This is a genomic window from Mesorhizobium sp. M0910 (assembly GCF_040319465.1).
Lineage (GTDB): Bacteria > Pseudomonadota > Alphaproteobacteria > Rhizobiales > Rhizobiaceae > Mesorhizobium.
Genome location: NZ_JAMYNZ010000003.1, coordinates 1 through 113,369, shown reverse-complemented (window position 1 = coordinate 113,369; position 113,369 = coordinate 1). Strand labels below are relative to the sequence as shown.

At 60.5% G+C, this 113,369-nt stretch carries 107 protein-coding genes and 3 pseudogenes (1 of these 110 running past the window's edge); 57 read left to right on the top strand and 53 right to left on the bottom strand.

Going from position 1 to position 113,369, the window contains the following annotated elements; genetic code table 11:
* From NKH78_RS08205 to NKH78_RS08170, 8 genes are all read left to right on the top strand, one after another.
* Nucleotides 1–1,089: the 3' portion of a sugar transferase gene (locus NKH78_RS08205; RefSeq protein WP_352882627.1), read on the top strand. 180 nt of this gene lie to the left of the window's left edge; 1,089 of the gene's 1,269 nt are visible here — the last part of the coding sequence; the start codon falls outside the window, past its left edge; it ends in the stop codon at nt 1,087–1,089.
* Nucleotides 1,090–1,189: 100 nt separating this feature from the next.
* Nucleotides 1,190–2,284, top strand: coding sequence for a GDP-mannose 4,6-dehydratase (gene gmd / locus NKH78_RS08200; RefSeq protein ID WP_352777333.1), 1,095 nt, complete (start codon nt 1,190–1,192; stop codon nt 2,282–2,284).
* A 23-nt stretch (nt 2,285–2,307) separates the two neighbouring features.
* Nucleotides 2,308–3,063 carry a glycosyltransferase family 2 protein gene (locus NKH78_RS08195; RefSeq protein WP_352777335.1) on the top strand — a complete coding sequence of 252 codons (756 nt, stop codon included), beginning with the start codon at nt 2,308–2,310 and terminating at the stop codon, nt 3,061–3,063.
* A gap of 115 nt (nt 3,064–3,178) precedes the next feature.
* Nucleotides 3,179–4,450 (top strand): lipopolysaccharide biosynthesis protein, encoded by a 1,272-nt coding sequence (locus NKH78_RS08190; protein ID WP_352777338.1) that lies wholly within the window; start codon nt 3,179–3,181, stop codon nt 4,448–4,450.
* 20 nt (nt 4,451–4,470) lie between these two features.
* Nucleotides 4,471–5,253: a methyltransferase domain-containing protein gene (locus NKH78_RS08185; protein WP_352777340.1), complete on the top strand. Its 783-nt coding sequence runs from the start codon at nt 4,471–4,473 to the stop codon at nt 5,251–5,253.
* A 20-nt stretch (nt 5,254–5,273) separates the two neighbouring features.
* On the top strand, nt 5,274–6,350 hold the full coding sequence (locus NKH78_RS08180) for a glycosyltransferase family protein (RefSeq protein ID WP_352777342.1): 1,077 nt from the start codon (nt 5,274–5,276) through the stop codon (nt 6,348–6,350).
* Between the two features lie 184 nt (nt 6,351–6,534).
* The gene (locus tag NKH78_RS08175; RefSeq protein WP_352777344.1) at nt 6,535–7,200 is read left to right on the top strand and encodes a class I SAM-dependent methyltransferase; all 666 of its coding nucleotides are present in this window, start codon (nt 6,535–6,537) and stop codon (nt 7,198–7,200) included.
* A gap of 134 nt (nt 7,201–7,334) precedes the next feature.
* Nucleotides 7,335–8,594 carry an O-antigen ligase family protein gene (locus NKH78_RS08170; RefSeq protein WP_352777345.1) on the top strand — a complete coding sequence of 420 codons (1,260 nt, stop codon included), beginning with the start codon at nt 7,335–7,337 and terminating at the stop codon, nt 8,592–8,594.
* Nucleotides 8,595–8,629: 35 nt separating this feature from the next.
* Here the strand turns inward: NKH78_RS08170 and NKH78_RS08165 are convergent, their stop codons facing one another.
* Entirely contained in the window at nt 8,630–9,448 is an 819-nt protein-coding gene (locus tag NKH78_RS08165; RefSeq protein ID WP_352777347.1) for a hypothetical protein, read from the bottom strand.
* Between the two features lie 405 nt (nt 9,449–9,853).
* Between NKH78_RS08165 and NKH78_RS08160 the strand changes: the two genes are divergently transcribed.
* The 13 genes from NKH78_RS08160 to cysQ all read left to right on the top strand — a co-directional run bounded on the left by NKH78_RS08160 (nt 9,854) and on the right by cysQ (nt 25,036).
* Nucleotides 9,854–10,666: a class I SAM-dependent methyltransferase gene (locus NKH78_RS08160; protein ID WP_352777348.1), complete on the top strand. Its 813-nt coding sequence runs from the start codon at nt 9,854–9,856 to the stop codon at nt 10,664–10,666.
* A 16-nt stretch (nt 10,667–10,682) separates the two neighbouring features.
* Nucleotides 10,683–11,657 carry an NAD-dependent epimerase/dehydratase family protein gene (locus NKH78_RS08155; protein ID WP_352777350.1) on the top strand — a complete coding sequence of 325 codons (975 nt, stop codon included), beginning with the start codon at nt 10,683–10,685 and terminating at the stop codon, nt 11,655–11,657.
* Nucleotides 11,654–12,829, top strand: coding sequence for a glycosyltransferase family 4 protein (locus NKH78_RS08150; protein ID WP_352777351.1), 1,176 nt, complete (start codon nt 11,654–11,656; stop codon nt 12,827–12,829). The genes NKH78_RS08155 and NKH78_RS08150 overlap by 4 nt, the downstream gene beginning before the upstream one ends.
* 22 nt (nt 12,830–12,851) lie before the next feature.
* Entirely contained in the window at nt 12,852–13,325 is a 474-nt protein-coding gene (locus tag NKH78_RS08145) for a hypothetical protein (protein ID WP_352820414.1), read from the top strand.
* Between the two features lie 272 nt (nt 13,326–13,597).
* Entirely contained in the window at nt 13,598–14,089 is a 492-nt protein-coding gene (locus NKH78_RS08140; protein WP_352777355.1) for a hypothetical protein, read from the top strand.
* Between the two features lie 516 nt (nt 14,090–14,605).
* The gene (locus NKH78_RS08135; RefSeq protein ID WP_352777357.1) at nt 14,606–15,415 is read left to right on the top strand and encodes a tyrosine-protein phosphatase; all 810 of its coding nucleotides are present in this window, start codon (nt 14,606–14,608) and stop codon (nt 15,413–15,415) included.
* The gene (locus tag NKH78_RS08130; RefSeq protein ID WP_352692408.1) at nt 15,415–16,203 is read left to right on the top strand and encodes a polysaccharide biosynthesis/export family protein; all 789 of its coding nucleotides are present in this window, start codon (nt 15,415–15,417) and stop codon (nt 16,201–16,203) included. The genes NKH78_RS08135 and NKH78_RS08130 overlap by 1 nt, the downstream gene beginning before the upstream one ends.
* A gap of 37 nt (nt 16,204–16,240) precedes the next feature.
* Nucleotides 16,241–18,625: a GumC family protein gene (locus NKH78_RS08125; protein WP_352777360.1), complete on the top strand. Its 2,385-nt coding sequence runs from the start codon at nt 16,241–16,243 to the stop codon at nt 18,623–18,625.
* On the top strand, nt 18,591–19,772 hold the full coding sequence (locus NKH78_RS08120; RefSeq protein WP_352777362.1) for a tetratricopeptide repeat protein: 1,182 nt from the start codon (nt 18,591–18,593) through the stop codon (nt 19,770–19,772). The genes NKH78_RS08125 and NKH78_RS08120 overlap by 35 nt, the downstream gene beginning before the upstream one ends.
* Entirely contained in the window at nt 19,769–21,085 is a 1,317-nt protein-coding gene (locus NKH78_RS08115) for an O-antigen ligase family protein (protein ID WP_352882618.1), read from the top strand. The genes NKH78_RS08120 and NKH78_RS08115 overlap by 4 nt, the downstream gene beginning before the upstream one ends.
* 306 nt (nt 21,086–21,391) lie before the next feature.
* Nucleotides 21,392–22,297, top strand: coding sequence for a sulfate adenylyltransferase subunit CysD (gene cysD / locus NKH78_RS08110; protein ID WP_352701491.1), 906 nt, complete (start codon nt 21,392–21,394; stop codon nt 22,295–22,297).
* Nucleotides 22,298–22,299: 2 nt separating this feature from the next.
* Nucleotides 22,300–24,237, top strand: coding sequence for a sulfate adenylyltransferase subunit CysN (cysN, locus tag NKH78_RS08105; RefSeq protein WP_352701490.1), 1,938 nt, complete (start codon nt 22,300–22,302; stop codon nt 24,235–24,237).
* Nucleotides 24,238–24,247: 10 nt separating this feature from the next.
* On the top strand, nt 24,248–25,036 hold the full coding sequence (cysQ, locus tag NKH78_RS08100; protein ID WP_352882852.1) for a 3'(2'),5'-bisphosphate nucleotidase CysQ: 789 nt from the start codon (nt 24,248–24,250) through the stop codon (nt 25,034–25,036).
* Nucleotides 25,037–25,416: 380 nt separating this feature from the next.
* Here cysQ and NKH78_RS08095 read toward each other — a convergent pair whose 3' ends face one another.
* Nucleotides 25,417–27,003 carry an adenylate/guanylate cyclase domain-containing protein gene (locus NKH78_RS08095; RefSeq protein WP_352777366.1) on the bottom strand — a complete coding sequence of 529 codons (1,587 nt, stop codon included), beginning with the start codon at nt 27,001–27,003 and terminating at the stop codon, nt 25,417–25,419.
* A gap of 320 nt (nt 27,004–27,323) precedes the next feature.
* Between NKH78_RS08095 and NKH78_RS32590 the strand changes: the two are divergent.
* From NKH78_RS32590 to NKH78_RS08080, 3 genes and pseudogenes are all read left to right on the top strand, one after another.
* Nucleotides 27,324–27,494: pseudogene (locus NKH78_RS32590) on the top strand (3'(2'),5'-bisphosphate nucleotidase CysQ); the annotation flags it as partial.
* 178 nt (nt 27,495–27,672) lie between these two features.
* Entirely contained in the window at nt 27,673–27,906 is a 234-nt protein-coding gene (locus tag NKH78_RS08085) for a DUF6429 family protein (protein WP_352777368.1), read from the top strand.
* A 40-nt stretch (nt 27,907–27,946) separates the two neighbouring features.
* On the top strand, nt 27,947–28,105 hold the full coding sequence (locus NKH78_RS08080; protein WP_352508778.1) for a hypothetical protein: 159 nt from the start codon (nt 27,947–27,949) through the stop codon (nt 28,103–28,105).
* 136 nt (nt 28,106–28,241) lie between these two features.
* Here NKH78_RS08080 and NKH78_RS08075 read toward each other — a convergent pair whose 3' ends face one another.
* The 5 genes and pseudogenes from NKH78_RS08075 to NKH78_RS08055 all read right to left on the bottom strand — a co-directional run bounded on the left by NKH78_RS08075 (nt 28,242) and on the right by NKH78_RS08055 (nt 31,294).
* Nucleotides 28,242–28,790 carry a class I SAM-dependent methyltransferase gene (locus NKH78_RS08075; RefSeq protein WP_156948240.1) on the bottom strand — a complete coding sequence of 183 codons (549 nt, stop codon included), beginning with the start codon at nt 28,788–28,790 and terminating at the stop codon, nt 28,242–28,244.
* A 124-nt stretch (nt 28,791–28,914) separates the two neighbouring features.
* Nucleotides 28,915–29,739 (bottom strand): PA3715 family protein, encoded by an 825-nt coding sequence (locus NKH78_RS08070; protein ID WP_352777370.1) that lies wholly within the window; start codon nt 29,737–29,739, stop codon nt 28,915–28,917.
* Between the two features lie 115 nt (nt 29,740–29,854).
* Nucleotides 29,855–29,970 (bottom strand): annotated as a pseudogene (locus NKH78_RS08065) (IS3 family transposase); the annotation flags it as partial.
* Nucleotides 29,971–29,996: 26 nt separating this feature from the next.
* A complete protein-coding gene (locus NKH78_RS08060) occupies nt 29,997–30,137 on the bottom strand; it encodes a hypothetical protein (RefSeq protein WP_352777371.1) in 141 nt (46 codons plus the stop codon).
* Nucleotides 30,138–30,301: 164 nt separating this feature from the next.
* Nucleotides 30,302–31,294, bottom strand: a complete 993-nt coding sequence (locus NKH78_RS08055; RefSeq protein ID WP_352777373.1) for a Tim44 domain-containing protein — start codon at nt 31,292–31,294, stop codon at nt 30,302–30,304.
* Between the two features lie 356 nt (nt 31,295–31,650).
* Between NKH78_RS08055 and NKH78_RS08050 the strand changes: the two genes are divergently transcribed.
* From NKH78_RS08050 to NKH78_RS08030, 5 genes are all read left to right on the top strand, one after another.
* Complete coding sequence (locus NKH78_RS08050) at nt 31,651–32,370, top strand: FadR/GntR family transcriptional regulator (RefSeq protein ID WP_502899785.1); 720 nt, start codon at nt 31,651–31,653, stop codon at nt 32,368–32,370.
* A 13-nt stretch (nt 32,371–32,383) separates the two neighbouring features.
* Nucleotides 32,384–33,589, top strand: a complete 1,206-nt coding sequence (locus NKH78_RS08045; protein ID WP_352777375.1) for a mandelate racemase/muconate lactonizing enzyme family protein — start codon at nt 32,384–32,386, stop codon at nt 33,587–33,589.
* A gap of 39 nt (nt 33,590–33,628) precedes the next feature.
* Nucleotides 33,629–34,612 carry a sugar ABC transporter substrate-binding protein gene (locus tag NKH78_RS08040; RefSeq protein ID WP_352777376.1) on the top strand — a complete coding sequence of 328 codons (984 nt, stop codon included), beginning with the start codon at nt 33,629–33,631 and terminating at the stop codon, nt 34,610–34,612.
* Nucleotides 34,613–34,812: 200 nt separating this feature from the next.
* Nucleotides 34,813–35,793 carry an ABC transporter permease gene (locus tag NKH78_RS08035; protein WP_023678771.1) on the top strand — a complete coding sequence of 327 codons (981 nt, stop codon included), beginning with the start codon at nt 34,813–34,815 and terminating at the stop codon, nt 35,791–35,793.
* A gap of 2 nt (nt 35,794–35,795) precedes the next feature.
* Entirely contained in the window at nt 35,796–36,527 is a 732-nt protein-coding gene (locus tag NKH78_RS08030; RefSeq protein WP_352701483.1) for an ATP-binding cassette domain-containing protein, read from the top strand.
* Nucleotides 36,528–36,579: 52 nt separating this feature from the next.
* Here NKH78_RS08030 and NKH78_RS08025 read toward each other — a convergent pair whose 3' ends face one another.
* From NKH78_RS08025 to NKH78_RS07975, 11 genes are all read right to left on the bottom strand, one after another.
* The gene (locus tag NKH78_RS08025; RefSeq protein WP_352507685.1) at nt 36,580–37,578 is read right to left on the bottom strand and encodes a sugar-binding transcriptional regulator; all 999 of its coding nucleotides are present in this window, start codon (nt 37,576–37,578) and stop codon (nt 36,580–36,582) included.
* 99 nt (nt 37,579–37,677) lie between these two features.
* Nucleotides 37,678–38,733, bottom strand: coding sequence for a hypothetical protein (locus tag NKH78_RS08020; protein ID WP_352701482.1), 1,056 nt, complete (start codon nt 38,731–38,733; stop codon nt 37,678–37,680).
* Nucleotides 38,734–39,816, bottom strand: a complete 1,083-nt coding sequence (locus tag NKH78_RS08015) for an ABC transporter ATP-binding protein (RefSeq protein ID WP_352701481.1) — start codon at nt 39,814–39,816, stop codon at nt 38,734–38,736.
* Nucleotides 39,817–39,893: 77 nt separating this feature from the next.
* Nucleotides 39,894–41,219, bottom strand: coding sequence for an iron-containing alcohol dehydrogenase (locus tag NKH78_RS08010; RefSeq protein WP_352739061.1), 1,326 nt, complete (start codon nt 41,217–41,219; stop codon nt 39,894–39,896).
* Nucleotides 41,212–42,738 carry a xylulokinase gene (locus NKH78_RS08005; protein WP_352777378.1) on the bottom strand — a complete coding sequence of 509 codons (1,527 nt, stop codon included), beginning with the start codon at nt 42,736–42,738 and terminating at the stop codon, nt 41,212–41,214. The genes NKH78_RS08010 and NKH78_RS08005 overlap by 8 nt, the downstream gene beginning before the upstream one ends.
* 65 nt (nt 42,739–42,803) lie before the next feature.
* Nucleotides 42,804–44,333: an ABC transporter substrate-binding protein gene (locus NKH78_RS08000; protein WP_352777380.1), complete on the bottom strand. Its 1,530-nt coding sequence runs from the start codon at nt 44,331–44,333 to the stop codon at nt 42,804–42,806.
* Nucleotides 44,334–44,381: 48 nt separating this feature from the next.
* Nucleotides 44,382–45,281, bottom strand: coding sequence for a carbohydrate ABC transporter permease (locus tag NKH78_RS07995; protein ID WP_031212286.1), 900 nt, complete (start codon nt 45,279–45,281; stop codon nt 44,382–44,384).
* The gene (locus NKH78_RS07990; RefSeq protein WP_352777434.1) at nt 45,281–46,183 is read right to left on the bottom strand and encodes a carbohydrate ABC transporter permease; all 903 of its coding nucleotides are present in this window, start codon (nt 46,181–46,183) and stop codon (nt 45,281–45,283) included. The genes NKH78_RS07995 and NKH78_RS07990 overlap by 1 nt, the downstream gene beginning before the upstream one ends.
* A 357-nt stretch (nt 46,184–46,540) precedes the next feature.
* The gene (locus tag NKH78_RS07985; protein ID WP_352777382.1) at nt 46,541–47,587 is read right to left on the bottom strand and encodes an NAD(P)-dependent alcohol dehydrogenase; all 1,047 of its coding nucleotides are present in this window, start codon (nt 47,585–47,587) and stop codon (nt 46,541–46,543) included.
* 132 nt (nt 47,588–47,719) lie between these two features.
* Nucleotides 47,720–48,559 (bottom strand): hypothetical protein, encoded by an 840-nt coding sequence (locus tag NKH78_RS07980; RefSeq protein ID WP_352777384.1) that lies wholly within the window; start codon nt 48,557–48,559, stop codon nt 47,720–47,722.
* 419 nt (nt 48,560–48,978) lie between these two features.
* Complete coding sequence (locus tag NKH78_RS07975) at nt 48,979–49,770, bottom strand: class I SAM-dependent methyltransferase (protein ID WP_352777386.1); 792 nt, start codon at nt 49,768–49,770, stop codon at nt 48,979–48,981.
* Nucleotides 49,771–49,912: 142 nt separating this feature from the next.
* On the opposite strand from NKH78_RS07975, the gene NKH78_RS07970 reads away from it, so the two are divergent.
* From NKH78_RS07970 to NKH78_RS07960, 3 genes and pseudogenes are all read left to right on the top strand, one after another.
* The gene (locus NKH78_RS07970; protein WP_352882849.1) at nt 49,913–51,022 is read left to right on the top strand and encodes an ABC transporter substrate-binding protein; all 1,110 of its coding nucleotides are present in this window, start codon (nt 49,913–49,915) and stop codon (nt 51,020–51,022) included.
* A complete protein-coding gene (locus NKH78_RS07965; RefSeq protein ID WP_352777388.1) occupies nt 51,012–52,091 on the top strand; it encodes a FecCD family ABC transporter permease in 1,080 nt (359 codons plus the stop codon). Before NKH78_RS07970 ends, NKH78_RS07965 begins: the two co-directional genes overlap by 11 nt.
* Nucleotides 52,085–52,833 (top strand): annotated as a pseudogene (locus tag NKH78_RS07960) (ABC transporter ATP-binding protein); the annotation flags it as partial. The gene NKH78_RS07965 and the pseudogene NKH78_RS07960, both read left to right, overlap by 7 nt.
* A gap of 177 nt (nt 52,834–53,010) precedes the next feature.
* Here NKH78_RS07960 and NKH78_RS07955 read toward each other — a convergent pair.
* A complete protein-coding gene (locus NKH78_RS07955; protein ID WP_352646234.1) occupies nt 53,011–53,889 on the bottom strand; it encodes a GNAT family N-acetyltransferase in 879 nt (292 codons plus the stop codon).
* A 236-nt stretch (nt 53,890–54,125) separates the two neighbouring features.
* Here NKH78_RS07955 and argE point away from each other — a divergent pair, with 236 nt between their 5' ends.
* The 5 genes from argE (at nt 54,126) to NKH78_RS07930 (ending at nt 59,271) form a co-directional block, all read left to right on the top strand.
* Nucleotides 54,126–55,250 carry an acetylornithine deacetylase gene (gene argE, locus NKH78_RS07950; protein WP_352701471.1) on the top strand — a complete coding sequence of 375 codons (1,125 nt, stop codon included), beginning with the start codon at nt 54,126–54,128 and terminating at the stop codon, nt 55,248–55,250.
* A gap of 16 nt (nt 55,251–55,266) precedes the next feature.
* Nucleotides 55,267–56,190, top strand: a complete 924-nt coding sequence (locus NKH78_RS07945) for a 2-hydroxyacid dehydrogenase (RefSeq protein WP_352752794.1) — start codon at nt 55,267–55,269, stop codon at nt 56,188–56,190.
* Between the two features lie 14 nt (nt 56,191–56,204).
* A complete protein-coding gene (locus NKH78_RS07940) occupies nt 56,205–56,561 on the top strand; it encodes a cupin domain-containing protein (protein ID WP_023678793.1) in 357 nt (118 codons plus the stop codon).
* Nucleotides 56,562–56,732: 171 nt separating this feature from the next.
* Nucleotides 56,733–57,776 (top strand): tartrate dehydrogenase, encoded by a 1,044-nt coding sequence (locus NKH78_RS07935; RefSeq protein ID WP_352777389.1) that lies wholly within the window; start codon nt 56,733–56,735, stop codon nt 57,774–57,776.
* Between the two features lie 19 nt (nt 57,777–57,795).
* A complete protein-coding gene (locus NKH78_RS07930) occupies nt 57,796–59,271 on the top strand; it encodes an NAD-dependent succinate-semialdehyde dehydrogenase (RefSeq protein WP_352882608.1) in 1,476 nt (491 codons plus the stop codon).
* Between the two features lie 131 nt (nt 59,272–59,402).
* Here the strand turns inward: NKH78_RS07930 and NKH78_RS07925 are convergent, their stop codons facing one another.
* Nucleotides 59,403–60,092 (bottom strand): haloacid dehalogenase type II, encoded by a 690-nt coding sequence (locus tag NKH78_RS07925; protein WP_352752789.1) that lies wholly within the window; start codon nt 60,090–60,092, stop codon nt 59,403–59,405.
* Between the two features lie 429 nt (nt 60,093–60,521).
* Here NKH78_RS07925 and NKH78_RS07920 point away from each other — a divergent pair, with 429 nt between their 5' ends.
* Nucleotides 60,522–61,898 carry an aspartate aminotransferase family protein gene (locus NKH78_RS07920; RefSeq protein WP_352881396.1) on the top strand — a complete coding sequence of 459 codons (1,377 nt, stop codon included), beginning with the start codon at nt 60,522–60,524 and terminating at the stop codon, nt 61,896–61,898.
* A 193-nt stretch (nt 61,899–62,091) separates the two neighbouring features.
* On the opposite strand, the gene NKH78_RS07915 is transcribed toward NKH78_RS07920, so the two are convergent.
* The 6 genes from NKH78_RS07915 to NKH78_RS07890 form a co-directional block, all read right to left on the bottom strand.
* Nucleotides 62,092–62,418 (bottom strand): HVO_A0114 family putative DNA-binding protein, encoded by a 327-nt coding sequence (locus NKH78_RS07915; protein WP_352881398.1) that lies wholly within the window; start codon nt 62,416–62,418, stop codon nt 62,092–62,094.
* 63 nt (nt 62,419–62,481) lie between these two features.
* Nucleotides 62,482–62,832, bottom strand: coding sequence for a ribonuclease toxin HepT-like protein (locus NKH78_RS07910; protein WP_352507718.1), 351 nt, complete (start codon nt 62,830–62,832; stop codon nt 62,482–62,484).
* A 104-nt stretch (nt 62,833–62,936) separates the two neighbouring features.
* Nucleotides 62,937–63,257 carry a nucleotidyltransferase domain-containing protein gene (locus NKH78_RS07905; protein WP_352507720.1) on the bottom strand — a complete coding sequence of 107 codons (321 nt, stop codon included), beginning with the start codon at nt 63,255–63,257 and terminating at the stop codon, nt 62,937–62,939.
* Nucleotides 63,258–63,487: 230 nt separating this feature from the next.
* Complete coding sequence (locus NKH78_RS07900; protein ID WP_023718597.1) at nt 63,488–63,964, bottom strand: Lrp/AsnC family transcriptional regulator; 477 nt, start codon at nt 63,962–63,964, stop codon at nt 63,488–63,490.
* A 10-nt stretch (nt 63,965–63,974) separates the two neighbouring features.
* Complete coding sequence (locus NKH78_RS07895; RefSeq protein ID WP_352882605.1) at nt 63,975–65,048, bottom strand: tartrate dehydrogenase; 1,074 nt, start codon at nt 65,046–65,048, stop codon at nt 63,975–63,977.
* Nucleotides 65,049–65,130: 82 nt separating this feature from the next.
* The gene (locus NKH78_RS07890; RefSeq protein WP_352882603.1) at nt 65,131–66,456 is read right to left on the bottom strand and encodes an NAD(P)/FAD-dependent oxidoreductase; all 1,326 of its coding nucleotides are present in this window, start codon (nt 66,454–66,456) and stop codon (nt 65,131–65,133) included.
* Between the two features lie 157 nt (nt 66,457–66,613).
* Here NKH78_RS07890 and NKH78_RS07885 point away from each other — a divergent pair, with 157 nt between their 5' ends.
* From NKH78_RS07885 to NKH78_RS07860, 6 genes are all read left to right on the top strand, one after another.
* On the top strand, nt 66,614–66,802 hold the full coding sequence (locus tag NKH78_RS07885; RefSeq protein ID WP_352507723.1) for a hypothetical protein: 189 nt from the start codon (nt 66,614–66,616) through the stop codon (nt 66,800–66,802).
* A 432-nt stretch (nt 66,803–67,234) separates the two neighbouring features.
* Entirely contained in the window at nt 67,235–68,899 is a 1,665-nt protein-coding gene (locus NKH78_RS07880; RefSeq protein ID WP_352507724.1) for an ABC transporter ATP-binding protein, read from the top strand.
* Between the two features lie 23 nt (nt 68,900–68,922).
* The gene (locus tag NKH78_RS07875) at nt 68,923–70,593 is read left to right on the top strand and encodes a peptide ABC transporter substrate-binding protein (protein WP_352882601.1); all 1,671 of its coding nucleotides are present in this window, start codon (nt 68,923–68,925) and stop codon (nt 70,591–70,593) included.
* 82 nt (nt 70,594–70,675) lie between these two features.
* The gene (locus NKH78_RS07870; RefSeq protein WP_352507726.1) at nt 70,676–71,626 is read left to right on the top strand and encodes an ABC transporter permease; all 951 of its coding nucleotides are present in this window, start codon (nt 70,676–70,678) and stop codon (nt 71,624–71,626) included.
* 32 nt (nt 71,627–71,658) lie between these two features.
* Nucleotides 71,659–72,537: an ABC transporter permease gene (locus tag NKH78_RS07865; RefSeq protein WP_352507767.1), complete on the top strand. Its 879-nt coding sequence runs from the start codon at nt 71,659–71,661 to the stop codon at nt 72,535–72,537.
* A 102-nt stretch (nt 72,538–72,639) separates the two neighbouring features.
* Nucleotides 72,640–73,890 (top strand): NAD(P)/FAD-dependent oxidoreductase, encoded by a 1,251-nt coding sequence (locus tag NKH78_RS07860; RefSeq protein WP_502899792.1) that lies wholly within the window; start codon nt 72,640–72,642, stop codon nt 73,888–73,890.
* Nucleotides 73,891–74,031: 141 nt separating this feature from the next.
* Here NKH78_RS07860 and NKH78_RS07855 read toward each other — a convergent pair whose 3' ends face one another.
* A complete protein-coding gene (locus tag NKH78_RS07855) occupies nt 74,032–74,967 on the bottom strand; it encodes an ornithine cyclodeaminase family protein (protein ID WP_352882598.1) in 936 nt (311 codons plus the stop codon).
* Nucleotides 74,968–75,021: 54 nt separating this feature from the next.
* Between NKH78_RS07855 and NKH78_RS07850 the strand changes: the two genes are divergently transcribed.
* The 6 genes from NKH78_RS07850 to fghA all read left to right on the top strand — a co-directional run bounded on the left by NKH78_RS07850 (nt 75,022) and on the right by fghA (nt 81,750).
* Nucleotides 75,022–76,059, top strand: a complete 1,038-nt coding sequence (locus NKH78_RS07850) for a GNAT family N-acetyltransferase (protein ID WP_352507729.1) — start codon at nt 75,022–75,024, stop codon at nt 76,057–76,059.
* An 11-nt stretch (nt 76,060–76,070) separates the two neighbouring features.
* On the top strand, nt 76,071–77,249 hold the full coding sequence (locus NKH78_RS07845; RefSeq protein WP_352507730.1) for an alanine racemase: 1,179 nt from the start codon (nt 76,071–76,073) through the stop codon (nt 77,247–77,249).
* A gap of 56 nt (nt 77,250–77,305) precedes the next feature.
* Nucleotides 77,306–78,580: an NAD(P)/FAD-dependent oxidoreductase gene (locus tag NKH78_RS07840; RefSeq protein ID WP_352507731.1), complete on the top strand. Its 1,275-nt coding sequence runs from the start codon at nt 77,306–77,308 to the stop codon at nt 78,578–78,580.
* Nucleotides 78,577–80,031 (top strand): aldehyde dehydrogenase family protein, encoded by a 1,455-nt coding sequence (locus NKH78_RS07835; RefSeq protein ID WP_352507732.1) that lies wholly within the window; start codon nt 78,577–78,579, stop codon nt 80,029–80,031. The genes NKH78_RS07840 and NKH78_RS07835 overlap by 4 nt, the downstream gene beginning before the upstream one ends.
* Before the next feature lie 279 nt (nt 80,032–80,310).
* Nucleotides 80,311–80,529: a hypothetical protein gene (locus NKH78_RS07830; RefSeq protein WP_352507733.1), complete on the top strand. Its 219-nt coding sequence runs from the start codon at nt 80,311–80,313 to the stop codon at nt 80,527–80,529.
* 369 nt (nt 80,530–80,898) lie between these two features.
* Nucleotides 80,899–81,750 (top strand): S-formylglutathione hydrolase, encoded by an 852-nt coding sequence (gene fghA, locus NKH78_RS07825; RefSeq protein WP_352507768.1) that lies wholly within the window; start codon nt 80,899–80,901, stop codon nt 81,748–81,750.
* Between the two features lie 22 nt (nt 81,751–81,772).
* On the opposite strand, the gene pqqE is transcribed toward fghA, so the two are convergent.
* The 7 genes from pqqE to NKH78_RS07790 form a co-directional block, all read right to left on the bottom strand.
* On the bottom strand, nt 81,773–82,894 hold the full coding sequence (gene pqqE / locus NKH78_RS07820; protein WP_352507735.1) for a pyrroloquinoline quinone biosynthesis protein PqqE: 1,122 nt from the start codon (nt 82,892–82,894) through the stop codon (nt 81,773–81,775).
* Nucleotides 82,891–83,187 (bottom strand): pyrroloquinoline quinone biosynthesis peptide chaperone PqqD, encoded by a 297-nt coding sequence (gene pqqD, locus NKH78_RS07815; RefSeq protein WP_352507736.1) that lies wholly within the window; start codon nt 83,185–83,187, stop codon nt 82,891–82,893. Before pqqD ends, pqqE begins: the two co-directional genes overlap by 4 nt.
* On the bottom strand, nt 83,184–83,939 hold the full coding sequence (gene pqqC / locus NKH78_RS07810; RefSeq protein WP_352507737.1) for a pyrroloquinoline-quinone synthase PqqC: 756 nt from the start codon (nt 83,937–83,939) through the stop codon (nt 83,184–83,186). The genes pqqD and pqqC overlap by 4 nt, the downstream gene beginning before the upstream one ends.
* Nucleotides 83,936–84,874 (bottom strand): pyrroloquinoline quinone biosynthesis protein PqqB, encoded by a 939-nt coding sequence (gene pqqB / locus NKH78_RS07805; RefSeq protein ID WP_352507738.1) that lies wholly within the window; start codon nt 84,872–84,874, stop codon nt 83,936–83,938. The genes pqqC and pqqB overlap by 4 nt, the downstream gene beginning before the upstream one ends.
* 463 nt (nt 84,875–85,337) lie before the next feature.
* Nucleotides 85,338–86,201, bottom strand: a complete 864-nt coding sequence (locus NKH78_RS07800) for a substrate-binding domain-containing protein (protein ID WP_352507739.1) — start codon at nt 86,199–86,201, stop codon at nt 85,338–85,340.
* Between the two features lies 1 nt (nt 86,202).
* The gene (locus NKH78_RS07795; protein WP_352507740.1) at nt 86,203–86,727 is read right to left on the bottom strand and encodes a c-type cytochrome, methanol metabolism-related; all 525 of its coding nucleotides are present in this window, start codon (nt 86,725–86,727) and stop codon (nt 86,203–86,205) included.
* 154 nt (nt 86,728–86,881) lie between these two features.
* The gene (locus NKH78_RS07790; protein WP_352507741.1) at nt 86,882–88,783 is read right to left on the bottom strand and encodes a methanol/ethanol family PQQ-dependent dehydrogenase; all 1,902 of its coding nucleotides are present in this window, start codon (nt 88,781–88,783) and stop codon (nt 86,882–86,884) included.
* Between the two features lie 673 nt (nt 88,784–89,456).
* Here NKH78_RS07790 and NKH78_RS07785 point away from each other — a divergent pair.
* Nucleotides 89,457–89,810: a hypothetical protein gene (locus tag NKH78_RS07785; protein ID WP_352777398.1), complete on the top strand. Its 354-nt coding sequence runs from the start codon at nt 89,457–89,459 to the stop codon at nt 89,808–89,810.
* A 102-nt stretch (nt 89,811–89,912) separates the two neighbouring features.
* On the opposite strand, the gene NKH78_RS07780 is transcribed toward NKH78_RS07785, so the two are convergent.
* Genes NKH78_RS07780 through NKH78_RS07770 form a run of 3 tightly spaced genes read right to left on the bottom strand, consistent with a single transcriptional unit; the run spans nt 89,913 to nt 92,408 of the window.
* Complete coding sequence (locus NKH78_RS07780; protein WP_352777440.1) at nt 89,913–90,653, bottom strand: ABC transporter ATP-binding protein; 741 nt, start codon at nt 90,651–90,653, stop codon at nt 89,913–89,915.
* Nucleotides 90,622–91,419: an ABC transporter permease gene (locus NKH78_RS07775; RefSeq protein WP_352777400.1), complete on the bottom strand. Its 798-nt coding sequence runs from the start codon at nt 91,417–91,419 to the stop codon at nt 90,622–90,624. Before NKH78_RS07775 ends, NKH78_RS07780 begins: the two co-directional genes overlap by 32 nt.
* A complete protein-coding gene (locus NKH78_RS07770; protein WP_352777402.1) occupies nt 91,416–92,408 on the bottom strand; it encodes an ABC transporter substrate-binding protein in 993 nt (330 codons plus the stop codon). The genes NKH78_RS07775 and NKH78_RS07770 overlap by 4 nt, the downstream gene beginning before the upstream one ends.
* A gap of 619 nt (nt 92,409–93,027) precedes the next feature.
* Between NKH78_RS07770 and NKH78_RS07765 the strand changes: the two genes are divergently transcribed.
* Entirely contained in the window at nt 93,028–93,408 is a 381-nt protein-coding gene (locus NKH78_RS07765) for a c-type cytochrome (protein ID WP_352507745.1), read from the top strand.
* Nucleotides 93,409–93,471: 63 nt separating this feature from the next.
* Here the strand turns inward: NKH78_RS07765 and gph are convergent, their stop codons facing one another.
* The 10 genes from gph to NKH78_RS07715 form a co-directional block, all read right to left on the bottom strand.
* Entirely contained in the window at nt 93,472–94,173 is a 702-nt protein-coding gene (gene gph, locus NKH78_RS07760; protein ID WP_352777404.1) for a phosphoglycolate phosphatase, read from the bottom strand.
* Complete coding sequence (locus NKH78_RS07755; RefSeq protein WP_352777405.1) at nt 94,170–94,727, bottom strand: thioredoxin family protein; 558 nt, start codon at nt 94,725–94,727, stop codon at nt 94,170–94,172. The genes gph and NKH78_RS07755 overlap by 4 nt, the downstream gene beginning before the upstream one ends.
* Nucleotides 94,728–94,749: 22 nt before the next feature.
* A complete protein-coding gene (rpe, locus tag NKH78_RS07750) occupies nt 94,750–95,436 on the bottom strand; it encodes a ribulose-phosphate 3-epimerase (RefSeq protein WP_352882592.1) in 687 nt (228 codons plus the stop codon).
* A gap of 62 nt (nt 95,437–95,498) precedes the next feature.
* On the bottom strand, nt 95,499–96,437 hold the full coding sequence (cbbX, locus tag NKH78_RS07745; protein WP_352739124.1) for a CbbX protein: 939 nt from the start codon (nt 96,435–96,437) through the stop codon (nt 95,499–95,501).
* 8 nt (nt 96,438–96,445) lie between these two features.
* A complete protein-coding gene (locus NKH78_RS07740) occupies nt 96,446–96,880 on the bottom strand; it encodes a ribulose bisphosphate carboxylase small subunit (protein ID WP_352692466.1) in 435 nt (144 codons plus the stop codon).
* 18 nt (nt 96,881–96,898) lie between these two features.
* Nucleotides 96,899–98,392, bottom strand: a complete 1,494-nt coding sequence (locus NKH78_RS07735; RefSeq protein ID WP_502899784.1) for a ribulose-bisphosphate carboxylase large subunit — start codon at nt 98,390–98,392, stop codon at nt 96,899–96,901.
* 21 nt (nt 98,393–98,413) lie between these two features.
* Nucleotides 98,414–99,493: a class II fructose-bisphosphate aldolase gene (fba, locus tag NKH78_RS07730; RefSeq protein ID WP_352739126.1), complete on the bottom strand. Its 1,080-nt coding sequence runs from the start codon at nt 99,491–99,493 to the stop codon at nt 98,414–98,416.
* 10 nt (nt 99,494–99,503) lie between these two features.
* Nucleotides 99,504–101,510 carry a transketolase gene (gene tkt / locus NKH78_RS07725; RefSeq protein WP_352882588.1) on the bottom strand — a complete coding sequence of 669 codons (2,007 nt, stop codon included), beginning with the start codon at nt 101,508–101,510 and terminating at the stop codon, nt 99,504–99,506.
* 10 nt (nt 101,511–101,520) lie between these two features.
* A complete protein-coding gene (locus NKH78_RS07720; RefSeq protein ID WP_352739130.1) occupies nt 101,521–102,393 on the bottom strand; it encodes a phosphoribulokinase in 873 nt (290 codons plus the stop codon).
* A 5-nt stretch (nt 102,394–102,398) separates the two neighbouring features.
* Nucleotides 102,399–103,445 (bottom strand): class 1 fructose-bisphosphatase, encoded by a 1,047-nt coding sequence (locus NKH78_RS07715; protein WP_352507753.1) that lies wholly within the window; start codon nt 103,443–103,445, stop codon nt 102,399–102,401.
* Nucleotides 103,446–103,568: 123 nt separating this feature from the next.
* Between NKH78_RS07715 and NKH78_RS07710 the strand changes: the two genes are divergently transcribed.
* The gene (locus NKH78_RS07710) at nt 103,569–104,528 is read left to right on the top strand and encodes a LysR family transcriptional regulator (protein WP_352507755.1); all 960 of its coding nucleotides are present in this window, start codon (nt 103,569–103,571) and stop codon (nt 104,526–104,528) included.
* 128 nt (nt 104,529–104,656) lie between these two features.
* Here NKH78_RS07710 and NKH78_RS07705 read toward each other — a convergent pair whose 3' ends face one another.
* Nucleotides 104,657–105,019 (bottom strand): hypothetical protein, encoded by a 363-nt coding sequence (locus NKH78_RS07705; RefSeq protein ID WP_352507756.1) that lies wholly within the window; start codon nt 105,017–105,019, stop codon nt 104,657–104,659.
* A gap of 80 nt (nt 105,020–105,099) precedes the next feature.
* On the opposite strand from NKH78_RS07705, the gene NKH78_RS07700 reads away from it, so the two are divergent.
* From NKH78_RS07700 to NKH78_RS07685, 4 genes are all read left to right on the top strand, one after another.
* Nucleotides 105,100–105,678: a TetR/AcrR family transcriptional regulator gene (locus NKH78_RS07700; RefSeq protein WP_352507770.1), complete on the top strand. Its 579-nt coding sequence runs from the start codon at nt 105,100–105,102 to the stop codon at nt 105,676–105,678.
* A 47-nt stretch (nt 105,679–105,725) separates the two neighbouring features.
* Nucleotides 105,726–107,030, top strand: coding sequence for a beta-ketoacyl-ACP synthase II (fabF, locus tag NKH78_RS07695; protein ID WP_352507757.1), 1,305 nt, complete (start codon nt 105,726–105,728; stop codon nt 107,028–107,030).
* Between the two features lie 66 nt (nt 107,031–107,096).
* The gene (locus NKH78_RS07690) at nt 107,097–107,912 is read left to right on the top strand and encodes an oxidoreductase (protein ID WP_352507758.1); all 816 of its coding nucleotides are present in this window, start codon (nt 107,097–107,099) and stop codon (nt 107,910–107,912) included.
* Between the two features lie 259 nt (nt 107,913–108,171).
* The gene (locus NKH78_RS07685; RefSeq protein WP_352507759.1) at nt 108,172–108,372 is read left to right on the top strand and encodes a hypothetical protein; all 201 of its coding nucleotides are present in this window, start codon (nt 108,172–108,174) and stop codon (nt 108,370–108,372) included.
* A 27-nt stretch (nt 108,373–108,399) separates the two neighbouring features.
* On the opposite strand, the gene NKH78_RS07680 is transcribed toward NKH78_RS07685, so the two are convergent.
* From NKH78_RS07680 to NKH78_RS07660, 5 genes are all read right to left on the bottom strand, one after another.
* Nucleotides 108,400–109,029 carry a hypothetical protein gene (locus NKH78_RS07680; protein WP_352507760.1) on the bottom strand — a complete coding sequence of 210 codons (630 nt, stop codon included), beginning with the start codon at nt 109,027–109,029 and terminating at the stop codon, nt 108,400–108,402.
* A complete protein-coding gene (locus NKH78_RS07675; RefSeq protein ID WP_352690156.1) occupies nt 109,029–109,889 on the bottom strand; it encodes a lanthanide ABC transporter permease protein PedC in 861 nt (286 codons plus the stop codon). Before NKH78_RS07675 ends, NKH78_RS07680 begins: the two co-directional genes overlap by 1 nt.
* A gap of 11 nt (nt 109,890–109,900) precedes the next feature.
* Entirely contained in the window at nt 109,901–110,689 is a 789-nt protein-coding gene (locus NKH78_RS07670; protein ID WP_352507761.1) for a lanthanide ABC transporter ATP-binding protein PedB/LutE, read from the bottom strand.
* 98 nt (nt 110,690–110,787) lie between these two features.
* Complete coding sequence (locus tag NKH78_RS07665; protein WP_352882585.1) at nt 110,788–111,759, bottom strand: YVTN family beta-propeller repeat protein; 972 nt, start codon at nt 111,757–111,759, stop codon at nt 110,788–110,790.
* A 21-nt stretch (nt 111,760–111,780) separates the two neighbouring features.
* On the bottom strand, nt 111,781–112,941 hold the full coding sequence (locus NKH78_RS07660) for an ABC transporter substrate-binding protein (protein ID WP_502899791.1): 1,161 nt from the start codon (nt 112,939–112,941) through the stop codon (nt 111,781–111,783).
* Nucleotides 112,942–113,369: the final 428 nt, after the last annotated feature.

Below are 113,369 nucleotides of genomic sequence, written 5' to 3'. Positions count from 1 at the left end.
TACTTCTCTTTTCGGCGCATAGGTAATTTTCCGGGTATTGCAGCTTCTGGTTATATCTTTCCGACATTTGCATTGTCGTATGGGTTTGTTTATTTGGTCATTTTCTTAGCGCGAATTGAATATAGTGGCTTCCAGGCGGCCAGCAGCTTGACGTTGTCAATTCTCTGGTACTTTGTGCTGACCATCATAAGCCGGCGTCTTGACCCTTACAGTCTTGCTGTGGTTCCAGGCGGCGCCGTTGGTCGCCTAGAGGAGATAGGTGGGGTAAACTGGCATTGGCTTGTTTCCCCTGACATGATCATTGAACGCGTCAACGGCGTCGTTGCCGATCTGCGGGCGGATCTGTCCGACGATTGGGAGCGCTACATAGCCGATCGGGCACTTGCGGGAGTTCCGGTCTACCATGTCAAGCAAATCACCGAATCGCTGACTGGCCGCGTCGAAATCGAGCATTTATCCGAAAACACGCTAGGCTCGATTAATCCCAACCAGGCCTATATCAAGATCAAACAGGCGATCGACTGGGTCTGTGCGCTGTCGGCGCTGGTCGTGCTGGCGCCTTTGCTATTGTTGATCGCGCTGATGATCAGGCTGGAATCTCCCGGACCCGCCATATTTCGCCAGGAGCGCCTGGGCTTCGGCGGAAAATCATTTACGGTCTACAAGTTCCGGACGATGACCGTCAGTGAACCTGAGGCGGCAAACGTTCGCAGTCTCGCCGTCACCAAGCCAGGTGACAGCAGGGTTACCCGGCTCGGTCGCTTCCTTCGCAGAAGCAGAATTGACGAACTGCCGCAGTTGATAAATATCGTTCGTTCGGAAATGAGCTGGATCGGGCCTCGCCCCGAGGCGACAGTGTTGTCATCCCATTATTCGGTAGCGTTGCCATTCTACCGCTACCGAAATATCGTCCGTCCCGGAATTTCCGGGTGGGCTCAAGTGAATCAAGGATATGTCTCGGAGGACGACGACGAGACCGAGAAGCTGCACTATGATTTCTACTACATCAAGAATTTCTCGCCGTGGCTTGATTTCGTCATCGTGTTGAGAACGTTGAAAACTCTGCTAAGTGGGTTCGGATCTCGATAGAGACCGTGCTGAATTTTGCCTCCATCAAAATTTATCTGTCGAACACAGCGCCAGGACAATGCTTGGCCATCATGTGTTTAAAGCTGCCGAAGGGTATGAAATGAGCCGAAAAACCGCGCTAATTACGGGCATCACCGGCCAGGATGGTGCCTATCTCGCCGACCTCCTGCTCGCCAAGGGATATGCAGTCCACGGCATCAAACGGCGTTCGTCGTCTTTCAATACGGGTCGTATCGATCATCTCTATCAAGACCCGCACGAAACCAGCGTCAATTTTTCACTTCACTATGGCGACATGACCGATGCGACGAATCTGATCCGCATAATCCAGGAAGTGCAGCCTGACGAGATTTATAACCTCGCGGCACAATCGCATGTCCAGGTGAGCTTCGAGACCGCGGAATATACGGCGAATGCCGACGCAATCGGCACATTGCGGCTTCTGGAAGCCATCCGGCTGCTTGGCTTGACAAAAAAGACGCGGTTCTATCAGGCATCGACCTCCGAGCTCTATGGCAAGGTGCAGGAAGTTCCGCAGAAGGAAACGACGCCTTTTTACCCTCGCTCGCCCTATGCGGCCGCAAAGATCTATGGCTACTGGATCACGGTGAACTACCGCGAAGCCTATGGCATTCACGCCTCCAATGGAATTCTGTTCAACCACGAGAGCCCAATGCGGGGCGAAACATTCGTGACCCGCAAGATCACCCGAGCCGCCGCGGCGATCAGCCTCGGCCTTCAGGACAAGCTTTATCTCGGCAATCTCTCCGCCGAGCGCGATTGGGGACATGCGCGCGACTATGTCGAAGGCATGTGGAGGATCCTTCAGCAGGAAACCCCGGACGACTATGTGCTGGCCACAGGGATCAAGAACTCCGTTCGGAAATTTGTCGAACTCGCCTTCGCCGAAGTTGGGGTCCGCATTCAGTGGAACGGTTCCGGGGTTGACGAAAAGGGCGTCGACACGAAAACCGGCCGAATATTGGTCGAGGTCGATCCGCGCTATTTCCGGCCGACCGAGGTCGACCTGCTGCTCGGTGACCCTTCGAAGGCCGAACGGATACTTGGCTGGAAGGCGACGACGTCGCTAGATGAGATGGTGCGCGAGATGGTTCAATCCGACCTCAAGGTGGTGGCGCGCGAATTCGAGCATCGCCGGCTTGACGAAGAGCACAACCGCAAAGCGGCCCGGTAGCCGCGACGAGCCCCCCCGCGAAGATGAAGATTTCCGTTCTAACGGTCTGCTGGAATTCGGCGGCGACGATTCGTCATACGCTCGACAGTTTCTTTGCCCAGGATTACGAGGACAAGGAACTGATCGTCGTCGACGGTGCCTCGACCGACGAGACGCTCGCGATTGTCCGCTCCTATACTGGGCAAGGATTGCAGGTCATCAGCGAGCCCGACCGCGGCATGTATGACGCGTTGAACAAGGGGCTGGCGCTTTGCACGGGGGAGGCGATCGGGGCCCTTAACGCGGACGACGCATTTCACGATGCTTCCGTGCTCGGCAAGATCAGCGAGGCGCTTGCTGAAAGCGATATCGTCCACGGCCACCTCGACTTCGTTGAAAACCATGAAAGCAAGCGAGTGGTCCGCCGCTGGCGAGCAGAGCCAAGACCCAGTGACGGGTTCCGCTCCGGCTGGATGCCTGCCCACCCGACCTTCTATGTCCGCCGCGCCGTTGCCGAAAAGAACGGGCCGTTCGATCTGACGCTCAAAGTCTCCTCGGACTACGACTGGATGCTGAGGGCCGTCGAGCTCCATGGCTTCAGGATCGCGACAATCGATCAGGTCCTCGTCGACATGATGGTCGGAGGCGCCAGCACAAGGAGCTTCCGTTCGCATATCGGGCACAACCTCGAAGCGTTGCGTGCCAGGCGCCGTTGGCTCGGCTCCGGCGCTGTCGACTATGCGCTCATCGCCAAACCGGCGCGGAAAATCCGGCAGTTCGTTTTCGCGCGGCGACGCTAGGCGAGGTGTGCTGTGTTCTGCCGCGAGGAAGCTAATCACGCGACTTGTCGTCACTTGCTGCGGGGCGGACCGGCCTAGTGCAATCAGTCGCTTTCTCTAAACCTGGCAAGGCCGAATGTTTCGAAGCATCTTGACGGTCCTGTCGGGGTCGGTAATTGCACAGATCATTGCAGTTGCCGTTCTGCCCGCGCTTACACGACTCTACGATGCGGAAGCATTCGGTCGCTATCAGATCTATGTTTCCATACTGAACGTAGCGGTCATCTTTGTCGCTTTCCGTTACGAATTGGCGATCCTAAGCGCGAGACCGGGGCCGATTTTGGAGAACCTGCTGAAATTAACATTTCGGCTCTGCGTGTTGACCAGCATCATTGCACTTTTTGTCGCCGGCATCGTCGATTTGTGGATGCCAGGCGTGGCATCATCTTTGAAGGGCATCCTCTTCTTTTTGCCAGCCGCGATGGCAATCGCGGGGATCTATCAGATGCTCAGCTACTTGCCGATTCGCGAACGTGACTACCGGCTCAGTGCACGTTCGAAGATCTCTCAATCGGTGGGTTTCTCGGTCGGTGCACTTGGATGTGCCGTTCTGTCTTTCGTAGGAGTAGGCCTGGTTCTGGCCGACACGTTCGGACGAGTAGTCGGAAGTATTTCCATCCTCCTCGGTAGCGGCAAGCTCTGGCGAACGTTGATCTCTCCCGCCTCTTTTCCTGTAATGAAAATTACGGCAATTCGCTTCCAAAAGTTCGGGTTCCTCACGTTCCCGGGAGCCCTTCTATCTGCGCTCAGCGCGGCCATCGTACCGTTTGCCTTTTTTGCCCTATTCGACCTCACAGTTGCGGGACAGTACGCACTTGTAGAGCGGTTCATTTTGATGCCCGTCGGGATCATCGCGATGGCGATCTCGCAAGTCTTTACAGGGGAATTCTCTACGCTCTATCGCTCTGACAAAAGGAGCTTGAATCGCGCATTTCGACGTTCGCTCCTCTACTTGCTCGCCGTCGGCCTTTTGCCAACGATTTTAGGAATGCTGCTCTCGGCGAAGGTGGTTCCCCTTATCTTTGGAACGGACTGGGCACTAGCCGGAAAACTGTGTGCCATCGGATTTCCGATCGCATACATGCGTTTCGTAGCAATCGCGGTTACCATGACTCTTGTCGTTGTCGATCGCCAATCGCTTCAGTTCACCTGGGAACTGAGCCGGTTTGTCTTTACGCTGTGTGTCTTCGGCTGGGTCTGGTGGGTGGATCCCGGCAGTCCAGCAATCGTCATGGTCTGGTATGGTCTGGCAACTGCCGTCAGCTATGCTCTTCACTTGGCATTTTGCGACCGGGCGACGAGAGCGGTAAGTCTGCAGGCAGAGATGAGCGAACGGGTAAAGGCATGAATCTAAGGATAGCAATGTAGATGCTGTCTCCCAATCAAACTGTTGGCACGAAGGGTGGCGCGGTGGTTCTCAAGAGGTTTATCGGTTGGAACAGGAGCGCCGCCGCCTGGCTCGAACGCCGCTTGCCCAGGGTTTTCGGCGCCCCATCCTACAAAGCGGAGCTCGAGCGCCGTATCGCCGACGACATTGCGCGGCTCAGGCCTTCCGCGATCCTGGAGGTCGGCGGGATCGACCGGCCACTTCTGCAGCGCGGTTACGGCTTTAGCTATATTGGCCTCGATATCGAGGAAAGGCCTGACTGCTATACCGTCTACGATCAATTTATCGTCCAGTCGATCGAGCAGCCGGTCAATGTCGAGGCAGATATGCTTATTTCCATCACGTTGATGGAGCATGTGCCGGACAACAAAGCCGCATCGGGCTCGATGTTTTCCGCATTGCGGCCAGGCGGTGCGATGCACCACTACATGCCCTCGAAATGGCATCCTTATTCGATCGCGCTGCGGCTCGTCGGGCCAGTCATGCAAAAATGGCTGATTCCGTACCTCCGACCGTCGGCGGTGGGCGTTACTGGGTATCCGGCCTTTTTCGACCATTGCTCGCCCTCAGGTATGGCAAAGGTGTTTCGGCAGCAAGGATTCGAGAAGATCGACGTCATGCCATTCTACCGTGCCAGCGATTACTTCGCTTTCTTTCTGCCTGCCTATGTTTCCGTCGCTCTATTCGAGAACCTTTGTGCGGCCTTGAACTGGCGCATCTTCTGTTCAGGTTTCGTCATCAGCGCCATAAGACCCGCAGACTAGCTGCGAGCAAGAACGAGGCCATGCGACTTTTTCAAAATTCCGGGATCAATCCTGTCTATCAACCGCGGCTGGCCGATCTCGTCGGCGGCACCAGCGGATTCGAGCAGCAGAAGGACGTATTTCTGAACGATCGCTACGGCGCCGCGCACATCCTTTTGCCGGTGCTCGACCGTCATCCGAAGGCGTTCTTTACGAATGGCGATGACGAATCGCTGCAGCGGGCGTGGGCACGCGAAAACGGGCTTGGCGAAGACACGCCATTGGAAGACATCCTTCTTGCCCAGATCGAGCATCATAACACAGAGGTCTTCTACAATCTCGACCCATTTCGTTACGGCGCCGCTTTTGTGCGCCGCTTGCCTGGGCACGTGAGACGAAAGATTGCCTGGCGCGCCGCACCAGGCAAGATCGACTTTTCTGGTTATGACCTCGTGCTTTGCAACTTTCCATCCATGCGACAGATCTGGGAAGAGCAGGGCGCCAGGACGGCGGACTTCTTTCCGGCTCACGACCCGGAGCTCGATAGAGTGGCTGCGAATCGGAACAGAGACATCGATGTCCTGTTCTTCGGCGGTTATAGTCGCCACCACCAGCGTCGGCGAGAGATTCTGGAAACGGTGGCGTGTCTTGCCGGCCGCCGCCAAGTTGTCTTTCATTTGCATTTGTCACGCTATACGCCGCTCGCAGAGACGCCGCTTGGCTGGTTCGGTCCGCTGAGTGCGGTGCGCCGCCCGCCTGCGATCCGCAAAGTCAGCGCGCCTCCCGTATTCGGTCGCGCCATGTATGCAGAGCTTGGGAGGGCCAAGGTCGTGATCAATGCCTCGATCGATATGGCAGGCCCGGATCGTGGCAACATGCGCTGTTTCGAAACGATGGGAGCTGGAGCTCTGCTGGTTTCCGACTCCGGTAACTACCCCGGGCCGATGCGCGATGGCGAAACCATGATTGTCTACGAGCAGCCGCAAGACGTCTTGAAAAGAATCGAGCAGCGGCTGGACGATGGGAGCTGGGACAGGATCGGCTGGGCCGGCAACCGTGCGATTCGTGAAGAATACAGCAAGCAGCGCCAATTCGAGCGGTTTGTCGAACTGGCGTAGCCCGTTAGCCCGTTGACTGCCAATGGCGACGTTGTGTTTTGATGGCTGGGAATCCTCTGTGTGCCAACGAATTTTGGTATGCTTGCTCTGAAGACCTGCAGGAATTTCTTGTCATAGCCGACCCTTGAGGCTCCTTCGTGGGAGGCGAGCCTTTGTCAGACGATTAGTTTTTGGAGATACGCACATGTATGGAAAAATTGCCGACGAGGTCGAACGGCGCCTGGCAACCTTCGGGTTTCGTATCGCCACCTGGGACGATGCGCGATCGTGCGGCAAGCTCTACGCGGGGCGGCTGACACGCAATCTCCCTCAGTTCGATACGCATATCGGACTGACGCCCTACAGCCCGTCACCTCGCAACATCAATCACGATGTGACGCAGCCGATGCCGCTAAAGGAATGCATCGATATTTATCAATCTGAGGATGTCTTTGAACACGTAGCGTACGAGAAACTGCCGCAGATTTTTGTGTACATCCATACAGTGCTGAAGCCGGGCGGCTTGTTCCGGATGAGCGTGCCCGATTATCGTTTCGATGTTTACCGGGATCGGTCCGTCAGGGATGGCGACCGGTTCATATTCGACCCTGTCGGCGGCGGCAAATATGAAAATGGCGCCGTCACCGGCGGCGGGCATTTGTGGTTTCCGACGTACGAAAGCGTCACTGCACTTGCTGCCGCAAGTCCATTCTCGAAATGGGAGGTGCTTGAAGGTTACGATCCGGACGGCAACGCGATCATCAAGCCCGTCGATGAATCATATGGACGGGTGCTGCGCACTTCCTATAGAGACCCCCGTGTCGCGAGCCGTCCACGCCCATTGTCCATGATCATGGACCTTTGGAAGTAGCTCGACCGCTACGGTGCGGAATCAAGCTAACGGCAACTTTAGCCAACATGCCTGACGAGCCGGTGCCAACCGTTGTCTCAACTCGACAAGGCATGGTATCGCTGTTGCCGTTTAACTAGTGAACCTCCACCATCATGTACATCAGCAAACACGTTCCGATCTACAAGGACTTATGGGCCTGGAGTTTCGCCCTGGCGGTTGCCGGTTATCCACTAATAGGAGTTTTCTCGTCTGCTACGGGGCGGGAGGACGCAAAATTATCGATCGCCTTCCGCATCCTGGTAATTGCTCTAAGCGGCATCGCATTTTTTTGGTCGGACCGGCACAAGGCATGGCGATTCGGAGATGTGTGGCTATTTGCCTTTGCCGCGCTCTACCTAACAAAACTCGGCATCGATGCCGATTACAACGTCGATGGAGCGTCGGACGCGCTCGTATTTGCCCTGATCACTTCGATTGTGCCAGCTGCTCTTCTGGCGTTGTCGACAAATACGTGGTCGGAGATCAACGTGGCGTGGGCACTTTTCACCGTTGGCGCATTGAGTGTGGCGGGTATCGTTTGGCTCCAATACAGTGGTTCAGATGCGGTGCTGGTCGATACGACGGATCGTGTCTATTTCGAAAGATTGAATCCCATATCCGTAGGTCATGCCGGCCTGACTACACTTATAGCATCATACACCCTGCTTAGGTTTGATCAAAGCAAGATCATAAAGATTGTTATCCTGAGTGTAGTGTCTGCCTCGGCAGTCGCTATCTATCTAGCGGCGGCCCGCGGTCCGCTTGTCGCTCTGGGGTGTTGTATCGTTTTATTTCCCTTACTCCGGCCGAATTTTACAACCATGCTCGTGTGCTTAGTGGTTGTTGCCGGAGCGGTATTGGCGTTGGCCATCACGGACATAACGCCGTTGCTCGACAAATTCCATCTGACGGTGATAGGAAAGGACAATTCGACCACCGAACGGCTCGGATCGATCTCGCTGTCGTGGGGACTGTTTCAGCAAAGCCCTTTGTTTGGCTGGGGCACGCAATTGCCTCTGTTCGTATACCCCCACAATATGTTCATGGAGATCCTCCAATCGGTTGGCCTTCTCGGTATGGCAATATTTATCCCCGTTTTCGTCAAACTGGGAATGGCGATAAAATTCCTAGCCGACAAACGCCTGGTGCTTTTGCCGCTTCTGGCAACGCAAGCCATCGTCGGCGCGCAGTTCTCCGGGTCCCTTTGGGGGTCAGCATTCCTCTGGATCGTCGTTACGGTCTTGATTTTCCGTGTCAATGCCATGAGGTCATTTGACCAATGGTCGCAGCGGCACATGGCGTGGCGCACCCCTGCTCGATTCGGTGTGCCCGGAGAGGGTTGGGCAGCGAGTAATGTTGCCGTTCGGAAGTGAGATGCACGTTCGCCTGCGATACCGTTTGTTCGGCACTATTGCGCTTCGTCAATCTCGCTCAGGAATTTCAAGGTAGCCTGCCACCATTCGGCTTTTTCGTCCCATTTCACTGGCCCGTCGCTTAGACCGCCACGCATCGTACCCCAGATGACGATCCCGTCTGCCAACCTTCTGCAAGTATCTAGTTGAGCATACCAGAAGTCGCCGGGCAGGAAAGCGAGCGTCTTTTGAAACTGCGGCCATAGGAAGCAGTAAACCGGCTTTCCTTGTGCGACCCGTCGGGCTTCACCGATGTTGGCTTGCGCATAGGCTATCCAGGCATCCTGATCCCCATAAAACGTGTAGAGGGATGGAAACAGCGCGTCGACGTAGGGGACAAGGGCGGAGGCGATCCTGGTGTTTTGCTGCTTCCAGTCCTCCTGAGCCGCAGCACCATCATGGCCGATCGCCCTCCAATGATCCCTGATCGGCATGACGCCGTAGAAGCCAAGCTTGACGTTCGGGTCTGCCCTTCTGAAAACGCTCAAAGTTTGTTGATATTTAGCAATTGAAGATGCTTGATCCGGGCCTTCCAACGGCCAGTTTTCGATGTCGATCACCAGGAAATGGTTGCTTCTTGGCAGCTCTAGAGCTTGCCGCACCTGGTTGGCATTCGGCACGTCCAATCCCAGGACGTGTGGATCCGCAATCGTGAGATGGTCCAGGCCGAACGAGCGGAAATCTTTTGGCCCGTTCTCAAACAGCAAAGTCTCGAAGACCTTGAACGGTTCGCGCGTCTGCGACGTCGCGGGCCACGTGCCGGCCAAAAGGCACATCACACAGGACATCGTCTTGAAAAACGAGACGTTGCGCATCCGGCCTCGCCAATTCGCGAACGTTTGCGCTGGTGAAAATCGCATGGATTGAATTCCTCATGACCTGAGCTTGACGAGTCAAGAAACGGTAGCGTAGCTGGAAAATTCGAACAACGTCCTGGTGAAAGAGGGATGCATTGTCGCAGGGTGACAGGGCAGGCCGTGCTTCTTAGCAGCCGGAAATTATCCGCGGTGGAACAGTGGACGAGCGAAGCACGCAAGCCTATGACCGAGCCGCTACTGCACGCGCCACCTGGGCCTCGCGGCGGCTGTCGTGGACGCATCTGACAAATCTGACGAGGAGATCGAGATCGCTGTGACAAAGAACGTGCCGCCTTACGCAGTTGCCGAACATCCGGCGCGGAATCATTCAGCACGTGGTTTCTCTCGATGCCTGAAATGGCCATGACTTGGGAAGATGCCGTCCGCTGGTGCATGAGTGAGCCTTCGATGAAGGATCTCGCCCGCGCGGCCTATTTCGATGATCCGGTCGCCGCGGCGCAGCGTTACCACGAAAGTGCGGAGTTTCAGGCGGTTCGCGGCATGATCCCGCGCAAGCCGGGACGTGCTCTCGATCTCGGCGCCGGCAATGGCATCCTCTCTTATGCCATGGCGCGCGAGGGCTGGTCGGTAACCGCTGTCGAGCCCGATCCCAGCGCGCTCGTCGGTGCCGCTGCAATCCGGACACTTGCCGAAAAGACCGGCACGCGCATCGATGTGATCGAAGCGTTCGGTGAAGCGATCCCATTGAGCGCTGCAGGCTATGATCTCGTCGTCGCCCGGCAGGTGCTGCATCATGCGCATGACCTGCCGGCGTTCTGCCGCGAAGTTGCGCGTCTGTCCCGCGATGGCGCGACGTTCCTGTCGTTGCGCGACCATGTGATTTCCGGACCGAAACAACTGGAACCGTTTCTGCGCGCTCATCCGTTGCATCATCTCTACGGCGGGGAGAATGCCTTCACACTGGCAAACTACCGCGCTGCTCTCGAAGGGGCAGGGCTGACGATCGATCGTGAAATGAACTCTTTCCAATCGGTTGTGAATTATGATCCGATGACAGCATCCGAAATTCGCGAGAGGCTCGCTGTGGCCTTCGGTCCCCTGTCGGGGCTCGCGCGCCTGACTTTGTCCCCACTGCCCTTCGGTGCCGTTGTCGCGGCAGCGGCATTGCTTGACCGCCGGCCCGGGCGGCTGGTCTCTTTCCTTTGTCACAAGTAGGGGAAGGGCTGATTTGGTGGCGAAGTTGAACGAGGCGAAGCCTGTCTGGGTGACTGGAGCCGGTGGCTTCATCGGCCTGCACCTGTCGCGATTTCTTGCCCAGCAGGGCCAGGTTGTCCTTGGCTTCGGCCGAAGCGAAGCGCCTGGGTTCGCCATCGCAACTGGCGGCGCTTTTTTTTCCGGCGGCGTGACCGCGGAAACGATGGGCGCTGCTCTGGCCGCATATGGTCGCCCGGCGGCCGTATATCATCTGGCAGGCGGCTCTACGGTAGGCCGGTCGATTGCCGAGCCGCTGAAGGACTTTGAACAAAGCGTCGGTTCCACGGCTTGTGTCCTCGATTTCCTGCGTCGCCACGCACCCGGGGTCTCCGTCGTTCTCGCATCGTCCGCCGCCGTCTATGGCGGTGGCCATTTCGGCCCGATCGGTGTCGATGCAGCGCTCGACCCCTATTCCCCTTACGGCTATCACAAACGCATGGTGGAGGAGTTGGGCCGGTCATATTGCACGACATATGGGCAACCGGTCTCGGTTGCACGGCTTTTCTCCGTCTACGGCGAGGGGCTGCGCAAGCAACTTCTCTGGGACCTCTGCGGCAGGCTCGCGGCCGGCGAAACCGACATTGTGCTTGGTGGCACCGGAGCGGAAATGCGGGATTGGCACCATGTCTCGGATGTCGTGCGATTGATCCATCGCGTCTTGCCCGCCAATGCAGCAAGCTTCGCTGTCTATAATGGCGGTGCGGGCGCCGCCGCGTCCGTCAGCACGATTGCCGGGATGGTCCTGGAAGCCTGGGGCGGGAAGCATCGCCTCTCCTTTTCAGGAGAATCCCGGCGGGGCGACCCTGTCAACCTGATCTCGGATCCGTCGGGTGTCCCGGAGGGGCTTCGGCTGCAGGTGCCGCTCGGCCAGGGCATTGCGGGATATGTCGATTGGTACCGCGCCGAGGTTCTCGGCGAGCCGGTCGGCGATTTGCGACGCTTCGCGCCTTGATCACCGTCGGCTTCACACTCATCGGCCGCGGAACCTGGTCAGGCGGCGAGTCCTATCTACGCAATATGCTGAGCGTCATCGCCTCCGAGCTGGGCGGTAAGGTTCAGGCGAAGCTGTTTTTGACGCCCGAGCAGCGCGCGAGCGTTGGCGCATCCTTTGATCACATGTTGGCCGCGCCGGCTATCGTCGACGACCGGGTCACGGGCGCCGGGCTTGGCAAGCGAGGGCTGATCGCTTTCGCTGGCGGAACTGACCGCCCTTTTGCCGATCTTATGGTCGCACACGCCGTCGATCTCGTATTTGAAGTCGCTCAGTGGTTCGGCAACCGATTTCCACTGCCGGTCATTTCCTGGATTCCGGATTTTCAGCACCGTCGCCTGCCCCACCTCTTTCCGCGTCGCGCCTGGTGGCGCAGAGATCTCGGCTTCCGTCTGCAGACGTCCGGCAATCGCACGATAATGCTCTCCAGCGAGGATGCGCTTGCCGATTGCGGAACATTCTACCCGGCCTCGCGCGGCAAGACTGCCGTGGTGCGCTTCGCCATCGATGTCGATCCAGGCGCCGTCATGGCGCGCACCGAAGCCGCACGCCGGGCGCACGATCTGCCCGAGCGCTTCTTTTTCCTGCCCAACCAGCTTTGGATCCACAAGAATCACGGACTGGTTGTCGACGCGTTGAGGCATGTAGACCGGCTTGGGGCGTTGGATTCAGTGCCACCGATAGTCCTCACGGGGCGCACGACCGACCCACGCGATCCGACCTTGTTCAAGCGTCTGATGGGCCTTGCGCAAACGTATCGGGTTGAGAGCCATTTTCGACACCTCGGATTGATCCCTTATGACGACGTCGTCGCCCTGATAGGTGCAACGGACTGTTTGATAAACCCGTCCCATTTCGAGGGGTGGTCGACCACCGTTGAAGAGGCGAAATCGCTGGGCGCGCCCATGTTGCTGTCCGACATCCGGCTGCATCGCGAGCAGGCTCCGGACGCGCTCTTCTTCCCGCCGGACAACGCAGAAATCCTGGCGCAGCGGCTCCTTGAAATCGGGCGGCAGCCGACTGTTGTCCGCGACAGTGTCACTGTGCTGCAAGGCCGGCAACAGGTCCGCCGACGGGGTTATGCAGCAGCACTGCTTGCCTTGTTTGAAAAGACCAAAACCGCCGCGCGTTGATTGTTGAATCGGGAGTGAGGAATTGTCGATCGGGAAGATGGTCGTACTTGCATTCATAGCGTTGGCGTTTGCGGGCGGCTTTCTTTTCATCGCTATCAACAAGGGAACGAATATTCGCGCACAGGCGTCGAAGCCGGTGGACGTCCCCACATCGTTCGATGGCAAGCTTGACGTCCAGTCAATCGACGATCTGCGGGTCGGTGGCCGCAAGATCGTGCTGTGCGGCGTCGCATTTGCTAAGCCCCAGTCAATGCGGGTCATGGTCACCGAAGCCATGCGCCGGGGCTATCAAGGACTCGCTTTGACATGCAAACCCGTAGGCTTGGGGACACCGTGCGACGGCAATGTCGCGCCAAAATTTCGTGACGCCGTCGTCGTGCAGTGCCTCGCCTCCGACGGCGCGGATCTGGCTGCGAAGCTCGTCGAGGCAGGCATTCTGTGCGGGCAGCCCGCGCAGGCGGGCTCGACCTATAAACCTTGCGCGCCGGGCTCGTAGCTCCTGCGGACCCGTGGCGTAGCCGTCGAAACGAAGGTGACGCCAGCGCCCCAAGGAACGCCGGATTGGCTCGCTGGCAAACGCGCTCTATTGTGGCCGACAGTAAAGATGATACATTTCGATATTCTAATGGTGTGTTCAATCAACCACACCGAAACCAAAAATTATCTCGCATTTGCGAAATGGGTTGGAATTGGCGCAGAAAGCTGTTACGCGCTTTTGAGTACCTTAGCGGTTGGGTGGGCCTCAGGTAACGTGGGACAGAAGGATTGATGCGGATGAATCTAGTTGTTAAAAGTGCGTTGGCCGGAGTTGTTGTGTTGGCCGGCTTCGCCCCGGTGTCGTCTTTCGCGCAGGATGGGTCGTGCACCTGTGCAACCGCCTATAACGGCGTAAATCCGATTGGATCGCTCGGCAGCGTCAATGGCGACGTGATGATCTCGCAGGTGGCTGGCTATGGCCCGGCGCAAGCGGGCGGCGCGCTTGATTTCGGCAGCCGTGTCGTGGTTGGCGCCAAGGGCTCGGCTTCGGTTCAGGTCGGTGGCTGCAATGTGAAGGTCCCGGCGAATTCGACGCTCGATATTTCGCGTGTCGAGAACAAGATTTGCCTCAATGTCCTAGGCTCTGAGAAGACCGCCCAGACGGGCAATCCTAACACAAACACCAATAACACGCCGCTCTTCATTTTTGGCGGCATGGCTCTTGGGGCTGGTGTTCTGGCTGCAACGGCGGATAAAGATCACGGCCACGCCGTTAGCGACTAAGTTGACCGCGTAGTAAATAACGCAACGGCAGCAGCGGCGTGTGACGCTTCTGCTGTGTTTGTGTTGGCGACAGAGCGAGCTTGGCGTGTATGCTGGTATCGCGCTGCCGCATCGGTCGGATCGCCTAAGCCAAGGCGACATGCGGATGTCTGAGGCTGGCGAACATGCCAGGATGAGGGGCGAAGCGCCAGTCTATCCAGGCAAATTTGTTGAATCGCAATCTTTTGCTGCTGCAAGTTGGTACAAGTTTCGGATACGAACGCGACGGTCAAGATCAATCCTGCGGAGGGCGGCATGTGTGTAGCGCTCGAAACATCAGGCGCAGCTTTTGCCGCTGTTGTGGCGCTGATCATCGGCCTGCATGATGACGACGACTCTGTCCGCCAGTAACCGGGACCTACCATCTATCGTATCGCATGAACTTGACAAATGCGTCATTCGCTGTCTTGCGGATGACGCATTTATACTTTTTGGGGATGACGTCGCCACGTTGCTTCGCTGCAGTCACAAACGCCCATGATCGATCTACATTCCCATATCTTGCCCGGCCTCGACGACGGCTCGCCCAGTCTTGTAGAATCACTGGAAATGGCTCGACTGGCGGTGGCCGACGGAACGACCCATATGGCGTGCACGCCACACGTGACACCCGGCGTATACGAAAACGGAACATCGAACATCGTTCGGGCGGTACAAGAGTTGCACCAGGCGCTGCGTAGCGCCGCAATACCACTTGCTCTCTACGTCGGTGCAGACGTTCACATAGCGCCGGATCTTCCGGACCAATTGGCGGCGGGCAGCGTGCCAACCTTAAATAGGTCGCGTTATTTTCTGTTCGAACCGCCGCATCATGTTCTACCTCCACGAATGGAGGATCTTGCCCTACGCCTGATAAACGCCGGCTTTATCCCGATTCTTACTCATCCGGAGCGTTTGACCTGGATCAAAACGAATTACGACGTTATCGAGAGGTTGAATGCGGTCGGCTGCCTCATCCAGCTTACCGCGGACTCGATTGTTGGTGCTTTTGGACGCACGGCGCTCTATTATTCGGAGAAGCTGATTGACGAGGGCAGGGTGGATATCATCGCATCGGATACTCATAGCGCAACGCGCCGCCGTCCGGGGCTTTCCAAGGCGGTTGCTGCTGCTGCCAAGCGATGTGGGGAAGACGAGGCCCGCAACATGGTGTTGAAACGTCCAGGCGAAATATTGGCGAACCGGCCCCTTGAGCCGATCGGAAAAGCACGTCCGAAAAACCCAACCGCCGGTAACGCCGGCCGTTTTGGAGGATTGGGCCGCCTATTCAAGGGCGGGACCGCGTGATGGGCATTTTTCATTTGGTAAAAAGCCACATAGGCATGGCACTCGTCTTGCTGGCTTCGCTTGCAACGTCGGCATGCACGAGCACCTCGTCGACGACACCTACTTCCTCGAGTGCGGTGGATGCGCTGCAATTGACGTCGTCATCGACGCCACTTTCAGGCGGCGGCGCGCTGAAAGTGGTGAAGGACCTGCCTCCGCCGCAGAACACCCAGAACGGCAACGAGCAGCCTTTGTCTCCGAACGATGTGCTCGAAGTGAATGTATTCCAGGTCGACAATTTGAGCCGAACAGTTCAAGTCGACTCCAGCGGCCAGATATCGCTTCCGCTTATCGGAACCATTACCGCGGCAGGCAAAACCGTTCGTCAGCTGGAGCAAGAGATCGAGACGGCCTACGGCGCCAACTACCTGCAGTCACCCGATGTGACGATCTTCGTAAAGGAGTCAATTGGGCAGCGCATAACAGTCGATGGCGAAGTCAACAGGGCCGGTATCTTTCCGGTAACGAGTAATTCCTCGCTTCTGGACGCGATCGCTCTGGCAGGAAATTTCAGCCCAGTTGGGGACGCAAGCAAGGTCTTCGTCTATCGCAATATCGGCCAGAATACCTTGGTCGCAAATTACAACGTGGAGGAAATTCGTGCCGGCAAGGCCCGTAACCCGCGGATCTACGGTGGGGACAAGGTCGTCGTCTTTGCTTCAAAATCGAAGATTGCCGTGAACAATCTCAAGGACGCGCTAGGCATAGCCTCCAGTGCCGCGCGAATTGCCGTCATCCCTGGGATATAGTTCGTAGCCGGTCAGTCGAATAGGATCACTCCGCACCATGCTCGATCGAAACAGGCAGCATCAAATTGCAGGTCCAGGACATGGCCAAGCCTTGTCCGCCGACCTCTATTATGACGGCGGGCAAAACTACAGCCCTTACGGTCGGGATTATTCGGAGCAGGAACAGGGCTTCAATCCACTCAAGCTGCTCTTCTACGTCGTCCAGTATCGGTGGCTGTTCGTCATTATGGCGGCAGCCGGGCTTGTCGCCGGTGTCATCATCACGATGATGCAGACGCCGAAATACCAGGCAACGACGCAATTGGAAGTGCTGGTCCCTTCGGCCAAGGTCTTCCAGGACATCGAGGTAGTTTCTGAAAATGCGGACGTGCGGGCTTTCCTGACCGCACGTGAAAAACTCAAGAGCCGCGCATTGGCGCAGCGTGTTGTGTTTCAACTGGGTCTCAGCGAAAAGCCGGATTTCCTTTTTCCCACGCCAGCCTTTTCCCTCAGCAATATTTTCTATCGCGCGTTCGGTATCTCCAAATCGCCTTCCTTTGAGGAGAAGACCCCAGAGGAGCGCGAGGAAATTGCCATCAAGCGTGTTTTGGACGACCTCACGGTCAACCTGGTCACCAACACGAGCCTGCTATCGATCACCTTCGTCGATCAGAAGCCGAAATATGCAAGCGATATCGCAAACCAGGTCGCGCAAAGCTTTATTGACCAACGCCTCGACCAGACCAGCGAGACATCCGACCTTGCACGACAGTTCATCCAGGAACAGGTTCTGCAGGTGAAGCAGAAGCTCCAGAAATCGGAAGAGGATCTGGTCGCTTACGCGAAGGATGCCGGCATCACGATAACCGGCGACGACAAGTCGCTGATAGGATCGAACATCGAGGCGCTGAATACCGCCCTTGCGACAGCGATCCAGGACCGTCTCGACGCAGGACGTGTGGTGGACCAGATCGATAAAGGCCGCGGTTCGAGCTTGGCCCCCGTCCTGGAAAGCGAAGGTTTGCAAAAGCTGAGTGAAAAGCTGGCGGATTTGACCAGCCAGTACCAGCAGAAGCTGGGCATTCTCAAGCCCGGTTTTCCCGAAATGCAGCAGCTTCAGTCCCAGATCAAGGAGTTGCAGCGGCTCTATAACAACGGCGTGCTTGCTATAACGGATTCACTGCGGCTGAAATATCAGGAGGCGCAGAACAAGGAGGCCGATCTCAAGTCTAAACTTGCTGAGATGGAAAAGCAGCAGGTCATCTTCAACGACAAGAACATTAAATACACAATTCTCAAACGCGAGGTCGATTCGAACCGATCGCAATATGACAATCTTATCGCCAAACTGAACGAAGTTGGTGTCAGCTCCGAGCTCAAGACGCAAAGTGCCGCAATCGTCGATTTCGCGTCACTGCCGGATCGGCCATATTCCCCGCGCTTGAGCATCAATCTTGCAATCGCGCTGGCCCTTTTCATGGCTCTGAGCGCGTCTGTCATTTATGTTATCGAACTGCTGAACAACACCTTCACCAATCCCGAACAGGTTGAAAAGGAGCTCGGCTTGGCGATGCTCGGCATCTTACCGCTCGTCGATGACCGGGAACTCATGGCCAGTATTGCCGATCAGAAGTCCGGCCTGTCGGAAGCCTATCGTTCGCTTCGAACATCGCTACAGTTTTCCGGTGCGGAAGGTGCCCCACGATCGCTGGTCGTCACGAGTTCGGAGCCTTCGGAAGGCAAATCGACCACATCGTTTAAACTCGGACAAGATTTTGCAGCACTCGGCGCAAGGGTTCTCATTGTCGACGGCGATCTCCGTAAACCAAATCTTCATCGCTTGTTTGGTCTCGACAATACGATCGGGCTAAGCAATCTGCTGACAAATACCGTGCGCAAGGAGGATCTGGCGAGCATCTTCAGGGCGACGAAATATCCCAACGTGACCGTTCTGACTTCGGGAACAATCCCTCCCAATCCTGCGGATCTGCTCTCCTCACCGAAGATGGCTCTGATAGTAACCAATCTCGGCAAGCGCTTCGATCTTGTCATTATCGATGCGCCGCCGATTGTCGGTCTTTCTGATGCTCCTATTCTCAGCCGACTGGCGGAGGGCACATTGATGGTCATCTCTACAAATCAGGTGACGCGCAAGTCGGCCAAGACCGCGTTGAAGCGCCTGCGAGCTGCTGGCGCGAACGTGGTCGGAGCCGCGATGTCAAAGTTTGCGGTGAACAAGTTCGACTACAATTACGCCTACAAATATATGAACTATCAGTATTATAACTACGGGACGGACACGAATACTCCCAAGATTGAGGGCAAAGTCGATGATGGAGCAAGCCAGCCCGCTTATGCTAAGTCTCCGACATTCAGTCGTTTGGTTCGTCGCATCCGTTCTAGTGTTGGTGGCTTCCTCGATCGGGCTAAGTCGATTTCTTGAAACAGAAACACCGGCTGTTTCTCTTGTGCTGGACCCGCTCAACACCGACGCATTGACAGCTGAAATCAGCAGTGACCTGAACGATACGAATAATGCTACCGATCTTGGTGCCTTGCTTGCCAAGGCCAAGCGCGCGCTCGCCTTCGATTTGGCCGATGCACGTCTCTATAGCCTGATTGGTGAGATCAAATACCGGCAAGGCGAAAAAGACGAGGCCTACCAGCTCTTCGATCAAGCCCGAAAATTGTCCAAGACAGAGATCCATGCGCTACAGAGGTCAATTGGCCGCAACATCGAAGCAGGTGATTTGCCCAAGGCCGTTGGCGAGATCGACATTTTGCTGCGCCGCTGGCCGGACCAATTTCCGGCGATCGCCGAGGGCATGCCGCCAATTCTCTCGAACCCCGATGGCTATCAAGCCGTGCTGACGGCCATCAGGGCGCAAGCGCCCTGGAGAGCCAGTCTGATCTACGCTCTTATCAAAACTCCTGAGCAGATCAATTTCGCAAATCGGCTGCTGCTCGATTTGACCGGATCAAGCGCACCACCGAATTCGAGTGAACTCACAGCCGCGATCAGCGGCTATATTCGTCAGAAGCAATATGAACCAGCCTATCGGCTGTTTCTTTTCACCCTGTCCGAGCAAGAGCGAAAATTAGGCGGATACATTTTTAACAGCACGTTCGAGCCGGTCCCCAGCGGCAAGCCCTTCGATTGGCAGGTTCCTGGTCAATCGGGCTTGGAAGTGACATTTGCAGCATCCCAGGATGCTGTGGAGGGCGAGGGTGGGGCAACGGTCCGGTTCTTGAACACCCCGGTCAAGAACACTGCCCTCCAGCAATATGTTCAATTGCCTCCAGGCTCGTATAAGATTTCCCTCGTTGCCTCTGCGCGAAACCTGAAGCTTCCAAAGGAATTGTTCTGGTCGATCAAATGTTTGGGGCCGGCTGGCGAAATAGCACGGTTCAACATCCCCGAGGGCACATATAACCGACAAAAGCTGAGCCAGGACTTCTCGGTTGTACCGACTGGCTGCCCCATGCAACTATTGACGCTGCAGACCGCCGCCATTGCCGAGAGCTGGCGATTTCGATATGTCGGCACCTTGATAATGCACAAAATGAGCGTTGAGAGACTTCCATCTTGAACGACCGGCCGTCGGAATGGGATAAATATCTCCTCGGCACGGTCTTGTTTGTATCGCTGCTGATCGGTGGTGGTACTGCGAGCGGCCTTTACACAGACACTCTGATCGAGGTCGCGGCGATAGTTTCGGCCGCGGCCGTCTTTTCGCAACCCCCCGGCCAGAGAATCGCCCGGCCTGTTCTGTGGCTGCTGGTCTTCGCCATGGCGTTGATCGTTTTGCAAATCGTCCCACTGCCGGCAGCCATATTCAACGGGTTGCGGCCGGAACTGTTGCTCGGAGATCCCTGGGTTGGAGAAAGCCGATTTCGCTTCATCAGTGTTGGGGTCGGCCGCACGGTCGAATGTCTGCTTTATCTTCTGGCCGCCGCAGCGTTTTTTTTGGCCGTATTGCGTTTGCGTGCCGAGCAGGTCAGCGCGCTCCTTCCGTTTTTCTTCATGGGTGTTATCTGCAATGGTTTGGCGGGAGCGATTCAATATTCGCTCTCCGACGACGTCGCTATTGTCGGGCTGTTGCCTTTTACGATCAATGCCGGCCTTTTTGCTAACGTAAATCATTTTTCGGCGTTGCTTTTTGTGTCTATTCCCTTCGTCGTCTATTATGGTCTGTTCCGCGGACATCTTTTGTCCGGATCCTTCGGCTTCATCGCCCTTTTGCTGCTTCTTTTGGCTGCCGGTTCTCGCGCCGGCGTCCTGATCGGTTTGGCGATCACCGTATTGTCTGTGGTCTTTCTCTCAGCTCGTTCGTGGGCGAGTGGGTTCGGCGTTCTCCTGATTTTTATCGCGCTTTCGATCTACACGATAAGCGCCTGGACCAAGCTGGATGCACAGGCGCTTGATCCGGCGTTCGGGCGAGGAGAATTTGCGCGAACCACAATCGAGGGCATCAAAGACAATTGGGCGACAGGCATTGGATTCGGGAATTTCCAGAAGGCCTATCAGATATACGAAAGAGCAGGCATGATTTTCAGGGAGTATGTGAACCATGCTCACAATGAATACCTTGAAATTACCTTCGAAGGTGGAGTTCCGGCTATCCTGCTGATGGTAGGGTATTTCGTGTTGCTTCTGGCTGCATTGGCTAGGGTTCGCCGTGACCCGCTGCAGAAAGCGGCATTCCTCTCGGTATCTTTTCTTCTCATTCACTCGCTGGTTGACTATCCGTTGCGAACCGGTGCGCTGGCGATGACCTTTGCCTATATGAACGCCATCATCTTCCACAAAGGATTTGCGGAACGCTTGAGCCGCAAGAGCGAGATGATGGAGATCGATCACAACGGTGACAAGTTGCTTGTTCCCATCGGCACTTCGTCTTAATGACCTCCTTGCTACGGCTGGTGTCGCCAGAACGTGGCGGACCGCTGTGAGGGGAGCCGGTTCCTGGCTCTCGGGTTCCGAGGCTCAGGCAACATTTTCCTTCCTCTACCAAGTGCAATCGCTCGCTGAGCAGAAATTTCCCGAATTTATCGGCTGTATGGAAAATTCATTCCCGAACCATCCGCCGCCGGCTTGTCTTGCATTGTTCTGGACAGGAACGATCTGCTAGAACGCCCGCACGAATAGATTGTCCGGAAGTGCAGTCTGGCCCTTCCGTGGATCGGTACGAAAGAACGCTCGCAGTCCATGAACATCGCACTTACGCACCTTCAGCGGCTTGAGGCCGAATCCGTCCATATTTTTCGCGAGGTGGCCGCAGCCTTTGCCAAGCCGGTAATGCTGTATTCGGTCGGCAAGGATTCGTCCGTGCTCATGCACCTGGCTATGAAGGCGTTCTATCCGGCCAAGCCGCCCTTTCCCTTTCTCCATGTCGACACGACCTGGAAATTCCGCGAGATGATCGCCTTTCGCGACCAGATGCAGCAAAAGCTCGGCTTCGACCTCCTGGTCCATGTCAATGAAGACGGCGTGCGCGACAACATCAACCCGTTCGACCATGGCTCCAACACGCATACGCATGTGATGAAGACGGTGGCGCTGCGGCAGGCGCTCGACAAATACGGGTTTGACGCTGCCTTCGGCGGCGCGCGACGCGATGAGGAGAAGTCGCGCGCCAAGGAGCGCATCTTCTCGTTCCGCAACGCCCAGCATGCCTGGGATCCGAAGAACCAGCGGCCGGAGATGTGGAAGATTTTCAACACCCGCATCGCTGCCGGTGAATCGATCCGGGTGTTCCCGTTGTCGAACTGGACCGAGCTCGACATCTGGCAATACATTCTCCAGGAAGACATCCCGATCGTGCCGCTGTATCTGGCCAAGGAGCGGCCGGTGGTCGAGCGCGATGGCATGCTTATCCTGAGGGATGATGAGCGCATGCAGCTGCGGCCCGGCGAAACAGTGGAGAACCGGATGGTGCGGTTCCGCACGCTCGGCTGCTATCCGCTGACCGGCGCGATCGACTCGGACGCCGACACTCTGGAGGCGATAGTCGGCGAAATGCTCACCGCGCGCACGTCCGAGCGGCAAGGTCGCCTGATCGACCGCGACGAAGCCGGCTCGATGGAAAAGAAGAAGCGCGAGGGGTATTTCTGAGTATGCGCCACATCATGGCCAAGAGCCTCGCCCCGACCGACGGCGTCCGCGACTATCTGGCGGCGCAGGAACGAAAGTCGCTGCTGCGCTTCCTGACCTGCGGCTCGGTCGACGACGGCAAGTCGACGCTGATCGGGCGCCTGCTTTCCGATACCAAGCAGATTTTCGAGGATCAGTTAGCCACACTCGAGCGCGATTCGCGCAAGCACGGCACCACCGGCGACGACGTCGACTTCGCGCTGCTGGTCGACGGCCTCGAGGCCGAGCGCGAGCAAGGCATTACCATCGACGTCGCCTATCGCTTCTTCGCCACGCCGATGCGCAAGTTCATCGTCGCCGACACGCCCGGCCACGAACAGTACACGCGTAACATGGCGACAGGTGCATCGACGGCGGATCTCGCCATCGTGCTGATCGATGCCCGCCAGGGCGTACTGCGCCAGACCAGGCGGCATTCGATCATTGCCTCGCTGCTTGGCATCCGCCACATTGTGCTCGCCGTCAACAAGATCGATCTTGTCGGCTTCGACGAAGCAGTTTTTGAACGGATCGTCGCTGATTACGGGCAGTTCTCACGTGAGCTCGGTTTCCGGACGATCGTGCCCATCCCGATGTCGGCCCGCTACGGCGACAACGTTACGGGCCGTTCCGTTAGGACAGACTGGTATTCCGGCCCGACGCTGATCGAACATCTCGAAATCGTCTCGGTCGACGAGGCCGCGGTCGAATTGCCGTTCCGGTTTCCTGTCCAATATGTGAACCGTCCCAACCTCGATTTCCGCGGCTTCGCCGGCACCATAGCGTCCGGATCGGTTGCGCCGGGCGACGAGGTGGTCGTCGCGAAATCCGGCAAGTCCTCCCGTGTCAGGCGCATCGTCTCGCATGGCGGCGATCTTCAGCAGGCTATTGCCGGCCAGGCCATCACCCTTGTCCTCGACGACGAGGTCGAGGTCTCGCGCGGCAATATGCTAGTATCGCCGGCGGCGCGGCCGCAGGTCGCCGACCAGTTCGCCGCAAACATCGTCTGGTTCGACGAACATGCGCTGCTGCCCGGCCGCTCTTACATTCTGCGCACCGAAACCGACCAGACCAGTGCCACCATCACCGACCTGAAGTACCGGGTCAACGTCAACGACTTTGCCCATGAGGCGGCCAAGTCGCTTGAAATGAACGAAGTCGGCATCTGCAACATCTCGACGCGGTCGCCGATCGCCTTCGATCCGTTTGCCGAAAACCGCACCACCGGCGCCTTCATTCTGATCGACCGTATCACCAATGCCACGGTCGGTGCCGGCATGATCCTGCATTCGCTGCGCCGCGCCGAAAACATCCACTGGCAGTCGCTCGATGTCGGCAAGCGCGCGCGTGCCGATATGAAGAACCAGCGGCCGGCCGTGTTCTGGTTCACCGGGCTTTCGGGCTCGGGCAAGTCGACCATCGCCAATCTGTTTGAAAAGAAACTGTTCGCCACCGGCCGTCATACCTACATTCTGGATGGCGACAACGTCCGTCACGGACTCAACCGCGATCTCGGCTTCACGGACGCCGATCGTGTCGAGAACATTCGCCGCGTTGCCGAAGTCGCGCGCCTGATGGCCGACGCCGGGCTGATCGTCATCGTGTCATTCATTTCGCCGTTCAGCGCGGAGCGGCGCATGGCGCGCGAATTGATGGCCGATGGCGAATTCATCGAGGTGTTTGTCGACACACCTTTCGAGGAATGTGCCAGGCGCGATCCGAAGGGCCTCTATGCGCGGGCGTTGAACGGCGAGATCAAGAATTTCACCGGCGTCGATTCACCCTATGAGGTGCCGGAAAAGCCCGAAATCCATCTCAAGACACTCGGCAGATCGGCCGAGGAGATGGTGGACGCCCTGGAACACTGGCTGAACGAGCGGGACATTGCCGAAGACCAATATGACAGCGGCGGCGGTATCTGACGACGAAGCAATGCTCGCCGTCTTCGAGCACCTTGCCTTGGCGGCGGGACGCGAGGTGATGCGCGTCTTTCGTGCCGGCTGTGCGGTCGACAGCAAGTTGGACAGTTCGCCGGTGACGGAGGCTGACCGCGAGAGCGAGAAGATTATTCTTGCCGGGCTGCGCGCCGCATTTCCCGAGATTCCGTGCGTGGCCGAGGAAGAAGCTTCGGCCGGCATCATGGCACCGGGTCTCGGTGACGCCTTCTTCCTGATCGATCCTCTCGACGGCACCAAGGAGTTCGTCAACCGCAGGACCGATTTCACTGTCAACATAGCGCTGGTTCGCGATGGCGTGCCGGAGATCGGCGTTGTCTTCGCGCCTTGCACCGGCCGCTTCTTTTCCGGCCGGCCGGGCAAAGCGGAAACGATCAAGATTGATGACAACTATGTGATCGTCGATCGCCAACCGATTTCGGCAAGGGCCGGTATGATGCCGCTGACCGTCGTTGCCAGCCGCTCCCACAACACGCCGGAGACCGACGCCTATATCCGCGCGCTTGGCGCGGCCGAGATCGTCTCGGTCGGCTCGTCGCTGAAATTCTGCCTTGTCGCCGGCGCCGAGGCGGACGTCTATCCGCGCTTCGGCCGCACCATGGAATGGGACACTGCCGCGGGTGACGCGGTGCTACGCGCTGCCGGCGGAATGACGCGCACGCTGGATGGTGCGCCGCTCGCCTACGGCAAGCGTAACCAGAGCGACGACGAGGATTTCGCCAACCCGCATTTTATCGCCAGCGGCAAGGCGGCTGGATCTGGCTAGACGATGACTGCGCAACCAAAGGAACGCGTCAGACCTGTCAGCGTTCCTCTCGCACGACTTGTCGCGACGTAAGCGCAGTTCCAGCCCCATGTGTGAAAGCGAATGTGTTACAGTGACTTATGACCGCGATCTCAGGTGCTGACCGAGGCGTGTAAACACCACGATAACGCTCCCCATCCGGCCTGGGGGCGACGTTAGCGACCCACATCAAGCTAAAGGAGTCTGCAGCATGGCTCGACCAGTCATGATTAAGTCCTTGCGGGCCTCGTCGTATTTTTCGTGATACCAGCCGGGTGCGTCAATACCGGCGGCGCATGAGGCGGCTTTGAACCCGACTTTGTGTGGCTGGCCAAGGTCCAGATTGCATCACGTTCAAGACCCTAAAATGCGGCGGGCTTGCTTCGGATGGATAAGGCTAGGAGCGCCTCCGAAAGTCGTTTCTTCGCCCGCTCGACCCCGTTCTCGTCGATTGCCTCAACATCGAGGAACAAGTCGAGGCCAGTCGCGTGCTCGCTGATGACCTGAGGACGCTGGGCGAGCTCACCCAGGAGGCCCTCGACTTCGTAGGGGACAACCTCCCGGCTGATCCCCTTCATGGCAATCGGTGCTAATGGACGCGCCCGGACAAGGTCGCGCACGAGCGCGTAAGTCTCATAGCTGAGGCAGATACCGCCGGGCTCGGCAATCGACTGCAGCCGGGCCGCCAAGTTCGCCTCGGCTCCAATGATCGTGTAGTCCATCCGATCATCGGAACCGAAGTTCCCGACATTGCAATAGCCCGTGTTAATCCCCATGCGAGCTCGGAAGGGCCGTTCAACTCCGCGGTCATGCCACACCCTGTTCAACTGCTCCAGCCGACGCTGCATGTCGACAGCCATGCGCAAGCAGGCTCTCGCGTCTTCCTCGACGCCTTGCGTCTCGGGGTCTCCGAAGAACACAAGAAGCGCGTCGCCGATGAACTTGTCGACGGTGCCCCCGTGTTTGAGCGCGATCGTCGACATCTCGGTGAAGTACTCGTTGAGGAGAAGCGTCAGGTCCTCGGGCTGGAGACGTTCCACGATCGCGGTGAAATCCTTGACGTCGGAGAAAAAGATCGTGAGCTTCTTGCGCTCGGTCGCGATGGTGACGTCCTTCTGGCCGCTGAAGATGCTTTTGTAAATTTGAGGCGAAAGGTATTTGGCGATCTTCAATGAGATCGCGGCCAGGAAGTCGTTTGCCTCCGAAAGCTCCTTGTTCATGCCTTGAATCAACGCGGACTGCCGACGCTGCAGGAGAATGAACGTCAGACCCGCCGCCGCCGCGAAACCGAAATATAGGAGCAGATACTTGAAAGTCAGCACGTTTGCAGCAATAGGCTGATTGACTGATATCTCCTGGATCCCTCGGACATCCCCGACCTTCCAGTCCGTCTTGGGGCTATCCGGGTGTGAGTTATGGCATGTCACGCACACTTGTCCCATTATGACAGGGGCCGCGGCGCGGACCTGCCGGTCAAACAGTGAGCCCGAGACTTCGATGATCGGCTCCTTCGGGTTGGCGCGCAAAGCCAAGATTGCGTTCCGCTCGAACGCATCGAGCTGGTGGGGCGCGCGACCTTTGAAAGGCAGATCCGAGACGAACCGATATTTGACCGAGCCATCGTGAGCGCTGATGCGCTTGCCGAGTTCGATCGAGAGGGTTGCCGGAATAGGGATCGCACCTGGTACGTCCCGGTAGTTGTGCGTCGCAGTCACGGCGCCGTCTGCCTGCAGCACGCGTCCCACGACGTCGCTGCCGTAGAATCCGCGCATTTCGTCGATGATCCGGCTGATTTCGCTGGCTTGCCTGCGCAGCATCCGTTCCGACAGGTCTCGGAGGTCGAGCCAGGCTGCAACGGGCAGACCGATAAGGCCGATGACCACTGCCGCCACCAGGAGCGGTCCCATGGTGCGCTGCTGACGCGCAATCTGTTCACCCAGTCCAGCCATTGTGCAAGCGCCCGGCCGTCTTAGTATGTGAACTATAGCTCATTCCCGGCACGGTACCAGAGTCAGTCTTGGCTCGATGAAAACACGTCAGCCCTGCAACGTGGGACCGACCTTGAGCGGTTGTTGCTAAGCCCCGACGCTCACAGCGGATTTCGCATTCTGGCGCAGACGGACAGTGAATCAGTGAAGGGATGTCGCAACGTCGGTTGTGGCCGGAATGCGCTCCGAGATAACCGCTCAGGGGTCAAAAATTCACCTCTAGCAAGGTTGAGACTTCTGGGGTCGGAGAGCGGGTCGGAAAAGAGCTGCCCCCGCAAAATTATCCGCGCTTCGGCCGCACTATTGGAATGCGACCCTGCGGCGGGTGACGCGGTACTGCGCGCTGCCGGCGGCATGACGGGTACGCTGGACGGTCAGCCACTCGCCTGCAGCGCAACCAGGGCGATGACGAGGATTTCGCCAATCCGCATTTCATTTGCCAGCGGCAAGGGCTGCCACGGCCGCTTAGCCACCATGATGAACTCGGATCCCATTCCGGCTCGTCCCCCCAAATGACGCCGTCGCGCATGCGACGCCTAGGTGAAACATTTATTTTCAGTCGAACCGTTGCGCTAGGAATAACCCTACGGTGTGGATCGTGGCAGCGCTTTCGCGTGTTAAACTGCTTGCATGGAGATCGACACCGACAAGATCGACGATGCCGTTATGGGCCTGCTTTGGCTGACGCTGCATGAAGAGAGGCGCGCCTGGAAGGGGTTGGATTGGAATGCCCTGGATCGCTTGCACCAGAAGGGGCTGATCGCGAATCCGGCAAACAAGGCGAAGTCAGTGGTTCTGACGGATGAAGGACTGCGGCGTGCTGAGGAGCTATTCCGAACCCTGTTCACTCGCCCGGCGCCCTGAGCCAGAGCGCTGGACGGGCGCCTGCGAGCTGATAGCGCACATGGCTGAATTTTTCGACACCGGCGGCGCGCTGACCCCAGGCGGGACGGCGATGTTCTCGCCATGGCGGCCAGTCACCTACGCCAACGGGGGCATTCTGTCTGTCAAGGCAGTGGCAGATAACACCGCAGCCGCGACCCTCAAACGTCAACGGCATTGACGCGAAGTCCAGCCGCGAGCTGCTCTCCCGGCGAATCGGGCGTCCAACGCGCTGAGTTGCAGCCAGCAGCGGGTCTGTGCCGCTGCTGACACATGGGATGTTAGTGGGGCAGATTGCCACTCGCGATGCGAAATCTCTATGGCTGCGGATTTCCGAAGGCAGGTTTCTCAAGCACGAGCACATGACTACCAAGGGGCGATGTGTGAGTGCTCTTGACCTGGAACCCCTCGTCAGAAAGCGTTTCGATGAATTCGCCATCCGTTCCAGGCGGAACGCGGGCAACGACGTTTGAGGTGCGCCTCACAATATTGGAAAGCACCCTTCGCGCCTTGCCTGGGCCGATGTTGCGCTGCATGTGCTGATAGACGGCCAGCAGCAGAACGATATCGTATTTCGGTAGAAGGATATTGCCGAGGCGCCGGCTGCCAAGATTCAGGCGATCGAACCGGGCATGTACCGGGGAGCCGCTCAACAACATCTTTGCAGTCTCGATATGCGGCTTGGCAATGTCGATCCCATGGATCGAACTGGGTTTCAGCTTGGATATCTCATAGGCGACAACACCCATATTGCAGCCAACATCGAGAATGGATTTTCCGGCGTAGTCGACCTTTGCGGAGAATAGCCCGTCAAGTCTGTCGTCCCACGTTCCTGCAAAACCCCTTTTGAATCTTGACCACCACAAATCATCAGCTCCTTTGGGAAGAGCCCCCTTGAGCGCCTCCTACCACGAGAGAATTAACGGTCGATACCCTTTCAACTGGAATTGATCCCATTGACGAACCAAGGCAGGGACGTGTGCAGCGGCGTCACGACCCCATCACCTTGAGTGCCGCAGGAACCGCGTAGCGGCTGCCGTGATAGCGCAGCCGGTAGGTCCGCTTCACAGGCTTGCCGGGATGGGACTGGCATTCGCCATTCTGGTCGGGGGAGGGATTGTCGGTATTCGATCGCTCGACCGCAATGATGTCTCGATAGCCGTGGTGGCGCGCCGGGCTCATCGCCAGGCTGACCTGGCTGGAATGAAAGGATCCGGCGCAACTACCATCGCTATCGCCGCCAGAGCCGGCCACCACGAGGCCGTCGAGCACCACGTGGAGTTCACCGCGGACGAGAGCGTAGAGCCGCAGGTCGGTTTCAGTGAAGGGAGTAGCTTGCGAATGGTTTGCCATTTCGATGCGCAGGCCGAAGGCGGTGACCTCAGGGGCCAGTGCATAGCGGCCGGTGTCGAATTCCACCTTACGGATCGCGATGGCATCATCGGTCATCAGTCCAGGCTGGAGCAGGCGCTGGCGCACCCGCAGGCTCTTTCTATCGACCACCAGCAGCTCGATGTCGCCGACATGCAGGTGGTCGCCGTTAGCACTGTCGATCAGGGGTACCGCGACCAAAAGCAGGTCGTCATGAGCCGGCCAGATCTTGCAGGCGAGGCCGAATGGCGCATCGCTCTCCGGGAGCGTTGAGGCGATGCTCGTATGGGGTACAAGCGTGAACGACGCGCGGTCGGCGCTCTTTTGGGCCTTGGGATAGGCCTGCCGCACCAGGGCGGCGGCATCGCCGCAATCGCCGGCCGTTGCCCGGGCGGGCGACAGGCTGGTCAGGCAGAGGAAGAAGACAGGCAACAGGATTCGCATGAGGTTCTCACATCGCAGCGCGGGATGCCGGCAGGCATGTCTACGCGAGATTGGTGGCAGCGCACAGGGGTGCGCGGAAAGTGCGGCTAACGACGCCTCGATGGCCGCCAGAGGAACAGGCCCGCCGCTCCGACACTCCAATCGTGGCCTGCAGATGCACGATGGCTTCGCGCTTGGCGGCGGGCCCTACCATTTTTTTGAAAGAAGCTCGCGCAGTGCCGACGCTTCCAAACCTCGAACATGAGGCAGGGTGGGCTCTAACCGAACGCCGCGACGAAGGTGGTGGAGCGCACATCGACATTGCCGACGATCGCGTTGCCAACGGTTCCGTAAGACGCGGCCAGAAAGCCGCTGACACCCAGCCCAATAGAGCATGAAGCGCTCGCGTCGCGCATCATTGCAAATTACGGCCGGAGTGATGGATGAGGCCGAACTGCTTTCGACTTCGAAGCTGCCGCTGGGCCGATAGAGCCCGCTGCTTCACCTCGGCTGACCGGCCTTCAAGCGCGCAGCTGGCAAAACTGAACAAGTCTCCTGGCAGGCATTCAGTCGGGCAAGCACATCAGCTCGGCTGCTGTATTGCGGCGAGCTTCCAGTCCCCGCTGTTCTGGCGCATGAAGGTCCACAGTTCGGTTGTCTCGGTCGGCTGATCGGCTTGACCCTCAACGATCTTGCCGCTGCTGCGATCGCGGGTCACGTCGCGAGACTCATAGCGCAAAGCAGCCGTCGCGTAGTCGCGGTCACCCTCCCGCCAACTTTCCGCAATATCGGCCTCCAACAGGCTGACGTCCGACACGTCGTTCCTGACGCCCTTTTTGGCATTGTCGGCAAGTTCCTCGGACAGATAGGACACCATCTCGGGCGTCGCCAACCGGCGCAAAGCAGCATGATCTTCGCGCCCGAATGCCTCCTGAACTTCCGTCAGCCGTTGCTGGAACGTGTCGAGGTCGGTTTGCGTGAGTGTGATCTCATCCGAAGCGTTGGCTTGGCTCGTTCCGCCAAATCCTGACCCGATGCCTGGAATGGGGAAAGCTGTAGCGTTGCTCGGCTCGGGCCCAGCTGCAGCGTTTCGCCCAAAGCTCCCCGTACCCCGCGAGGCACCGGCCGTAGCGGGCGCTGGGTTGTATGTCGATTGCGAGCGGAAAAAGCGGATCGCCAGCATGATCACGCCGCCGATCAGCAGTACTTGGAGCAAAAGGCCCAACATGCCGGCCAAGCCGCCGAACCCATGGCCCAGAAGAACGCCGATCAAACCGCCGAGGAGCAGCCCCCGCATCATCGATCCGCCGAGGCCGTTGAAGAAGCCTGGGCGCTGGAATGCCTGCGGCTGACGGGCCGCATTGTTCGTTGCCGCATTAGGCGTCATCGAGCGCTCGACCGGTGCGGCCGGTTGCGGCGCGACTCTGGTCGGCGGGACCGGCTGGAAAGTGCGCATGCCGCGACTGCCGAAGCTGCCGCCACGGCGCGCATCGGCGTGATCCACAGCGACCGTGGAAAATGCCAGGAACAATCCGGCGAACAAAACTGCAAACCGTCCCCAACGCGAAATCAGCATAGGCAAATCCTCAAGTGACACTCTGTCCACCCATATGGGGTGCGTCGATCGAAATATCAGTGAATGAGATATTTTCCGACGGCATGGTCGGGCGCCCGCCGGGGTTCACGATGAGACTGTCCAGCCTGCCCAAGCGAGATGATTGCCTGTCCGAGCATGCAGGCGCGCCGCACCCGGCCGACCGCCGTCTGGCGCATCAAGAGCAGCGGATATGCAAGCGTCGGGTTACCGCTCTTCCGGCGACCATGCCGACGGTCTCCCGGCAATGACTTGAGCTTGACATACAGCTTTTCTAAGTACTATCAACACATCTGCAAAACCTGCCATACAGGTTTGCCTTCTGAACTGGAGATCGCGTGAGCACGGTGGTAGCCGCAAAACATTCCGACGCAGCGAGCCTGGTCAGCAATACGATCGGCGAGATCACGCGCCACATCCGCACGCATGAACTCGGACCAGGCGACCGGCTGCCCAGCGAGGCCGCGCTTTCGAGGCAATTGAGCGTCTCGCGTACTGTGGTGCGCGAGGCCTTCAGCTCGCTCGCCGCGATGCGGCTTATCGACCTCAGGGCAGGCAGGCGGGCTACCGTCGCCGAGCTGGACTATGGCGCCATGTCGCTGGTGATCGAGCATGGCGTCCACACCGAGCAGATCACGGTGCAGCAAATCTACGACGTGCGCCGCACGATCGAGACCCGCACCGCCATGCTGGCGGCCTTGCGCAGAACCGCCGACGAAGTGGAAAGGATCAGGGCGCACGCGCTTGCCATGCGCGAGAATTTCCAGCGGCCGGAACAGGTCATGGAGCACGATCTCGCCTTTCACCTCGAAATCGCCAAGGCGGCAAAGAATCCGGTTTTTAGCCTCATCGTAGGCGCGTTCGAGCGCGTATCGCGCCAGACCTGGCCGATCGGCTGGCGCAGCCGCCCTTCGGATGCCGAGCAGTTGAAGATGATCCAGATCCACATCGAGCTCGCCGAAGCAATCGAGACCGGTGATCCCCAGTCTGCTCGCGACCTGATGGCGAGGCATTTTGACGAGAGCGTCAAGGCCCTGCTGGCGGCCGGCATCGCCTGAGGACGGGGGCGCAATGAAGATCGCGAAACTGGAAACGCTGCGGCTCAAGGAGCGGCCGAACCTTCTCTGGGTCCTGGTTCACACGGACGAAGACTTCGTGGGACTGGGCGAGACCTTCTTCATGGCCGAGACCGTCGAGACCTATTTGCACGAATATGTCGCGCCGCGCGTGATCGGTCGCGACCCCTTGCAGATCGACCTGCTCGCCGCCGATCTTGTCGGCTATCTCGGTTTCCGATCGACGGGCGCGGAAGTCAGGGGCAATTCCGCTTTCGACATCGCGCTTTGGGATCTGTTTGGAAAGGCCACGGGTCAGCCGATCGCACAGCTCCTCGGCGGGTTCACCAGGCACGAGATCAGGACCTATAACACCTGTGCCGGACCCGAATACATTAAGAAGGCCACGGGCCAGACGACGGCCAACTACGGGCTCGATAAGCCCGGCGACGCCTATGATGATCTGAACGGCTTCCTTCACCGCGCCGACGAACTGGCGCATTCGTTATTGGAGGAAGGCATCACGGCCATGAAGATCTGGCCGTTCGACATGGCCGCCGAGAAAACGCGCGGCCAGTATATATCGCAGCCCGACTTGAATTCCGCGCTGGCGCCATTCGAGAAAATCCGCAATGCGGTCGGCGACAAGATGGACATCATGGTTGAATTCCATTCAATGTGGCAGCTACTGCCGGCCATCCAGATCGCTCGCGAGCTTGCCCCCTACAAGACCTTCTGGCACGAAGATCCGATCAGAATGGACAGCCTGTCCAGCCTGAAACGGTATGCCGAGGCTTCGCTGGCGCCGATATCGGCTTCGGAGACACTCGGTTCCCGCTGGGCCTTCCGCGACCTTCTCGAAACTGGAGCGGCTGGTGTCATCATGCTCGATATCAGCTGGTGCGGCGGGCTCTCGGAGGCGCGCAAGATCGCTGCCATGGCTGAGGCATGGCACCTGCCGGTCGCGCCACACGACTGCACCGGTCCAGTGGTGCTCGGCGCATCGACCCACCTGTCGCTGAATGCGCCGAACGCGCTTGTCCAGGAGAGTGTCAGGGCCTTTTACAAGACCTGGTACCGCGACCTTGTGACCGCTTTGCCGCAGGTGAAGAACGGCATGATCACCGTGCCTCCCGGACCGGGCCTCGGCATGGAACTGAACCCGGAGATCGATCGCGCCTTCACGGCGCTTCGACGGGTGACTGACGCATCGACTCTCTGAAAATGAACCTGAAGCAGCTTTCTACGGAGGAGGAGAACCATGAAGAAGCTACTTATCTCGGCAGCCTTGGGAGCAGTACTGGCTGGAGGCTCGGCAATCGGCTCACGCGCACAGGAGCCGATGAACATCGTCTTCACGCATCATTCGTCGGCGTCGAACCCGTTCTGGCAGGCGGTGAAGAAGGGGTTTGACGACGCCTGCGCCAAGATACAGGCCAATTGCCAAATGGTCTTCACGCAGACCGAAGGCTCGATCGAGCAACAATCGGCCAACATGCAGGCGGCACTCGCGGCAAAACCGGACGCGCTGATCACCTCGATCGTCGACAACAATGCTTTCGACCAGATCATCGCCGACGCCCGCGCTGCCGGCGTCACGGTGATTGCGTCCAACGTCGACGACACCGAGGGTGCAGCCGGCAATGCCCGCCAGGCCTTCATCGGCCAGGGCTTCATTCCCGCCGGCTACGAACTCGGCAAGAAGATGTCCGAGTTCTTCCCCAAGGAAGGAAAGATCAGGGCGCTCGTCGGCGTCTCCGCGCCCGGTCAGAACTGGTCGGAACAGCGCGCTGCCGGTGTCATGAAGTTCCTTGAGGAATACAAGGCCGCGAATGGCGGACGCGAAGTAGTCATCGAACGGCTCGACACCGGCACAGATGGCGCCGTCGTCGCCGATCGTGTTGGCGCCTATCTGTCTGCCCACCCGGACACCACGGTGTATTTCGACACCGGCCTTTGGCATGCCTACGTGGCCCAAGTGCTGATCGATCGCGGCATCGAGCCGGGCAAGGTGCTGATGGGCGGCTTCGATATCGTCTCGGAAGTCCTGCAACAGATGGAAGCGGGTTATATCCAGGTCCAGGTCGACCAGCAGCCCTACATGCAGGGCTTCATGCCGGTGATGGAAGCCTATCTTTCCAAGAACATCGGTCTGCTGCCGGCAGACATCGACACCGGCAAGGGCATCATCGTCAAGGAAGACGTGCCGAAGCTCAAGGAACTGGCCGCAAAAGGCGTGCGGTAGGGCGAAGCCGGCATCCTCTCCTCGTTCTTTGCGGGAGGGGGCAGGGGTGAGGGGCAGGCCGCGTGGCCTTTGGGCGTTTTAGCTCCGCCCCTCATCCTGCCACCGCATCTCTCCGTCAAATACGGTAGAAGACAGACTGCCGCCATACCGCTTGTCGATGCGACAAGCCAGCGGAAAACAATCCCAAGCCGGAGCGATCGATGAAGCGCTTGATGAAGATCTACCTGGAGAAGCCGGAGCTTGCGGCCGTCGTGTTCCTGCTCCTCCTCCTCCTTGTCTTTCAGATACGCTCGAACGGCGTATTTTTGAACACACAGAACGTGCGCGGAATGCTTGGACTGCTGCCTGAAATGGGGCTGGTCGCGATCGGCGTGACCCTGCTGATGATATGCGGCGAGTTTGATCTTTCCGTGGGCTCGGTCTTTGCGCTGACCCCGATGACGATGGCGGTGATGCTGGCGGCCGGGGTGCCGTTCGCGCCGGCCTTTGCCGCCGGCCTCGCGATCGCCGCCCTGATCGGCTTCTTCAACGGGTTCATAACGATTCGTTTCGCGATACCAAGCTTCATCACCACGCTTGGCATGCTGTTCATCGCGCGTTCGCTGACGGTGGTAATCTCCGGTGGCTTCCCTCCTGTCATTCCGGCCAACGCTCTGCCCAAATGGCTGTTTACGATCTATGTGGGGCCAGGCGACCTCTTTCGGATGTCGTTCTTCTGGTTTGTCGCCGTGGCAATCCTGGCGACGGTCCTTCTGTCGCGCACGAATTTCGGCAACTGGGTGCGCGCCACCGGCGGCTTTCTGCCTGCCGCGCAATCGATGGGCATCCCGACGGCCCGGGTGAAGGTCGCCTGCTTCATGATCTGTTCTGTGCTCGCCGGCTTTGCCGGCACCATTCAGGTGATGCGGCTCGGCGCGCCGCTGCCCTCGATCGGCGAGGGGCTGGAGTTGCAAGCCGTGTCGGCTGCCGTCATCGGTGGCGCCTCGCTGGCTGGCGGCATCGGCACTATCTTCGGCGGCATCATAGGGGCTGCCCTTATTCGCGTCATCGACAACGGACTGGTGCTGAGCCAGGTTGACGCCAACTGGTTCAAGATGGCAATCGGCTTCCTGACTATCTTCGCGGTCGTCGTGAATGCCTGGCTGCGAAAGCGGGGCAGGGCAATGAAGGTGGAGACGTGATCATGGCGGCACCCATTATCGCGATCAAGGGACTCCAGAAATGGTATTCCGGCGTCCACGCCTTGAAGAACGTCACTCTGGACATTTATCCAGACGAGGCCCTGGGCCTTGTCGGCGACAATGGCGCCGGCAAATCGACGTTGATCAACATCCTGTCAGGCACCCAAAAGCCCGATGGCGGCGAGATCAGGATCGAAGGTGAACCGGTCCTATTCTCGAATCCGCGCGACGCCATGGATCGCGGCATCGAGACGATCTACCAGTACAATTCGATGGTGCCGACCATGACCATCGCCCGCAACGTTTTCATCGGACGCGAGCCGGTGAAGGGCTCGGTTTTCGGCATCGGCATCCTGGACCAGAAGCGCATGCGTGATGAAAGTGTCAAGGCGATCGCCGACGTCGATCTGCATCTGAGGTCGCCGGACGCGCTGGTCGGCGAACTGTCGGGCGGCCAGCGCCAAGGCGTGGCGATCGCCCGGGCCATGCACTTCAAGTCGAAAGTCATGATTCTCGACGAGCCGACCAATCATCTTTCGGTGAAGGAGACGCGAAAGGTGATTGGCTTCGTTCGCGCGCTCAAGGCCCAGAACATCACCAGCGTCTTCATCAGCCACAACATGCATCATGTTTTCGAATGCTGCGACCGGGTCGTGGCCATGGCGCGTGGAGAGATCGTTCTCGACAAGCGGATCGGCGAGACTTCGATCGAGGAAATCCACGAGGTTCTGTGACGCGAAGAAGCGATCAGTCGCGAGCCGCTCTGCTGGTAGAGATCAGTCTGCGCTACGGCTTTTGCGCAAGGATCGCCTCAGCGGTTTTCTCGTCGGTGATCAGCACATCGACGACTCCCAGACGCAACACGGCGCGCAGCACCGGAACCTTGTCGAGGCCACCGGAGGGGAGGATCACAGTGTCGATGTCGCGCAGATGTTCGGGCGCGAGACCGATTACGCGATTGTTTAGCGGGTGATCGACGAGTTGTCCGTCGGCGCCGATCCAGTGGCCGCAAATATCGCCGACGGCTCCCGCCTCGCGGAGCGATTTGAGATCATCGTCGCCTACCAGTCCGATCCGAAAAATGGTGGCGTCCTTGTGCACCGCGCCCACCGAAACGAAAGCGGCGTCAACGTCGCGGGCATGGGTGAAGGCGTCTTCCAGAATGGACTGGCGCATAAGCAGATCGCGCGTGGCCTCAGTGTCCGTGAACACCGGTGCTGCGATGTAGAAGCATTCCGCATCGAAAAGCGCCGCGAGCCGCGAAGCGATCTCATAGATGTTGATCGCCGATCCGCGCGTGAGCCCACCAAGCAGGGAAACGACCGACATTCCTTTGACCGGGCGTACGGTCACTGACCGCAGACTAAGCTGGAGCGTCCGTCCCCATCCCACGCCCACCGATATCCCGTCGCGGATTCTGAGCGACAGGGCCTCACCGGCGGCGGCTGCGATGACCTGTGGCACCAGCGCAGGATCGGGTGGTGTCGGAACCACGATTGGATCCGAGACACCATAGGCGTCCCGCAGCCGGTGCTCCAGCTCGATGCAGTTCGCCACCTTCGAATTGATGCGAATCTGAACGATCCCCCGCTGGCGCGCGTGCGCCAGCATCCGGTTGACGCGAAGGCGGGTCAGGCCAAGAGACTTGGCAATTTGCGCCTGCGTGAGGTCACCGACGTAAGCAAGCCAGGCGGCGCGCACGAGCAGCCCTTCCTCACGATCAGCCGTGACCGAACTCGTTACAGCTTGGCGGCCGTCGCGTTTCTTTCGTGCGGGTTTCTCCATCAGATCATCCTGTCCACTCCGCGGCAGCGGGTCCAGAGCGGGCTCGGCCGAGCCATGTGCTCATCGATATGAGGCATCAATCGAGTTTCCCCGGCTCCGCTAGCCTCGATGATAGCGGTCGAAGGACAAAACCAGCGGAGCATCGTGACAAACCGCGTCGATGATGGCGGTCGTCAGCGGCAGGCGATCATGGGGAAGTACACCCCGGGCCATCATATTCTTCAAAGTCGGACCAAGGTCCAGCGCCAGTTGCGCTCCCTCGACCGTGTCCGAACTCATATGTTCGCGCTTCGCCACGGAATAGGGCAGGCCGCGGCCAAGCAGGCGCCCCATGCGACCGTTACGGCCCGCCTGGCAGGTCACATAAAGATCGCCGGAGCCTGCCAGCCCCAGCACTGTTTCGATTTTTCCGCCCAGAGCATCGACCAGAATCGCCATCTCCGCGAGGGACTGCGAGAAAAGTGACGAGGCAAGATTGTGCATGAGCGCACCATTGGGCGCCTTGCCGTCGCGCTCCAGCAGTCCGACGGGAGCCCCAACTGCGAGTGTGTAGAAATTCTTGAAAGCAGCGCAGATCTCGACGCCGACGAGATCGGGTGACGATCGCGCATGATAGAAAGGCGCGCGCAGAATGCGGTACGCCGCGGCCACCTGGTCGGGATCGTGCCCGGCCACGATCACAGAGGTGTCGCGCTGTGCCGCCAGTTCGCCGGCAATGCACGGTCCGCCGACGGCCATCACCGGGACAGACAAGCCGGTGCGTTGCTCGATCTCGCGGGCAAGCAGATGTGGCAGGATTTCGATGCCTTCGTCGCTTGCTGCAAGTCCTTTCGTAATCATCAGTATCGGCACCGGCAACTTGATGCTTTCTGCAATGCGCTCGATCGCCCAAGGAATGCCGGCCGACGAGACGCCGAGTACAAGCAGATCGGGTCCATCGTTCATCGCTGCCCCGAATTCGGTCCAGGACCTGGCGGCTACCATATCAGGCAGTGTGATGTTGAGGCGCGGATGACGACCTGTGCCGGCCACCAAGCCGACGATCTCCTCGTCGAGATGGGTGCCGACAAGAGTGATGCGGTTACCCGCGTGAGCGGCCGGAAGCGTCATGGCAGAGCCCATGACGCCGGCGCCGAGGATAACGACCTGGGCCATTCAGCTTCTTCCCTTGTCCAGTCGCTCGCCGCTGCCTTGGTCGAACAGGTGGATTCGCTCAGGCGCCGGTTCCAGATGGATTAAAGCTCCAGGAGAGAGCTCCATCCGGTCATGCAGCACCGAGCAGATCGCGGTGTTGCCCATGCTGGCAAAGATGTGGATTTCGGGGCCGGTCGGCTCGACAACCGTAATCCTGGCCGGAATGCCGCGCCCGTTGGCCACGGGTCGAAGATGTTCGGGGCGAATGCCGTAGATCACCCTTTGGCCGGGCCGGACCGCAGCCCCTGGCGGCAGCGGGAGGGATAGCTCGTCGGTCCGCACCACCCAGGCGTCACGCTCGGATGCCACCTCGCCATGCAACATGTTCATTGCGGGCGAGCCGATGAAAGAAGCGACGAACAGGTTTGCCGGGTGATCGTAGACATCGAGCGGGCGCCCGATTTGCTCGATACGGCCGTCGCGCATGATGACGATGACATCGGCCATGGTCATGGCCTCGATCTGGTCATGCGTGACATAGACCGTGGTGGTCTTCAGTCGCTGGTGGAGTTCCTTGATTTCGGTGCGCATCTGCACCCGCAGCTTGGCATCGAGGTTGGACAGCGGCTCGTCGAACAGGAACACAGTTGGGTCCCGCACGATGGCGCGGCCCATGGCGACACGCTGCCGCTGGCCGCCCGAAAGCTGGCGAGGGTACCGTTCCAGATAGGGAGTCAGGTTGAGGATCGATGCCGCCCACCCGACCTTCTGTTTGATTTCTTCGTTGGGGCGCTTCTTCAACTGCATGGAAAAGGCCATGTTGTCGAAGACGGTCATGTGCGCGTAAAGCGCGTAATTCTGGAAGACCATCGCGATGTTGCGGTCTTTGGGGTGAAGCGTGTTGACGACCCTGTCGCCTATGGCGATCTCACCGGACGTGATGGGCTCGAGACCGGCTATCATGCGCAACAACGTGGACTTGCCGCAGCCGGACGGCCCCAACAGAACGACGAACTGGCCATCCTCGATCGAGAGATCGAGTCCATCGATAATCGAGAGGGCGCCATAGTCCTTCTTTATGTTGCTGATGGTGACAGACGCCATAAATTCCTACCCTTCGATTGCCCTTGCCGGTTGGATCTCATTTTCGCCGTGCGAGCCATTGGCGATCGGATGCGCTCTCACCATTCGCTGTCCAGAAATTCTTCCAGGAGTCCTGCATCGGCGGCCAGATTGACAAAGGACCAGCGGCCGCGGATTTCTCGCGAATAGCGAATGGCATCGTGCCAAAGCGCGCGCGGCAGGCCTAGTTCCGCGCCGGTGACCGGCCCCCCCGCAGCCTTCAGGGCTGCCTCCATGCGGGCAACCGGCATTGCCATTGGCCGAACCTCCTGGCGCAGGGCCGGCCAGATTTCCGCGAGTTTCCGGTTGAAGATTTCCGTCTGGCTGGCGTCGAGTGCTGTCTTCCTCATCTCGGCAATGCAAAGTGGTCCAAGCTGCGCTCCATAGCGGGCCAGCATCGCCGCCTCGTCGATGACGGTTGGCTTTGCCTGCGGCGGCTCTTCCATGTCCAGCAGCCGCGCTTGCAGACGCGCCATGACCAGCGAGGCAACCCCGACCTGCTGGCCGTGCGTGGTGCCTGGATGATGTGCTTGCGCGAACATGTCGACCCAATGGGAGATCTGGTGCTCCCCCATGGACCCGGGATGGGAAACGCCGGCAAAGCACACGCCCATCGAGCACAGCGTCAGGACGCGCTGGAGATGCCCGACGGCGGTGATGTCGTGCCTGGCAAGGCCAGGCGCATGGGCCAGCATCGGTTCCTCATCGCCCGCCTGAAGCAGATAAGGCACCTCGGAATAGTAAGTGCCGAACAGCCGATGCGAAGCCCACCAGTCGATCTGGGCGGTGGAGCGGCAGAGGCTGTCGCCAAGCCCGGCGGCGCTGAGCCAACTGGGTGCTGCAGCCGACACGCCAAGGTCCAGGAAGATGCCTCGCGGAGCATGCGAGGGCAGCGAGATCTTGAGCCCTGAAGCCAACGTCACCGACGCTGTCGAGGCGCCATAGCCATTCATCGAGGCCGCCGTGCCGAAGACGGCATAGGGCCGCTGGTCGAGGAAGGTTGCATGCTTGCAGCTGTCGTTGAGGACGCCGGACCCGACGGCCACGACGCCTTCGGCGTGACGCGTCTTCTCCCTGACCATCTGGATCGTTGCCTCATCGCAGTCGAGGCCGTCAGGCAGCACGATTTCGTCGATTTCGGCGATGGCACGCAGCGCCTTCGCGACGCGCCTGCCCATCACATCGACGGTGTTGATGTCAGAGACCACGGCGATGCGGCTGCCTAGCGCCAGAGGCGCAACGAGATCCCCCTCGCGGCCCTCCGTCGTCTCCAGCAATTCGATTGTCTGGAACGGCAGGACCGCGGCTGCGCCTGTCTTGGGATCTGTCCAGCGTCCTGCGACAACGTCCTCGATCAAGGCGTTCCAGTTGCTCGCTTCAGCCATGATCGGTCTCCATGAAGGCCGCGAGACGCTGGTTCCAGGTTGAAAGCGTTGGCCAAAGATCGGCATGGATCGCAAGAAGTTCGGCGTAGAGCGCGGCCCGTTTCGCGTCTGGTTCGAAGGTTTTGGCCGGCTCGCTGGCCATTGCCAGCGACGCTTCGGCGATGGTGGAAAACCAGCCCACGCCCTTTGCCGCCGCCATCGCCGCGCCAAGCGAGGAGGCTTCCACCGTCGTCGAACGCTTTACGGGACGATCAAGTGCATCCGCCAGAATCTGCATCCACAGGTCGGACTTCGCCCCTCCGCCGATGGCTATGAATTGGCCGATGGTCTGGGCGGCAGCTGCAGCGGCCCGCTGACTTGTCGCGGCCTGATGCAGCGCTATGCCTTCCAGCACGGCACGATAGATGTCGCCGCGGCTGCTCGAGCCGGACAGCCCGGCAATCACACCACGGGCCGTACTGTCCCAGTGCGGGTCCATGACGCCCTGCCAGTAGGGAAGAAGCATTATGCCACCTGCGCCGATCGGGCTGGCAGCGGCTTCGGCCTCGAGCGCTGCCAGGCCGCTTGCGCCATGCAGATCGACGCCAAGCATCTCGCGCGCCATCCAGTCGACGAGAAAAGTGCCGGCGCGAAGGCACGTCTCGTAGATATAGCCATCATCGGCGACCGCCGTCTCGGTGCGGAAGGCCTGGTCATGGACGTAGTCCGTGCCAAAGCTGCCGGAGACGACCGCCGTGCCGAGATTGATGTAAGCGCATCGCGGCTGCAACACGCCAGCGCCCGTTCCGGCGCATTGACCGTCGCCGCCGCCGGCGACGATCGGCGTGCCCTCCCGCAGGCCCGTCAGTATGGCGGCTTCCGAAGTCAGTTGGCCCAGAACCGTGCCGGGCCGCGCCAGGTCCGGCATCATGCGCCGCGCGACGCCCGCAGCGTCCAATATTTCGTTAGACCAGTCCATAACTCGCATATCGAGTATGCCCATCGGGTCGGCGGATGCGGTGGATGTCACCCACTGGCCGCTCAAACGAAAGACCAGATAGCCATGGACTTCGGCCATTCGCTCCACGCGGGCAAAAATCTCGGGCTCTTCCTCGCGAAACCAGATCATGCGGTAAAGGCAAGGAATGACGTCGAGCGGCTTGCCCGATATTGCGTGGACGCGTGCCGCGCCGAAACTCTCGCCGAAGCGCCGTGCTTTCCCACGGGCGCGCTCATCGAGCCAGAGCGTCGCCGGCCCGACCGCCTGGCCCTGCTCGTCGAAAAGGCCGAAGCTCTCGCGCTGGTTGGCAATCGCAAGGGCGGCAATGCGTGCCGGCGAAACTGTTGCCGCGACAGCACGAAGCGCCGTGACCGTCGAGGCCCACCACTCGGCCGGATCCTGCTCGAAATAGCCCGAACGCGGGTTGGACATTGCAAGCGGTGCACGGCCTTCAGCCACGGCCAGCCCATTGCGGTCCCAGGCGATCGCCTTGGTTGCCGAGGTCGAGGAATCGATGCCGATGACGAGATCCGGAACCATTGCCGCCACATTGCCAAAGGGCGAGGGCGGTGGAAGCCGCCTTCGCCCAAATCACCGACGAGCCGCTAAAGACCGGCGTCCTTGACTTTGCCGTCGACAATGCCGGCAATGGCATCGAGGCACGCCTTGGCATTGCCGCCATAGTCTTGGCCCGTAAGCAATTTGCCGAGCTCAACAGGAATGTCGTTGTTCGACAGATCCGCCCAGATCGGCATGTCCGGCTCCGATCCCATCTGGTTGTCGATCGTGTATTTGATCGCGTCGAAGTGGCGTGTCGTTCCAGGCCCGACAACGGCCTTCGCCTTCACGCGAGGATCGGTGAAGGAAGAATTGCGCATCGGCGAGGCGCCGCCGCCGAGCGTCGATACCCGCGCCATCACATCCTTCGAGCAGACCCACTGCATGAACAGCCATGCCGCTTCCTTGTTCTTGGAATATTGCGACAGCGAAATCGTCGAGCCGCCCTGGTGACCAACGGCCGGGATTTCGTTGAAGCCGCAATCGGCGGCGGCGCGACGACCGGGAACCTCCTTGGGCGCGGGCAGGGCCTCGAACAAGCCTTTGACCTTGGAATCGTTGGCGTCGAAGCCGGGGAAATCTTCGCCCCAGGTGATTGCCATCGCCGCCTGACCCTGTGTCAGTGCCTGTCCCTGGCCGTCCCATGTCCAAGTCGTCGCCGAGGGCGGCGAGTTCTTGACCAGCTCCTGATAGAATTGCAGCCCGGCCACGCCGCGCTCGTCATTGCCGACAAACTTCTTGTCTTTGTTGAAGATCGACCCGCCATGGCCCCACAAGGCGAAGGTCCAGTCGCATTCCAGCGAATAATGGCCGGACTTCGCCTGGCACGCGGTGCCGAAGATGCCGTTGCTTTTTTCTGCCTCAGTGAGCGCCTGCACGGCCTTGAGGTAGGCGTCGAGGTCTGTCGGCAGCGCAATGTTGTGTTTGTCGAAAAGATCCTTGCGGTACATCAGGATGAAGATCGGAATATCGAAGGGGATTCCGCACTGCTTGCCGTTGTACATGGCGATGCCGTCGACCAGCGGCTTGGAGAAATCGTCCCAGTCGAAGTTGGGCATCGCCAGTTCTTTGTTCTGGTCGTAATACTCGCGCGGATCGACGACATCCTGCGCAAATGTCGCCATCCAGGACTGGTCGAGATAGTAGACGTCATAGGTGCCAAGCTGGCCCTGCACATCTTGCGTCGCTTTGGCGAGAACCTGCTCCAGCGGCACGATCTCGACTTCCACCTCAATGCCGGTGGCCTTGGTGAATTCACCCGCGACAAGCTGGTTGGCGACGATCGTTGGCGGCGTCGCTTCCGAAGTGTAGCGGATTTTGGTGCCGGCATACGGTTTGCCGACATCGGCCAGCCACTTCAACATATCGGCGTCCTGGGCGCGGGCTTCTTCAACCCCGAGGCCCAGGATCCCCCGATTGGTGCGGCCGCCACCTAGCATGGCTGATCCGAAGGCAGAAAAGCCGACACCGGCGAGCGCCATCTTCCTCATGAAGTCGCGTTTGGTTATTCGGCGCGCCGTAAAGTCGTTGCAGGTATCGGCGACGAATGTCTTCTTGTCGTGTTCTCTGAAGCTCATGATCGTTCCTCCGTTGCGTTTTTTGTCGTCGTTCTTCTCGCCTGCGCCTCACTCCTTCAGGGACCCGAGGGTGAGGCCGCGGACCAGATGCCGTTGAACCAGCAGGATAAAGATGAAGCTGGGTATGATCGCGGACGTGCCGAGCGCTGTGATGTAGCCCCACTCGGTTGCGGTCGAGGTGACAAACGTCGAGATCTTCACCGGCACGGTGCGGATCGACGTTGTCAGGAACAGTGAGAGCAGGAACTCGGTCCACGAAAAGATGAAACACAGCACAGCCGTCGCAGCGATGCCGCCCTTGACCATGGGAAGGACCACGCGCCGGAACGTCTGCCAGCGCGTCGCGCCGTCGATCAGCGCCGCCTCATCGACCTCGCGCGGGACGTCGTCGAAGAACGACTTCAAAAGCAAAACCGCCAGCGGCAGATTGATCAAACTGTGAACGAGGATGAGCCCCGTATAGGTATCGCGCAAGCCGAGATCGCGGAACATGAAAACGATCGGAATGACGATCGCGATTGGCGGCATGAAGCGCTGCGAGAGAATCCAGAACAGGAAGGACTGCTGGCCGCTGAACTGCATTCGCGACAGGCAATAGGCGGCCAGAGTTGCCAGCAGCAGCGTCAGCGCCGTCGATCCGACGGCTATGATGGCACTGTCGAGCAACGACTGGCGGGAATCATAGGAACTCGCGCCCCCCTTGATGACCCCGGCCGCTTCGCCGCCCTGTTCCATGCCGATGTCGACGCGCGAAACGCCAAGCAACGTCACGCGGTAGTTGTCCGGCGTCGGCGTGAAACCGGTGTAGACCGGTCCGCTGCGATCGAAGATCGCCGAATAGGGTTTGATGGACGACAGGGCCCACCACGCGATCGGGAACATGAAGATCGCCACCACCAGGACGGCGAGCACGTCACGGGCGATCGTTTGGGCGCGCGACGACTCCATCAGAACCTCACCTTGAACAGCCTGACGAAGACGTTCGACACGACGATCAAGACGACGAGCACGATCAGCGACAGGGTCGCGGCATAGGGGAAGTCTCCGGTGAAGTAGATTCGCCCCGCGTAGAATGAAAGCGTCTCGGTGGCCGTGCCAGGCCCGCCAGCGGTGATGATGTAGACGTAGTCGTAGATGCGAAAGAGATCGACGCCGCGGATCAGCACCGCAACCGCTATCACCTTGCGCAGCATCGGCAATGTGAGCCGCCAGAACGTCTGGATGCCGGTGGCGCCGTCGATCGCCGCGGCTTCGAACGGTTCCTTCGGCAGCGCCCTAAGCCCTGCCAGGATGATGAGCACCATGAACGGCGTCCACTGCCATATGTCTGCCAGCAGGATCGCCGCCAATGCGGTTCCGGGCTGCGTCAGGATCGGCTGTGCCGGCGAGATCAGGTCGAGGGCATAGAGGTAAAACGATAGGACACCGAAAGAGCCGTCCTGCATCAGCAGGAACATCATTCCGGTCACCGCAGGCGGCACCACCAGCGGCAGTGTCATCAGCGCCCGAAGCACCCCGTAACCTTTGCGATCGGTGTCAAGCAGAAGCGCGATGAGGATGCCGAGCGCAAGCTGAACCGCAAGCGCGACGAAGGTGTAGATCAGCGTGGTTTCCAACGAATGCCACATACGCGCATCCGAGAAGGCGCGCGTCCATTGGTGGAGCCCGGCGAAGTCAAGTTGCCGGGAGACGACATTGCGTTTGTGGAACGACAGCCAGACTGAATAGGCGAGGGGGTAGATACCGAAAACGAGAAGCATCACCGTGATCGGCGCGAGCCAGGGGAAAGGATGCTCGGCCGTCATGAACCGGGGCAGGGCCCATCTGGGCGTTTCGCGGGTCACGGTCATCGTGCTCACGCGCAAATCTCCGCTCGGTCACAGAGATGCATCGGCCTTCTCCCTATCGGCCAGATTGTGCCAACTTGAACTTTTGTAAGTTTGTTGTGCCTTTTGTTAAGAGCGTGTCGGACGGCCGCCGATTTGTCAAGTGTCGGTTCCCTCTCAGCACTCAAGGGATTTGCTCGTGGTCCCAGAGGATCCCGTCATCGCCGGGTGTGGAGTTGTTTTTGGAGGGAGCGCCGCCGGTAAATGCCGTGTGTCAGCACCAAAAGCGCTCAGGGCTGCCGTCAGCCAGCCTTGGCGGCCCAAGAAGCTACGCAACGCACAGGAGATCGGGAGGGCAGCCCGGGGGATTTGGAACTCGCCTTAATCCGGCAATTGGATCTGAAGCTTTACGTCCGCCGGCCGGGCTTCGACCGCGCGATCAAATGCGGTGATGGAGTCTTCGAAGGGGAAGGTCGCCGAAATCAATGGTTTGAGATCGACCCGACCCGATCCCATCAGTGCGATCGCCCGGTCATATTGGTGGGCATAGCGGAATACCGTCTCGATGCGAATTTCCTTGGTAGAGGCCGTAGCGATGTCGAACGCCACCGGCGCGACCGGCAGGCCGACCACCACCACGGTACCACCGGGCCGCGGCAGATCGAGCAGGGTCTCCCATGCCTTGGACGAGCCCGAGCATTCAAACACCACGTCGGCGCCCCAGCCATCGGTCAGGCGCTTGACCTCCGCCGCCAGGTTCTTGTCGCGGACGTTGATCGGGATCACACCCTGGTAGCCGGCGGCAATGTCGAGCTTGGGTTGGGCGAGATCTGCTACAACGGCGCGGGCGCAGCCGCCGGCGAGCGCGGCGATCGCCACCATCGTGCCGATCGGCCCGGCGCCAATCACCACCGCGGTGTCACCCGGCGCAATCTTCGCTTTGGCCGCCGCCTGCATGCCGACAGCGAAGGGCTCCACCATCGCGCCCTCGGCGAAGCTGACATTGTCGGGCAGTTTGAAAGTGTAGTTGGCGGGGTGGACGACATAGGGCGTCAGCACGCCGTGGATCGGCGGCGTTGCCCAGAACCTGACCGCTGGATCGATGTTGTAGAGGCCGAGCCGGCTCGCCCGCGAATTGGGATCGGGGATACCCGGCTCCATGCAGACGCGGTCGCCGACCTTCAGATGCTCGACGCCTTCACCCGTTCCGACGACGGTGCCGGCGGCTTCATGGCCCAAGACCATCGGCGCTTCGACCACGAACGGGCCGATGCGGCCATGTGTGTAGTAGTGCACGTCGGAGCCGCAGATGCCGACAGTGTGGATTTTGATGCGAACTTCGCCCGGGCCGACGGTCTGTGGCAGATCGATGTCACGCAGCTTGAGTTCGTGTTGGCGTTCGAGGACAAGGGCGCGCACGTTCGTCATCGACGTAGTCTCCTCTAAAGCCGATCGTAGGGGCCTTTAACCCTCTACGGGTATACACACCGTCCATCTATGCATCATTGTTCTCCGGGCTGGCGCTGTGGCCCCGATAGACGCGATCGAGCGCAGGCAGGTTCAGTTGGTGCTGGTTGTGGGGGTGAACCCGCACTGCTTCTGTTCCATATCGATCTGTTTCGTGATGCGGACGGCGTTCTGCGCGTAGGCCTCCGTCACTGAGCCACTATTCACGGTCTTGCCCTTCAGCGGACTCACGCCTGCGCAGAGGTGGAAAACATGCGGCTCGGCGGACTTCGCGGCTCCGGCTTCCGGCGCGATCCAGTAGACGACATCCTGACCGGCGGGGTGGCTCGCGTCCCGCGTCGCCGCCGTTACCGCGGCGGTGTCCGTCGCGATCGCCTGCGCCTGAGCGGCGACATCGGGCGAACAGGCGGTGGTGGGCTGCCCCGACTTGATCTGGGCCGCGCATGCGTTCATATCCTGGGTGTACTGCTCGACCGACGGGGGTTTGAAACTGATCCCCATGACCGTCGCGAGCACGGCCAGAGCAGCGCCGACGCCGCCGGCAACCTTCTTGGTCCGCGGATCCATGTTTTTGTCGGTGAGGATCAAGAAAACCAGCGGAAGGAAAGCAATCAGCGTGATAATTGCGCCGAGCTGGTTTTGGAAGAAGAACCTGGCCGTGTCGGATGCACGGGCCGGATCGTGCCTGTTGGCCGCCTTCCACAGCAAGTTGCCGGCGATTGCGAAAATCGCGATGCCGACCAGAAGGCCGATGACCAGCGGCAGGTGTGCCTGGCCGAACTTGCTCTGGCGAAGCAGCATGATTCCGTAGATCTCGCCGCCAATGGCGACGATCCACGAGAGTGCGGCGAAAAGGCGAAGGCGCGTGGCGGAGGACTTCTGGCCCTGCGTCGCTTGCCAATCCTTGGTAACGTCTGGCTTGTTGTCGGTCATTGACCAGATCCCCTGATATCGACACTTCTGCGGGCGCGTTAGACCAGAAGGCCAACCCACCCGGCGCAGCGTCATTGAATGAGCGTCACCTGCCTTAGCGACACCGCGAAAATGTGAGCGCCACGGCAGCCTCATCTCCACTCATAATTCATATTGCGCATGAGTGAATCCGTCCAGACCCACGCAGGCAGACGCCTATGCGGCGATTGCTCCGTTCTTCTTAATCTCTGGCTTGAACTTGACGTAGCGGACTGACAACTTACCGCCACATAAGCGCGACGTAGGGTATCTGCTCGGCAAAGATCGCTCCTGTGCAACTCCGACGTCGCATATCTGCGGTACGGATGTCAGATCAGAATGGCGGGGTGAGAGCCGACGATCGCCGATAGATGGTTGTGGAAATCGTTAGAATTCCCCAACTACCAGGCCGACTTGGTCGCGCAGATCGCGTAGCGATGCTGCGTCGAGCGTTCCAGCGCCCTGAGGAAGTTCATGTGCCGCGCCTGCGCACGATGAATTGCGCCGAGCCGGGTGTCGACCACAGGCATCTCAAAGCCAGCCTCCACCAGAAGCGCGCAGACCTCGTCCGCTTTGGCGCCATGCGAAAAGTGCAACCGTGAGAGGATGCTGCCATGGCGGTCCGCCATCACCTGATCCAGTTCGTGGACCGGCCCGACTGTCCGGCCAACGGCCCTTTCCAGGACTTGTCGCAGAGAGGTTACCCAGGTCTTACTGACGAAATCACCATCAATGATCAGCAGCCGTCCGCCAGGCTTGAGCAGCGAGAACCATTCGGCGAATGCTGCTCGCGGATCCACCAAGGTCCAGACGAGATGACGGGTGACGAGGACGTCATAGCTCTCTGCTTTTTCAAGGGTGCGCTCGGCGTCGCCGAACAGAAACCGGATGCCGCTTTCCCTCTGCGTCGCCTTTGCACGCGCGCGGGCAAGCATGGCCTCTGACCAATCGAGCCCGGTCACGGCATAACCCAGGTCGTGCATGAGATGGGATATGACCCCGGTGCCGCAAGCGAGGTCGAGCGCGCGACGCCCATCCCCGCGCCCCAAGTGCTTGAGTATCAGCCTGTGCCAGGCCAGGCGTTCGCGCGGTGAGAAGATTTCATGCCCCACCGAAAGGTCGAATGTTCCAGCGCGCGTCGACCAATAGTCGCGTATCTCGTCCCGCAGCGAATAATTGGGCTCGCCCGCCATTCCAGACCCCTTGTCGTCGAACCAGTCTGGAATGGCTCTAAAAGATATTTCTTGAGAATTGAAGTCATCTTTTATAAGCCCCTCTGGCTAATCCATTTCAAGAGAGGGCGCGATGAATTTCGGAAAGATCCCAGCAGCGACGATGGCGGCCGCTATCGTCGCTCTGTCGATGACGCTGGCCGCCAGGGCCGAAATGATTGCAGTGACCGACATCACGGGCCGCCAAGTCAAGGTGAACGTCCCTGTCGAGAGGGTAATCCTGGGTGAGGGCCGGCAGGTCTATCTCGTCGCGGCGCTCGACACCGAGGATCCGTTCAAGCGCATCGCTGGCTGGCGCGAGAATTTCAGCCAAGCGGATCCGGACAACTACGCCGCCTATCTGGAAAAATTCCCAAGGATGGCGAATATCCCCACATTCGGCGGTTTCAAGGACGGCACTTTCGACGTCGAGCAGGCAGTATCGCTCAAGCCCGACGTCATCGTGATGAACATCGAGTCGAAGCAGGCCACGGAAGACGCCGAGTATATCGAGAAACTCACCGCTGCCGGCATTCCGTTGGTTTATGTCGATTTCCGCGAGCGTCCCTTTACCAACACCGAACCCAGCATGCGCCTGTTTGGCAGGCTGTTCGGCAAGGAGCAGCGCGCCGAGGAATTCATCACCTGGCGCGCCGCCGAGATCGTGCGCGTTACCGACGTAATCGAGAAGGCCAAGCCGGAAAGGCCCAAGGTCTTCATCGAACGCGCCGGCGGCTATTCGGACGATTGCTGCATGAGCTTCGGCGACGACAATTTCGGCAAATTCGTTGAGATGGCAAGCGGTGACAACATCGCCAAAGACATCATCCCCGGCACCTTCGGCACACTCAATCCCGAACAGATCATCGCCTCCGACCCGGATCAGATCATCGTCACCGGCGGCTCGTGGGAAGCCTATGTACCGGGCGGTGCCTGGGTGGGCGTCGGCCCCGGCCGTGATGAGGCGGAGGCGGTGCGCAAGCTGAAGGCGCTGACCGAGCGGCCGGCGCTGACCGGCGTGAAGGCCGTCGAGGACGGCGCGGTGCATGCCATCTGGCATCAGTTCTACAACAGTCCTTATCAGTTCGTGGCCATCCAGCAGATGGCGAAGTGGCTGCATCCCGATCTTTTCGCCGACCTTGATCCTGAGGCGTCCTTCAGCGAGTTGCACAAGAAATTCCTGCCCATCGCATACAGGCCCGGCCACTGGGTCTCGCTGACCGATGTCGATTGAATCGACGGCCGTCAGCACCGCGCTCCACAGCACCGATGGACGAGGGCGTTACCGCGCCCTCGTCTGGCGGCGGCAGGTGATCCTTGCCGGCCTCGGCGCTGCCCTGCTCTTCAGCCTGTGCGTCGACCTTGCGGTCGGTCCCGCCCGCTACGACCTCGGCGAGGTCGTGCGGGCCCTTGTGTTCCCCGACACCGTGCCGCAGCAGGTGCGCGTGGTGCTCTGGGACATCCGCATGCCGGTGGCCCTGATGGCGATTGTCGTAGGGGCGGCGCTCGCCGTGGCCGGCGCGCAGATGCAGACCATCCTCAATAATCCGCTGGCGAGCCCCTTCACGCTCGGCATATCCGCCGCCGCGAGCTTCGGCGCCGCGCTTGCGCTTGCCTTCGGAGTGAGGCTTGTCCCCGCCGCAGTCGAGTATGTAGTGCCGATCAACGCCTTCGTGATGGCGATGCTGGCGGCCTTCCTCATTCACGTGCTGAGCGTCAAGCGCGGCGTCAGCGCGGAGACCATCGTGCTGCTCGGCATCGCGCTGGTTTTCACCTTCAACGCGCTGCTCGCGCTCGTCCAGTTTTTCGCGTCGGCGGAAGCGCTGGCGGCGGTCGTCTTCTGGACAATGGGCAGCCTCACCAAGGCCACCTGGCCTAAGGTTGCGGTCACCACATTCATTCTCCTCGCAGTCTTACCCATTTTCGCCCGGCGCGTCTGGGCGCTGACGGCGTTGAGGCTCGGTGAGGACAAGGCGGCCAGCTTCGGCGTCAAAGTCGGTCGCCTGCGGCTCGAGACGCTCATCCTGGTGAGCCTCCTCGCCGCCATTCCGGTCGCCTTCGTCGGCACCATAGGTTTTATCGGCCTCGTGGGCCCGCACATCGCGCGCATGATCATCGGCGAGGACCAACGCTTCTTCCTGCCCGCCTCGGCCCTTGCGGGCGCGCTCATCCTGTCGGCCAGCTCGGTCGTCAGCAAGTCGCTTATCCCGGGGACGGTCTTCCCGATCGGCATCGTCACCTCGCTGATCGGCATCCCCTTCTTCATCTCGCTCGTCCTCTCCAGCACGAGGCGCTCATGGTGACGATCCGGCTTGAGGCGCTCGGCGCGCGCTACGGCACGAGCCTCCGGCTTCGGGATGTGACGACCCCAGCGTTCGAGGGCGGAGACATTGTGGCCGTGATCGGTCCGAATGCCGCCGGGAAGTCGACGCTCTTCAGGCGCATCGCCGGCCTCCTGCACGGACCGGGAGCAATGCATGTCGAGGGGGCCATTCGCGGGACGAGCGGCATCTGCTACATGCCACAGGAAACGTCCGCCAACGCGGTGCTCACCGTCTATGAGTCAGTGTTGCTCGCCCGCAAGCAGGGTATGGGCTGGTCCGTGGGCGACGATGATCTGGCTCGCATCGACGAGACCCTTGCGGCGCTCGGCATCGCCGACATCGCTTTCCGCAACATTGGCGAGCTTTCCGGCGGCCAGCGGCAACTCGCCAGCCTGGCACAGACGCTGGTGCGCGAGCCGGAGGTCCTGCTGATGGACGAACCGACATCAGCACTCGATCTGTCGCGGCAGGTGGAAGTGCTCGGTCTCATGCGGGAACTTGCCAGGGCGCGAGGCATGGTCGTGCTGATCGCCCTGCACGACCTCAATCAGGCCCTGCGCTTCAGCGATCAGACAATGGTCATCGCGGACGGCCGGCTGGTCGCATGCGGGCCAACGCGGGACATCATCACCTCACATCTGCGCGGGACATTTATCATCTCAACGCGCGCATCGAGCCGTGCTCGCGCGGCATCGGCCATGTCATCGTGGATGGCGTGGCGGATGGGCGTCGGACGCTCACAATGCCGGCAGCGGAGACCGATCCGGGCTTCGGAGCAGATTCGAGGCGGCAGCCGTTCCGGCCGCGTGACGGCAACGGCATTAAGCCGGTTGATCGACGCCCGCACTGATCGACCTGGTCCTCTAACCGCTGGTTGAAGGCGACAGCGTGCTTGCATTCAACTCAAGGCGTGGCCGGCCAATCCATAGACCCAAGGCCCATTGTCTTCCCGGTTCAGAAAGCGGCGCCCCTTGGACATGGTCGTAACGGTCTCGGCAATGCCGAGGCCGCACTGCTGGAGAAACGCGGCAAACACGCCATCCTTCTCGCGGGTGTCGACACGGGCAAATCGTCCTGCCAGTCCGTTCAGATGCACGGCTGTAAGATGGACCGCGTCGAGATCGTTTCGCGCGACCATCGGGCCGATCACGTGACCACGCCCGAACTCGCGACACATGGAATAGCCGACGATCTCGCTGCCGCGGCTCAAAGTGCAGATTGAGGCATCGGCCGCGAGCAACGTGAGCAGCCTCTCGCGGTTTGTCCCAAACGCGCGGGTGTCCAGCGCCGTGATTTCCTTCAGCCTGTCGCTCGACAGCGCCTGCAATTGACCGTCCAGGGACGGCACTGTTGGGAGGATCGGTGGGACTTCACCCTGGCGCATGTATACAGTCGCCTCGGTCGTGAAACCGAGTGAGACATAAAGAGGATAGGCAGCATGGGTAGCATTGAGTGCCAAGTTGCGATCGCCGCACTGCTCGAGGACTAGGTCCATGAGCCACCGGCCGCCTCCTTGCGCTTGCGTGCGGGGCGTTGTGATCACTACGCCGATGGTGGCGAAATCGTTCCCGTGAGGAAACCACATCGCGCTGCCGAAAACGCGTCCAATACCATCAACGGCAACGATGCCCTGGCCGGCGCGACGCAGTAGGTTCCAATCCTTCGGCCGATGAGGCCAGCGGACTGAGATCGACAGCGCGTGCAGCAGCTCAACGTCGACATCATTGATGTCCCGCGCGACCAGTTCGAAGGATTTCAGGCGTACTGATCTCTGCATCTCAGTCGATCCTTCAACAAATGCGCAAGGCACGCGGTGTGACGTTGTGATCGATCGCCGTGTCGCGACATGCCTCTTTTGCCGTAGCATTATACGGGAAAGCCAGCAGGTTTCGCTGGTTCGAGGTGCTTTTTCGCAATCTTCGGCCAAAGCATGACGCAATTCGGCAGCGAACTCTGCTGCCTGCGGATACGCTGGTTGCACCCGGTGATAATGTGCGATTAGAGCGGACCGCCATGAACGTGGAAGAAATCCTCGCGACGCTGATTGGATTTCCCTCTGTTGTGGGCACGCCAAACCGCGCGATCGTCGATTGGATCCGCGACTACTGTCAGGCAGCCGGAGCCGAGGTGACGGTTCTGCCCGGTCCCGAGGGCGACCGGTCCAACCTCTTCGTGACGATCGGCCCGCGCCAGGGTCGGGGCTACATCATCTCCGGACATATGGATGTCGTGCCGGCCGGCGAGCCGGAATGGAGCTCGGATCCGTTCGTCCTGCGCCGCGAGGGCGGCAGGCTATACGGCCGCGGCACCACCGACATGAAGGGCTTCCTCGCCTGCGCATTGGCCGCGCTCCCAGGACTTGCGGCGATGAACCTGCGGCAGCCAGTTCATCTCGCATTCTCCTATGACGAAGAGGCGGGGTGCCGTGGTGTGCCGCATCTCCTGGCCGCGTTGCCGAGCTTATGCGAGAGGCCGCTTGGCGCCATTGTCGGCGAGCCGAGCAGGATGCAGCCTGTGCGCGCGCACAAGGGGAAGGCCGCCGCGCGGCTCGAGGTGATCGGGCGATCCGGCCATTCCTCACGCCCCGATCTCGGACTCAATGCTGTGCACGCCATGGCCAGCGTCATCACATACGCCGTGGTCTACGGCCAGTCCCTCGCCGACGGGCCGCTCGATGAAAATTTCGAGCCCCCATATTCTTCCTTGCAGGTGGGCGTCATCGCCGGTGGACAGGCGGTCAACATCATCCCTGGCCAATGCACAGCCGATATCGAGGTGCGCGCCGTGCCCGGCGTTTCTCCAGCCTCCCTGCTTGAGCCTGTCAAGACCCGGCTTTTCGCCCTGCGAGACAGTGGCTTCGATGTGGCGTGGCACGAGTTGAGCACCTATCCCGCCCTCGCGCCCGCGAACGGGAGCGCGCTAGCGGCCGTTCTGACCGAGCTGACGGGGCAGGAGCCGCTCACAGCCGTCAGCTTCGGCACGGAGGCCGGGCTTTACCAGCAGGCCGGCATCGACGCGATCATTTGCGGTCCTGGCGACATCGGCCGTGCCCATCGTCCCAATGAGTATATCGAGATCGGTGAACTCGCCGCTTGCCGGAAGATGATCGAGGGGCTTGGCGCGCGTCTTGCGGCCTGAAGGAAGGGCGGTCGCCATGGCGTTTCTTTTCAATTCCGATGCGGCGCGTGCTGCGGTCTTCCGCGAGATATTCGCGCGCGAGCTCCCGGATCTGGATTTCTTCCATTCCGGAGATGAGATGGAGCCGGAGAAGGTGCGCTATCTCATCACCTGGACGGTGCCGGACGAGATCTCGCGCTACCGCAATCTGGAAGTGCTGTTTTCCATCGGCGCGGGCGTCGACCAGTTCAAGCAGGACGTGGTGCCAAGCCATGTGAAGCTTGTGCGCATGGTCGAGGACGGCATCATACGCATGATGCAGGAATACGTTGCGCTCGGCGTGTTGGCGCTCCACCGCGAGATGCCCGCTTATCTTGAGCAGCAGAAAAGATGCCTCTGGAAACCGATTGCCGCTCGACAGGCGGCCGAACGCCGGGTTGGCTTTCTCGGCCTTGGCATGCTGGCCCGCGCGGCTATCGAGCGTTTGAAGCCGTTCCAGTTTCAGCTTGCCGGGTGGAGCCGCAGCGAAAAGCGGATCGAGGACGTCGCCTGCTTTCACGGCACGGACCAACTCGCGGGCTTTCTGAAGCAAACGGATATTCTCGTCTGCCTGCTCCCGCTCACGGAACAAACGCACGGCATGCTCGACGCGGAGTTCTTCCACTTACTGCCCGCCGGGGCTCAACTGCTGCATGTCGGCAGGGGTCCGCAACTGGACCAGGCCGCGCTGATCGACGCGCTCGACACCGGTCACGTATCTGCGGCGATGCTTGATGTCACCGATCCAGAACCGCTCCCGGAAGACCATCCGCTGTGGTCGCATCCGAAGGTGATGATAACGCCGCACATCGCCTCGGTGACGCAACCGCATACGGCGGCACAATCCGTCGTCGACAACATTCGGCGCCACCGCGCCGGAGAAGAACTGATCGGCCTCGTCGATCGGACACTCGGCTACTAACCAGGAATCATCACATGTCACTTCTGATCACGATCGACACAGTTCCAGACTTTGCGCCGAAGGAGGCATTACCGGCTCCGGAGCGGCTCATTTCCGGCAATCCATCCTTCAAGACTTGGGCGCAGGATGCCTCGAAAGGTGAGAAGGTTCTGACCGGCGTCTGGGAGGCGACGCCCGGCGAGACGCATTCGATCAAGGGCACTATCTACGAGTTCTGCCACATCGTCTCGGGTCTCGTAGAAATCGAGGAGAAGGGCGGTGAGACCAAGACCTACCGCGCCGGCGACAGTTTCGTGATGAAACCCGGTTTCGTCGGCGTCTGGCGCACGATCGAGACCGTACGCAAGATCTACGTCTGCGTTTATGACTGAGTTCAGTGCTCAAGGTCCGGCCGAATAGCGCGCGGCGGTTCCAGAACAATCGGCTTTTCAGGTTCCGCCTGACGCGATTCGACGCCGTCGGAGGCATAAACCTCGACGGAAAATGCGGCGGGCGGTCGACTACTGTTCGGGCCACGCCAGTGCGAATGAGGACCTCCATCCATGAAGACCTACAAGATAGCGCTGATCCCCGGCGACGGCATCGGCAAGGACGTGACGCAGGCGGCATGGCAGGTGCTGCAAGTGGCGGCTAAGCAGGGCGGTTTCGTCCTTGATGACATAAGATTCCCGTGGTCGTGCGCCTACTACCTGGAGACCGGTGCAATGATGCCGTCAGACGGCATCGATACACTCCGAAAATTCGATGCGATCTATCTCGGCGCTGTGGGCTGGTCCGCGGAAGTGCCCGACTCAGTATCGCTTCACGGACTGCTCCTGCCGATCCGGAAAGGCTTCACGCAGTACGCCAACATACGACCGCACCGGCTGTTGCCGGGCGTTCAGGGGCCCCTCCGCTCCGATGGTTTCGATATCCTGTGCATCCGTGAGAATACGGAAGGCGAATATTCCGGCGCCGGTGGGCGCGTTCATTCCGGCACGGCCGATGAGGTCGCGGTTGAGACTGCGATCTTCACGCGTACGGGTGTCGAACGGATCATCCGTTTCGGTTTCGAACAGGCGCGGGCGCGTCGCAAGAAGCTCGCATCTGTCACCAAATCCAACGCGCAGAAGCACTCCATGGTTTTCTGGGATGAGGTCACGCGCGAGGTGGCGAAAGACTATGCCGATGTGGAGGTCTCGCACTACCACATCGACGCCATTGCCGCCCGTATGGTCCTGGCGCCGGAAAGCCTCGACGTAATCGTCGCATCGAACCTTTTCGGCGACATCCTCACCGATATTGGAGCGGCCATTCAGGGAGGGCTGGGTTACGCCGCCTCCGCCAATATCAATCCCGATCGCAGCGTGCCTTCCATGTTCGAGCCGGTCCATGGTTCGGCGCCCGACATCGCGCATCTCGGCGTCGCCAATCCGATCGCCGCGATCTGGTCCGGTGCCATGATGCTCGAGCATCTGGGCGAGGGGCACGCTGCGGCGGAAGTGATGTCGGCAATCGAGTCCGCAACCGCGCGGGGGATTGGCACGATCGCAGGCAAGGACAGGACTGAAACGATCGCGCAGGCCGTGCTGGCAGGATTAAGTTGAAAGGGAAGAGGAAAAGACCATGAATGCGATGACGAAGGTTGGCATGTTCAACGATTCCGACCTTTTTCGCCAGCAGGCGCTGATTGGCGGTGTCTGGCGGGATGCGGAAACGAAGGGCGCGGTCGATGTCATTGACCCTGCCAGCCAAAGTGTTCTCGGCACCGTTCCCGCAATGGGGGAGAACGAGACGAGAGCGGCAATCGATGCCGCGGCCGAGGCCTTCAAAGGCTGGAAGAAAAGGACGCATGCCGAGCGTGCAGGATTTCTGGAACGCTGGCACGACCTCATCCGCCAGCACGAACAGGATCTCGCGCTCCTGCTGACGCTGGAACAGGGCAAGCCGCTTGCCGAGGCATTGGCGGAAATCCATTACGGCGCCTCCTTCGTGAAATGGTTCGCCGAAGAAGCTCGCCGGATCGGTGGCTCGACCATTCCGTCACCCACGGCCGGTCGCCGCATTCTGGTGCTGAAAGAACCCGTCGGCGTCTGCGCCATCATCACGCCGTGGAATTTCCCCAACGCGATGATCGCACGCAAAGTAGCACCGGCGCTGGCCGCAGGTTGTACGGTTGTCATCAAGCCGTCGGAATTTACGCCATTCTCGGCGCTGGCGCTCGGCGTTCTGGCGGAACGGGCAGGTATCCCTGCAGGCGTGATCAACATTGTGACCGGCATGCCCGTCGAAATCGGCAACGAACTGATGGCCAATCAGACGGTGCGCAAGATCTCGTTCACCGGTTCGACCCGCGTCGGTGCGCTGCTCATGCGCGGCGCGTCCGATACCATCAAGCGGCTGAGCCTGGAGCTTGGCGGCAACGCACCCTTTATCGTCTTTGACGACGCCGATCTGGATAAGGCAGTTGAAGGGGTGATCGCATCCAAGTTCCGCAATGGCGGTCAAACCTGCGTCTGCGCGAACCGGATTCTTGTGCAGGAACGCGTTTACGACGCTTTCGCCGAAAAGCTGAGCCGGCGCGTCACGCGGATGAAGGTTGGCGCAGGGACCGATGAGGGCACTGAGATCGGCCCGATGATCAACGCAGCCGCGATCGACAAGATCGAGCGTCACATCGCCGATGCTCAGGCGAAAGGCGCGCAGATCATCGCCCAAAGCGAGACGATGCCGGAGGGTAAGCAATATGCACGGCCCGTCGTGCTGGGAGAAGCTACTGCGGGGATGCTCCTGGCATCGGAAGAGACGTTCGGTCCAGTGGCGCCGCTTTTTCGCTTCGAGACGGAGGAAGAGGCCATCGCCATTGCGAACGGTACGCCGTTCGGCCTTGCCGCCTACTTCTACACCGACAACCTCAAGCGCTCATGGCGTGTTGCCGAGGCGCTGGAGTTCGGTATGGTCGGGCTCAACACAGGCATGATCTCTACCGAGGTTGCGCCTTTCGGCGGTGTCAAGCAATCGGGAGTGGGGCGCGAAGGATCGCAGCTCGGCATCGAGGAATATCTCGAGGTCAAGGCGCTTCATGTTGGCGGGCTTAACTAGTTATCTTGCACGCAGGTGGAAACACTTGCAGCCCTAAAGCGTTGGAACCACAAGAAAGGGGCGGTGAAAACCGCCCCTTTCTCTATCGCGACCAGTGATTATTAACGTCTGGGAGTGCCTCAGCCTGAAAGTTAGGCGAATTCCCGAACAGGCTCCAGCCCGACGGCGCCGGCCAAACCGCCGATATCCTTGATTTCGGTATATTCGTAGAAGGGGTTCGCAGGTTCATGGCCGCGGTTCACCCAGACCTTGCTCTTGATGCCAAGATCATAGGCGGTCATGAGATCGTAGCGGAATGAAGACGACACATGTGTGATGTCCTCCGGGCCGCAGCCTAGCTTCTCGAGCATATATTCGAAGCCCTTCATCTGCGGCTTGTAGGCGCCGGTCTCCTCGGCCGTGATGACCATGTGAAAGGGTGCGCCGAGTTTCTCCACATTCGACATGATCAGGCTCTTCATGGAGTTCGACAGGATCACCAGCGGAATCTCCTTGGCGACCTTGGCCAGGCCCGCCGGGACATCCGGGTGCGGACCCCATGTCGGCACTTCCGCATAGATGCGTTGGGCATCTTCGGGCCGGAATGCGACGCCGTTGCGCTTGCAGGTCCGTTCCACGGAATTGTGCACGACCTCGCTGTACGGCTTCCAGGCGCCAAGAACCTCGTCGAGGCGATAGGCCGAGAAATCCTTGATGAACTGCGCCATCCCAGCTGGGGAGAGCTGCGCGCCGTATACGCGTCTCGCCGCACCGGCCATGTCGAAGTTGGTCAGCGTACCATAGCAGTCGAAGGTGATGTATTTCGGTCTGAACTGGGTCATGGGCGTCGATCCTTCCAATCCTGTCGGCACCGCGTGCCTTTAACAGCAAGGATCATAATGAGGACCGCAGAAGACTAGTCGCCGCATTCGATGCGCCCTGAAGCAGATTGTTTTGTATTGCGTGAGAGCTTTGGCAGAGAGTTGCGCCTGAGTTCGTTTCGAGCTTCGGCGGAGCGCGATCCTTCAGCCGCGCGTCGGCATAAGATGCGGCGCCGGCGACAAAGGAAAGTCAAAACGCCCATCGCTCAGGTTCTGGTCGGGAGGAACTGCTGTCCGCGGCGGGCTATCTTCGGCCTAGGCGAATTCAGGCCCGAAATGAACCGTGACCGCGCAGCAGATCACGCTGGAAAACGAGCTGAAGGACGAAACCGCACCACACCGGACTTACGCTCTCGTAAGTCAGGCACTACGCTGAATCGGAGGAAGCAAATGCTGGCAAACTCACTGATCGAACTCGATCGCGCACATCTGGTTCACCCGTTTTCATGCTATCGGAGCCACGAGGAGACGGGCGTGCGGGTGCTCAAATCCGCCAAAGGCGCAACCGTGACCGATGCAAGCGGGAAAACCCTGCTGGACGGATTCGCCGGTCTATGGTGTGTAAATATCGGATATGGCCAGGAAAGCGTCATTGAAGCAGCGACAAAGCAGCTAAGAGAGCTTCCCTATGCGACGGGATATTTCGGGTTGGGATCCGAGCCTGCCATTCGCCTTGCTGCCAGGCTTGCCGAGCTGGCGCCCGGCGATTTGAACCATGTCTATTTCACGCTTGGCGGCTCCGACGCAGTCGACAGTACGATCCGCTTCATTCGCTATTACTACCATGCCAAGGGTACGCCGCAAAAGGACCAGTTCATCTCCGTGGAGCACGGCTACCATGGATCCTCGACGGCAGGGTCAGGTCTGACCGCGATCCCGGCTTTTCACGCGGGTTTCGGCGTGCCTTACGACTGGCAGCACAAGATTCCCTCGCACTACGCCTATCGCAATCCAGTCGGTTCCGATCCGCAGGCGATCATCGGCGCATCGGTCGCGGCCCTGCGGGCCAAAATTGCAGAACTCGGCGCGGGCCGCGTTGCGGCCTTCTACGCCGAACCCATCCAGGGTTCGGGCGGTGTCCTCGTTCCACCGACAGGTTGGCTGAAGGCTCTGCACGCCGTGTGCAAGGAACACGACATTCTGTTCATTGCCGACGAAGTTATCACTGCCTTTGGCCGCACAGGCCCTCTCTTCGCCTGTGAGGAAGACGAGGTCGTGCCGGATTTCATGACCACGGCGAAGGGACTGACCTCGGGCTACGTGCCGATGGGCGCCGTCTTCATGTCGGACCATGTGTACAATACGATCGCGGACGGAGCCGGCAAAGCGGCTGTCGGCCATGGCTATACCTATTCGGCCCATCCCGTGAGCGCGGCGGTCGGGCTCGAATGTCTGCGTCTCTATGAAGATGGCCTGCTCGAGAATGGGCGGAAGGTGGGGAAGCGGTTGATGGAAGGCCTTCGCTCGCTCGCCGACCACCCGCTGGTTGGCGACATTCGCGGTCGCGGCATGCTGGCAGCAATCGAGTTGGTCACCGACAAGGCACGCAAGACACCGCTGCCGGCGGCGGCCGATCCGGGGCGCCGCATCTTCGAGCGCGCGTGGGCAAACGGCCTTGTCATCCGTGCCTTCAACAGCGGCATCCTCGGCTTTGCGCCGCCGCTCTGCTGCACCGAGGACGATATTGATGAAATCCTTGAACGCACGCGGATGACGCTGGACCAAACCCTCGAAGATAAGGACGTGCGGGCAGCGATGAAGGCATGATCAGCGGGCGCATTGCATTGACCAGGGCTAAACTCACGCCGCCCGGGTCTTTCGCATGTGTCCCGGCCTAAGTATCAGCCCAGACGCTTCTTTCTCCGCTGTACGAACGCTTGGCTCGGCGTCACCGAGGCTTCACGTCTGCCACTTGCCAAACCTGGTCAGCGGCGCACCCACTGATCGACTTTTGCCCCTGTCACCCATCGCGCAGCAAAGATGATGGTCGGGCGATTTGTCTCCACGAATCGTCGACCTCGCATCGGCCATTCTGAAGCTCAGCGAGGTCGATCGTGACTCGTTGCACGGCGAGTTCGGGTCTCTTCGGCCTGGAGCCCGCCATTGAGACAATTCCCGCCCGCTCAAGGGCCGCCAAGGAGCGGGATACGTTCGGCTGCGGACGCGCCGCCAACCTGCACAGCTCCGTGATGCTTTGCGGTCGATACCGATGGATCAGCGCCACCAGCCGACAATTCTCAGGGGTCAACGCCCGCAGAATCTCTTCCGGCGCACACGACTGAGCCATTGGTTCAGGGACCACCCGGCCCCCTGAGCCGTCGCCGCCGCCATCACTGTCGTGCGTGTTTTCCTAAGTAAGAGTGCTTTCCAGGTGAACAATGGCCTCGAGGAAAGACGGAAATGCCTCTTTTACCCTGTCGAGGCTTTCCTGCACCTTGTCGGTTTTCAGGTCAAAACCGTACCGATGCCTCACCAGGTGACGGAATCCGTTTAACTCACTCAAGGACTGATAAAGCTCGGGGTCGAGCACAGCCGGTCGGATGCCTGCAATTTCCGCCGACATCTGATCGAGCACGTCCTGGTGCATCGTAGGCCCTTGGAGAACGAGGCCGTCTATATCGTTGGAGAGGCTGAGCAGGATGTCCTCGATGCTGTTGTAGACATTGTGGACTCCCAGCGAACTGCTGCGATCGCGCCCCATTTGCCGAGTGACAGCTCACTCCGATTCGCCAGATATTCCTCGCTTGCTGCAGTTCCTTCGCAGCGCGGTCGATTTTTGGCGACAGTTTTGCGAACGCCGGATGCTTAAACGCTGCCATTAAGCAATTCCTGCACTCGTTCGGACGAAACGTCTGAGGCAAAGATCAGGTCATAAGGAATGTTCGTTCCCCGAAGCTGGTCTGCGACCAAGCGCTCCACCATGGCCCGGCGCGCGGGATCAGTGCGTCCGTGCACCAGCAGATCTACGTCAGAGTGGACGCGGAAACGGTTTTTCGCGAGGGATCCGACAACAGAGATATCGACGCCGCGGGCTTTGGCGTTCCGGAGAATACGCGATACACAGGCTTGCGCAGTCATCCGGCGATCGTCAGCTCTTCGGTGGATCAAAGTGTCAATCTTGTTCATCTTTTCGCCTCTTGCCTTTGCTCCAACTGTGACCCGAGGCGAGATTGTCGCAACTCCGCAAGCTGTGCGCGCTACCTGCCTATACAGTTCATATTCAAGCCATTTGACGACAGGGTGGCAATGACGGCCTCCCCCGAAACGTGACATCGTCATTCGACAAATGCCGCGCGCAACAAGATGGAGCTTGGCACGAGCGCCCGCCGCTTGAGGACCGAGCCGGAGCTGCATTCTCATTTGTCGAAAATGATGTCGAGAGGCAAATGGGATTTCACAATCGGTGACTTCAGCACGACGAAGCTGAAATATTTGTCGATTCCGATATCCAATTCGATCATGCGCTCCATAATCGTCTGGTACTCGCTGATGCCTGCTGTGACAAACTTCACAAGATAGTCGTATCCGCCTGAAACCAGATGGCATTCGATGACCGAATCGACTTTCTGAATTGCGGTAAGAAATCTCGCGAAGTCGTTCTGTTGATGGTGCTTGAGCGTGACTTCGGTGAAGATCGTTAGAGTCTGTCCGAGCTTGGACACATCGATCTGGGCGGAATAGCCGGTGATGAAGCCTTCCGCCTGAAGCTTCTTCACCCGCATCAGGCAAGGGCTCGGCGAAAGGTTGACAAGGTCGGCAAGCTCGACATTCGTGACTCGCCCGTTCTTTTGCAGTTGGGATAAGATCTTGATGTCGATCTTGTCGAGCTTCATTGGAAACCTGTCACATGTTCGAACCGCGGATCGCTCGGCAGACGGCGTCTGTCACTTCCTGCGTGGTCGCTGTCCCTCCCACGTCCGGCGTCAGCACGCCTTCACTAGTCACCGTTTCCACAGCGCTCATCAACCGCACGGCCGCTGCGCTCTCGCCCAGATGTTCGAGCATCTGGGCAGCGGTCCAGAAGGTGGCGACCGGGTTGGCAATACCCTTGCCGGCGATGTCGAATGCCGAGCCGTGAATTGGCTCGAACATCGAGGGATAGCGACGCTCGGGATCAATGTTGGCGGTCGGTGCAACGCCGAGACTGCCCGCGAGCGCGCCTGCAAGGTCCGACAATATGTCGGCGTGAAGATTAGTGGCGACGATCGTATCGAGGCTCCGAGGTTTCAACGTCATACGCACTGTCGTAGCATCGACTAGCATCTTGTCCCACACGACGTCAGGGAACTCTTGCGCCACCTCGGCTGCGATTTCGTCCCACATTACCATGCCGTGACGCTGAGCGTTGGATTTCGTAACCACTGTCAGGAGCTTTCGCGGCCGTGACTGCGCCAGCCGGAATGCATAGCGCATGATGCGGGTGACGCCGACGCGCGTGAAGATCGCGACCTCGGTTCCGACCTCCTCAGGGAGGCCGCGATGGGCGCGGCCGCCGTGGCCCGAATACTCGCCCTCGGAATTCTCCCGCACGATCACCCAATCCAGATCGCCAGGGCCAACGCCCGCCAGCGGAGAAACAATCCCGGGCAATATTCTTGTCGGCCGCACGTTCGCGTATTGATCAAAGCCTTGGCAAATCGGCAGCCGGAGGCCCCAGAGCGTGATATCGTCGGGCAGGTCGGGAGCGCCTACCGCGCCAAAGAAGATGGCGTCGAAGCGCTTCAGTTGCGCCACGCCATCTTCGGGCATCATCCGACCATGGGCCTTGTAGTAATCCGAGCCCCAGTCGAAGTGCTGGACGCGCAGCTTGAAGTCGCCGCAGCGTTGCTGCAGCGCCTCAAGCGCCTGGAGACCTGCGGCAATGACCTCTGGCCCGATTCCGTCGGCAGGAATGGCGGCAATCTCATATTCGCGCATCGTCAGTTCCCTGTTTTTGGTGCTGGCCGCATCGTGCCTCAATCTCGTGTGCGACCGATTGTACCTTGGCAAGACGGTCTTCTCAGAATTCAGCGACCTTGCCCCACGCAGCGGTCTTCAGACGCTCGGGCCTATAAGGACGCGGATCGACAATAGGCTCGCTGCCTGTGATGATGTCGGCGATCATATGCCCCGCGCCGGGGCCAATCCCGAAGCCGTGACCGCTGAATCCCGCCGCCAGGATGAAGCCCGGAATCCCCTCCACTTCGCCGACTGCGGGAATGCCGTCGGGTGTACTGTCGATATAACCCGCCCACACATCGGAGATCGCCACCCGCTGGAGTTCGGGGATCAATTCGCAGGCTCTCCGATATGTCAGCCGAATCTGCCCCATGTCGGGCTTCGGGTCGAGAATCCGGTTCCTTTCCATTGGCGTGATCTCGTCGAGGGTCCATTTGCGCAGGCTTTCGTGGCCCTGACGCCAGCCCTCGAAGGCGCCCGGGGCGAGATTGCGCCAGCGGCGGGCGAACATAGGTACAAACTCGCGGCTGAACCTGAACTGTTGCGGCGTTGGATCGACACGCGCCCGCCCGCTGATCGCCAGCGTGTATCCACCGTTGCTGCGCCGCGTCAGAGAGATGCGAGCGGTATGCAGGGCATCTGGCAGACCGTTTGCGCCTGGCGCCACGGCCAGAATGGACTGACGCACGGCAGCTTGCGGAAAACGCACACCGAGCTGGTTGCAGAAGGAAGACGCCCACGCGCCCCCGGCCATGACCACGGTCTTTGTCCGGATGCTACCCGCTTCGGTCACGACAGCGCTCACCCGGCCGGCGCTCAATTCCAGCCCGCGCGCCGCGCAGTGCTGATGTACGGTGCCTCCCGCCGCCATGATGCCGCGCGCTGCAACCGGCACTGCCTTGGAAGGGTCCGCCGTTCCGTCGGTTGGCGAGAACACGCCACCTTTCCATTTGCGGCGCGTCGCTCTGCCCCGTTCGGTGGCTTCTTCCGCGCTCAGCATGTGCGTGGTGACGCCGACCGTTCTCGCAAAATCGCGCCACTTCGCCCAGCCTGCCAGCTCATTTTCGTCTTGTGAGAGATAGAGGAGCCCGCAGCGGCGAAAGCCGGTGTCTTGGCCGGTCTCCTGTGCTACCTTCTCCCAGAGGTCGAGGCTCTTGGTCGCCATCGGCAGCTCACGCGCATCGCGGTTCTGCTGGCGGCACCAACCCCAGTTGCGGCTGGACTGCTCGGCCGCGATACGCCCCTTCTCGACCAGGGCGACCTTGAGGCCGCGGCGCGCCAGATAGTAAGCGCTGAACACGCCCACCACCCCGCCGCCGATGACGACGACGTCCGCCTCGCGAGGGAGGGAAGGGCTGCAGTCGATGTGCATGAGCGGCGCGGGCATGGATGGGACTCCGGTAATTTGAACCATCCTAACCTGCCGCCCGCAGAGGCAGACTGCGGAGTTTGTGCCTGGACGGAATTTCCTGCGTTTAGCAGCCCCCAGGACAGGCAATTATTGCGCTAAGAGCTCGCTGCGTGGGCAAGCTGGAGTACATTTCATGCAGTCGCGTCATCTGCGGCATGGGCGGCATACGGCGCAGTCGTCGACCTTGATCGGCAGCGCCTTGGCCGACATTGCGATGGGCCGCACGGTCACCAATCCGTTTGGGCGCCATGGCCCGCAAATGGTGTCGATGTACACCGGAAATCTTTGGTCCTATCCCTCATGGCCACGTATTGCCGAATAAAGGATATGGTTGCCTGATCCCGGTTTCCGCGCCGAAACGGGAACAGAGTGAAATGCCGAACTGGATGTTCTTTTCAGAAGTTCCTGCCGCGCGAGGGCCAAGTTTCGAAGACTCTGCGGAAACAGAACAGTCAGACTGGCTGCAAGAGCGGAGCAACCCTTCCTTTTGGCAGGCAGGCTCCAGAGGACATTCGACAGGCAAGGCTTGCTCCTTCGGAGAGTTCTCCAAGAAAAAGGGAACAGAGTCCGGTACACGGATCGGATTTCATAAGGGAGCCGCCAGGATGAGCAGACCCCGTCTCTCGCAGCCTCAGCGCGCGAAGCGCCGAGAACGCCGGACTACGGCCGCTAGGGTGAGGCGCTTCTGCTCAAAGGGCGATGAAGCGGTCCGCAACAGGGTGGACGCGCTCGGTTGAAAGGGGAGGTGATCTCGATGATCGCAAGCATCCAGGCTGTAGCCCCCCACGATGTGGCGCTTTCGGTGCGCGACCTCACAGTGAATTTGCCGCAAGGCATGGAACGGACCCATGCTGTCAAGGATATTTCCTTCGATCTGAAACGCGGCCAGATCCTTTGCATCATAGGCGAGTCCGGATCGGGTAAGTCGGTGACGGCGAACGCGATCATGGGGCTTCTGCCGAAGGTGATCCGGCTCTCATCGGGTGTCATCCAGCTGGAAGGGATGAACATCGTCGGCATGTCGCCAGACAAGCTGCGCAACCTGCGTGGACGGGTCGTGTCGATGATCTTTCAGGACCCGCTCTCGGCGCTCAATCCCCTGATGACGGTGGGCGCGCAGATTGACGAGGTCATGGCAGCGCACGGCTTCGGCACGCCACAAACCTGTCGCAACCGCGCAATCGAACTGCTCACTGAAGTAGGCCTGCCAGATCCCGAACTCATGTATTACCAGTACCCGTTCCGGCTTTCGGGCGGGCAGCGGCAGCGCGTCATGATCGCCATGGCCTTGGCGCTTGAGCCGACGGTGCTGATTGCCGATGAGCCGACCACCGCGCTCGACGTCACCACCCAGGCTCAGATCCTGCAACTGATCCGTGACATTCAGCGGCGCAAGGGCATGAGCGTGATGTTCATCACCCACGATTTCGGCGTGGTGGCCGAGATCGCCGACAGCGTCGTGGTGATGGAAAAGGGCCATGTCGTCGAACAAGGCAGCGCCGAGCAGGTGTTGAAGTCGCCCAAGCACCCTTATACCCAGCGCCTGATCGCAGCCGTACCGCATTTGACCGGCGAAGATCGCCCCCGTCCGGACGCTGCCAGCAAGGAGCCGATCCTGAAGGTTGAGGGTCTGGTGAAGACCTATCGCGGTGGCAGCGCGCTGTTCGGCGCGCAACGGACTGTGACAGCGGTCAACGAGGTTTCGTTCGAACTGGCGCCCGGCCGCACGCTTGGGGTCGTAGGCGAGAGCGGTTCGGGGAAATCGTCGCTGGGCCGGCTGCTGATCAAGCTGCTGGACAATGACGGCGGCGAGATCTTGTTTCAAGGCTGTGACATAGCCAAGCTTTCCGAAGCGAAGTTCCGCCCGCTTCGACCGCGGATCCAGATGATCTTCCAGGATCCCTTCGCTTCTCTGAACCCACGCTCGACGGTCGGTCACATCATGACGGTAGGCCCGCTGGCGCACGGGATGCCTTATGTCCAAGCGCGCGATGAAGCGCGTGCGCTTCTGGCCCATGTCGGTCTCGATGCCGGCGCTTTTGGCCGCTACCCGCACGAGTTCTCGGGTGGGCAACGCCAGCGCATCGGCATCGCTCGTGCGCTGATGTTCAAGCCGAAGCTGTTGATTGCCGACGAGGCGGTCTCCGCACTCGACGTGTCGATCCAGGCACAGATCCTGCAGCTTCTGGACCAGATCCAGCGCGAGACGGGCGTGTCGATGGTCTTCATCACGCACGACCTGCGCGTCGCCAGCCAGATCTGCGACGAAATCGCAGTGATGCAGAAGGGCCGGATCGTCGAGCGCGGACCGCCCTCGCAAATATTCCTGAACCCGCAAGCAGCCTACACGCGCCAACTGGTAGCGGCGATTCCAGGAGAGCGGCCGGGCAATGCCCGTCCAGTAGCAGCAAACGCATAAGAAATAACAAGAGAGGAACTACCATGACCAAAAATTCATCGACTACGTCCAACTACTCGAGGCGCGAAGCGCTGCGACTGATGGCGATAGGTGGGGCTGCAGGCCTCATCGCGCCCAATCTGTTGGGCAAGCCCGCCTTTGCCAAGACCCCTCCGGCAGGGCCGGCCGGGCGCGTCGTCGTCGGCCTCTCCCAAGAGCCGACCGTGTTCAATCCGCTGATGGCGCATATCGAAGTCGATGACGCGATCCATTTCTCGGTTTTCGACGCGCTGGTCCGCATGGATCCCCAAGGTGGCCTACATCCAAACCTCGCGGCCGAGGTGCCAAGCCAGAAGAGCGGCGGCATTTCGGAGGACGGTCTCAACTGGCGCATCCGGTTGCGTGACAATGCCCGCTGGCACGACGGTGAGCCCTTCACGGCCGAAGACGTGAAATTCACCCTTGAGCTCATCACGAACCCGAAGTTTCGGGCTTGGCGCACGAGCGGCCATTCGCTCGTGCAGGACATCACAGTGGTTTCGCCCACCGAGATCACATGGCGGATGAAGGAGGCCTTCGCGCCCTATCTTTCGTTCTTGGCCGAAACCTTCATCGTGCCCAAGCACATTCTGGGGAAAGAAGCCGATCCGAATACAGCCGCGTTCAACCAGGCGCCGGTCGGCACCGGAGCATTCAAATGGGGCCAGCGTGTTGCGGGCGATCATATCGAGCTCGTCGCCAATCCTGAGTACGCCGGCGAAGGTCCCTATGTCGAGCAGCTCATCTTCAAATACATCCCCGACATGACCGTGCTCTACACTCAGTTCAAGAGCGGCGACGTGGACCTTGTCGATCAGTCGTTCATCACCGCCGACCATTATACTGAAGCCCGCGAACTACCAGATCGCGTAGTGACACTGGAGACAGGGGCATCCCTGGAGTCGATCTACCTCAATTTGGGCCGCCCGCAGTTCAAGGACCTGGCAGTGCGCCAGGCGCTCTACGCCGCGTTGGACAGGAAGGCGATTGTCGACACGATCTATTACGGGGTGGGTACCCTCACCGAGACCTTCATGCCGAAGGAGTCCTACTACTATGACCCGAACCTGCCGGTTCAGGAATTCAATCTGGACCGGGCGCGCCAAATCCTTGATGAGGCCGGGTGGGTGCCGGGGCCGGATGGAATCCGGGCCAAGGATGGGGTGCGACTGTCCTTCTCCAACTCGACAACTTCCGGCAACAACCTGCGCGAGCAGACGCAGCAGTTCCTGCAGCAGACGTTTGCCGAGATAGGCGTCGAGATGACCATCTCGAATTTGCCGGCTGCAGTCATGTGGGGCGAGTTCTGGCTGAAATCGCAATTCGACACCGCCATGGTGGGCGTCACCTATCTGATTGCCGCCGACCCCGACGCCACAAACCGGCTCCATACGAAGGCAATCGCCGCTCAAGGCGGACACGGTTCGAACACCGGGCAATATTCCAATCCTGAGGTCGATGCCCTGCTCGAAAAGGGTGCTCGCAGCTTCGATCCGGAAGAACGGCGCGCGATCTATAATCGTGTGCAGGAAGTCGTGCGCCACGATCTGCCCTTCCTGCCGCTGTTCGCGTACACAATCGTCCTCGGGCGCAAGAAGGGGCTGGACGGCTTCGAGCCCAACGCCAACACCCGCACCGCGTCGTGGAATGCCGCGGCCTGGAAGTGGAAGGCCTAGACGCAGTTGCCGCCGCCCAGCCCGATTCCGCCGCGGCGGCGGCAACAGACTAAAATCATCAACCCACAATGGAGGGACTCGAATGCGCGGCTTCCTGCTCAATCGCCTCTTGCAGAGCCTGGTGCTGCTTGTGATCGTTTCGATCATCGGCTTCGGCATTCTGAATCTCCTTCCCGGCGGCCCGCTAGCCCAATTCGGGCTTGATCCCGGAATGACCCAGCAGGATATCGAGCGTCTCAAGGGGCTGCTGGGCCTCGATCGCCCTATATGGATCCAATATCTGGACTGGGCATGGCGGCTGGTGCGGGGCGACTGGGGTCACTCCTTCCGCGACGGAGCGCCGGTCTTGGAGGTCATCGGCAGCCATCTCTTTGCCACGCTGCTGCTGATGGGTTCCTCAACCGTGATTGCAATCTCCATTGGCGCCTGGATCGGAATCCGCGGCGCCACGCGCCGCTACTCGCTGTTCGACTATCTTGCAACTGTCGGCGCCATGGTCGCGTTGTCGGTCCCCACCTTCTGGTTCGGACTCGTCGGCATCTACGTCTTTTCCCTGAAGCTGGGCTGGCTGCCCGCGGGCAATATGTCCGAGATCGGCGATGCCTCGATCCTGGGCTATCTCCACCATCTGATCCTGCCAAGTATCGTGCTGTCGCTGGTCCATGTCGCGATCTGGAGCCGCTACATGCGGACGGCGACTCTCGACGCCATTAGCCAGGATTTCGTCAAGACGGCCCGGGCCAAAGGCTTGAGTGAACGCCGGATTCTGATGAAGCATGTCGTCGGCAACGCACTTTTGCCGATGATTACCTTGGCTGGGATGCAGCTTCCCAGCGTCCTCACCGGCGCACTCGTGACCGAAACCGTCTTTACCTGGCCAGGAATGGGACGGTTGTTCCTCGATAGCCTTGGTTACAGCGACTATCCGGTTGTGATGGGGCTACTGATGTTCTCCGCCATCCTCGTTCTGCTTGGAAACCTGATCGCCGACATTGTCGTCGCTATTGTCGATCCGCGCATTCGCCTGGCTTGAGCGCGCAACTTCCCCGACAGGAGACAGCCGATATGACCGCTCTCACCGCAAATGCAGCTCCAAGCCGATGGAGAAACAACCGTGCGGCACTTCGTTTCATGCGGCATCGCTTGGCGCTGCTTGGGTTGGCGATGATCATCTTCCTGAGCCTTGCTTGCGTCCTCGGCCCCCATCTCCTGCCTTATGACTCACTGTACATCGATCTGCGGGCCCGCTTTGCCCCTCCGCTGACGGACTACCACTTTCTAGGTACCGATCCGCTTGGCCGCGACGTGGCGGCAAGGCTTTTGATGGCGGGACGAATCTCGCTGCTGGTGGGTTTCTTTGCCATGGTTTTGTCGACGCTCATCGGCACGCTGGTCGGCGTAATTGCCGGCTATCGCGGCGGCTGGGTCGGGGCCATGCTGATGCGCACGGTCGATGGTTTCCTGTCATTCCCATCGATCTTTCTGCTGCTGGCGCTGGCTGCCGCACTGAAGCCCAGTCCTGTGATGATCACCGTCATTATCGCCCTCACCAGTTGGATGGAGGTTGCCCGCATAGTCGAAGCGGAAGTCCGCTCGTTACGAGAACGCGAGTTCGTCCTGGCCGGGCGAATGGTGGGATTGAGTGGCACCCACATCATGTTCCGCGAGATACTGCCCAACGCCATGGGGCCGATTATCGTTGCTTCCACCTTGACGGTCGCGCGCGCCATTCTCATGGAAGCCTACATCAGTTTCCTCGGCTACGGGATCCAGCCGCCACTGCCCAGCTGGGGCAACATGCTCAACGGCGCCCAGCAATATCTGGGCAGCGCACCCTGGCTGGCAATCATTCCCGGAGCTGCAATCACGATCGCGGTAACCAGTTTCAACTTCATCGGTGACGGGCTGCGTGATGCGCTCGACGTCCGAGACGACCACATCTGAAGTTTCACCGACCGTAGATCACCCCAGCGAGAAGTCAGCCCCGTGCAAGAGCCTCATATCGCCGACAAGAACACACCCTACTGGTGGGAAGCAGCGCCCGTCATGCCGCTGCCGCGGCAGCCCCTCGCAAAGAAGCTTGACGTGGCAATCGTCGGCGCCGGTTATGCCGGTCTTTCGGCCGGGCTTGTGCTGGTGCGCGAAGGACGCTCGGTCGCAGCTTTTGACGCAATGAATCCGGGCGAGGGTGCTTCCACCCGCAACGGCGGGATTACGAGCGCGAGCATCCGGCCCGACTATGCTACGATCACCCGGCGCTTCGGGGAAGAGAAAGCCATGGCGATCGAGGCCGAGGGAAAGGTCGCACGCGAATTCCTCTACGACTTCATCAAGACCGAAGGGCTCGACTGCGACTTCCGACTGGTTGGCCAATTCAAGGGCGCTTTCGGATATGAACAGTATGAGAAGATGGCGCGCGGCGCCGAGACGCTGGCGAAGAAACTGGGGATCGAGTCCTACGCGGTTCCGCATGCCGAGCAGCGAAGTTATATCGGCACCGACTTCTACCGCGGCGGAACCGTTCGGATGGACATTGGCGGGCTGCACCCCGCAAAATTCCATGCTGAGCTCCTTCGGGTGGCGCTCGCATCCGGGTTGACGGTCCATTCGCATACAGTGGTCAAGTCGATGGAGAGGAACGGTTCGGGGTTCCGCGTCGCGACTTCGGCGGGGACGGTGGACGCACGGCAGGTTCTGGTCTGTACCAACGGCTATACCGACGGCGCTGCTCCCTTCCTGCGCCGCCGCCTGGTTCCGGTCCGCAGCCGGATCATCGTCACCGAGGAACTTGCGCCCGATGTCATGGCGCAACTGATGCCGAAGCTGATGACGGTCACCGAGAACCGGCAACTCGGTTTCTATTATCGTCCCTCGCCCGACGGAAAACGTATCCTGCTGGGGGGCCGTGACAGTTCCCGCTTCGGCGATCCGGCGGCGCCGAAACTTCTCCTTCGCAAGGGCCTGGTGAACCTTTTCCCGGAGTTGGAGAACGTGCGCCTTTCGCATTGCTGGTTCGGCAATGTGGCGATGAACCGAGACATGCTGCCCCGCATCTTCGAGAAGGACGGCGTGGTCTATGCAACTGGCTTCTGCGGTTCGGGCGTGGTCTGGGCGCCATGGATTGGCATGCGTGCGGCCCACAAGTTGATGGGGCATGGCGAGCAGTCGCGCACTGCGTTCGACTTTCGACCGCCTTCGGCCGTCCCGCTCTATCGTGGCAATCCGTGGTTCATGCCGGCGATTATCCAGGGCTATCGGTTGCAGGACCGTCTCGCCTTCTGGCGCGCCAGACGCTAGTCGCCGACATCGGGCGATCCGTGGTTCATGCGGGCACCCCTTTGGCGCGCCCGCCGCTGATACGACTGCAGGATCGCGCGCGGCCACCTTGTTGCCGTGTCGAAAAATCTGTCGGGACTGGGGACTCGGTGCGAAAACTGATCAGCGGTGGGACGCCTTTGCGCGGATCAGCGCGTCGGCCATGTAGAGGTCCTGCAGGGAGATGCCGGAACTGTCGAAGACCGTGATCTCATTGTCGAAGTGGCGTCCGAGCGCACGCCTTTCAACAACGTCGCCGATTGGTGTTACCGCAAGCACGCCGGCGTCGATTTCGTCGCGCACGTGTTGGAACTCGCCGATCTGGACGGACTGGGAAAGCAGATCACAAAACAGACGTGCCTTGCGAAACAATTCGCTCGGCAATTCGCGTTTGCCCGGAGCATCCGACCCGATGCTGACGATATGGGTTCCGGGTCCCACCCAAGCGGCATCGAACAGCGGTTCGCGTGCGGGTGTCGCCGTCACCACGATGTCGGCCGTGCGCACGGCTTCTTCCGGCAAGGCAGCGCGCGCCTTCAGTCCCCTTTCGCCGATCTGATCGACAAAAGCGTCGCGCCGCGGCGAAGGCCGGGCCACCAGCACTGTTTCGATTGGGCGGATGCGTGCCAGCGCCATCACTTCGAAGCTCGCCTGGTTGCCGGCCCCGAAGATCGCCAGCACCTTGGCTTGCTTGCGCGCAAGAAGATCGGCCGCAACCGCGTCGGCGGCGGCCGTCCTGTAGGCGTTGACCTTCCCGGCCTCGACTACGGCACCGAGCCGACCTGTATGCTGATCGAGCAGCACGATGCTCGAGTTGTGGCGGGGAAGGCCACGTGCCGGGTTGCCCGACCAGAAGGAGCCAATTTTCACGCCGGTCAGCTCGCCCGACGAACCGGATTTGATTGAGAAGGTATTGGTCACCTCCTGTGTGCGCCCGAGAACAGCCGGAAAGACCCAGCTCTGCCGCGATGCTGCCGCCACGAGAGCCTCGCGCGCCGCCTCGAAAGCAAGTTCATGTGTGACGAGGGCGGCTGACTCCTCTTCGCTGATGTAGATCATCCAAAATTCCTCCTGGGCATCGCCGATCGGGCAACCACGAAGCTGCGATTCAAGGTGCCAGGTATTCCTCGCCCGATTTGCGCGATTTGGCATGCCGAGGAACTGCATAAAACGAATAATACCGCTGATTTGAAGGGGCAAAACAGCAGCGAAATCTGTCCGCCGGGCGCGACCCTAAGATCCGACGTCAATCCGACTCTGGATCAACTGACAGCGTTGCACCTTATGGCCTTTGAGCATGACAGAGATATCGTCAGCGCCCCGATCGAGCTGATGGAATTGGAAACCCGCCATTTGCCGGGCGCACTGAAGCTGTCGCAGGAGATGGCCTGGCCCTACCGTCAGGAGGATTGGGAATTTGCCCTGATGGTCGGCAATGGCCTGGTCCTTGAGCGGGCAGGACAGGTGATTGGCACGGCCATGTCCTGGAATTACGGACAGTCCTATGCCTCGGTCGGGATGATCATAGTTACTGGCTCCGCGCAAGGCGGTGGCAACGGCGCCCGGCTCTTTGATGGATTGCTTGAGGCGACACTCGGTCGCAACCTGCTGCTCAACTCAACCGAAGAGGGGCTGGCGCTCTACAAGCGACGCGGCTTCACTGCCTGGGGCACGGTGCTTCAGCACCAGGGCTCGCTGGCTGTCACCGTGACGCGGAGTACCCGCGACGACGTCCGTCAAGCGACAGCCTCTGACCTAGCGGCGATCCAGGCCTTCGACGAACGGGCCACAGGCATGCCCCGGCTGGCGATGGTGGCTGCGCTCGCCGATGTGGGCAACGCATTGGTCATCGAGCGTAGGGGACGGATTGCAGGCTACGCTGTCGCGAGGAGGTTTGGCCGCGGCTATGTCGTCGGCCCTTGTGCAGCCGAGAGCGACCACGACGCGCGGCTTCTGATCCTGGCCCAGCTTTCGAAGCTTCACAATCAATTCGTTCGCATCGACGTCTATGCCGAGGATGGATTGGGCGACTGGCTTGCGAGCCTTGGCCTGCAGCGGTCCGGCACTGCGACCGCCATGGTCAAAGGACAACGACCCGTCGCCGAGGGGCCAGCCCATATGTATGCGTTGGCAAACCAGTCGTTCACTTAGGAAACGAGATTATGAACAAGGTGGCCGCAAACCTGGCAGTGAGCGAGACGGCTAGGACGATCGACGCCTTGGTCACGCCGGCGCTGCTTCTCGACCGTGGGCGGCTCGGACGCAACATTCAGCGCTTGGCTGAGCGCGCCAGGAAGCTTGGCGTGGTGCTGCGCCCGCATATGAAGACGGCCAAGAGCATCGATGTCGCCCGATACCCGCTTCACCGCGAACCCGGACCGATCACGGTCTCGACCATCGCCGAGGCGGAGTATTTCGCGGGCCATGGCTTTCGAGACATGACCTATGCGGTCGGCATCTCGCCGGCCTCGGCCAAGCGGGCCATGGAGCTTTGTCGCCGCACCGGCGCTGGTGTGAAGCTGTTGCTCGATTCGGTCGAGCAGGCCGATGCCCTAGCCAGCGTCCGCGAAGCCACCGGTATGACCCCATCTGTTTTCATCGAACTGGACTGCGATGACCATCGCGGTGGCTTGAGGCCGGACGACCCGAAGTTGCTCGACGTGGCCGGCAGTGTCGTCGCGGCCAGTGCCAAACTCGTCGGCGTTCTCGCCCATGCAGGCGAATCCTATGGCTTGAACACGCCCGATGCGCTGGTCAAGGCAGGCGAGAACGAGCGTTCAGCCACGGTGCGCGCCGCTGAAATCCTGCGCGCCCATGGCCATGCCTGCCCGATCGTCAGCGTCGGCTCGACGCCGACAGCGCATTTCGCCAGCAATCTTGAGGGGGTCACGGAGCTGCGCGCCGGGGTCTACATGTTCTTCGACCTGGTCCAGCACGGCGTTGGGGTGTGCGAACTCGACGACATCGCGATTTCCGTATTGGCCACGGTGATCGGGTCCAAGCCGGAAAAGGGATGGGTGCTGGTCGACGCTGGATGGATGGCGCTTTCGCGCGACCGGGGAACCGCAAACCAGCAGATCGACCAGGGTTACGGCGTGGTCTGCGACGAAAAGGGGCGGGTGCTTGAAGATGTGATCGTGGCCCAGGCCAGCCAGGAACACGGTATCCTCGCCATTCGTGCCGGTTCTGGAAAGTCCATGCCCGAGCTGCCGCTCGGGACTCGGGTCCGGATTCTGCCCAACCATGCGTGTGCGACGGCCGCCCAGCATGATTTCTACAGCGTCGTCAACGGGGCCAGCCCCAAGATTGAAGCACGTTGGGAGCGGATGCGCGGCTGGTAGGCGCGCGACTAGGCTCGGATGTCGCCCCACTCAAATCAACACCGGTGGTCAAGAAAATGAAGTTTACCTCTTACTGGCTGGATACGTCTCAGCCGTTCAATGAAGGGTCGTCCAAACCGCTCGAAGGCCACTACGACGTGGCCATTGTGGGCGGCGGCTTGACCGGCTCCTCCGCCGCGCTGGCCCTTGCCAAAAAGGGCGCCCGGGTTGCCCTGTTGGAGGCCGAAACGATCGGCAATGCCGCGTCCGGCCGCAATGGCGGCATGTGCAACAACGGCTTTGCCCAGAACTATGCAATCATGGCTGGCAAGCACGGCAAGCCTGCCGCAAATGCGCTCTATAAGGCTTTCGACGCCGGCGTCGATATGGTCGAGCGGTTGGTGCAGGAAGAGAAGATCGACTGCAGCTTCTCCCGCGTCGGTAAGCTCAAGCTTGCCGCCAAGCCCGAGCACTACGACATGCTGGCGCGCAGCCAGGAACTACTGGCTGCCAATGTCGATCCCGACACCAGGATGATCGCGCGCGAGGACCTGCGAACCGAAGTCAGCACCAACCGCTACCATGGCGGGCTGCTCTTTCCCAAGAGCGCGGCCATGCATGTCGGCCGGTTCGTCCGGGGCCTCGCGACCGCCGCTGCCCGGCGTGGCGCAGAGGTCCATGAACGCTCGCCCGTCACTGCGATGCGAAAGGTTTCAGGCGGGCATGAGGTAACGACGCCAAAGGGCAAGATCGTCGCGCGGCAGGTCCTGTTGGCAAGCGGCATTTCCCAGGTTGGCCCGCTCGGCTGGATCCGCCGGCGCATGATCCCGGTCGGCGCATTTCTGATCGTGACCGAGCCGCTGTCGCCTTCGCAACTCGAGCGCCTCATGCCGACCCGTCGCAATGTCGTCGACACGCGCAATCTCGTTGTCTACTGGCGGCTCACGCCGGACAATCGCCTTCTGTTCGGCGGGAGGGCGCGCTTTGCCGTGTCCAACCCTCAATCCGACGAAAAAAGCGGCCGGATACTCAAGGCGGCGATGGTCGAGGTCTTTCCGGAACTGGCCGGCACCCGCATCGACTACTGCTGGGGCGGCATGGTCGATATGACCCGCGATCGTCTGCCGCGCGCCGGAGAGCGCGATGGCATCTATTACTCGATGGGCTATAGCGGACACGGGACCCAGATGTCGACGTTGATGGGCACCATCATGGCCGACGTCATGGACGGGCGCCCCGAGCTCAATCCCTGGAAGGATTTCGACTGGCCAGCGATCCCCGGTTATTTCGGGCGCCCCTGGTTCCTGCCGATTGTTGGCGCCTATTACCGCATGAAGGACCTTGTAGGGTGATGACGCCTCTCGAACACCTGGCCCGCAACGGCCACCTGGAGAAGTTCTTCATCGACGGTCAATGGGTTGAGCCGAGCGGCACCGCGACGGGCGTCGTCGTCAATCCCGCCACAGAAGAGGTTGTGAGCCAGTTTCCGCTTGGAAATGGCAAGGACGTTGACGCGGCCGTTGCAGCGGCCCGCCGGGCATTCGCCACCTGGAGTCGGACCACGCCAGAAGACCGCGCGGGTCTGCTCGGTCGCCTGCAAGCGCTGCTCGAGGCGCGCGGCGAACTGCTGGCTCAATGCCTGAGCCTCGAAATGGGCGCGGCGATCGGCTATGCGCGCAGCGCCCAGGTGCCGCTGGCGATCACGCATGTTAAGGTCGCTCGCGATGTGCTGACAGACTTTTGCTTCGTCAAGCAACGGGGGCAAACCGCCGTCACCCACGAACCGATCGGTGTCTGCGCCCTGATCACTCCGTGGAACTGGCCACTTTACCAGATCACCGCCAAGGTTTCGCCGGCGCTCGCTGCAGGCTGCACGATCGTGCTGAAGCCGAGTGAGCTTTCTCCCTTGGACGCCCTGCTATTCGCCGAGGCAATCGAGGAAGCCGGCTTCCCTGCCGGGGTTTTCAACCTCGTGCAAGGTGATGGTCCAGGCGTGGGTATGGGTCTCGCCTCCCATCCGGATGTCGACATGATCTCCATTACCGGGTCCACCCGCGCGGGCATTGCGGTGGCCCAGGCGGCAGCGACGACTGTCAAGCGCGTCGCGCAGGAGCTGGGCGGCAAGTCGCCCAACGTGATCCTGCCGGACGCAGATCTCGATCGCGCCGTTTCTCTGGGCGTATCCGCCGCCTTCCGCAATCTCGGCCAGTCATGCAGCGCCCCGACGCGCATGATCGTGCCACGCCCGCGGCTCTCCGAGATCGAGGCAATCGCCAAAAGGGCCGCAGCCCAGATTGTCATTGGCGATCCTCTTTGCGAAGCCACTACTCATGGTGCAATCGCAAACCGTGCCCAATTCGACCGCATCCAAACCATGATCGGCGTCGGCATTTCTGAGGGCGCCAGGCTCCTCACCGGTGGACCGGGCCGTGCGCACGATCTGAACGTCGGGTTCTATGTGAGGCCGACCATCTTTTCCGACGTGCGCACGACCATGCGCATTGCCCAGGACGAGGTCTTCGGGCCAGTTCTCTGCATCATCCCTTACGACACAATCGAGGAAGCCGTCACCATCGCCAACGACACGGTCTACGGTCTGGGGGCTCATGTGCAGGGCCAGGATGTGGACGCCGTCAGGGACGTGGCCTCGCGGATCCGCTCCGGCCAGGTACATCTCAACTACCCGGCCTGGGATCCGCACGCCCCGTTTGGCGGTTTCAAGCGGTCCGGAAACGGACGTGAATATGGGATCGAGGGCATGTTGGAGTATCTCGAGGTAAAATCCATCCTCGGCTATTTCTAGGCGACATCTTCGCCCAACGCAGGGGCGCCCGTGGGCCGAGCCGAGCTCCTGGACCGGCTCGCGTACGTACCTGGCAATTTGACATGGCTCTGCAGCGCTAGCCATCTGAGAAACCGGTCGAGGCCGCTAGCCAGGCTTGGTCGATCCCAAATGCCGTCGAAATTAGAGATGTCTGGCCGTAGCGGTTCAGCCGATCGAGTGTGTACGTTTTCGTACATCGAATTGGAACACAACCATGGATAGAGTACCATCACTATGGGCAGCTATGGGGAGGGTTGGATGAGTAAGGTGCAGAGGGTCAGTCCGGTAGTAGAGCAGGCAATCGCCGCAGTCCTCAATAGGGAGGATCGTGGTGACACCATCTCGGTCACGGCGACATTAAACGCAGCACGGCAAGCCGCCCCTTATCTGGTCGCATCCGACGAAGAGCTGACCGAGGCGATCGTCGAGGCAGCAACTGCCCTGGGCCTGTCCGTGGCTTTCGACGGTCGGAAATAGCGTCGGCTCACAGGGTGGCTAAGAGTCGGAAAGTTGGTGTCGTGCTTAGGAGCCCTCCTAAGAGGAGGTAACTATCACCCGCAACACTTTCTTGCTCGGTCCCTGGTCACGCATGCTGCGAACCCACGCGATGACCCGTGCGTGCTCGTCCGCCATAGCCGCGTCGAACCTGCTGTCGCCGCTGAAAAGGCACGGTGCATTTGCGCAGAGCTCGTCGTCCCGGAATCATTGCTGAGGTACTGGGCAGTGTTGGCCATCCCGGCTCCGATCAAGAGCCCTGCGCGCCAGCCAGCCCACCAAGGTTGCCGCGACCGCCCACGACGTCGTAGAGGCTATGGTCGGCGGTCAAAAATTGGTGGAGAAGAATATATGCCAGAGCACCTGAAACTCGTCTCGACTGCCAAGTCGCATGGCGGTGCCCAGCACGTTTACTCTCATCTGTCGACGAGCTGCTCGTGCGAAATGACGTTTGCCATTTTCGTGCCTCCGCAGGCGCGGGAAAGGCGTTGCCCCGTGGTGTGGTACCTCTCCGGACTCACCTGCACCCATGCGAATGTAATGGAAAAAGGCGAATACAGACGTATTGCCGCCAAACTTGGCTTCATCGTCGTGTGTCCCGACACCAGCCCGCGTGGTGCCGACATTCCAGATGAAAAGGACAATTGGCAGTTCGGCACCGGCGCCGGTTTCTACCTCGACGCCACGCAAGAGCCGTATGCCAAGAACTATCGCATGTATTCCTATATCGTCGAGGAACTGCCAGCCGTAATCGGGCGCGAATTTCCCGCCGATATGGCGCGCCAGTCGATCTTCGGCCATTCGATGGGCGGGCATGGCGCGCTGACGATCGCACTGAAAAATCCCGCGCGTTTCAGAAGTTGCTCGGCCTTCGCGCCGATCGTGCAACCAAGCACAGCCGGCTGGTCGAAGCCGGCTTTCCAAAAATATCTCGGCCTGGATGAGGCCTCGTGGCGGCGCTACGATGCCACTTCGCTCATCGAGGACGGATACCGTTTCCCGGAATTCCTCGTCGATCAGGGGACGTCAGACGGTTTCCTCAAGGAGGGCCTCAGGCCTTGGCTGCTCGAAGACGCGTGCTCCAAAGCAGGCATTCCGTTGAAATTGCGGATGCAGGATGACTACGATCACTCCTATTTTTTCATTTCGACATTCATGCAGGACCATATGACGTGGCATGCCGAACGGCTTTCACGAGGCTAAGTCCGTAGGAATAGGTCGGCAGTCAGGCCGGCTCGGTGACGACGCCGATACGCCGGTAGACGAACAGTTCGTCCTTCGAAGGAACCGTCGCAGCGCGCTGGGCTTCGTCGATCAGCATTGCCATGCGCGCATGGATCGGCGATTTCGCGCAAGCCGGGTCCGTCACGGCGGCGTCGCCGGCGATTGCCATCGCCTGGCAGCGGCAGCCGCCCCAGTCGATCTCGCGCCGCTCACAGTTGCGGCAGGGCTCCTGCATCCAGTCCGTGCCTCGAAAGGCATTAAATGCCGGGGAATCGGTCCAGATCGCGGCCAGGCTGCGAGGTCCAAAACGCTCGAAGCTGAGCGACGGGATGGTCTGGGCGGCATGGCATGGCAGTACGGTGCCGTCTGGCGTCACCATGAAGGCGTCGCGCGCCCAGCCGCCCATGCACGGCTTGGGATAGATGGCGAAATAATCCGGCGTGACGAAATCGATGTTCATGATGCCGGTGAGCCGTTCGCGCGCCTCCGCGACGATCTCCGCCTGCCGATCGACGGCAGCACGCTCGGGCATCAGCTGATCGCGATTGGTCAGCGCCCAGCCGGCGTACTGCACGTTGGCTATCTCGAGACGCTCCGCATCCAGCGAAAGGGCCAGATCGATGAATTCCGGTACCTCCTCGATATTGTGGCGATGGATCGGCGCGTTGATGGTAAGCGGCAAGCCGGCCGCGCGGGCGCGGCGTGCCGTTTCCAGCTTCTTTTCGTGGCTGCCCCTGTGATTGCCGATGCGCTCGGTGGTCGCCGGCCGTGCGCCTTGAAAGCTCAGTTGCAGATGGTCGAGCCCGGCTTCGGCAAATGCCTCGATACGGCCATCCGCAATGCCGACGCCGGCGGTGATCAGGTTGGTGTAGACGCCACGCGCCGAAAGCCCGGCGATCAATTGCTCAAGATCGCGACGCAGCGTCGGTTCACCGCCAGACAGATGCACCTGGAGAACGCCAAGATCGGCCGCCTGCGAGAACAAGTCGAGCCAGCTCTGCGTGTCGAGTTCGCGATTGGCCTTCAGCAATTCGAGCGGGTTGGAGCAATAGGGGCATTGCAGCGGGCAGCGATGCGTCAGTTCCGCCAGCATGCCGATCGGGGGGAGAGGGGGCTCGCTCATAGCTTCACCAGCAGCTTGTCCGACCATTCCTGCAGGAAGGCAATGACATCGGCCGCCACAGCCTCCTGTTCCGCATCATAATCTGCGGCAAGGCCGGCAACGATGTGGCCGACCGTGGACCGCCCATCGCAGCGGCGCAATATGTCGAGGCTGATGTCGTTTGGCCAGAACACCTTTTCAGGCGAAAGCACGGCGAACCCCTGGCGCACGGGGTCATACTGTATGCGCACGTGCTTCGGCAGCGATGGAACCGACTGCGGCGACACCATGGCTCTTTCGCGCAGTGCCATCATGGGGCCTCCGGACGGAAGGCGCCGGGCGGGATATTGCCCGGCTCGCCATAGGCGTGTTGAAGCGCGTCGAGCATGGCCCAGAGTATATCGCATTTGAACACGAGTGCATCGATCGCCCGCTGCTGGCGTTCCGCCGTGTCGGCATGTTCGAGCACATAGGCAAGAGCGAAGTCGGCGTCGCGTGAGGCCTGTTCGGGCCGTCGGCTGAAATAGGCCAGCGTATCCTCGGTGATGTAATCGTATCTGGCCAGCATCGCGGGTACCCGCTCGCCGATGATGAGCGGCGAGAACATCTCGGTCAGCGACGACGCGACCGCCTCCAGCAGGGTCCGGTTCGTGCAAAAGGAGAGGTAAGCGCCAACCGCAAAACGTGTCGCCGGCAGGGCCAGCCTCTCGCTCTTCACCGCGTCGGCATCCAGACCGAGCGAGGTCGCCAGGTGCAACCAGCGCGCAATACCGCCGCTCCAGCCGTCCTCGCCGTCATGATCCTCGATGCGTTTGCGCCAGGCGGCGCGAAACGCCGGATCCTCGGCATGCGCGAGGATCATGGCATCCTTGCGCGGAATGACAGCCTGATAGCAATAGCGGTTCAGCGCCCAGGCCTGCATCTCGGTCCTCGACAGCGCACCGGTGGTCATCCTGTGATGGAAAGGATGGCGGTTGTGATAGCGCTCGGCACCGACTTGCCGCAGCACGGCTTCGAGCTCTCCGGAGGACAGGCCGTTGCTGGCTGCGTGGTGGAAATCACTCAAAGGTCCATCTCCATCCCGTCGCGGGCCACTTCCCAGCCCGCCGCTTCGACTGCTGCATGCTCGGCAGAATTCTCGTCCAGAACAGGATTGGTGTTGTTGATATGGACGAAGACGCGGCGGCCGATCCTCACATCGGCCAAGCCGGCGATCGACCCCGCGTCTCCCGACATTGCCAGATGCCCCATGCGGGCACCGGTCTTTTCGCCGACGCCGGCAGCAATCATCTCGTCGTCGGTGAAGACCGTGCCGTCGAACAGAAGGCATGCGGCATCGGCTAGACGCGTGCGCAGGGTCGCATCGATGCGGGCGCAGGCGGGGATGTAGAAGACGGAGCCGCGACTGCCGGCACCGGCGATACGGACGCCGATCGTGTCGCCAGCGTCAGAGCTGAAATTCGCATCCGGCTGACCTCTTTCTTCGAGATAGAGGGCTATCTTCCCGGGCACGGGAAAGCTCTCGACAGCCACCCCGGTGTCGTGGCCGTCTGCGTCGCAGATCGCCAGTTCTTGCGCCGGCGGCAAGATGCGTCGCGGCACGAGCGCCGGATCGAGGACATTGAAAATCGAATTCGCCTCCAGCGTCGCCAGAACCTGTGTCGTTGCATAGATAGCGAAAGGCTGCCGCTCACGCAGGCTGAGCAGGCCGGCGACATGATCGACATCGGCATTGGTCAGCACCACCGCGCGAATGGGCGTCGAGCGCAGCGGCGCATCGTGCGCGGGCTGCAATTCAGGCGTTGCCGCGATCTGCTGGCGAATGTCGGGTGAGGCGTTGAACAGAACCCAGCCGACCCCATCCGCCGACGCGGCGACACTTGATTGGGTTCGCGAATACACGCCAGCCATCCCGGTGCGAGCCGCACGGCTCAGACGATAATTGCAGTTCCATTGCGGAAAGCCACCGCCGGCCGCCGATCCGATGATTCTCAAGCGCATGAAAACGCCCGCCTCGCGGCTTCTCTGACCAGCAGCCAATTTGCAGCCGCGAAAAACGTCCCGCTCGCTTTGCGTGCCTCAAAATCTTTCACGAAAATCCCATGCGGCAAGGGGATGCGTGCCCCTGTTGCCAGGGACACGCACCTCTGCGGCCTACTTCTTGGGAGTAATCTCAGCAGGCAGATACCGCGAAATTTCAAAGCCCGCAGCAACCTGACACATGGTCGGTTTTGTCCAGCTCTTCTTCATAACATTTCTCCTCTTCTACCAGCCCGAAGGGGCCGATCCGGTGGTTAGCCAACCATTGCAGGGCACCGAGGCAATGGCTCGTCCATCACGTCTCAAATGGACAAATGAAACACAAGGTTTTGAAAGGCCGAAAAACAAAACGATCGAAAGTAGCCGTAGTCTTTCTCTTCAATTTTTCATCGCGCAGGTTTGTCCTCCTCCTCACCCATCCCGACTATTGCGTAATCCGATTGTCGTGCTCGTCAATCAGCGGCACATTGTAACCCAGCAGGAGCTTGGTGATCTCCGCCTGGTTCTCCCTGATCACCCGGTTGAGCGTCCGCTTCCATTCCTGGTCGGACGGACGTACGCCCATGGTGATGCGGTAGGACATGCGCGAGCCTTTTTTTTCCTTCAGCAGCGGAACAATGGTGACATCGGCTCCGAGTTCCCTGGCATAGTAACCTGCCATCGGCCCCCACAGGACCGCCGCGTCAATCTTGCCGGCGAGCATGTCCTTGATCATGACCTCTCCCATAGAAGGAGTGACACGCGTATCCACCGCGAGTGGATAGATCTTGGCGGTCCGCAGAAGCTTGTTGGCGGCCATGTTGGCGGTTGGCGGCGTGCTTTCGACGACGCCGATTCTCTTGCCTGAAAGTTTCGGGTCTTCGATCGTCTCGATGCCTTCCATGCCGTTGCCTTTGGGGTATACGAGCACATAGGCGGAGCGATAGTAGGCGTTGGTGTTCTGCACCAGTTCGTCGCCTTGGGCGTAGCCCATGATGATGTCGCATCGGTTGGCCCCCAGCGTGTTGCGCACAAAGCCGGTGACAGTGGGAAACCATGTGTAGGCGACTGATTTCCGCCCCGTCTTCTTGGCAACCAGTTCAGCCAGCTTGTTTTCGAAGCCTTGGCCGTTCTTGTCGGTAAAGGGCATATTCGAGGGATCGGCGCAGACGCGCAGAATGTTGGGATCCACCAGTTCGCCCGCAGCGCCAAGCCCGGCATTTTGCGCCAGAACGTTCGATGGCAGCAAGGCGAGCGCGCCGAGGATCGGCAGAACGACGCGCAGCTTCGATGTAGTGCAGCCGGTCATATCATCCACCCATGCAGGATGCTTCGGCATCCTTGGCTGCCTGAGCCTTGTTTTCGTGCTTGGGCGGCCTGCCGCGGGGTGCCGCGCCATCGGCGCGCGCGCGCAGATAGACGTAAAGGTCGTCCAGGTAACAGTAGACGTTCTTGTTGTCGCCAAAGGCAGGCATGACGTTTTCCTTGCCGCCGCCGACATTCTTGCGGCCCTCGGCGACGATCGAGAGGAACGTGGCGTAATCCATGGTTTTCAGACTATTGACCAGGGCAGGCGCATAACTCGAACCCGTTGCGTCCTGTCCGTGACAGACATGGCAATCGGAGTGATACCGGCGGTACCCGCTGAACGTGTACCAATCGACGGTTCCGTTTTCGATCTTGTAGGTCGGATTTCCGTCCGCATCTAGATATTTGCCTCCTTCTTGCTTCACCGCCTTGGCTTTTTCCATGCTGTCTTCGGCCCGTGCCAGACTTGAGCTGGCCAGAGGCAGCAGGATCAGGGCGAGAGCGGAAACTGCAATGCGAACGATCATTCAGACTCTTCCTTCATTGGCCAGGGACACTGGCTGCCGTCGTGCTCGGCATTGATCGGTGCTTGGGTGCGCGGCGCAATCGAGAGCCCGGTTCCCGGCTTTCGGGTGACCCGGGCTCTCTTTTCGAACCTAGTCGTAAGGCTCTTCCCGGTTATCAGTCCGGGAGGCCGAAGACGGTGAGCTGGCCGCCCAGTGTCGTATAGTCGGCAAGTGCCGCGTAACCGCCGACGGCACCCAGACCGGCGGTTCCAACCACTGCGGCCTGGTCGCCCTGCGCACGGCCCTGATCAACGGCGCCATGCCAGGCAGCGGCGTTGTCGGGCGAAAGCAGCCCACCTGCCAGACCGATACCGGCCCATCCCCCCACGCCGGACAGAACGGCGATGTACTGCTTGCCGTCATGCTCGTAGGTCGTGATGTTGCCGATGATGCCGGAGGGGGTCTTGAACTTGTAGAGTTCCTTGCCGTCCTTATCGACCGCCTTGATGTAGCCTTCGAGGGTACCATAGAAGACGACGTCGCCATCTGTCGCCAATGCGCCCGACCACACCGAGAACTGCTCGGGCTTCGACCAGACGATCTCACCCTTGGCTGCATCCCAGGCAATGAAGTTGCCCATGTTGCCGTCACCGCCGGGCGCCGCATACATCGACACGGTGGCGCCCACATAGGGCTGACCGGCGGTGTAGCTCACTTTGTAAGGCTCATAGTCCATGCAGACATGGTTGGTCGGCACGTAGAACAACCCGGTCTTCGGCGAGTAGGCGGCCGGCTGCTGGTCCTTGGTTCCAAGCGCGGCCGGGCAGATACCGGTCGAGTTGGTGTCTTCGCCGTTCTGCTGGGTCGAATACTTGGCGACGACCTGCGGGCGGCCGTACTGGTCGCTCTTGGGATCCATGTTGACTTCCGTCGCCCAGTTCACTGCCGGATCGTATTTTTTGGCAACGAGAAGTTCGCCGGTAGCGCGATCCATTGTGTAGGCAAAGCCGTTGCGGTCGAAATGCACCAGCACGTCGTGCTTGGCGCCGTTGACCTCCATGCCATCGACGAGAATCATCTCGTTGATGCCGTCATAGTCCCACTCGTCATGCGGGGTCATCTGGTAGAGCCATTTGGCAACACCGGTATCGGCGTCGCGAGCCATGATTGTCATGGACCAGCGATTGTCGCCTGGGCGCTGGACCGGGTTCCACGTCGAGGGATTGCCGGTGCCGTAATAGACCAGGTTCAGCTTGGGATCATAGGAATACCATCCCCATGTCGTGCCGCCGCCCGTCTTCCACTGTTCGCCTTCCCAGGTGTTGGTGCCGGAATCCTTTCCGACGGGCTTGCCGAGATGGGTCGTCTTCTCGGCGTCGAGAAGGGTGTCTGCATCAGGACCTTCCGAATAGGCTTTCCAGGCAAGCTTGCCGTCTTTCAGATTGTAGGCGGCCAGCCAGCCGCGAACACCGAATTCAGCACCGGAGACGCCCACGAGCACCTTGTCCTTGATGACTACGGGTGCCGACGTGCCGGATTCGCCCTTTCCGCCGTCGGTCTGGTCGCCGTTCTTGACAGACCAGACGACCTTGCCGGTCTTGGCATCGAGCGCGACGACGGTGGTGTCGGCCTGGTTGAGAATGATCTTGCCGTCGCCATAGGCGACACCGCGATTGACCGTGTCGCAGCACATGATCGGAATGACGTTCGAGTCCTGCTTGGGCTCGTATTTCCACAGGATCTTGCCGTCGTTCTTGAGGTCGAGAGCATAGACGTTGTTTGGGAAAGGCGTGTGGACATACATCACATCGCCGATGATCAGCGGCCCGCCTTCGTGACCGCGCAGCACGCCGGTGGAAAAGCTCCATTTGACCTGCAGGTTCTTTACATTGTCCGCAGTGATTTGGTTGAGTTTGGAATAGCGGGTGTTGGCGTAGTCACCCGTCTGCATCGCCCAGTTCTTCGCATCCGATGCGAGCTTTGCAAGGTCTTCATTGGCCGAAGCCGTATAAGCAGCGCCGAGCGACAAAAAAGCCGCGGTCGTCAGTATGTAGGTAGTTTTCGCAAGTACACGCATCCGAAACCCTCCCGAGGTTCACAGTGACGAATCGACCGTCAAGCCCACAAGGGGCCTGCCCAAGCGATTCATGTGGGGAAGTAATTTCCGGCAGCTGTCACGACCTACCCCGACAAGCAGAGGGCACCGTTATTGCCCGCCCCACTTGGCCTTCGAAAGACTGCCACCGCTCCCTGACAATGGCGCTCTTGAAGCCGGAAACAGGGAAAAAGCTATGTCATCGCAAAAGGCGAAGCAAGCAAAAACCCTGAAGTGATGTTGCGGTGCAATATCGACTATGGTGCATGGCAATATAAAGATGCAAACAAGAGAAGTATCCTGAGTGGCACTATTGCGAGAATGACTGCCAGCGGCCGACATATATAATATCCATATTGTTATTGTATTATTGGCGCGATTCGTGTTGGAATTTATTTCCATGTAATTTACAAGGGCGCTTCTGGGTAAGTATGCGTGCGTCTGGTTGGTTGCCGATAGTGGGCGAGGCATGAAATGACCGCTGGAAGCGGGGTGCGCAGCGGGCCGTGAATCCACCTTTTGCCGGTCGACAGGGCATTCCTCCTTTGGTCCTATAAGCAGGCCATGGGAGCTTGACCGGCTTTGCGGTACGTCGCCAATTGGGGCGATGATCCTGTCCGGATACATTGTGTCCAGACCAACTGGAGGTTCCCTCATGATCAGATCTGTTGGGTCTTTTATCCTACCGCTGGTCTTTTCGGCGACACTGGCCTTTGCGAACCCGGCTAGCGCCGCGGGAGACTACCCGACGGCAACGATTGCCGATTACGTGCTCGGCTGCATGCAAACAAATGGCCAGACACGTCAGGCGCTTGAAAGCTGTTCCTGCTCGATCGATGTTATCGCCTCGATCCTCCCCTACGATCACTATGAGAGGGCGGAGACCTTCAAAAGTATGTCGTTGACGACAGGGGAGGCGGCAGGGTTGTTTCGCGAAAGCGCGCCAGCGAAGGCGGCGCGGGCGGACCTGAAACGCGCGCAGGCTGAAGCCGACGTACGTTGCTTTTAGTCAGGCGGAACAGGCACGCGTGGCGGTGCCTCACAGTGCCGCCATTTCTATTGGCCATTGGCTGCGAAATACCTTGCAATCCGCATTCGAGCCGTAAGGCGATCAGGCCGCGCCCGGAAATTTTTGGTGGAACGACAGCAAAAGGTCGCTCATCACCTGTGGGTTGCGATGTTGCCGCGGAAAGCCTACGTCGAACATGCCGAGCACATGGGCTGGGCGCTGCGCAAGCACGATGATGCGGTCCGACAGCATCAGTGCCTCGCGCAGATTGTGCGTTACCATCAAGGCGGTCGTGGGCCGCGCCGACCACACGGTCAAAAGCAGGCGCCGAAGCCGCTCGGCGGTCTGTTCGTCGAGGGAGGCAAAGGGTTCGTCCAGGAAAAGCACCGCCGGTTCGGCGGCGAAGGCCCTGGCAAGCGCTGCCCTGCGCGCAAGGCCGAGCGAAAGCTCCGCCGGATAGAGCGAGCGCATGCCGGCGAGTCCGAGTATGTCAAACAGCTCGTCGAGACTCTTCGCTCTTAGGCTTTTCGGCAGCGCCAGCCTGACATTCTGCTCTACGGTCCGCCACGGCAGCAAAACCGGCTCCTGGAACACGGCGGCGATGCGGTTCGAGCCGCCTTGCGGCAGTTGGAAAGAGCCGGAAAAGTCTTTGTCCAGTCCAAGCAGGATGCGCAACGTCGTGGTCTTGCCGCAGCCCGACGGCCCGAGCAGACAAGCGAATTCGCCCTGCCGGACCTCGAAGGACAGACCCTGAAGCGCCATGATCGAGACGCCTTGCGCGGACCTGAAAGTCTTTTCCGCGATGTCGACCCTAAGCGGGACGACCGCGCCAACGGGTTGCATGTCGTTCAATGGGCTGCACCAGGAGAAGTTCGATGACAAGCATCACCGCCACGAAAGCCAGCGTGTAGGCAAGGATGGCGGCGACGTCGAAGAGCTGAAAATAGAGATAGATCTGGAAGCCGACACCATTGGAACGGCCGAGCAGTTCCACCACCAGGACGATCTTCCAGATGAGGGCGATGCCGGACCGCGAGGCAGCGGCAAAATAGGGCTGCAGTTGCGGCAGCAGGACATGGCGGATGCGCTCGAGTGGGCCGAAGCGGTAGACGGCGGCCATTTCGCCATAACGCGGATCAAACGCTCTGGCGCCTTCACGCATCGTCACCACGACGTTCGGGATCTTGTTCACGGCAACTGCGCCAATCGCCGCCGCCTCGTTGAGGCCGAACCAAATATAGGCGAGCACGATGACCACCAGCGCGGGAATGTTGAGAAACAGGACCACCCACGGACTGAAGAACCGGTCCGCACTGCGGTAGCTGCCGAGGATGACGCCGATGACCGAGCCGATAACCATTGCGACGACATACGCCGCGGCAACCCGTCCGAGCGTCGCGCCTAGGTGATAAAAAAGGTCGCCGCTCGCCGCTTCCCTAAGCAGCACCTGCCAGACCTGCCCTGGTGGGGGGAAAGCACGGCTTTGCCACAGATTGGCCGCGAGGCTCCACAGCAGGCAAAGTCCCAGCAGGGAAACCGTTACCGTCAGCGCTGGTGTCAGCGCCGTCGCAAAGGCGGATCGACCCGACTTGTCTTCCGTTGGAGTCATTTCGCGAGTTCCGGCCAGAACGTGCCGGGCGCCATCTCGGGCGCCCTGCCAACCAGCTTCTCGCCACCTATCGCGGCCAGCACGTGATAGAGTTTGCCCGCATCGCCCGCTTCTTCGGCGACCGGCCGTCTGGGGATGCCCTGGCGATAGCGGTCGCGCAGTTTTTCCAGCTCCTTGCCTTCTGCGTGAATGAGCGGCGCCAGGCGCAGCCATTCATCATCCGATCTGGCCAGCAACTCCTTGGCTTGCTTGGAGGCGTTGACGAAGCCTCGGGCGGCATCCGGATTGTCGTTCGCCCATTGGTCGTGGAAGACGTAGCCGAGCGCCGATACGGGGCCCGAGGCACCAAGCGCTTTCGCCGCATCATCGGCGCCGATCAACCGACGAAAGCCGTTGGCCTCGAGCCGGGCGCAGAAATGCCAGAAATTGAGTACTGCATCGAGTTCGCCCTGCATCGCCTTTTCAGAAATCAGCGGCGGCGCGCCAAAGACGACGTCACAGGCTGCCGGCAGGTCGACGCCGTGATCGCGTCTGGCCAGCGCCTGGACCAGTAGCCAGCTCTTGTCGAGCGGCCCGCCGGCGACACCGATTTTCTTTTCCTTGAGGTCGGCGACCGTCCGGATCGGCGATTCCTCCTTCACCATGATTGCCCCCACGGCGGTCGAATAAGGGGCCAATGTAAGGTCGCCGCCCTCGGAGCGCTGGCGCGAGACCCACAGCCAGTCGGTCACGATCATGTCGATCGCGCCGGCGAGCAGCGCGACGTTGGTCGCATCCTCCCCGGCGAAGTAGACAATTTCCAGATCGATCCCGTTGGCCTCGTCGAGCTTGTGGCGTTTCAGCGTGTCGAGTTCCCAGCTCACGGTGCCGAACTTCAGGACACCAATTCGGACCTTAGCGGCGGCAAAGACGGCAACCGGCTTCGAGGCGAGGATGGCGGCTGTCCCCACAGCAGCCAAGCGCAGCGTCGCGCGCCGCGAAATCATCATGGCGTCTCTCCCTTTCAGGGCCGTCGACGAACCAGGAATGCCGATCAGATCGCTCGTTCCTTGCTCGGAAAGGCACATTTCCAGCGCACGACCTTGAGCCTCGGATGTTCCTGAGACCATTTTGCGATCTCGGCGGGAGCCAGGAACATGCATTGGAACAGAGAGCCGCGGCTCTCGAAATAGAGATGCTCATCTCGGCAATTGCCCGGATTGGCGCTAAGGCACACCGTTAATATGAGATCGACCATGTCCATTTGGCACTTAGCGTCGCCTGCGCGGCGAACTCTCCAGAGTTCGTCCTTTGAAGTTGCAGCGGATTCCTGAAGGTGCCCAAACAGCAAACCGGTTGGAGTGAGGCTACGCGTTCGGCCAATAGGCGTCAATGATGTGAACCGCGTGTCGCTACGCACTTCCCTTTCGCGCAGTCGGGAAACGAAACAGGACCTTTGTACGATTGACTTCCTTCATCGGCAGTCTAGCTTTTCGAGGCGTGCAGGTGCTGCCAGTCCGGGGAGGAAGGAGAATAGTTCGCTCTCCCGCACAAAAATGGATGCCGGCGGCCAAGGCATCGACACGCGTAAATTATCCAGGGCACTCACACGACCAATGAGGAAATGCCATGCGCGCAGTCGCGTTTTTCACCGCCGTGTCCGTTGCCACCTTTGTCACTACCCAGTCTCAGGCCCAGGATGCGGCGGCGGGTGAGAAGGTCTTCGCCAAATGCAAGGTCTGCCACGTCGCAGACAAGGACCAGAACAAGGTCGGTCCGTCGTTGAACGGCGTCATCGGCCGAACGGCCGGGACGCATCCGGGGTTCAGCTATTCCAAGGCCATGACCGAGGCCGGCAAGTCGGGCGTCAAATGGGACGAAGCCACACTGACGACCTACCTTCGCGATCCCAAGGCGATGGTCAAAGGAACGAAGATGGCGTTTGTCGGCCTCAAGAAAGACGAGGACATCGCCAATGTCATTGCCTACCTGAAGCAATTCTCCAAATAACGCGGTACCGCCGGCCATTTGGACTGCGCCCGGCCGGCGTTGGCCTGGGCTTTGCGCTTGGGCTCACGCAGCGTCTTGCAGCGTCTGCATCGCGGACGGCAGATCGAACAGGCTGTCGCAAACGAGGTCGGCGCCAAGCTCTTCAACGGGAATTTGGCTGTATCCGCCACGCAGCAGAATGACTGCCATGCCGGCCGCGCGGGCGGCGGCCACGTCGGCGCTGCTGTCTCCGACCATCAGCGTGTCACGAGGTTCGACCTGAAGCTGGTCGAGCGCCAGCAACAGCGCATCTGGCGCCGGCTTCAAGTATGTCACCGCGTCTCCGCCGACGATCGCGCCGAGATAGTCCGTCAGCCCAAAATGCAGCAGGATTTCGCGAGCCGCCAACTGCGGCTTGTTGGTCACCACGCCCATGGCTATTCCGCTCAAATGCAAGTGCGTGAGAACCTCCCTTACGCCAGGCATCAGCCTCGTGCGGCCGGTCAGATGCCTGCGATAGATCGGCGCCATGTCGCGGTTGGCCTCTTCGAACGCGCTGCCGAGGAGCGGCGTGCCGGAAGTCGCGAAGGCTCGTTCGACCAGTTTCCTGATGCCGCCGCCGATCATGGCCTTGACCTGATCCAGGCGCAGCGGCGGCAGATCGCGGCCGGCAAGCAATTCGTTGACGGCCGCCGTTATATCAGGCGCCGAATCGACCAGCGTACCGTCGAGATCGAACAGGATCGCCTTGGGCGATCGAAACGGCCTGCCTGCGCCGACGTTCATGCAGCATCCTTCCACTTGATCGAACAGCCGATCGAAGCGATCTGGTCCAGCGGTCCGTCGCCGGTTCGGGCAACCTGCTTCATCGCCTCGAACAGATCGCGCCTGAGCCCAGGCGGTCCAACGTCGCGTCGCGACGCGTCAAGCCGGCCGCGATATTGCAGCGTCAACTCATTGTTGAGCCCGAAGAAATCCGGAGTGCAAACGGCTCCGTAGGCACGCGCCACCCTCTGGTGCTCGTCGTGGAGGTAGGGGAAAGTGAAGCCGTTCGTCCTGGCGAAAAATTTCATGTTGTCGAAGGAATCATCAGGGTAGGCGTCGGCATCGTTGGAGTTGATCGCGACAAAGCCGATGCCTTCTGCCTTGAGGTCGTTGGCATCGCGCACCATGCGCGGAATCACCGCCCCCACATAGGGGCAGTGGTTGCAGATGAATGCCACCACCAAGCCGTTCGGGCCGGCGTGGCTGAAGATGGAATGCGATTTGCCGTCGACGCCGGGCAAAACGAAATCGACGGCTTGCCAGCCGAAATCACAGACAGGTGGGATTGCCCCCATGTTGCCCTCCGATGAGATGGTTCTACGCGGCTTTCTGGAGCGCCCCGTCGGCCGCCTGCCTGATGGCGCCGATATTGGCACGATAGGTAGCCTCGGTGCCACCCTTGAAGATGGCCGAGCCGGCGACCAGCACATTGGCGCCGGCCGCGGTGACCAGCGGAGCGCTCTCGGGCGTGACGCCGCCGTCGATCTCGATGTCGATCGGACGTTGGCCGATCAGCGCCTTGACCCGCCTGACCTTGTCGACGACAGCCGAAATGAATGCCTGGCCGCCGAATCCCGGATTGACCGTCATCAGAAGCACAAGATCGAGCCGGTCAAGCACATATTCGATCACGCTTTCCGGCGTTGACGGGTTCAGCGACACGCCGGCCTTCTTGCCGAGATTCCTGATTGCCTGCAGCGAACGGTCGAGATGCGGCCCGGCCTCGGCGTGCACCGTGATGATGTCGCAGCCGGCATCAGCGAAGGCGGCGAGATAGGCGTCGGCCGGGGCGATCATCAGGTGGCAGTCGAAGATCTTGTCCGTTCGATCACGGATCGCCTTGACCACCGGCGGACCGAACGTGATGTTGGGCACGAAATGGCCATCCATCACGTCGAGATGGATCCAGTCGGCACCCGCCCGGACGACCGCTTCAACCTCGTCGCCGAGCCGCGAGAAGTCCGCGGAAAGCACCGAGGGCGCGATGATTGTCTTGGTACCCATGGTCGTCGGCTCCCGCTCTGTCGTCCGTTTCCGGTCACTGCACACCAACTGCCGTCATCTTGTCAGCGCGCCTTCGTCTCCGGTTCACCTTCGAGCTTACCTTCCGCGAATACGCGGCTGCCACGAATATCGGATTCCTCGATGGTGATAAGATCGGTTTTCGTCAACGCCCGGTCGCGCGACGCGAAAAGCCGGTTAGCCTGGCGAAGCCGCGCCCGGTCGAGCCCATTGCGGACCGAGCGGGCGTTGGAGAAATGCGGCAGCCGCATGCGGATCGGGAGATACTCTTCGAGCGCCTTGGCCGCCGCTTCGCTGAGACGGTAATTCTGTTCCGCCAGCATGATCTCGGCGATCGATTTGAGTTCGCTGACGCCGTAGTCGGGAAAATCGAGGTGATGGGCAATGCGCGAGCGCATACCGGGATTGCTGTCGAAGAAGCGGTCCATCTTGTCCTTGTAGCCTGCAAGAATCACAACCAGATCGTCACGGTTGTTTTCCATGCACTGCAGCAGGATTTCGATCGATTCCTGACCGTAGTCGCGCTCGTTTTCCGGCTTGTAGAGATAGTAGGCCTCGTCGATGAAAAGCACCCCGCCCATGGCCCGCTTGATCACTTCGCGGGTTTTGGGCGCGGTGTGGCCCACATATTGGCCGACGAGATCGTCGCGCGTCACCGCGACCATGTGCCCTTCGCGGACATAGCCGAGACGATGCAGGATGTCTGCCATTCTGAGCGCCACGGTGGTCTTTCCGGTACCGGGATTGCCCGTAAAGTTCATGTGCAGCGTCGGCGCGCCCGAGGTCAGGCCGAACTTGCGGCGAAGCCGGTCGACCAGAAGCAGCGCCGCGATCTCGCGGATGCGGGTCTTGATGGGTTTTAGGCCAACGAGTTCGCGGTCGAGCTTATCCATCACCTCGTCGATGTTGGATGCCTCGAACTCGGCCTGCAGATCAACCGATTCGCCCTGCGCGGCAGCGCGCTCTGCTATCGCGTCCAGCATGGTTTCGCCTAGCTCCGCTCGCCTTCGGGCCTGTCGGTCGCATAAGGCACGATCGAATAGCCCTGGCTGCGGCCGTCACGCTCCTGGCGCAGCAGCCGGAAGCCGGGTTCATTGGGTGGCCGGTTGACGATGAATGACATGCGCGGCGCTTCCCAGCCCTTAGTCGAATCGAAGGCAGTGACCCGTACATACATTTTGGGCATGGCTTTCCGGCAATTGTTGACTTCAAGCAGGATGCCCGCCGGGTCCCTCAGGTCGAACATCGGGTTGCCGTACATTTCCCAATAGGTGTTTCGCGGATGCGGATCGTCCGTGTATTCGACGCTGACCGCCCAGTGGTTTTTCAGCGCGTATTTGATCTGCGCCGAAATCTGCTCATCGGTTAGCTCGGGCAGGAACGAAAACTGTCCCTGCGTGACCTTGTTTCCCGGATTGGTCATCATGGCGACGGTTCCTTTCGTCTAGAAGCTCGGCATTGCGGTCGGCACAAAATCGGCCGTGTCGGTCGATTCGTAGTTGAAGGTGACGTCCTTCCACGTCTCCAGGGCCGCCTTGAGCGGCGTGCACCATCTGGCCGCCTGTTCGAGGATCTTGGTCCCTTCGCGCAGATAGTCGCGGCCCTCGTTGCGGGCGAGGATCATCGCCTCCAGCGCGACGCGATTGGCCGTCGCCCCGGCCTGGATGCCGTCCGGATGGCCGATCGTGCCGCCGCCGAACTGCAGGATGACATCCTCGCCGAGATAATGGATCAACTGGTGCATCTGGCCGGCATGGATGCCGCCCGAGGCGACGGGCATCACCTTGTTGAGCGAGGCCCAGTCCTGATCGAAGAACAGCCCGGTTTCGAGGTTCTGCGGCGTGCGCTCCTCGCGCAGCGTGTCATAAAACCCCTTGATCATCAGCGGGTCGCCTTCCAGCTTGCCGACCACCGTGCCGGCATGGATGTGATCGACGCCGGCCATCCGCATCCATTTGCAGATGACGCGAAAATTCATGCCGTGATTCTTCTGGCGCGAATAGGTCGAGTTGCCGGCCCGGTGCAGGTGCAGGATCATGTCGTTACGGCGTGCCCACTTGGCCATCGACTGGATCGCCGTGTAACCAATGACGAGGTCGATCATGACGATGCAGGAGCCAAGCTGTTTTGCGAATTCGGCGCGCTCGTACATCTCCTCCATCGTGCCGGCGGTGACGTTGAGATAATGGCCCTTGACTTCGCCGGTGGCGGCTGACGCCTTGTTCACTGCCTCCATGCAGTAGAGGAAGCGGTCGCGCCAGTGCATGAAAGGCTGCGAGTTGATGTTCTCGTCGTCTTTGACGAAGTCAAGGCCACCCTTCAGCGCCTCGTAGACGACGCGGCCGTAGTTGCGGCCTGACAGGCCAAGCTTCGGCTTCGTCGTCGCGCCGAGCAACGGCCGGCCGAACTTGTCGAGCCGCTCGCGTTCCACCACGATGCCGGTCGCCGGGCCCTGGAAGGTTTTGAGGTAAGCCACCGGAATGCGCATGTCCTCGAGCCGCAAGGCCTTGACTGCCTTGAAGCCGAACACGTTGCCGATGATCGATGCAGTCAGGTTGGCGATTGAGCCTGGCTCGAACAGGTCGAGGTCGTAAGCGATATAGGCGAAGTACTGCTGCTCGATTCTGGTGCCTGGACCTGTGTTCGGCACCGGCTCGGATTTGAACGCCTTGGCGCGGTAGAGCTCGCAGGCGGTCAGCCTGTCGGTCCACACCACGGTCCATGTCGCGGTAGAGGATTCGCCGGCGACGGCGGCGGCCGCCTCCTCGTGGTCGACGCCGGGCTGCGGCGTGATCCGAAACATGGCGATCAGGTCGGTCTCCTTGGGTCGGTAGTCCGGCTCCCAATAGCCCATCTTCTTGTAGGGGATGACGCCCGACCTGTAGCGTTCGCTGCCTTCCTTGAGCGTGCCTGCTGACGGCATCTCGATCTTGTTCATGACAGGTCTCCTGTTTACCGCTCAGGCGGCTTTCGCGGTTGCGATATGCGGGTCGAGCTTTCCTGCGGCGTAACGTTTCGCCATCTCATCTATGGAGATTACCTTGATCTTCGACGCGTGGCCTGCGGTGCCGAAGCGTTCGAAGCGATCGCGGCAAAGGTCGCGCAGCGCGTCCATGGCGGGTTTCAGGAATTTACGCGGATCGAATTCGCGCGGGTCCTCGGTCGCGACGCGGCGGAACTGCCCGGCCATGGCCATTCGGCAATCGGTGTCGATGTTGACCTTGCGCACGCCGTAGCGGATGCCGCGCTCGATTTCCTCGACCGGGACCCCAAAGGTCTGGGGCATCTCGCCGCCATAGTTGTTGATGATGTCCTGCAGTTCCTGCGGCACGGAGGAAGACCCGTGCATGACCAGATGTGTGTTGGGCAGCTTTTCGTGGATCGCCTCGATCACCTGCATGGCCAGGATGCCGCCGTCAGGCTTGCGGCTGAATTTATAGGCACCGTGTGAGGTACCGCAGGCAATCGCCAGCGCGTCGACCCGGGTGGCGGTCACGAAGTCGACCGCCTGGTCGGGATCGGTCAAAAGCTGGTCATGGGAAAGCGCACCTTCGGCGCCGTGGCCGTCCTCGGCCTCGCCCTGGCCGGTTTCCAGCGAGCCGAGCACGCCGAGCTCGCCTTCGACTGAAGCGCCGACCCAATGCGCCATACGTGCGACACGTTCGGTGATGGCGACGTTGTAGTCGTAGCTCGCCGGCGTCTTGGCGTCCGCCATCAATGACCCGTCCATCATCACCGACGTGAAGCCGTGGCGGATCGCCGACAGGCAGGTGGCTTCGTTGTTGCCGTGATCCTGATGGATGCAGAGCGGAATGGCCGGATGGATTTCGGTCAAAGCCTCCATCATCTTGGCCAGCATGATGTCATTGGCATAAGAGCGGGCGCCGCGCGAGGCCTGGACGATGACCGGCGCGTCGCAGGCCCTGGCCGCCTCCATGATGGCGAGGCCCTGTTCCATGTTGTTGATGTTGAATGCCGGCACCCCGTAGCCATGCTCGGCGGCATGGTCGAGAAGCTGGCGAAGGGTGATGCGGGCCATGGTCGTCCTCCTAGATGATGAGCTTCAGCGCCGCTGCCGCGACGGCTTCGGGCGTGATGTCGAAATGCCGGTAGAGATCCGGGGCAGGGGCGCTGGCGCCGAAACCAGCCATGCCGACAAAAGCGCCGGTGTCGCCGATCCAGCGGTCCCAGCCGAGCCGTGCTGCGGCTTCGATGGCGATGCGCGGCGCCAGACCGAGGACGCCCTTGCGGTAGTCCGCATCCTGTTCCTCAAACAGCTCCCAGCACGGCATCGAGACGACCGCAGCGGCGACGCCGTGCTCGGTCTCCAGCCGTTCGGCGGCGGCAATAGCGATCTCGACCTCCGAGCCGGTGGCGATCAGCGTCACGGCGCGGTGCCGGGCTGGCTCGCGCAGGATGTAGGCGCCACGACTCGACCGGTTCTCGTCGCCGTGCCGTTGGCGCAGCATCGGCAGGTTCTGGCGCGAGAGCACCAGCACGCTTGGCCGGTCCTCGCTTCTCAGTGCCAGTTCCCAGCATTCCGCCGTTTCGATGATGTCGGCCGGACGGAAGACGTTGAGGTTTGGCGTCGCCCGCAGCATTGCCAGGTGCTCGATCGGCTGGTGGGTCGGGCCGTCCTCGCCGAGACCAATGGAATCATGCGTCATCACATAGATGACGCGCTGGCCCATCAGCGCCGAGAGCCGCATCGCGCCGCGCGCATAGTCGGCAAAGCACAGGAACGTGCCGCCATAAGGCACGAAGCCGCCATGCAGTGCGATGCCGTTCATGGCTGCGGCCATGCCGTGCTCGCGGATTCCATAGTGGATGTAACGGCCGGCGTAGTCGCCCGGCGCGATGCGACCCATGCCCTTGGTGATCGTCAGGTTCGAATGCGTCAGATCGGCAGAGCCGCCGACGGTCAGTTCCGTTCCGGAGTTGATTGCAGCGAGCGCCATTTCCGAGGCTTTTCGCGTCGCAACCTTGGTCGCCTTTTCGACATGCTCCTTGCGGAAAACACTGAGCGCTTCGAAGACCGCCTCGGGCAGGGCGCCAGCGACCGCGATCTCGAAGGCCCCACGCTGCGGCGAGGCGGCAAGCCGCTGCTCCCAGGCGCGCCGCACCGCTTGACCGCGGCTGGCGATCTCGCGCCAGGCGAAAAGGATTTCGTCCGGCACCTCGAACGGCGCGTAGGCCCAGCCGATGTTCTCGCGCGTCGCGGCGATCTCCGCAACGCCAAGCGGCGCGCCATGCGTCTTTTCCGAACCGCCCAGGTTGGGCGCCCCCTTGCCGATCACCGTGCGGCAGGCGATCAGAGACGGCTGGTCCGATTGCTGCGCCGCTTCGATTGCCGCCGCAACAGAGTCGGTGTCGTGGCCGTTCACCGACTGGACATGCCATCCAGCGGCTTTGAACCGTGCCGGCTGGTCCATCGATGTCGACAGCGAAGTCGGCCCGTCGATCGAGATCGCATTGTCGTCCCAGAAGACGATCAGCCGCGAGAGCTTCAGGTGACCGGCAAGATCGATCGCCTCGTGGCTGATGCCTTCCTGCAGGCAGCCGTCGCCGGCGATCACGTAGGTGAAATGGTCGACGAGATCGGCGCCGTGGCGGACAGCAAGCATGCGCTCCGCCAGCGCCATGCCGACCGCGGTCGAAATGCCTTGTCCAAGCGGACCGGTCGTCGTCTCGATGCCGAGCGCATGGCCATATTCCGGATGTCCGGCGGTGCGGCTGCCCAACTGGCGAAACCGCTGCAACTCCTCGATCGGCATGTCCTCGTAGCCGAGCAGGTAATGCAGCGCATATTGCAGCATCGAGCCATGCCCGGCCGAAAGCACGAAGCGGTCGCGATCGGGCCAGTTGGGGGCCGACGGATCGATGTTGATGAAGCGGCTGAACAGCACCGTCGCGACATCGGCCATGCCCATTGGCATGCCCGGATGACCGGAATTGGCCTTTTGGACGCTGTCCATCGCCAGTGCGCGAATGGCGTTGGCCATGTCCCGTTCCGAGACGGCGGCGACGGGCTTCAGTGCTGCTGCCTGGCTGTTCATGGCGTCCTCCTCACGACACACGGTTCTTGCGTTCGATCAATTGCAGGATGAGCGGCGTCAGGATCAGCTGCATGGCAAGGTCGAGCTTGTTGCCGGGCACCACTATGGAATTCGGCCGCGACATGAACGAGTCGTGGATCATCGAAAGCAGGTAGGGGAAATCGATGCCGCGGGGATTGGCGAAGCGGATGACCAGCATCGATTCGTCGGGTGTCGGAATCCAGCGCGCGATGAATGGATTGGACGTGTCGACGATCGGCACGCGCTGGAAGTTGATGGCGGTCTGCGAAAACTGCGGGACGATGTAGCGGACATAGTCCGGCATGCGCCGCAGAATCACGTCCATCACCGCCTCTGTGGAATAGCCGCGCGTTGCGCGGTCGCGGTGGATCTTCTGGATCCATTCCAGATTTATGACCGGCACCACGCCGATCCTAAGGTCAGCGTGTCTGGCCAGGTTGATCTTGTCGGTGACGACGCAGCCGTGCAGGCCCTCGTAGAAGAGCAGGTCGCTCGGAGGAAACTGGCGCCATTCGGTGAAATGTCCCGGCGGCGTGCCGTACTGCTTCTCCTCGTCCTCGTCATGAATGTAGGTGCGGGTCTTTCCGGTTCCCCGCCGGCCATATTCCTCGAATACCTCTTCGAGGATTGCCAATTCATTGGCCTCGGCATGGAAGTGGGTGAAGTTCGGATTGCCCACCTTTTCCTCCTCGGCCACCTTCGCCTTCATCGTGGCGCGGTCGTAGCGATGGAAAGCATCGCCTTCGATGAAGGCGGCCCCGATGTTCTCGCGCCGGAAGATCAGTTCGAAGATGCGCTTGACAGAGGTGGTGCCTGCGCCCGACGACCCGGTGATGGTAATGATGGGGTGCTTTGCCGACATGGTCTTCAGGCCCTGAAAAGGCCGCGGCGGCTGAACAGCGGCGCGCGTTCGCCGATGGCGCTCGGCTCGGTGTGGTAGCGGGTGATGCGCGCGACTTCGCGCGCGGATCCGAAAACCATGGGCACGCGCTGGTGAAGGTTCTCTGGTTCGATTTCGAGGATGCGGGTGATCGTATCGGTGGCGGCACCGCCCGCCTGTTCGACGAGATAGGCGATCGGGTTTGCCTCATAGACGAGGCGCAGTCGCCCCTGGCGGTAAGTCTTGCGCTTGTCGCCCGGATACAGGAATACGCCCCCGCGCATCAATATGCGGTAGCAGTCCGCGACCAGGGAGGCGATCCAGCGCATGTTGAAGTCCTTCTCGCGTGGGCCTTCGGTGCCTTCAAGGCAGTCGTCGATGTAGAGCCGCACCGCCTCGTCCCAATGCCGGTAGTTGGCGGCGTTGATGGCGAACTCCTGGGTTCGCTGCGGGATGATCCGGCTCTCGTAGGCCTGGACGAAGGTGCCGAGCCGGGTCGAGAGAAGGAAGACATGGGTGCCGCTGCCGAGCGACAGAACCAGCGCCAGCTGCGGGCCGTAGATGAAGAAACCGGCGCCCAGCTGGTTCACGCCTGCCTGCAAAAATGAGGCGGCCGGATTCCTATCCGGCTCACCAATTGCAGGGAGGAGCGAGAAGACCGTTCCGATCGACACGTTGGTGTCGATGTTGGATGAGCCGTCGAGCGGGTCGATGGCGATGGCAAGAGCCGCTTGCCTGTCTAGCAGCACCGGCTGCTCCAGTTCCTCGGAGGCGTAGAGCGCGACCGGAGCGTGGCGCATGGCGTCGAGGAAGATGTCATCGGCAAAGACATCGAGATCCTTCTGGATGTCGCCGTCAGCATTGGCGCCGCGGGTTCCGGCAAAGGCCGTGCCGAGCACCCCTTGATTGATGGTGTTGCGGATCGTGGTGGCCGCCTGCGTCAGCTGACGGATGGTCGCTACGACCGCGGAGCGCAGTTCGTCCGGCTCGCCAAGATAGGAGTTCAGAAAAGCGTCGAGCGTTGCCGCTGGCATCGTAACCTCCCGATCCAGCCGCCTCTCCTCGGGTCGGCCGGATTGGGAAAAGAGAACAAAGGACGCTGGATAAGTAAAATTCAATAACTTTACTAAGGCAATAAAAAAATTTTAGTATGCCATATGAGAAACCTCACGCTTAAGCAATTCAAGACCGTTCAGGCAATCATCAGCCACGGAAAAATCGTCAGCGCGGCCAAGGTCTTAGGCCTGTCTCCTCCAGCGGTGACGATCCAGTTGCGGCAGGTGGAGGAGGAGTTCCAACTGGCCTTGTTCGACCGGACATCGGACGGCATGCGTCCCACTGCCGCAGGTCTGGCCTTCGTGGAGACGGCACAGGCCATCGAGGAGCGGCTTCGTCTGCTCGAAGACAAGATGGATGCGATCAAGGGCGTGCGCGCCGGCAGCTTGCGGCTCGGGGTCGTTTCCACGGCCAAATATTTCGCGCCGCGGCTGATGGCCGCCTTCATGAAGGAACATCCCGATATCGACATGCGCCTTGCCATCGGCAACCGCGCCGAGACGATTGACAATCTGAAGAACCACGACATCGATATCGCGCTGATGGGACGCCCGGCCAAGGAAATCCCGGTGCGTGCTTCGGTCTTCGGCGATCACCCGCTGGTCATCATCGCACCGCCCGACCACCCGCTGGCGTCGGCACGCGACATTTCCAAGGAGCGGATCGCCGAGGAGCATTTCCTCATTCGCGAGCCCGGCTCCGGAACGCGCATCTCACTGGAAATATTCCTGAGCGACGTGCCCGGCCGCATCGACGATCTCGGCGTCGAGATGGACTCTAACGAGACCATCAAGCAGGCGGTGATGGCCGGGCTCGGCATCGCGTTCATCTCTGCCCACACCATCGCTGCCGAAACCGAAGCCGGCCGGCTGGTTATCCTCGACGTTGTCGGCATGCCGATCCGCCGGCAATGGTTTTCGGTGATGCGCAGCGATCACGCGATTTCGCCGGCGATGGCGACCTTCCACGATTTTCTGATGCGCAAGGGCGCGATGTACCTGCCCCTGTTCGGCAAGCTCTATCCGCACGAGGAACCGAACACTGGAGGTCGCGCGAGTTAGGGCGCGGGGTGCAGGCAAAACGCTTGCCCCCAAACTTATTCGATAGCGTGATCGAGGCACCGTGTGGCGAGCCGCGCGGACGCGAGAGCCAACGGCCAGTAGCACGCAGGTTGCGGCTACACGTCGGCTCAGCGCATTGTCGCGTCGGCTCGCAGACGCCTGTTCGTCTCGGTCGAGACCGTCACCTGCTCGCCGGACCTTGAGAACGCGTAGAGCGAGCCCTGGTGACCCGGCATGGAAAAGGCCACGGAGTCGTCGTCGGCGAGACCCATTACGACGCGCAGCGGATCGCCCCCGGTCTTCGGCGCGAAGGTGGCGGTGACCTCCAAGAGGTCGCCGTCGACCGGGACGTAGTAGACCACCATGTCAAGGTGACCCTCGTGCAGGCTGCCGCCCTCGATCGGGCGTCCGATGGTGGCCTCCTCGGCAAAAGCCGGGGTCGCAAGAAACAGCGCGGCCAGGAGCGATGCGCTCAGGTTTTTGCGGATCATCTCATATCTCCTTTTTTAGATTGCATTCGACCTCTATACGATTTATAGATTACGAATGCAATCCAAAAAGGAAGCTAACGATGCGCGTAAGTCGTACCCAGGCCGCGGAAAACCGCGAAACCGTTATCAATGTGGCAAGCCGCCTTTTTCGGGAGCGCGGTTTTGACGGCATTGGCCTTAAGGATCTGATGAAGGGTGCCGGGCTGACCCAAGGCGCTTTTTACAAGCAGTTCGCGTCAAAGGAGGACCTGGCGGCGCAGGCGTCCAAACGGGCGATGGAGAGCGCCACCCACCGATGGTCGGCCGCGATTACGGCAAAACCCGAGGATCCGCTTGGCGCGGTGATCGCGTTCTACCTCAGCATGGACCATCGCGAAGAAAGGATGGACGGCTGCCCGATCGTGGCGCTCGGTTCGGATGCCGCCAGACAGGGCGTGGACGTGAGAGCGTCGTTCGAAGCCGGGATCAGGGAATATCTTGAGATGTTTGGTAGTTGGGTTGGCGAGGCCGACGGCGAGCGGCCCGGCGACAAGGCCATGGCCATTCTCTCGACAATGGTCGGTGCGGTGCTCCTTTCGCGCGTCGTCAACGACCCCGACCTCGCGCAGGCATTTCTGGATGCGGCGACAGAACAGGTTCGCGAAGCAGCCGGTGCTTGAACGGCGTGCGCAGCGCTGGCGGCGCACCCAAATTGATAGGAAAATAGATGCGACGGATTGTTGTCACAGGCATGGGAGCGGTCACGCCCCTTGCTGCCGATGTCGAAGCGTCCTGGTCGCGCCTCCTGGCCGGTCGCTCGGGTATCCGCAGGCTTCCGGACGATGTGGTGGGAGACCTCCCGGCGAAGATCGGAGGGGTGGTTCCCTCCCTGGAAGAAGACCCCGAAGCCGGCTTTGATCCGAATACCGTCCTGGCTGCGAAGGACCAGCGCAAGGTAGACCGGTTCATCATCTTCGGGCTCGCGGCTGCCGAAGAGGCACTCGCCCAAGCAAGATGGACGCCCGTCTTGGAAGCGGATCGCTTGCGCACGGCCATTATCATCGCGTCCGGCATCGGCGGGTTCCCTGCCATAACCGAGGCGGTGCGCACGGTGGACCTGCGCGGCGTCCGCCGCCTCTCGCCGTTTACGGTGCCGTCCTTCCTGGTAAACCTCGCGGCGGGCCACATCTCGATCCGCCATGGCTTCAAAGGCCCGCTCGGTGCACCGGTGACGGCGTGCGCGGCCGGCATCCAGGCGATCGGCGATGCGGCTCGTCTCATCCGGGCAAACGAGGCCGATATCGCCGTGTGCGGTGGAACGGAAGCATGCATGAATATCGTCAGTCTCGGTGGGTTTGCTGCCGCACGCTCTCTTTCAACCGGCTTCAATTGGGCGCCGGCTCAAGCCTCCAGACCGTTCGACAAGTCGCGGGACGGCTTCGTCATGGGCGAAGGAGCCGGCATGCTGGTCATCGAGGAATTGAGCCACGCGCTGGCGCGCGGCGCAAGACCGCTGGCCGAGCTTGTCGGCTACGGCACGACGGCGGATGCTCATCACGTCACCTCCGGTCCCGAGGACGGCGACGGTGCGCGCCGGGCCATGGAGATCGCAATCGCCCAAGCAGGGATTTCGCCCCGCGAGGTTCGTCATCTCAATGCCCATGCGACCTCCACGCCGGTGGGCGACCTGGGTGAGATCGAAGCGATCAAGAGGGTGTTCGGGCGCGATTTCGCGATAGCTGTCAGTGCTACGAAATCGGCGACCGGACACCTGCTCGGAGCCGCTGGCGGGCTCGGAGCTATCTTCGCAATCCTGGCGCTCAGGGATCAGATGGCACCGCCGAGCCTCAATCTGAGCGCTCCCGATCCGGCCGGCGACGGGATCGACTTCGTCGCAAACCAGGCCCGGCCGATGGCGATGGACTACGCAATCTCCAATGGCTTCGGCTTCGGAGGCGTTAATGCCAGCGCGCTGTTCCGGCGCTGGACGGATGATCTGGCCGGCGCGAGCACCGGAGGCGCTCATGATTGACGCCTTTCGCTCCGACCTTTCGCGCTTCTCCCCCGCAATGCAAACACGAAGAGAGATGTGATCTTCATGAACAGGACCAATCTAGGCGTCGCCCTGGTGACCGGGACATCCAGCGGCATCGGGCACACAACGGCCAAAGCCCTGCAGAACGCGGGCTTTCGCGTGTTCGGAACCAGCCGTCGCGCGGTCGTCGACCGATCCGATGGCGTTACCATGCTGGCCTGTGACGTGACCGATGACACGTCCGTGGCGAAACTTGTCCAGGACGTGCTGGCCGAGACCGGGCGCATCGACCTGCTTGTCAATAATGCCGGTGTTGGCCTGCTTGGTGGCGCGGAGGAGTCCTCGGTGGCCCAAGCCAAGTCGCTGTTTGACGTGAACGTCTTTGGCGTTATGCGAGTAACCAAAGCGGTGTTGCCGACAATGCGCCGCCAAGGCAAGGGCAGAATCGTCAATTTGAGCTCGGTGCAGGGGTTCATTCCAGCTCCCTATTTCGCGCTTTATTCGTCGACCAAGCATGCCGTTGAGGGCTACTCCGAATCGCTCGACCACGAACTGCGTCCTTTCGGAATTCGCGTCGTGTTGGTGGAGCCCGCGTATACCCGCACCTCATTTGAAGAAAATCTCGCCAGGCCGGATCAGTTGCTCGATATCTACGACTCTGCGCGCGCCGGCATGAATGCAGCTGTGCGCAAAGCGATGGAAAAAGGCGATGCGCCGGAAGTGGTGGCCAGGACCGTTTTAGCGGCTGCGACCGATCCCGCTCCGAAGGGGCGCTATGCGGCTGGAAAAATGGCGCGCCAGGTCAGTTTCCTGCGCCGTTTCGTCCCCGCATCCGCATTCGACAAAAGCCTGCGAAAGCAACTCGGGCTCCCGGTTTGATGAAATCGACGAACAATCGGAATCATCGACGCTGGAAACATCGGCACCGCATTGGCGCGGCGCAACCTGACGCGATTGCTCTGGAGAACGCCCTGCGGTCGTTGGCGTTAGATTAGCGGTATGTTATGTTGCGGCGCGAAAGAGCGGGGGCCACCTCCCTTCACACCCGTAAGCGATCTGTATGTGCGACCCCTGCAGACTGGTGGGTAACACGGAAACCTCCCGGCATGGGTTCGGGATTCGATGGGGACAAGGGGCAATGCTTTACACGCTCGTTATGATGGTCTGCCTGACGGCTGTGCCGCAGACCTGTGAACAACGCGAACAGATGGTGGACGGCCTGGCGATGAATCCCGGGACCGCGTTCATGCAGGCGCAGCCGCTGGTCGCTCAGTGGATCGAGACGCATCCCGGTTATTTCGTGCAGCGCTGGCGCGTGCTACCCGGCCGGGGTTCGTGATATCCGCCGCGACGATCGAATGAGCTTCTATTTCTTCGCGCCGAGCGTTTCCGAGACGACCTTGGACAATTGATAAAGCCGCTGCTCGATTATCGTCGGCACTTCACAGACGTAAGTCAGTGATTGGACGCGTTCATTGAAAATTCGCGTTGCGAATTTCAGCTGTTCGGTTCGCCGATCGATCTCTTCGGGATCTGCATCCGGCTTTGCCCGCAACGCATCGACATCGGACCCTTCCTTGCGCAACGCGGCGGCCATTTCGAGCTGCTTGTGGGCGTAGCGGGAAATGCCCGAAATCACCTGCGAGCGCTCGGCGTCCAGGTGATCGAACATGCCTTGCACCAGCATCGCCATTTTGGGTGCAAGCTGTTCTGCCGGCAAGGAAGCCGCGAAATCCCTGATCTTCTTTTGAGCTTCCGCAATCGGCATCCGGCGAGCTGCCACTTCCTCGATCAGGGCGGAGATGGTGGGGTCCTTCGACCAGTCCTTCGCCGCTGAAGGAAGGTCCGGTCCGTTCCAGATCTGGCCGAGCGACAGTTGCGGCACCTTGCGCTGCATGCAGGGCCAGTCTGGATCGGGGTTGGCTGCCATGGCGTTGATGCCCGGCGCGAGCATGGCAACCAGAGCCAGGCCGCGAACAAGGCTCATTCGTGCCATCAGGTATTTCCTCCCGTGTCCTGTTTGCGGGTCATCAGGCCGCGCGAAGGGTCGTAGGCGATGATGGCGGCGGCAAGGAACAGCAGCGTGCAGCTGGCAACGACGGCTAGCGACAGCCACTCAACCTGGCCGTAGAAGGCGAAGCGGATCAGTTCGACGGCGTAAGTAAAAGGATTGGCGAGGCAGATCTTGTAGAGCAGGGGGCTAGCCTCCTGGATACGCCACAAGGGATAGAGTGCCGGAGAAGCGAAATAGCCGGGAAAGATGACGAAGTTCATGATGCCAGCGAAGTTTTCGAGCTGCTTGATCATCGAGGACAAAAGCATGCCGAGCGCGCACAGCATCATGCCTGACAGGAACAGCGCCGGCAGTACGGTGAGATAGCCAAGCGGCGGCGCCTTGACGCCCCAGAACCAGGCAACGATAAGGAACGCGTAAACCTGCGCGATCGACACGGCGACACCGGCGAGCATCTTCGAGATCAGTAAAAACCAACGCGGGAAGGGGCTGACCAGCAGGGTGCGCATGTTGCCCATTTCGCGGTCATAGACCATCGACAGCGAAGACTGCATGCCCGAAAACAGCAGAATCATGCCGCACAGGCCCGGCGTGATGTAGACCTCGTAGAGCACGTAGGTCTTGTAGGGCGGGATGATCGATACGCCGAGCACCTGCCGGAATCCGGCGGCAAAGATGAACAGCCAGACGAGCGGCCGAACCAGCGAGGATATGAAGCGCTCGCGCTGATGCAGGAAGCGCAGGCACTCCCGCACGACGATCCCTTTGAGGCAAATGAGGTAGTGACGGAGCCCAAATTGTTCGAAACTCACCGGCGTGAGGGTCGCGACTTTTGCGGGCATTGCGGGAGCGCTCACGGCGACATCTCCGCGATGCCGCTTGTTTCGATGCGGTTGAGCTTGGAAAAGGCGTCGCGGATCGAACTGGCACCGCTCGTCGCAACGACGTCGGCCACCTTACCCTTGGCCACCAGGTCGCCCTGCCGCAGCACGACGACATGGTCGCCGTCGTCGACCTCATCGATCAGATGCGTCGCCCACAGCACGCCGATGCCCTCGGTTTCGACGAGGTTGCGGATGGTGGCCAGAATGCCCGCACGCGACTGGATGTCGAGACCGACCGTCGCCTCGTCGAGCAGCAGCAGCGAAGGGCGGTGGAGCAGCGCCCGCGCGATCTCGATGCGCCGCATTTGGCCGCCGGAAAGACTGCGTGCCTTGTCATGCTGACGGCCCTGCATGTTGACTGTATCCAGCAGCGCGGCAATGCGCTGCCGGGCATGGTGTCCGCCGATGCCATGCAATGAGGCGTGGTAGGAGAGGTTCTGGTGGACGCTGAGGTCGAGGTCGAGCGTGCGTGCCTGGAACACGATGCCGACACGCTTGAGCGCTTCGCCCGAAGCGCGGCCGACGTCATGGCCGAAGATGCGGATCGATCCGCGGCGGGTGCCGTAAAGATGGCTGATCAGTGAAAACAAAGTTGTCTTGCCGGCGCCGTTGAGGCCGAGCAGAACGGTGAAAGTTCCCGGCGCGATCGAGAATGAGACATCGTTGAGCGCCCGCTTCGCACCATAGGAATGGCTGACGCCGGCAACATCGAGCGCCGCCACCTCGTCTCCAGCTCCGCTTGTCCTCACATGCTGCATGCCGCTGGCTCCTTGGGGGCGCGCTGGTTATCTCGTGCACTTGCAACATCCCCGCGGCAAAGATTTGTCATGTCGGCCTCCCTGATAATCCCTGCGGTCTAGTGGGGCGATATGGCCACGCCCCAAGGCTGCTGGCCCACCGTGACCGATTGAACCGGCTCGTCCGTCGCCGTGTCAATGAACGTGATGTCGTTGGAATTGCCGTTGGTGGTGATCAGCGTCTTCTGATCGGGGGTGAAGTCGAGATGCCAGACGCGTTGGCCGACCAGGATGTATTTTTCCACCTCGTAGGTTTCGGTATTGATGACGGCGACGTGGTTCGCCGGGCCGAGCGCGACATAGGCTTTCTTGCCGTCGGCGCTGATCGCGATGCCCACCGGCTGGATGGTTTCGGGCCGCAGTCCCGCAATCGCGAACTGGATCTTCTTCACCACCTCGCGCTTGAGACTATCGATGACGCTGACGGTGCCGCCGATTTCGGCGCTGACCCAGATCTGTGATCCGTCGGGCTTGAATTGCGCAAAGCGCGGACGCGTGTCGACCAGGACATTGTCGGTCACCTCATGGCTGTCGGTGTCGATAAAATGCGCCATGCTGGTGGTTTCGGAGGTGTTGACCATGGTTTTGCCATCGGGACTGATAGCCATGCCTTCAGGCTCCACCCCAACGGGAATCTCGGTCATGACCTGCTTGCTCTCGATGTTGATCGCGGTGACGAGATTGTCGTCCTCGTTGGCGACGTAGAGCGTGGTCCCGTCGGGCGAAAGCACGAACAGTTCGGGATCCGGGCCGGATGGCAGCGTGCCCACAATTTGCAGCGTCTCGCTATCGATGATTTCGATCGTATCGTCATCGCTGGCGCACAAATAGATGAACTTGCCGTCATGCGAGATGGTGATACCGCGCGGCCTCTGGCCGACTTCGACGGTCTTCACCACTTGCATCGTCGCCGTGTCGACGACCGTCATCGTATTGTCTTTCTCGTTGGAGACATAAACGGTGTAAGCCCACGCCGGATTGGCCATGACGCCGGTTGCGAGAATGGCGAGTGCGCAAGCTCGTCTCTGCACGAAGATTCCTCCCGATTGGTTCTACTTAAGTACGCATTTCGTTTCCGGCTGATCGATACCGAGCGTATCGAGCTCGGAGATTTGGTGGAGATAACCCTCCTGTGGCGATGTCGAGATGACGGATTTGGTGTCGCCGAGCAGGATTGGCTGGCGAAGCTGATGGTTCCACTTGCGGAAGGTCAGCTTCTGTCCCTTGAAGGCGGCGACCGAGAAATCGTCCGAGCGGATGTAGTCGCCGATCTTCTTCGGATCGTCGCCATTGGTCCGCGTGCTGGCTTCGCCCACCACCCGCACCGCCGTCCAGGCCGACATGTCCTTGGACAGCATTCGCCGACCGGTCGTCCTCAGGAAACGGCTCTGCATCTGGATGCCGCCCCATTGCTCGCTCGCGGGATGCCAGGACGACGCGACAAGGCCCGCCGTGCCGGCGACCAGCCGCGGTGTCCAGGTGCGGTAGGGCACATAAGTTCCGAACACCTCGCTCTCATCGGCGACAAGCACCACGTCATGCTCCGGCAGATCCTGCGTGAACACGGAAATCTGCTGCTGTATCTGCGTGGCGCCGGTGTCGGTGCGGCGCGCCGTGCCGGTGTCTTTGAACTCCTTCTCGGCGACGATCTGACCGCCGAAGCGGGCCGCCGCGCGGCGCAACGCGTCCGCGTAGAGATGATCCTGCTCATGCGAACCGTAGAGCAGCACCCAATTCGGCCATTTCTTTACCACGAGATACTGGGCCAGCGCGTCAGCCAGCATGCTTCGCGTCGGCGCGATATGGAAAATATTTATGCGGCAGTCTTCCTCGCGCAGGCTGTCGTCGGTGGCACCGACATTGAAGACCAGAACGCCCTTGTCGCGGGCGATGTCTGCGATCGACAGCAATTGCCTAGCCGAGAGGTCCGCGACAACATAGCGGTCACCTTTGGCAATCAGATCGTTGAAGGCTTGTACCGCGTCGGCGTCCGGCTTGATCTCGGTTATGTCGAGGCTGAATTTCTGGCTGAGGAACTTTCCTGTCGTATTGTTGTCGCCGATCGCCACATTGGCGCCGGCAACACCTTGGTCGCGTGGCGGCAGGTCCAGCAGGGAAAGCGCCAGTTGCGGCGCGTAGGCCCGCAAATAACCTATTCTGATTTCGGTTATCTTTCTTTCCGGCCTGTCGGTTGCGACCGGTTGCTTGCCCATCACTTCCTGGGCCATCACGTCCGCAATGTCGGCGGTCTGGAAAAATAGGTACAAAAAGGCCGCGAGTGTGCCTGGCACCGCGCTCGTCATCGATAAAACTGCCTGTTCTTGCACTAAAGTCCGATTGTTCCCGGACCAGCGCGAATTCAAGGTGCCCGCAATGAGCTTAGCGGACCCCACAAGATTTATCAAAGCCCTGCAAGTGGACTTGCGTGTCTGCTTTAGTCCTATGCCTTTTCGTGGGAATACGGCGGTGAATGAGCGTGTTGCGGTCTTCGACTCCGAGATGATCCGCAGCAATGCCGGAATGTGAAACTCTATGGGTTGTCTTGGGAGGATTGCCTGATGAAAACGCGCGCCGCTGTTGCCGTCGCCGCCGGAAAGCCGCTGGAGATCATGGAGGTCGACCTCGAGGGTCCTCGCGATGG

What these genes read in the sequence shown, in the direction of transcription:
- gmd (WP_352777333.1), top strand. Translation starts at nt 1,190, where the DNA reads ATGAGCCGAAAAACCGCGCTAATTACGGGCATCACCGGCCAGGATGGT.
- NKH78_RS08195 (WP_352777335.1), top strand. Translation starts at nt 2,308, where the DNA reads ATGAAGATTTCCGTTCTAACGGTCTGCTGGAATTCGGCGGCGACGATT.
- NKH78_RS08190 (WP_352777338.1), top strand. Translation starts at nt 3,179, where the DNA reads ATGTTTCGAAGCATCTTGACGGTCCTGTCGGGGTCGGTAATTGCACAG.
- NKH78_RS08185 (WP_352777340.1), top strand. Translation starts at nt 4,471, where the DNA reads ATGCTGTCTCCCAATCAAACTGTTGGCACGAAGGGTGGCGCGGTGGTT.
- NKH78_RS08180 (WP_352777342.1), top strand. Translation starts at nt 5,274, where the DNA reads ATGCGACTTTTTCAAAATTCCGGGATCAATCCTGTCTATCAACCGCGG.
- NKH78_RS08175 (WP_352777344.1), top strand. Translation starts at nt 6,535, where the DNA reads ATGTATGGAAAAATTGCCGACGAGGTCGAACGGCGCCTGGCAACCTTC.
- NKH78_RS08170 (WP_352777345.1), top strand. Translation starts at nt 7,335, where the DNA reads ATGTACATCAGCAAACACGTTCCGATCTACAAGGACTTATGGGCCTGG.
- NKH78_RS08165 (WP_352777347.1), bottom strand. Translation starts at nt 9,448, where the DNA reads ATGCGCAACGTCTCGTTTTTCAAGACGATGTCCTGTGTGATGTGCCTT.
- NKH78_RS08160 (WP_352777348.1), top strand. Translation starts at nt 9,854, where the DNA reads ATGACTTGGGAAGATGCCGTCCGCTGGTGCATGAGTGAGCCTTCGATG.
- NKH78_RS08140 (WP_352777355.1), top strand. Translation starts at nt 13,598, where the DNA reads ATGCGGATGAATCTAGTTGTTAAAAGTGCGTTGGCCGGAGTTGTTGTG.
- NKH78_RS08135 (WP_352777357.1), top strand. Translation starts at nt 14,606, where the DNA reads ATGATCGATCTACATTCCCATATCTTGCCCGGCCTCGACGACGGCTCG.
- NKH78_RS08130 (WP_352692408.1), top strand. Translation starts at nt 15,415, where the DNA reads ATGGGCATTTTTCATTTGGTAAAAAGCCACATAGGCATGGCACTCGTC.
- NKH78_RS08125 (WP_352777360.1), top strand. Translation starts at nt 16,241, where the DNA reads ATGCTCGATCGAAACAGGCAGCATCAAATTGCAGGTCCAGGACATGGC.
- cysD (WP_352701491.1), top strand. Translation starts at nt 21,392, where the DNA reads ATGAACATCGCACTTACGCACCTTCAGCGGCTTGAGGCCGAATCCGTC.
- cysN (WP_352701490.1), top strand. Translation starts at nt 22,300, where the DNA reads ATGCGCCACATCATGGCCAAGAGCCTCGCCCCGACCGACGGCGTCCGC.
- cysQ (WP_352882852.1), top strand. Translation starts at nt 24,248, where the DNA reads ATGCTCGCCGTCTTCGAGCACCTTGCCTTGGCGGCGGGACGCGAGGTG.
- NKH78_RS08095 (WP_352777366.1), bottom strand. Translation starts at nt 27,003, where the DNA reads ATGGCTGGACTGGGTGAACAGATTGCGCGTCAGCAGCGCACCATGGGA.
- NKH78_RS08085 (WP_352777368.1), top strand. Translation starts at nt 27,673, where the DNA reads ATGGAGATCGACACCGACAAGATCGACGATGCCGTTATGGGCCTGCTT.
- NKH78_RS08080 (WP_352508778.1), top strand. Translation starts at nt 27,947, where the DNA reads ATGGCTGAATTTTTCGACACCGGCGGCGCGCTGACCCCAGGCGGGACG.
- NKH78_RS08070 (WP_352777370.1), bottom strand. Translation starts at nt 29,739, where the DNA reads ATGCGAATCCTGTTGCCTGTCTTCTTCCTCTGCCTGACCAGCCTGTCG.
- NKH78_RS08060 (WP_352777371.1), bottom strand. Translation starts at nt 30,137, where the DNA reads ATGATGCGCGACGCGAGCGCTTCATGCTCTATTGGGCTGGGTGTCAGC.
- NKH78_RS08055 (WP_352777373.1), bottom strand. Translation starts at nt 31,294, where the DNA reads ATGCTGATTTCGCGTTGGGGACGGTTTGCAGTTTTGTTCGCCGGATTG.
- NKH78_RS08045 (WP_352777375.1), top strand. Translation starts at nt 32,384, where the DNA reads ATGAAGATCGCGAAACTGGAAACGCTGCGGCTCAAGGAGCGGCCGAAC.
- NKH78_RS08040 (WP_352777376.1), top strand. Translation starts at nt 33,629, where the DNA reads ATGAAGAAGCTACTTATCTCGGCAGCCTTGGGAGCAGTACTGGCTGGA.
- NKH78_RS08035 (WP_023678771.1), top strand. Translation starts at nt 34,813, where the DNA reads ATGAAGCGCTTGATGAAGATCTACCTGGAGAAGCCGGAGCTTGCGGCC.
- NKH78_RS08030 (WP_352701483.1), top strand. Translation starts at nt 35,796, where the DNA reads ATGGCGGCACCCATTATCGCGATCAAGGGACTCCAGAAATGGTATTCC.
- NKH78_RS08025 (WP_352507685.1), bottom strand. Translation starts at nt 37,578, where the DNA reads ATGGAGAAACCCGCACGAAAGAAACGCGACGGCCGCCAAGCTGTAACG.
- NKH78_RS08020 (WP_352701482.1), bottom strand. Translation starts at nt 38,733, where the DNA reads ATGGCCCAGGTCGTTATCCTCGGCGCCGGCGTCATGGGCTCTGCCATG.
- NKH78_RS08015 (WP_352701481.1), bottom strand. Translation starts at nt 39,816, where the DNA reads ATGGCGTCTGTCACCATCAGCAACATAAAGAAGGACTATGGCGCCCTC.
- NKH78_RS08010 (WP_352739061.1), bottom strand. Translation starts at nt 41,219, where the DNA reads ATGGCTGAAGCGAGCAACTGGAACGCCTTGATCGAGGACGTTGTCGCA.
- NKH78_RS08005 (WP_352777378.1), bottom strand. Translation starts at nt 42,738, where the DNA reads ATGGTTCCGGATCTCGTCATCGGCATCGATTCCTCGACCTCGGCAACC.
- NKH78_RS08000 (WP_352777380.1), bottom strand. Translation starts at nt 44,333, where the DNA reads ATGAGCTTCAGAGAACACGACAAGAAGACATTCGTCGCCGATACCTGC.
- NKH78_RS07995 (WP_031212286.1), bottom strand. Translation starts at nt 45,281, where the DNA reads ATGGAGTCGTCGCGCGCCCAAACGATCGCCCGTGACGTGCTCGCCGTC.
- NKH78_RS07990 (WP_352777434.1), bottom strand. Translation starts at nt 46,183, where the DNA reads ATGACCGTGACCCGCGAAACGCCCAGATGGGCCCTGCCCCGGTTCATG.
- NKH78_RS07985 (WP_352777382.1), bottom strand. Translation starts at nt 47,587, where the DNA reads ATGACGAACGTGCGCGCCCTTGTCCTCGAACGCCAACACGAACTCAAG.
- NKH78_RS07980 (WP_352777384.1), bottom strand. Translation starts at nt 48,559, where the DNA reads ATGACCGACAACAAGCCAGACGTTACCAAGGATTGGCAAGCGACGCAG.
- NKH78_RS07975 (WP_352777386.1), bottom strand. Translation starts at nt 49,770, where the DNA reads ATGGCGGGCGAGCCCAATTATTCGCTGCGGGACGAGATACGCGACTAT.
- NKH78_RS07970 (WP_352882849.1), top strand. Translation starts at nt 49,913, where the DNA reads ATGGCGGCCGCTATCGTCGCTCTGTCGATGACGCTGGCCGCCAGGGCC.
- NKH78_RS07965 (WP_352777388.1), top strand. Translation starts at nt 51,012, where the DNA reads ATGTCGATTGAATCGACGGCCGTCAGCACCGCGCTCCACAGCACCGAT.
- NKH78_RS07955 (WP_352646234.1), bottom strand. Translation starts at nt 53,889, where the DNA reads ATGCAGAGATCAGTACGCCTGAAATCCTTCGAACTGGTCGCGCGGGAC.
- argE (WP_352701471.1), top strand. Translation starts at nt 54,126, where the DNA reads ATGAACGTGGAAGAAATCCTCGCGACGCTGATTGGATTTCCCTCTGTT.
- NKH78_RS07945 (WP_352752794.1), top strand. Translation starts at nt 55,267, where the DNA reads ATGGCGTTTCTTTTCAATTCCGATGCGGCGCGTGCTGCGGTCTTCCGC.
- NKH78_RS07940 (WP_023678793.1), top strand. Translation starts at nt 56,205, where the DNA reads ATGTCACTTCTGATCACGATCGACACAGTTCCAGACTTTGCGCCGAAG.
- NKH78_RS07935 (WP_352777389.1), top strand. Translation starts at nt 56,733, where the DNA reads ATGAAGACCTACAAGATAGCGCTGATCCCCGGCGACGGCATCGGCAAG.
- NKH78_RS07930 (WP_352882608.1), top strand. Translation starts at nt 57,796, where the DNA reads ATGAATGCGATGACGAAGGTTGGCATGTTCAACGATTCCGACCTTTTT.
- NKH78_RS07925 (WP_352752789.1), bottom strand. Translation starts at nt 60,092, where the DNA reads ATGACCCAGTTCAGACCGAAATACATCACCTTCGACTGCTATGGTACG.
- NKH78_RS07920 (WP_352881396.1), top strand. Translation starts at nt 60,522, where the DNA reads ATGCTGGCAAACTCACTGATCGAACTCGATCGCGCACATCTGGTTCAC.
- NKH78_RS07915 (WP_352881398.1), bottom strand. Translation starts at nt 62,418, where the DNA reads ATGGCTCAGTCGTGTGCGCCGGAAGAGATTCTGCGGGCGTTGACCCCT.
- NKH78_RS07910 (WP_352507718.1), bottom strand. Translation starts at nt 62,832, where the DNA reads ATGGGGCGCGATCGCAGCAGTTCGCTGGGAGTCCACAATGTCTACAAC.
- NKH78_RS07905 (WP_352507720.1), bottom strand. Translation starts at nt 63,257, where the DNA reads ATGAACAAGATTGACACTTTGATCCACCGAAGAGCTGACGATCGCCGG.
- NKH78_RS07900 (WP_023718597.1), bottom strand. Translation starts at nt 63,964, where the DNA reads ATGAAGCTCGACAAGATCGACATCAAGATCTTATCCCAACTGCAAAAG.
- NKH78_RS07895 (WP_352882605.1), bottom strand. Translation starts at nt 65,048, where the DNA reads ATGCGCGAATATGAGATTGCCGCCATTCCTGCCGACGGAATCGGGCCA.
- NKH78_RS07890 (WP_352882603.1), bottom strand. Translation starts at nt 66,456, where the DNA reads ATGCCCGCGCCGCTCATGCACATCGACTGCAGCCCTTCCCTCCCTCGC.
- NKH78_RS07885 (WP_352507723.1), top strand. Translation starts at nt 66,614, where the DNA reads ATGCAGTCGCGTCATCTGCGGCATGGGCGGCATACGGCGCAGTCGTCG.
- NKH78_RS07880 (WP_352507724.1), top strand. Translation starts at nt 67,235, where the DNA reads ATGATCGCAAGCATCCAGGCTGTAGCCCCCCACGATGTGGCGCTTTCG.
- NKH78_RS07875 (WP_352882601.1), top strand. Translation starts at nt 68,923, where the DNA reads ATGACCAAAAATTCATCGACTACGTCCAACTACTCGAGGCGCGAAGCG.
- NKH78_RS07870 (WP_352507726.1), top strand. Translation starts at nt 70,676, where the DNA reads ATGCGCGGCTTCCTGCTCAATCGCCTCTTGCAGAGCCTGGTGCTGCTT.
- NKH78_RS07865 (WP_352507767.1), top strand. Translation starts at nt 71,659, where the DNA reads ATGACCGCTCTCACCGCAAATGCAGCTCCAAGCCGATGGAGAAACAAC.
- NKH78_RS07860 (WP_502899792.1), top strand. Translation starts at nt 72,640, where the DNA reads ATGCCGCTGCCGCGGCAGCCCCTCGCAAAGAAGCTTGACGTGGCAATC.
- NKH78_RS07855 (WP_352882598.1), bottom strand. Translation starts at nt 74,967, where the DNA reads ATGATCTACATCAGCGAAGAGGAGTCAGCCGCCCTCGTCACACATGAA.
- NKH78_RS07845 (WP_352507730.1), top strand. Translation starts at nt 76,071, where the DNA reads ATGAACAAGGTGGCCGCAAACCTGGCAGTGAGCGAGACGGCTAGGACG.
- NKH78_RS07840 (WP_352507731.1), top strand. Translation starts at nt 77,306, where the DNA reads ATGAAGTTTACCTCTTACTGGCTGGATACGTCTCAGCCGTTCAATGAA.
- NKH78_RS07830 (WP_352507733.1), top strand. Translation starts at nt 80,311, where the DNA reads ATGAGTAAGGTGCAGAGGGTCAGTCCGGTAGTAGAGCAGGCAATCGCC.
- fghA (WP_352507768.1), top strand. Translation starts at nt 80,899, where the DNA reads ATGCCAGAGCACCTGAAACTCGTCTCGACTGCCAAGTCGCATGGCGGT.
- pqqE (WP_352507735.1), bottom strand. Translation starts at nt 82,894, where the DNA reads ATGAGCGAGCCCCCTCTCCCCCCGATCGGCATGCTGGCGGAACTGACG.
- pqqD (WP_352507736.1), bottom strand. Translation starts at nt 83,187, where the DNA reads ATGATGGCACTGCGCGAAAGAGCCATGGTGTCGCCGCAGTCGGTTCCA.
- pqqB (WP_352507738.1), bottom strand. Translation starts at nt 84,874, where the DNA reads ATGCGCTTGAGAATCATCGGATCGGCGGCCGGCGGTGGCTTTCCGCAA.
- NKH78_RS07800 (WP_352507739.1), bottom strand. Translation starts at nt 86,201, where the DNA reads ATGACCGGCTGCACTACATCGAAGCTGCGCGTCGTTCTGCCGATCCTC.
- NKH78_RS07795 (WP_352507740.1), bottom strand. Translation starts at nt 86,727, where the DNA reads ATGATCGTTCGCATTGCAGTTTCCGCTCTCGCCCTGATCCTGCTGCCT.
- NKH78_RS07790 (WP_352507741.1), bottom strand. Translation starts at nt 88,783, where the DNA reads ATGCGTGTACTTGCGAAAACTACCTACATACTGACGACCGCGGCTTTT.
- NKH78_RS07785 (WP_352777398.1), top strand. Translation starts at nt 89,457, where the DNA reads ATGATCAGATCTGTTGGGTCTTTTATCCTACCGCTGGTCTTTTCGGCG.
- NKH78_RS07780 (WP_352777440.1), bottom strand. Translation starts at nt 90,653, where the DNA reads ATGCAACCCGTTGGCGCGGTCGTCCCGCTTAGGGTCGACATCGCGGAA.
- NKH78_RS07775 (WP_352777400.1), bottom strand. Translation starts at nt 91,419, where the DNA reads ATGACTCCAACGGAAGACAAGTCGGGTCGATCCGCCTTTGCGACGGCG.
- NKH78_RS07770 (WP_352777402.1), bottom strand. Translation starts at nt 92,408, where the DNA reads ATGATGATTTCGCGGCGCGCGACGCTGCGCTTGGCTGCTGTGGGGACA.
- NKH78_RS07765 (WP_352507745.1), top strand. Translation starts at nt 93,028, where the DNA reads ATGCGCGCAGTCGCGTTTTTCACCGCCGTGTCCGTTGCCACCTTTGTC.
- gph (WP_352777404.1), bottom strand. Translation starts at nt 94,173, where the DNA reads ATGAACGTCGGCGCAGGCAGGCCGTTTCGATCGCCCAAGGCGATCCTG.
- NKH78_RS07755 (WP_352777405.1), bottom strand. Translation starts at nt 94,727, where the DNA reads ATGGGGGCAATCCCACCTGTCTGTGATTTCGGCTGGCAAGCCGTCGAT.
- rpe (WP_352882592.1), bottom strand. Translation starts at nt 95,436, where the DNA reads ATGGGTACCAAGACAATCATCGCGCCCTCGGTGCTTTCCGCGGACTTC.
- cbbX (WP_352739124.1), bottom strand. Translation starts at nt 96,437, where the DNA reads ATGCTGGACGCGATAGCAGAGCGCGCTGCCGCGCAGGGCGAATCGGTT.
- NKH78_RS07740 (WP_352692466.1), bottom strand. Translation starts at nt 96,880, where the DNA reads ATGATGACCAATCCGGGAAACAAGGTCACGCAGGGACAGTTTTCGTTC.
- NKH78_RS07735 (WP_502899784.1), bottom strand. Translation starts at nt 98,392, where the DNA reads ATGAACAAGATCGAGATGCCGTCAGCAGGCACGCTCAAGGAAGGCAGC.
- fba (WP_352739126.1), bottom strand. Translation starts at nt 99,493, where the DNA reads ATGGCCCGCATCACCCTTCGCCAGCTTCTCGACCATGCCGCCGAGCAT.
- tkt (WP_352882588.1), bottom strand. Translation starts at nt 101,510, where the DNA reads ATGAACAGCCAGGCAGCAGCACTGAAGCCCGTCGCCGCCGTCTCGGAA.
- NKH78_RS07720 (WP_352739130.1), bottom strand. Translation starts at nt 102,393, where the DNA reads ATGTCGGCAAAGCACCCCATCATTACCATCACCGGGTCGTCGGGCGCA.
- NKH78_RS07715 (WP_352507753.1), bottom strand. Translation starts at nt 103,445, where the DNA reads ATGCCAGCGGCAACGCTCGACGCTTTTCTGAACTCCTATCTTGGCGAG.
- NKH78_RS07710 (WP_352507755.1), top strand. Translation starts at nt 103,569, where the DNA reads ATGAGAAACCTCACGCTTAAGCAATTCAAGACCGTTCAGGCAATCATC.
- NKH78_RS07705 (WP_352507756.1), bottom strand. Translation starts at nt 105,019, where the DNA reads ATGATCCGCAAAAACCTGAGCGCATCGCTCCTGGCCGCGCTGTTTCTT.
- NKH78_RS07700 (WP_352507770.1), top strand. Translation starts at nt 105,100, where the DNA reads ATGCGCGTAAGTCGTACCCAGGCCGCGGAAAACCGCGAAACCGTTATC.
- fabF (WP_352507757.1), top strand. Translation starts at nt 105,726, where the DNA reads ATGCGACGGATTGTTGTCACAGGCATGGGAGCGGTCACGCCCCTTGCT.
- NKH78_RS07690 (WP_352507758.1), top strand. Translation starts at nt 107,097, where the DNA reads ATGAACAGGACCAATCTAGGCGTCGCCCTGGTGACCGGGACATCCAGC.
- NKH78_RS07685 (WP_352507759.1), top strand. Translation starts at nt 108,172, where the DNA reads ATGCTTTACACGCTCGTTATGATGGTCTGCCTGACGGCTGTGCCGCAG.
- NKH78_RS07680 (WP_352507760.1), bottom strand. Translation starts at nt 109,029, where the DNA reads ATGGCACGAATGAGCCTTGTTCGCGGCCTGGCTCTGGTTGCCATGCTC.
- NKH78_RS07675 (WP_352690156.1), bottom strand. Translation starts at nt 109,889, where the DNA reads ATGCCCGCAAAAGTCGCGACCCTCACGCCGGTGAGTTTCGAACAATTT.
- NKH78_RS07670 (WP_352507761.1), bottom strand. Translation starts at nt 110,689, where the DNA reads ATGCAGCATGTGAGGACAAGCGGAGCTGGAGACGAGGTGGCGGCGCTC.
- NKH78_RS07660 (WP_502899791.1), bottom strand. Translation starts at nt 112,941, where the DNA reads ATGGGCAAGCAACCGGTCGCAACCGACAGGCCGGAAAGAAAGATAACC.